This is a genomic window from Mesorhizobium sp. WSM3868 (assembly GCF_002294785.1).
Classification (GTDB): Bacteria; Pseudomonadota; Alphaproteobacteria; order Rhizobiales; family Rhizobiaceae; genus Mesorhizobium.
In genome coordinates this window covers 1-83,754 of sequence record NZ_NSGB01000022.1, presented here as the reverse complement: position 1 = coordinate 83,754, position 83,754 = coordinate 1, and the positions used below count along the sequence as shown (strand labels likewise).

81 protein-coding genes and 1 tRNA gene are annotated in these 83,754 nt (G+C 65.2%); 33 read left to right on the top strand and 49 right to left on the bottom strand.

All coding sequences use genetic code 11. The annotated features are described in order from the left end of the window. Positions 1-185 precede the first annotated feature (185 nt). On the bottom strand, positions 186-1,562 hold the full coding sequence (locus CK221_RS26440; protein WP_095779848.1) for an MFS transporter: 1,377 nt from the start codon (positions 1,560-1,562) through the stop codon (positions 186-188). Between the two features lie 253 nt (positions 1,563-1,815). Next, entirely contained in the window at positions 1,816-6,612 is a 4,797-nt protein-coding gene (locus CK221_RS26435) for an NAD-glutamate dehydrogenase (protein ID WP_095779838.1), read from the bottom strand. Positions 6,613-6,737: 125 nt separating this feature from the next. Between CK221_RS26435 and CK221_RS26430 the strand changes: the two genes are divergently transcribed. The 3 genes from CK221_RS26430 (at position 6,738) to CK221_RS26420 (ending at position 8,828) form a co-directional block, all read left to right on the top strand. Continuing rightward, positions 6,738-7,301 carry a peroxidase-related enzyme gene (locus tag CK221_RS26430; protein WP_095779837.1) on the top strand — a complete coding sequence of 188 codons (564 nt, stop codon included), beginning with the start codon at positions 6,738-6,740 and terminating at the stop codon, positions 7,299-7,301. Between the two features lie 219 nt (positions 7,302-7,520). Next, a complete protein-coding gene (locus CK221_RS26425) occupies positions 7,521-7,844 on the top strand; it encodes a YciI family protein (RefSeq protein WP_067324996.1) in 324 nt (107 codons plus the stop codon). 357 nt (positions 7,845-8,201) lie between these two features. Further along, complete coding sequence (locus CK221_RS26420) at positions 8,202-8,828, top strand: DUF1062 domain-containing protein (RefSeq protein WP_095779836.1); 627 nt, start codon at positions 8,202-8,204, stop codon at positions 8,826-8,828. A 55-nt stretch (positions 8,829-8,883) separates the two neighbouring features. On the opposite strand, the gene typA is transcribed toward CK221_RS26420, so the two are convergent. Next, positions 8,884-10,713, bottom strand: coding sequence for a translational GTPase TypA (gene typA / locus CK221_RS26415; protein ID WP_067001463.1), 1,830 nt, complete (start codon positions 10,711-10,713; stop codon positions 8,884-8,886). 194 nt (positions 10,714-10,907) lie between these two features. Between typA and CK221_RS26410 the strand changes: the two genes are divergently transcribed. Further along, on the top strand, positions 10,908-11,192 hold the full coding sequence (locus tag CK221_RS26410) for a hypothetical protein (RefSeq protein ID WP_245430752.1): 285 nt from the start codon (positions 10,908-10,910) through the stop codon (positions 11,190-11,192). A 98-nt stretch (positions 11,193-11,290) separates the two neighbouring features. Here the strand turns inward: CK221_RS26410 and CK221_RS26405 are convergent, their stop codons facing one another. After that, positions 11,291-12,865 carry an alkaline phosphatase gene (locus tag CK221_RS26405; RefSeq protein ID WP_095779835.1) on the bottom strand — a complete coding sequence of 525 codons (1,575 nt, stop codon included), beginning with the start codon at positions 12,863-12,865 and terminating at the stop codon, positions 11,291-11,293. A gap of 136 nt (positions 12,866-13,001) precedes the next feature. Continuing rightward, entirely contained in the window at positions 13,002-14,285 is a 1,284-nt protein-coding gene (locus CK221_RS26400; RefSeq protein ID WP_067324923.1) for an MFS transporter, read from the bottom strand. Positions 14,286-14,363: 78 nt separating this feature from the next. On the opposite strand from CK221_RS26400, the gene CK221_RS26395 reads away from it, so the two are divergent. Further along, positions 14,364-14,978: a TetR/AcrR family transcriptional regulator gene (locus CK221_RS26395; RefSeq protein ID WP_095779834.1), complete on the top strand. Its 615-nt coding sequence runs from the start codon at positions 14,364-14,366 to the stop codon at positions 14,976-14,978. Positions 14,979-15,182: 204 nt separating this feature from the next. Further along, positions 15,183-15,773: a hypothetical protein gene (locus CK221_RS26390; protein WP_095779833.1), complete on the top strand. Its 591-nt coding sequence runs from the start codon at positions 15,183-15,185 to the stop codon at positions 15,771-15,773. A 283-nt stretch (positions 15,774-16,056) separates the two neighbouring features. On the opposite strand, the gene ppa is transcribed toward CK221_RS26390, so the two are convergent. The 5 genes from ppa to CK221_RS26360 form a co-directional block, all read right to left on the bottom strand. Next, positions 16,057-16,590, bottom strand: coding sequence for an inorganic diphosphatase (gene ppa / locus CK221_RS26385; RefSeq protein WP_067001447.1), 534 nt, complete (start codon positions 16,588-16,590; stop codon positions 16,057-16,059). 216 nt (positions 16,591-16,806) lie between these two features. Next, positions 16,807-17,313, bottom strand: coding sequence for a GNAT family N-acetyltransferase (locus tag CK221_RS26380; protein ID WP_067001444.1), 507 nt, complete (start codon positions 17,311-17,313; stop codon positions 16,807-16,809). Positions 17,314-17,463: 150 nt separating this feature from the next. Further along, positions 17,464-18,102 (bottom strand): TPM domain-containing protein, encoded by a 639-nt coding sequence (locus tag CK221_RS26375; protein ID WP_095779832.1) that lies wholly within the window; start codon positions 18,100-18,102, stop codon positions 17,464-17,466. A gap of 6 nt (positions 18,103-18,108) precedes the next feature. After that, a complete protein-coding gene (locus CK221_RS26370; RefSeq protein WP_095779847.1) occupies positions 18,109-18,981 on the bottom strand; it encodes a YgcG family protein in 873 nt (290 codons plus the stop codon). A gap of 155 nt (positions 18,982-19,136) precedes the next feature. Further along, on the bottom strand, positions 19,137-19,781 hold the full coding sequence (locus CK221_RS26360) for a LemA family protein (RefSeq protein WP_095779831.1): 645 nt from the start codon (positions 19,779-19,781) through the stop codon (positions 19,137-19,139). A 155-nt stretch (positions 19,782-19,936) separates the two neighbouring features. On the opposite strand from CK221_RS26360, the gene CK221_RS26355 reads away from it, so the two are divergent. The 6 genes from CK221_RS26355 (at position 19,937) to CK221_RS26330 (ending at position 25,184) form a co-directional block, all read left to right on the top strand. Beyond that, positions 19,937-20,188, top strand: a complete 252-nt coding sequence (locus tag CK221_RS26355) for a hypothetical protein (RefSeq protein WP_067001435.1) — start codon at positions 19,937-19,939, stop codon at positions 20,186-20,188. A gap of 12 nt (positions 20,189-20,200) precedes the next feature. Then, positions 20,201-21,085, top strand: coding sequence for a pyridoxal kinase PdxY (pdxY, locus tag CK221_RS26350; protein ID WP_095779830.1), 885 nt, complete (start codon positions 20,201-20,203; stop codon positions 21,083-21,085). Next, positions 21,082-21,849, top strand: coding sequence for a DUF429 domain-containing protein (locus CK221_RS26345; protein ID WP_095779829.1), 768 nt, complete (start codon positions 21,082-21,084; stop codon positions 21,847-21,849). The genes pdxY and CK221_RS26345 overlap by 4 nt, the downstream gene beginning before the upstream one ends. 129 nt (positions 21,850-21,978) lie before the next feature. Then, the gene (locus tag CK221_RS26340) at positions 21,979-22,620 is read left to right on the top strand and encodes a carbonic anhydrase (protein WP_067001427.1); all 642 of its coding nucleotides are present in this window, start codon (positions 21,979-21,981) and stop codon (positions 22,618-22,620) included. 10 nt (positions 22,621-22,630) lie between these two features. After that, positions 22,631-23,047, top strand: coding sequence for a hypothetical protein (locus CK221_RS26335; protein ID WP_095779828.1), 417 nt, complete (start codon positions 22,631-22,633; stop codon positions 23,045-23,047). Positions 23,048-23,129: 82 nt separating this feature from the next. Beyond that, on the top strand, positions 23,130-25,184 hold the full coding sequence (locus CK221_RS26330; protein ID WP_095779846.1) for a M3 family metallopeptidase: 2,055 nt from the start codon (positions 23,130-23,132) through the stop codon (positions 25,182-25,184). A gap of 140 nt (positions 25,185-25,324) precedes the next feature. Here the strand turns inward: CK221_RS26330 and CK221_RS26325 are convergent, their stop codons facing one another. The 4 genes from CK221_RS26325 to CK221_RS26310 form a co-directional block, all read right to left on the bottom strand. Then, complete coding sequence (locus CK221_RS26325) at positions 25,325-26,800, bottom strand: M81 family metallopeptidase (RefSeq protein WP_095779827.1); 1,476 nt, start codon at positions 26,798-26,800, stop codon at positions 25,325-25,327. 79 nt (positions 26,801-26,879) lie between these two features. After that, positions 26,880-27,707: a carbohydrate ABC transporter permease gene (locus CK221_RS26320; protein WP_095779826.1), complete on the bottom strand. Its 828-nt coding sequence runs from the start codon at positions 27,705-27,707 to the stop codon at positions 26,880-26,882. Further along, on the bottom strand, positions 27,704-28,573 hold the full coding sequence (locus CK221_RS26315; protein WP_095779845.1) for a sugar ABC transporter permease: 870 nt from the start codon (positions 28,571-28,573) through the stop codon (positions 27,704-27,706). The genes CK221_RS26320 and CK221_RS26315 overlap by 4 nt, the downstream gene beginning before the upstream one ends. 289 nt (positions 28,574-28,862) lie before the next feature. After that, positions 28,863-30,092 carry a sugar ABC transporter substrate-binding protein gene (locus CK221_RS26310; RefSeq protein ID WP_067002159.1) on the bottom strand — a complete coding sequence of 410 codons (1,230 nt, stop codon included), beginning with the start codon at positions 30,090-30,092 and terminating at the stop codon, positions 28,863-28,865. 171 nt (positions 30,093-30,263) lie between these two features. On the opposite strand from CK221_RS26310, the gene CK221_RS26305 reads away from it, so the two are divergent. From CK221_RS26305 to CK221_RS26295, 3 genes are read left to right on the top strand one after another with little or no spacing between them, the layout of a single operon-like run. Continuing rightward, positions 30,264-31,034, top strand: a complete 771-nt coding sequence (locus CK221_RS26305; protein ID WP_095779825.1) for an SDR family oxidoreductase — start codon at positions 30,264-30,266, stop codon at positions 31,032-31,034. A gap of 2 nt (positions 31,035-31,036) precedes the next feature. Continuing rightward, a complete protein-coding gene (gene ugpC / locus CK221_RS26300; protein WP_095779824.1) occupies positions 31,037-32,104 on the top strand; it encodes a sn-glycerol-3-phosphate ABC transporter ATP-binding protein UgpC in 1,068 nt (355 codons plus the stop codon). A gap of 9 nt (positions 32,105-32,113) precedes the next feature. After that, positions 32,114-32,995: a MurR/RpiR family transcriptional regulator gene (locus tag CK221_RS26295; protein ID WP_067001412.1), complete on the top strand. Its 882-nt coding sequence runs from the start codon at positions 32,114-32,116 to the stop codon at positions 32,993-32,995. A gap of 108 nt (positions 32,996-33,103) precedes the next feature. On the opposite strand, the gene CK221_RS26290 is transcribed toward CK221_RS26295, so the two are convergent. Next, positions 33,104-33,415 carry a DUF167 family protein gene (locus CK221_RS26290; RefSeq protein ID WP_095779823.1) on the bottom strand — a complete coding sequence of 104 codons (312 nt, stop codon included), beginning with the start codon at positions 33,413-33,415 and terminating at the stop codon, positions 33,104-33,106. Positions 33,416-33,424: 9 nt separating this feature from the next. Beyond that, a complete protein-coding gene (locus CK221_RS26285; protein ID WP_067002157.1) occupies positions 33,425-33,715 on the bottom strand; it encodes a YggT family protein in 291 nt (96 codons plus the stop codon). 140 nt (positions 33,716-33,855) lie between these two features. On the opposite strand from CK221_RS26285, the gene CK221_RS26280 reads away from it, so the two are divergent. Then, positions 33,856-33,931, top strand: a tRNA-Ala gene (locus tag CK221_RS26280). A gap of 37 nt (positions 33,932-33,968) precedes the next feature. Here the strand turns inward: CK221_RS26280 and CK221_RS26275 are convergent. Continuing rightward, positions 33,969-34,304, bottom strand: coding sequence for a hypothetical protein (locus CK221_RS26275; protein ID WP_143749108.1), 336 nt, complete (start codon positions 34,302-34,304; stop codon positions 33,969-33,971). A 275-nt stretch (positions 34,305-34,579) separates the two neighbouring features. Between CK221_RS26275 and CK221_RS26270 the strand changes: the two genes are divergently transcribed. Next, the gene (locus tag CK221_RS26270) at positions 34,580-34,759 is read left to right on the top strand and encodes a hypothetical protein (RefSeq protein ID WP_095779822.1); all 180 of its coding nucleotides are present in this window, start codon (positions 34,580-34,582) and stop codon (positions 34,757-34,759) included. Between the two features lie 54 nt (positions 34,760-34,813). Here the strand turns inward: CK221_RS26270 and CK221_RS26265 are convergent, their stop codons facing one another. From CK221_RS26265 to exbB, 12 genes are all read right to left on the bottom strand, one after another. Next, positions 34,814-35,308: a hypothetical protein gene (locus CK221_RS26265; protein WP_095779821.1), complete on the bottom strand. Its 495-nt coding sequence runs from the start codon at positions 35,306-35,308 to the stop codon at positions 34,814-34,816. Between the two features lie 125 nt (positions 35,309-35,433). Next, complete coding sequence (locus CK221_RS26260; protein WP_095779820.1) at positions 35,434-36,828, bottom strand: multicopper oxidase family protein; 1,395 nt, start codon at positions 36,826-36,828, stop codon at positions 35,434-35,436. A 130-nt stretch (positions 36,829-36,958) separates the two neighbouring features. Further along, positions 36,959-38,767, bottom strand: a complete 1,809-nt coding sequence (locus CK221_RS26255) for an ABC transporter ATP-binding protein (RefSeq protein WP_095779819.1) — start codon at positions 38,765-38,767, stop codon at positions 36,959-36,961. 151 nt (positions 38,768-38,918) lie between these two features. Further along, positions 38,919-39,863 (bottom strand): acetamidase/formamidase family protein, encoded by a 945-nt coding sequence (locus CK221_RS26250; protein WP_095779818.1) that lies wholly within the window; start codon positions 39,861-39,863, stop codon positions 38,919-38,921. Next, positions 39,853-41,496, bottom strand: coding sequence for an ABC transporter substrate-binding protein (locus tag CK221_RS26245; protein ID WP_067323083.1), 1,644 nt, complete (start codon positions 41,494-41,496; stop codon positions 39,853-39,855). The genes CK221_RS26250 and CK221_RS26245 overlap by 11 nt, the downstream gene beginning before the upstream one ends. Positions 41,497-41,529: 33 nt before the next feature. Further along, entirely contained in the window at positions 41,530-42,450 is a 921-nt protein-coding gene (locus CK221_RS26240; RefSeq protein ID WP_066998214.1) for an ABC transporter permease, read from the bottom strand. After that, a complete protein-coding gene (locus tag CK221_RS26235; RefSeq protein WP_210200043.1) occupies positions 42,447-43,313 on the bottom strand; it encodes an ABC transporter permease in 867 nt (288 codons plus the stop codon). Before CK221_RS26235 ends, CK221_RS26240 begins: the two co-directional genes overlap by 4 nt. Before the next feature lie 19 nt (positions 43,314-43,332). Further along, on the bottom strand, positions 43,333-43,935 hold the full coding sequence (locus tag CK221_RS26230; protein WP_066998217.1) for an ANTAR domain-containing protein: 603 nt from the start codon (positions 43,933-43,935) through the stop codon (positions 43,333-43,335). Continuing rightward, complete coding sequence (locus CK221_RS26225) at positions 43,932-45,026, bottom strand: transporter substrate-binding protein (RefSeq protein ID WP_095779817.1); 1,095 nt, start codon at positions 45,024-45,026, stop codon at positions 43,932-43,934. Before CK221_RS26225 ends, CK221_RS26230 begins: the two co-directional genes overlap by 4 nt. A gap of 160 nt (positions 45,027-45,186) precedes the next feature. After that, on the bottom strand, positions 45,187-46,164 hold the full coding sequence (locus CK221_RS26220; RefSeq protein ID WP_095779816.1) for an energy transducer TonB: 978 nt from the start codon (positions 46,162-46,164) through the stop codon (positions 45,187-45,189). Continuing rightward, positions 46,161-46,646 (bottom strand): TonB system transport protein ExbD, encoded by a 486-nt coding sequence (exbD, locus tag CK221_RS26215; RefSeq protein WP_095779815.1) that lies wholly within the window; start codon positions 46,644-46,646, stop codon positions 46,161-46,163. Before exbD ends, CK221_RS26220 begins: the two co-directional genes overlap by 4 nt. Before the next feature lie 7 nt (positions 46,647-46,653). Then, positions 46,654-47,652 carry a tonB-system energizer ExbB gene (gene exbB, locus CK221_RS26210; RefSeq protein WP_245430751.1) on the bottom strand — a complete coding sequence of 333 codons (999 nt, stop codon included), beginning with the start codon at positions 47,650-47,652 and terminating at the stop codon, positions 46,654-46,656. A gap of 185 nt (positions 47,653-47,837) precedes the next feature. Between exbB and CK221_RS26205 the strand changes: the two genes are divergently transcribed. Beyond that, positions 47,838-48,512: an isochorismatase family cysteine hydrolase gene (locus CK221_RS26205; RefSeq protein WP_095779814.1), complete on the top strand. Its 675-nt coding sequence runs from the start codon at positions 47,838-47,840 to the stop codon at positions 48,510-48,512. Between the two features lie 204 nt (positions 48,513-48,716). Here the strand turns inward: CK221_RS26205 and CK221_RS26200 are convergent, their stop codons facing one another. Together CK221_RS26200 and CK221_RS26195 are read right to left on the bottom strand one after the other, a co-directional pair. Continuing rightward, positions 48,717-49,655, bottom strand: coding sequence for an LLM class flavin-dependent oxidoreductase (locus CK221_RS26200; RefSeq protein ID WP_095779842.1), 939 nt, complete (start codon positions 49,653-49,655; stop codon positions 48,717-48,719). Positions 49,656-49,807: 152 nt separating this feature from the next. Further along, positions 49,808-49,957, bottom strand: coding sequence for a hypothetical protein (locus tag CK221_RS26195; RefSeq protein WP_082953811.1), 150 nt, complete (start codon positions 49,955-49,957; stop codon positions 49,808-49,810). Between the two features lie 269 nt (positions 49,958-50,226). Between CK221_RS26195 and CK221_RS26190 the strand changes: the two genes are divergently transcribed. Beyond that, the gene (locus CK221_RS26190) at positions 50,227-50,994 is read left to right on the top strand and encodes an SDR family oxidoreductase (protein WP_095779813.1); all 768 of its coding nucleotides are present in this window, start codon (positions 50,227-50,229) and stop codon (positions 50,992-50,994) included. A gap of 163 nt (positions 50,995-51,157) precedes the next feature. Here the strand turns inward: CK221_RS26190 and CK221_RS26185 are convergent, their stop codons facing one another. The 10 genes from CK221_RS26185 to CK221_RS26140 form a co-directional block, all read right to left on the bottom strand. Next, positions 51,158-52,102 carry an ABC transporter permease gene (locus CK221_RS26185; protein WP_095779812.1) on the bottom strand — a complete coding sequence of 315 codons (945 nt, stop codon included), beginning with the start codon at positions 52,100-52,102 and terminating at the stop codon, positions 51,158-51,160. Further along, the gene (locus CK221_RS26180) at positions 52,099-53,154 is read right to left on the bottom strand and encodes an ABC transporter permease (protein WP_095779811.1); all 1,056 of its coding nucleotides are present in this window, start codon (positions 53,152-53,154) and stop codon (positions 52,099-52,101) included. The genes CK221_RS26185 and CK221_RS26180 overlap by 4 nt, the downstream gene beginning before the upstream one ends. A 30-nt stretch (positions 53,155-53,184) precedes the next feature. Next, on the bottom strand, positions 53,185-54,696 hold the full coding sequence (locus CK221_RS26175; RefSeq protein WP_095779810.1) for an ABC transporter ATP-binding protein: 1,512 nt from the start codon (positions 54,694-54,696) through the stop codon (positions 53,185-53,187). 161 nt (positions 54,697-54,857) lie between these two features. Next, a complete protein-coding gene (locus tag CK221_RS26170) occupies positions 54,858-55,883 on the bottom strand; it encodes a BMP family protein (protein WP_095779809.1) in 1,026 nt (341 codons plus the stop codon). A gap of 146 nt (positions 55,884-56,029) precedes the next feature. Further along, complete coding sequence (locus CK221_RS26165) at positions 56,030-56,977, bottom strand: ABC transporter permease (RefSeq protein WP_095779808.1); 948 nt, start codon at positions 56,975-56,977, stop codon at positions 56,030-56,032. Positions 56,978-56,980: 3 nt separating this feature from the next. Then, positions 56,981-57,955 carry an ABC transporter permease gene (locus tag CK221_RS26160; RefSeq protein WP_066998246.1) on the bottom strand — a complete coding sequence of 325 codons (975 nt, stop codon included), beginning with the start codon at positions 57,953-57,955 and terminating at the stop codon, positions 56,981-56,983. Position 57,956: 1 nt separating this feature from the next. Beyond that, positions 57,957-59,420 (bottom strand): sugar ABC transporter ATP-binding protein, encoded by a 1,464-nt coding sequence (locus CK221_RS26155; protein ID WP_066998249.1) that lies wholly within the window; start codon positions 59,418-59,420, stop codon positions 57,957-57,959. A gap of 45 nt (positions 59,421-59,465) precedes the next feature. Next, a complete protein-coding gene (locus tag CK221_RS26150) occupies positions 59,466-60,482 on the bottom strand; it encodes an ABC transporter substrate-binding protein (protein WP_066998252.1) in 1,017 nt (338 codons plus the stop codon). Between the two features lie 95 nt (positions 60,483-60,577). Next, a complete protein-coding gene (locus CK221_RS26145) occupies positions 60,578-61,468 on the bottom strand; it encodes an SMP-30/gluconolactonase/LRE family protein (protein ID WP_095779841.1) in 891 nt (296 codons plus the stop codon). Next, positions 61,468-61,662 carry a 4-oxalocrotonate tautomerase family protein gene (locus tag CK221_RS26140; protein WP_066998377.1) on the bottom strand — a complete coding sequence of 65 codons (195 nt, stop codon included), beginning with the start codon at positions 61,660-61,662 and terminating at the stop codon, positions 61,468-61,470. Before CK221_RS26140 ends, CK221_RS26145 begins: the two co-directional genes overlap by 1 nt. 142 nt (positions 61,663-61,804) lie before the next feature. Between CK221_RS26140 and CK221_RS26135 the strand changes: the two genes are divergently transcribed. Further along, on the top strand, positions 61,805-62,143 hold the full coding sequence (locus CK221_RS26135) for a putative quinol monooxygenase (protein WP_066998255.1): 339 nt from the start codon (positions 61,805-61,807) through the stop codon (positions 62,141-62,143). A 22-nt stretch (positions 62,144-62,165) separates the two neighbouring features. On the opposite strand, the gene CK221_RS26130 is transcribed toward CK221_RS26135, so the two are convergent. Together CK221_RS26130 and CK221_RS26125 are read right to left on the bottom strand one after the other, a co-directional pair. Further along, entirely contained in the window at positions 62,166-62,906 is a 741-nt protein-coding gene (locus CK221_RS26130) for a response regulator transcription factor (RefSeq protein ID WP_095779807.1), read from the bottom strand. Continuing rightward, a complete protein-coding gene (locus CK221_RS26125) occupies positions 62,906-64,183 on the bottom strand; it encodes a histidine kinase (protein WP_095779806.1) in 1,278 nt (425 codons plus the stop codon). Before CK221_RS26125 ends, CK221_RS26130 begins: the two co-directional genes overlap by 1 nt. Positions 64,184-64,406: 223 nt before the next feature. On the opposite strand from CK221_RS26125, the gene CK221_RS26120 reads away from it, so the two are divergent. The 7 genes from CK221_RS26120 (at position 64,407) to CK221_RS26090 (ending at position 73,239) form a co-directional block, all read left to right on the top strand. After that, a complete protein-coding gene (locus CK221_RS26120; protein WP_095779805.1) occupies positions 64,407-66,824 on the top strand; it encodes a glucan 1,4-alpha-glucosidase in 2,418 nt (805 codons plus the stop codon). 31 nt (positions 66,825-66,855) lie between these two features. Beyond that, positions 66,856-67,863: a phosphogluconate dehydrogenase (NAD(+)-dependent, decarboxylating) gene (gene gnd / locus CK221_RS26115; protein ID WP_095779804.1), complete on the top strand. Its 1,008-nt coding sequence runs from the start codon at positions 66,856-66,858 to the stop codon at positions 67,861-67,863. Between the two features lie 16 nt (positions 67,864-67,879). Beyond that, positions 67,880-69,256, top strand: coding sequence for a glucose-6-phosphate dehydrogenase (gene zwf / locus CK221_RS26110; protein WP_095779803.1), 1,377 nt, complete (start codon positions 67,880-67,882; stop codon positions 69,254-69,256). Positions 69,257-69,272: 16 nt separating this feature from the next. Further along, entirely contained in the window at positions 69,273-69,977 is a 705-nt protein-coding gene (locus CK221_RS26105) for an ROK family protein (RefSeq protein WP_095779802.1), read from the top strand. Between the two features lie 191 nt (positions 69,978-70,168). Then, a complete protein-coding gene (locus CK221_RS26100; protein WP_066998275.1) occupies positions 70,169-70,633 on the top strand; it encodes a MucR family transcriptional regulator in 465 nt (154 codons plus the stop codon). 110 nt (positions 70,634-70,743) lie between these two features. Continuing rightward, on the top strand, positions 70,744-71,844 hold the full coding sequence (locus tag CK221_RS26095) for a pyridoxal phosphate-dependent aminotransferase (protein WP_095779801.1): 1,101 nt from the start codon (positions 70,744-70,746) through the stop codon (positions 71,842-71,844). Between the two features lie 156 nt (positions 71,845-72,000). Beyond that, positions 72,001-73,239, top strand: coding sequence for an MFS transporter (locus CK221_RS26090; RefSeq protein WP_095779800.1), 1,239 nt, complete (start codon positions 72,001-72,003; stop codon positions 73,237-73,239). A 70-nt stretch (positions 73,240-73,309) separates the two neighbouring features. Here CK221_RS26090 and CK221_RS26085 read toward each other — a convergent pair whose 3' ends face one another. The 6 genes from CK221_RS26085 to hemC all read right to left on the bottom strand — a co-directional run bounded on the left by CK221_RS26085 (position 73,310) and on the right by hemC (position 79,359). Then, positions 73,310-74,026, bottom strand: a complete 717-nt coding sequence (locus tag CK221_RS26085; RefSeq protein WP_095779799.1) for a glutamine amidotransferase — start codon at positions 74,024-74,026, stop codon at positions 73,310-73,312. Positions 74,027-74,044: 18 nt separating this feature from the next. Further along, positions 74,045-74,524, bottom strand: a complete 480-nt coding sequence (locus tag CK221_RS26080; RefSeq protein ID WP_095779840.1) for a TerB family tellurite resistance protein — start codon at positions 74,522-74,524, stop codon at positions 74,045-74,047. A gap of 32 nt (positions 74,525-74,556) precedes the next feature. Continuing rightward, positions 74,557-76,128, bottom strand: a complete 1,572-nt coding sequence (locus CK221_RS26075) for a heme biosynthesis protein HemY (RefSeq protein WP_095779798.1) — start codon at positions 76,126-76,128, stop codon at positions 74,557-74,559. 10 nt (positions 76,129-76,138) lie between these two features. Beyond that, complete coding sequence (locus CK221_RS26070; protein WP_095779797.1) at positions 76,139-77,611, bottom strand: COG4223 family protein; 1,473 nt, start codon at positions 77,609-77,611, stop codon at positions 76,139-76,141. Between the two features lie 106 nt (positions 77,612-77,717). Then, positions 77,718-78,431, bottom strand: coding sequence for a uroporphyrinogen-III synthase (locus tag CK221_RS26065; RefSeq protein ID WP_095779796.1), 714 nt, complete (start codon positions 78,429-78,431; stop codon positions 77,718-77,720). Between the two features lies 1 nt (position 78,432). After that, on the bottom strand, positions 78,433-79,359 hold the full coding sequence (gene hemC / locus CK221_RS26060; protein WP_095779795.1) for a hydroxymethylbilane synthase: 927 nt from the start codon (positions 79,357-79,359) through the stop codon (positions 78,433-78,435). Between the two features lie 224 nt (positions 79,360-79,583). Here hemC and tsaD point away from each other — a divergent pair, with 224 nt between their 5' ends. The 6 genes from tsaD to CK221_RS26030 all read left to right on the top strand — a co-directional run bounded on the left by tsaD (position 79,584) and on the right by CK221_RS26030 (position 83,677). Next, on the top strand, positions 79,584-80,669 hold the full coding sequence (gene tsaD, locus CK221_RS26055; protein ID WP_179295210.1) for a tRNA (adenosine(37)-N6)-threonylcarbamoyltransferase complex transferase subunit TsaD: 1,086 nt from the start codon (positions 79,584-79,586) through the stop codon (positions 80,667-80,669). Beyond that, entirely contained in the window at positions 80,666-81,691 is a 1,026-nt protein-coding gene (locus tag CK221_RS26050) for an NAD(P)H-dependent glycerol-3-phosphate dehydrogenase (protein ID WP_066998309.1), read from the top strand. The genes tsaD and CK221_RS26050 overlap by 4 nt, the downstream gene beginning before the upstream one ends. An 18-nt stretch (positions 81,692-81,709) precedes the next feature. After that, a complete protein-coding gene (locus tag CK221_RS26045) occupies positions 81,710-82,006 on the top strand; it encodes a YciI-like protein (RefSeq protein ID WP_066998315.1) in 297 nt (98 codons plus the stop codon). Between the two features lie 101 nt (positions 82,007-82,107). Continuing rightward, entirely contained in the window at positions 82,108-82,533 is a 426-nt protein-coding gene (locus CK221_RS26040) for an EVE domain-containing protein (RefSeq protein ID WP_066998318.1), read from the top strand. Continuing rightward, positions 82,530-83,201, top strand: a complete 672-nt coding sequence (locus CK221_RS26035) for a methyltransferase (protein WP_066998320.1) — start codon at positions 82,530-82,532, stop codon at positions 83,199-83,201. The genes CK221_RS26040 and CK221_RS26035 overlap by 4 nt, the downstream gene beginning before the upstream one ends. 50 nt (positions 83,202-83,251) lie before the next feature. Further along, a complete protein-coding gene (locus CK221_RS26030) occupies positions 83,252-83,677 on the top strand; it encodes a DUF1761 domain-containing protein (protein WP_095779794.1) in 426 nt (141 codons plus the stop codon). Positions 83,678-83,754: the final 77 nt, after the last annotated feature.

Genomic DNA, 83,754 nt, shown 5'->3' with positions numbered 1-83,754 from the left:
CCGCGGAGCCCGCGCCGCGCCGGCCCGGGCCGGGGGCCCCGGGGGGGGGGCGGATTGGGCGGCCGCCCCCCCCGGGGGGGGGGGGGGGGGGCGCCCCCCGGCCCCCCCCCGGGGGCGGGGTGATGGCGCCGACCCCACCCCGCTCCGCTTCGCGGATCGACCCTCCCCACAAGGGGGAGGGTAAATCACTCCACCGGCTTGTCCGCCGGATATGGCGTCCTGACCAGGATTGCCATGCCGAGGCCGAGGAACAGCGCGATCACCGCCATGCCGAGCCGTGCCGAGCCGCTGGCCAGCGTGATCGTCGACACCAGGAACGGCGCCAGGAAGCTCGTTGCCCTGCCGGCCAGCGCGTAGATGCCGAAATAGCGGCCGGACTCGGCGGCCGTGACGCTGCGCGCCATGTAGGAGCGCGAGGAGGCCTGCACCGGCCCGAAGGCGAGCCCGATCAGCAGGCCGTAGAGGATGTAGGCCTTTTCGGCCGCGGTGCCGAAGAGGCCGCCGGAATCGGTGGTGGGCAGTTGTATTAGGCCGAGCAGCGTGAAGCCTGGCCCGGTCGACACGACGCCGATCGTAGCCAGCAAAAGCAGCATCAGCGCAAACATCACCACGGCCTTCGAACCGAGCGCGGTGTCGAGGCGCGCGGCGATCCAGCAGCCGAAGATCGCGACGACGTTGAGGATGATGCCGAACATGCCGATCTCGGTGATCGACCAGTTGAACATGCCGGCGGCAAAGGTGCCGCCGAGCGCCAGGAGCGCGTTGACGCCGTCCTGATAGATCATGCGGGCGACGAGGAAGCGGAAGATGCCGACGCGCTTGCGCACCTCGAAGAGCGTGGACTTCAATTCCGACAGGCCCTCCCGCACCGCCGGGCCCATTGAAAGCCCCTTGATGGCGTCCGGCGTGAAGATGAACATCGGCAGGATGAACAGGAAGTACCATCCGGCCGACATCGGCCCGGTGAAGCGCGCGTCCTCGCCGAGCTTAGGATCGAGCCCGAACAGCGGGTCGAGGCCGATGATCGTCTTGCCGGTTTCCAGATTGCCGGCCAGGAACAGCACCACGAAGATCAAGGCCACCATGCCGCCGAGATAGCCGAGTCCCCAGGCGATGTTGGAGATCTTGCCGATGTCCTCCTTGGGTACCAGGCGCGGCATCATGGAATCGTTGAAGACGGTGGAGAATTCCGCGGCCACAGAGGCGAGCGAGAAGAGCAGCACGATCAGGAACAGGCTGGAGCCGGGCGCGGCGAACCAAAGCAGCGTAAGGCTGATGATCTTGACCGCCGCGAAGGAGGCGATCCATGGCTTGCGCGGCCCGGTCTGGTCGGCAATCGAGCCGAGCACCGGCGAAAGCACCGCGATGACGAGACCCGCGGCAGCGATGCCGTAACCCCAGGCCGCCTGCCCGGTTGTGGGGTCGCTCGCCATGCGCGAGACGAAGTATGGCCCGAAGATGAAGGTGGTGACGACGGTGAAGAAGGGTTGCGCCGCCCAGTCGAAGAACATCCAGCCCCAAATGCCGCGCCCCGTTGCCCGCTGCACTGCTACTTCGGCCATGTCCCCTCCGGCATCGTCCGCTCCGCCCGCGACCCGCGCATGTCTGCATGTTTTCGGGCGGCGATGCAAATGAACAAGCACGGCGCCGCCGCTCATTGGCTTGCGCGTTTCCACTCCGCGTCAGCGGGAAAAAGAGCGCCGGCCGCGACCTCTTCCTTCTGGGGAAGTCGCACCTCAGGTCCGCATGGGGGGTCGGCGCTGCCTCCCGCCCCGCTGCTTCGCAGCGACCCTCCCCGCAAGGGGGAGGGTAAACCTACATGCCCGTCAGGTCGCTCATCAGGCCGGACGCCACCGACAGCCGAGACACGGTGATGTCGCCGCCTTCGGTCAGCGCCTGCAGCCGCTCGCGGATGCGCCCGACCTGCTCGCCGCCGGCTTCCAGCCAGGCCGCCACCGGATCCGCCGCCTTGCCGTGGCCGGTAAGCGCCGCCACCGCGATGCCGCGCCTTGCGGCGCCGATCGTGTCGGTCGCGCGCGACAGCGCCAGCTGGTCGTAATAGTCCGGCGGCATGATCGAGCGCGCGGCCTCCTCGACGCGTGGAATGCGAAAAGCGTCGCTGACGGCGAAGAAGGCCCTGGCGGCGCTGACGATATCGGCATTGGCCGTGCGTGCGGTGAGCGCGATGTCCGGGATCAGGTCGCTCACCTCGGCCAGCGCCAGCTTTTCGGCAAGTTTGTCGGGCGCGCCGCCCTCAGTCAGGTCGTGCCGCCGCGCCTCGATCCGCTCGCGCGAGAAGGCCGGCAGCAGCGAGATGAGCTTTGACTCCAAAGCCTTGCGCGCTTCCTGCAAGTCGGCGATGCGCTGGCCGAGCGGCGCCGAGGAGAGGTCGTTCTTCAGGTACCAGCCGCTGGTCATGAAGATGAGCCGGCTGACTGCCTGGTAGAGATCGAGCTGCGTCTGGCCGTCGATCTGGTTGTCGAGGGCATCGATCTCCTTGTAGAGCCAAGGCAGCGCGAAACCGTCGCGCACCAGGGCGAAAGTGCGCACGACGGCGCCCGCGGTGCGGCCCGTCGCTTCCTGCAGCCGGTTGACGAAGGACGGCCCACCGCGGTTGACGAGATCGTTGGCGACGACGCGCGCGATGATCTCGCGCCGCAGCCGGTGGGCACGGATCTCGCCGGCGAATTTCTTCGCCATCCGCTCCGGGAAATAGCCCATCAGATCGCGGTCGAAATGCGGATCGTCCGGCACGTCGCTGGCGACGATGTCGGAGAAGAGCACGATCTTGGCATAGGCAAGCAGCACGCCGAGCTCGGCCCTGGTCAACGGCTCGCCGCGAGCCTCGCGCTCGGCAAGCGCCGCCGGCGAAGGCAGCGTCTCGACGGCGCGGTCGAGCAGGCCGCGCGCTTCGAGCGCCGTCATGAAGCGCGCCTGGTGCGCGATGTCGGCCAGTCCGCGCTTGCGCGCCAGCGACAGCGCCAGCGTCTGCTGGTAGTTGTTGGAAAGCACCAGCGTGCTCACCTCGTCGGTCATCTCGGCAAGCAGCTTGTTGCGCGCCGGCCGCGCCAGCGAGCCTTTGCGCATGGCCGACGCCAGCGCGATCTTGATGTTGACCTCGACGTCCGAGCAGTTGACGCCGCCCGAATTGTCAATGGCGTCGGAATTGCAGCGGCCGCCCTTCATGCCGAACTCGATTCGCGCCCGCTGTGTGACGCCGAGATTGGCGCCCTCGCCGATGACCTTGGCGCGCACGTCGAGCGCGGTGACGCGGATGGCGTCGTTGGCGCGGTCGCCGACATCGGCATTGGTCTCGCCGGAGCCCCGGACATAGGTGCCGATGCCGCCGAACCACAAAAGATCGACGGGCGCCTTGAGGATGGCGTTCATGATCTCGACCGGCGTTGCCGTGGACTTGGCGAGGCCTATCGCGGCGGCCGCCGCCTGCGGCAGCGTTATCGACTTCAGGCTGCGCGAGACGATGACGCCGCCTTCCGACAGCTTTGACTTGTCATAGTCCTGCCACGATGAGCGCGGCAGCCCGAACATGCGCTGGCGCTCGGCCAGCGAGGCCGCCATGTCCGGGTCGGGGTCGATGAAGATGTCGCGGTGGTCGAAGGCGGCGATCAGCTTGGTTGCCGGTGACAGGAGCATGCCGTTGCCAAACACGTCGCCCGAGATGTCGCCGACGCCGACGACCGTGAAGGGCTCGGTCTGGATGTCGCGGTTCATCTCGCGGAAATGCCGCTTCACCGCTTCCCAGGCGCCCTTGGCGGTGATGCCCATCTTCTTGTGGTCGTAGCCGGCCGAGCCGCCGCTGGCGAAGGCGTCGTCCAGCCAGAAATTGTGCGTCTCGGAAATGGCGTTGGCCGTATCGGAGAAGGTCGCCGTGCCCTTGTCGGCGGCAACGACGAAATAGGGATCGTCCTGGTCGCGCCGCACCACGCCGGCCGGCGGAATGATGCCGTCGACACCGATATTGTCGGTGATCGAAAGCAGGCTGGAGACGAAATTCTTGTAGGCCAAAGTGCCGGCCTCGAAGATGGCGTCGCGGCCGGCGCTCATCGGCAGTTTCTTCGGATAGAAGCCGCCCTTCGCGCCGACCGGCACGATGACCGCGTTCTTGACCTGCTGCGCCTTGACCAGACCCAGTACCTCGGTGCGGTAGTCCTGGGAGCGGTCAGACCAGCGCAGGCCGCCGCGCGCCACCGGGCCGAAGCGCAGGTGCACGCCCTCGACCTCCGAGCCGTAGACGAAGATCTCGCGCCAGGGCCGCGGCGCCGGCAGTCCGTCGACCGCCTGCGAATCCAGCTTGATCGCCAGCGACTGTCCTTTGTCTTTCGTATCGGTAACGAAATGATTGGTGCGCAGCGAGGCTTCGATCAGGTTGAGGTAACGACGGATGATGGTGTCGTCGTCGATGTTGGGCACCTCTTCCAGCGCGTCCTTGATCTTGGCCTTGAGGTGCTTGGCGGCGACCACGCCCTCGGTCTCGGCCGTCGGGCCAAGGCGGGCAACGAACAGCTGATGCAGGCCGCGCGCGATCTCCGGATAGCGGTTGAGCGCGGCGGCGATGAAATCCTGGCTCTGCGGGATACCGGCCTGCTGCAAATAGCGGCCGTAGGCGCGCAGGATCGTGATTTCGCCCGACCAGAGACCCGCGGTCTGGGCAAGGCCGTTATAGCCGTCATTGTCGACGTCGCCGCGCCAGACCGACAGGAAGGCATCCTCGAACAGCGCGCCGTCGCCGAGGTCGATCGGCTTGCCGTAGCTGTTCTCCAGCTCCATGTCGTGGATGAACACCATGCCGGAGGCTTCGTCGCCGACCTCGAAGGTGCGCTCGCTGATGACGCGGAAGCCGATATTCTCCAGCACCGGCACGCGCCGCGACAGCGCCACCGGACTGCCGTGGTGATAGATCTTCAGCGCCGCCTGGTGCGGCTTCTGGTCGGCATGGCGGTAATAGTCGATGGCGATCGGATTGGCCGCATCGATCCTGGCGATGCGACCTGCGTCGGCCAGCGCCACGGCCGGCGAGAACGAATCGCGATAGCTTTCCGAAAAGCGCGAGGCAATGGCCGTGAGCGTTGCATCCGCGCCGGATTCCGACACTGCTTCGCGCAGCGCATCGTCCCAGGTGCGCACGATGTCGCGGATCGCTGCCTCGATCGTTGTCGGCTCGACCTTGGGCGTCTTGCCGCCGGAGCGGCCGATGATGAAATGCACGCGCGCCAGCCCGCCTTCCGGGAAGGCCGGATAATATGCCGACAGCCGGCCCTGAAATACTGTCCTCAAGTAGGTGCCGATCTTCTCGCGCACGACGCTGTCGTAGCGGTCGCGCGGCACGAAGACGAGAATCGAGACGAAGCGGTCGAACTGGTCGACCCGCACCAGCGCCCTGACGCGCGGCCGTTCGATCAGCCCGAGGATGGCTTCGGCGTGCTTCCTGAGGATCGGCACCGGAACTTGAAACAGCTCGTCGCGCGGATAGCTCTCCAGCACATTGATCAGCGCCTTGCCGGAATGGTCATGTGGATTGAAGCCGGACTTGGCGATGACCGTCTCGGCCTTCGAGCGCAGATAGGGGATCTTCATCACCGAACGCGTGTAGGCGGTCGAGGTGAACAGGCCGACGATGCGCAGCTCGCCTGAAAGCACGCCCTTGGCGGTGTAGGTTTTGACGCCGATATAGTCGAGATAGATGCGCCGGTGCACCAGGGACTTGGCATTGGCCTTGGTGACGATCAGCGGTTCCGGCCCATGCAGGAAGGCGCGGATCTCCGGCGTTGTCGACACCGCCTCGGTGCCGCGCCTGAGAACCAGGACGTCGGGATCCGCGAGGATGCCGAGGCCGGGTTTGTCGGCGCGCTCCAGCATGCCGCTCTTCTCGCCGCCGGTGTAGTTGAACTCGCGCATGCCAAGGAAGGTGAAATTGTCGTCTCGCAGCCATTCGAGGAAGGCGATCGCCTCGGTGACATGCGCCTTGTCGAGCGGCACCGGCGCGTAGCGGAATTCCGAGATGGCCTGATCGAGCCGGGCAAGCATCGGCTTCCAATCGGCGACGGCGGCGCGCACCTGGTCCAGCAGCTTCTTCAGGCGGCCGGCCAGGGCTTCGGCCTGATCCGCCGAAAGGCGGCCGATATGGACGTGGACGACGCTCAGCCGGTCATGGCTGGTTTCGCCCTTGACGGAGCCGCCGTCACCGAGGATCTCCTCGATGCCGCTCTTGCCGTGCCGGACGACGATGACGGGATGGGTGACCAAAAGCGGCTCGCCGGCGGTCTCGGTGATCTCGCCGAGGATGGAATCGAACAGGAACGGCATGTTGTCGTTGACGACGGTGATGACCGTCATCGGCCGGCCCTGGCGCGTCACGCCGGAATCCACGTCTATGGCAATGATGCAATCGCCCTTTCTGTGCCTGGCGACCGCCCGGCCGGCGAGATCGGCGGCGCGTTCGAGGTCGGCGACGTCATAGGCGGCGATGTCTTCGGCCGGCGTGCGGGCGAGGAGATAGTCGGCGAGCCTGCCGGGCTTTTCGCCTGCCCTTGCCGCGCCTCCTTTTGCCGTGCTGGTCTTTTTCGGCTGGCTTGCGGTTTTCAGGCTGGCCATGATGTGAAGTCCCTCCCGTCACATGCTTTTGGGTCTATGGTAGCAGATGAGCGCTATTTGGCGACAAAGGTTTGACGACGCTTTAAGAAAATCGAACCGACGCTCACCCTGCGAGGAGAACGGATATGACCGACAGGATTACGGCGCTCGACCTGGCCCGGGCGGAGCTGAGCGAAGCGACGAAGGCTTATTTCGCCAAATGCGAGGAAAAGCTCGGCCTCGTGCCCAACGTGCTTCTGGCCTACGCCTTCGACGAGAAGAAGCTGCGCGCCTTCACCGACATGTACAACGAGCTGATGCTGGGCGAGTCCGGCCTGTCGAAGCTGGAGCGCGAGATGATCGCGGTCGCCGTTTCCTCGATCAACCAGTGCTACTACTGCCTGACCGCGCATGGCGCGGCGGTGCGCCAGCTTTCCGGTGAGCCCGCTCTTGGCGAGATGATGGTGATGAATTTCCGCGCCGCCGGCTTGCCCGAAAGGGAGACGGCGATGCTGGAATTCGCGGTCAAGCTGACGGAGGAGCCGGCCAAGATCGTCGACGGCGACCGCGCCGCGTTGCGACAGGTGGGCTTCAGTGATCGCGACATCTGGGACATCGCCTCGACTGCCGCCTTCTTCAACATGTCGAACCGGGTGGCCGCTGCGGTCGACATGCGACCGAACCCCGAATACCACGCCATGGCAAGGTGAGGCTCACCGGCCTCACATTAGCAACGTCGAATTTCTCGTTGCCCGCCCCGCCGTTTGGGTCGATGATCAACGATTGCGGCTAGCCCGCATATCGATGATTGCGGCTAGCCCGCATTTCAACGATTGCGGCGTAGCCGCATATCGGATTGCGGCGTAGCCGCATACCGCCAGGCGGCGCTGCCGCATACCGGCTCGACGCTGCCGAAAAGGGAGGAGAACATGGCGAAATTTCTCTATGTCTATCACGGCTCCGGCAAGATGCCGACCGAGGAGGCCGAGCGCAAAGCCGCGATGGATGCGTGGACCGGCTGGTACGACAAGCTGGGTTCGGCCGTGATCGACGGCGGCAATCCTGTCGGCATGTCGAGAACGGTGCTGCCCGGCGGCGCGGTCGAGAACAATGGCGGCAGCAATCCAACCGCCGGCTACACGATCGTCGAAGCGAAGGATATCGACGATGCCGTCGCCAAGGCCAGGGATTGTCCGATCCTGATGAACCCGGCCTTCAGCGTCGAGGTCGCGCCGATCATCGAGATGATGTAGCGCCAAAGCGCCTGAAGGTCGTCAGAGTGAAACACGGCGGGCGGCATACTCTTGCCCGCCCGCCGTCGCACGGCTAGAAGAGCCGATCCTTTCCCGATTTCGAGTTTCACTTTGCCTCAGTAACCGCCGGTCTCGTCTACTCCCGAAAGCACCGCAGGCGCGCTTTGGCGGCGCCTGCATCATTTCATGTGTTCTCAGGCGGCGGCTCGAGACCGGTTTGGCATTGCTGAGCCGCCGTCGCGCAATTGCGCGGGCGCCTGATTTCCAACCAATACAGCCTTTCGCCACACCGTGCCCGCATGGGCATCTCGGACATTGCCGCGCTGACGGACTTCCCGACGGGAAGGGCCTATCGGCATGTCTCGAACTTTGCGCATTCGCTGGGTGATCGCGCCCGCGGTCGCGCCTCGACCTCTCATCAACTGCAATCGCTGCGGCGGCGTCAAACCTTATCAATGCAGCGGAAAGTTCCGCGTCAACGCCAACGGCAAGCGCATCGATGCCTGGCTGATCTATCGTTGCACCGACTGCGACAATTCCTGGAACCGCACCATTTTTGAGCGATGCAACCGTCGCGACATCGCACCGGCGCTGCTGGCTGCACTGGAGCGCAACGATCCGACGCTGGTCCGACACTATGGCTTCGATGCCGTGGCGCTCAGAAATTGGGTCGGGCGGATCGAAGAATCTCCCGAAGTCACGGTGCGAAAGGAGCCGCTGGATGGCAGGCCGGAAGGCGCGACGGCGCTTTGGCTTGAGCTTCGGCTCGATGCCGCAACGCCCTTGCGGCTTGACCGCTTGCTCGCCGGCGAGCTCGGCATCTCCCGGTCGAGGCTGCAGGCCTGGGAGGCGCGGCGGTTGCTCGCCATCGAACCGTGCGGCGCCAAAGCCCTGCGCAGGCCGGTGCGCGACGGCATGGTGGTACGCGTCGACGTCTCCGGCGAGAGCGGCCGTGACGCTGTCGTTTCGGCCGCATGTGCATGAAGTGAAAAGAGAGGGAGCGCTGCTCCTCCCTTGAGTAACTGCCTGGGCTAAAACCCTACGCCGCGCCCATCACCTTGGCCGACTTCTCGAAGCGCTTGCGCTCGTTCGGGTCGAGATAGAGCTTCCTGAGCCGAATGGTCTTCGGCGTCACCTCGACCAGCTCGTCGTCCTGGATCCAGGCCAGCGCGCGTTCCAGCGTCATGCGGACCGGCGGCGTCAGCTTCACCGCCTCGTCCTTGCCGGCGGCGCGGATGTTGGTGAGCTTCTTGCCCTTCAGCACGTTCACTTCTAGGTCGTTGTCGCGGGAATGGATGCCGATGATCATGCCCTGGTAGACCTTGACGCCCGGATCGATGATCATCGGGCCGCGGTCCTCCAGGTTCCACATCGCATAGGCGACCGACTCACCCTGTTCGTTGGAGATCAGCACGCCATTGGTGCGGCCGGGCAGCTCGCCCTTGTACGGCTCATAGGCATGAAACAGCCGGTTCATCACGGCGGTGCCGCGCGTGTCGGTCAACAGTTCCGATTGGTAGCCGATCAGGCCGCGGGTCGGCGCGTGGAAGACAAGGCGCTGGCGGTTGCCGCCGGAGGGGCGCAGCTCGACCATCTCGGCCTTTCGTTCCGACATCTTCTGCACGACCACGCCGGCGTGCTCCTCGTCGACGTCGATGACGACTTCCTCGACCGGCTCCAGCAACTGGCCGTCATCGCCCTTCTGCATGACGACCCGCGGGCGGGACACGGCGATCTCGAAGCCTTCGCGGCGCATCGTCTCGATCAGCACGGCAAGCTGCAACTCGCCGCGACCGGAGACGAAGAAGGAATCCTTCTCCGGCGATTCCTCGATCTTGAGCGCCACATTGCCTTCGGCCTCGCGCAGCAACCGGTCGCGGATGACGCGGCTGGTCACCTTGTCGCCCTCGGTGCCGGCAAGCGGACTGTCGTTGACGAGGAAGGACATGGTCACCGTCGGCGGGTCGATAGGCTGCGCATGCAGCGGCTCGCTCACGCTCGGATCGCAGAAGGTGTCGGCGACGGTGCCCTTCGACAGGCCGGCGATGGCGACGATGTCGCCCGCCTGGGCTTCCTCGATCGGCTGGCGCTCGAGCCCGCGGAAGGCGAGGATTTTCGAGATTCGTCCGGTCTCGATCTGCGTGCCGTCATGGTGCAGCACCTTGACCGCCTGGTTGGGCTTCAGCGAACCGGACTCGATGCGGCCGGTGATGATGCGGCCGAGGAACGGATTGGCTTCGAGGATCGTACCGATCATGCGGAACGGACCGGGATGCACCGTCGGCGCGGGCACATGCTTGACGACGAGATCGAACAGCGGCGCAAGGCCCTGGTCTTTCGGGCCTTCAGGATTTTCCGAGACCCAGCCGTCGCGGCCCGAGCCGTAGAGGATCGGGAAGTCGAGCTGTTCGTCGGTCGCATCGAGCGCTGCGAACAGGTCGAACACCTCGTTGACCACCTCGATGTGACGGGCGTCCGGCCGGTCGATCTTGTTGATGACGACGATCGGCCGCAGACCTACCTTCAGCGCCTTGCCGACGACGAACTTGGTCTGCGGCATCGGCCCTTCGGCGGCGTCGACGAGCACGATCGCCGAATCCACCATCGACAGGATGCGCTCGACCTCGCCGCCGAAGTCGGCGTGTCCGGGCGTGTCGACGATATTGATGCGGGTGCCCTTCCAATCGACCGAGGTCGCCTTGGCCAGGATGGTGATGCCGCGTTCTTTTTCGAGGTCGTTGGAGTCCATGGCGCGCTCGGCGACGCGCTGGTTTTCGCGGAAGGCGCCGGACTGTTTCAGGAGTTGGTCGACGAGCGTGGTTTTTCCATGGTCGACATGCGCGATGATCGCGATATTGCGGAGGTTCATTGTCTGGTCTCGGGAGCGTTGCAGGCAGCAGGCCCGAAAGCGCCGCCTTTTTCGGTTGGGCGGCTCATACAAGGTTTTTCGCAATTGCGAAAGGGGAGGCCCCGCCCCAAATAAATGGTCACTGATTCTTAAACGTCTTGGTGTGAAATGATTCTGTTAACCAAGGCGGAACCTTTGAGGGGCCGGGCAATTTCATGTTCATGACCGATCAGATGTCCAGATTGCGTCCGGTTTTCGCGGGGGCAGCGCTTGGCGTGCTTGTTGCGGCTGGCGCCGCACAGTCGGCGGCTGCCCTGAGAGAAGCTGACCCCTCGCCCCCTGATGCCAAAACCGCGCAGCAGATGTTTGCCGACGCCCCGGACGGGGTCGACCCGATCGTCACCGGCCCGGTCAGCGCCGCATTCAAGCAGCGCCAGAAGGCAGCCAACTGCGACACCGCCGTCTGGCCGAACATTCCCGCGACCTGCTATCCGGATTAAGATTGCGACGGCTATCTGACAAAGGTAGCACTCCGGCACACCCTCCTCTGCCGTGACGGACAGTCCGGCAGGACAGAGAGGGTTGCCTGGCGCCGACCCTAAGCCGACCGCACCGGATCGAGCGTGACCTTGTAGAGATCGTTGTCGTCGCGATCCATCAGCCGCACCGTTAGCTGCTCGGTGGCGCCGGAAATGTCGACCAGGCCGAAGAACTGCAGGCCCGCTGATGGCGGCAGGTTCTGGCCCTGCTCGGCGCTCGGCGCCTTGATGAACTTCAGCTCGGGCCCGAAGGTCATGTCGAGATCGTTGGGACCGAAGGTGCCGGCGTGGATCGGGCCGGAGACGAATTCCCAGAACGGGTTGAAATCCTGGAACTGCGCCTTGTCCGGATTGTAGTAATGCGCCGCCGTGTAGTGGACGTCGGCGGTCAGCCACACCGTGTTGGTGATGCCGGCGTTCTTGATGTAGCGCAGCAGGTCGGCGAATTCGAGCTCGCGGCCCTTCGGCGTGCCATTGTCGCCGTTGCTGACCGCCTCGGCGCCGGCCTTTTTGGCCGCGTCGTTCCAGACGACGAGGCCGAGCGGCATGTCGGCGGCGATGATCTTCCAGGTCGCCTTGGAATTCGCCAGTTCGCGCTTCAGCCACTGCGTCTGCTGCTCGCCGAGCATGCGCGACTTTGGCGTCAGCGTGTCCTCCATGTCAGGGCCGTTCGGGCCGCGATAGGAGCGCATGTCGAGGAAGAACACGTCGAGCAGCGGCCCGTGGGCAATCTTGCGATAGACGCGTCCCGGCTCCGAAGGTTCATAGCGGATGGTCGTCATCTCATGGAAGGCGCGCGCCGCGCGGGCCGCCAGCACATGGATGGATTTTTCCGTGTAGCGGTTGTCGGTCGTCAGGTCCTTCGAATCCGACCAGTTGTTCACCACCTCGTGGTCGTCCCACTGGTAGAAGGTCGGGCAGATGGCGCTAAGCTCGAGCACGTGCTTGTCCATCATGTTGTACTTCCACTGGTCGCGATACTCGTCCAGCGTTTCGGCAACCTTGCGCTTGCCGTCGATCATGACGACGTTCTTCCACTTGCCGCCGCCGGGCAGGTCGACCTCGTCCTTCATGGCGCCGTCGGCATAGATCGTGTCGCCGGAATGGAGGAAGAAGTCAGGCGTATGTTTGGCGATGGTGGAGTAGGTCTTCATGCCGGTCTCGTCGATGCCCCAGCCCTGGCCGGCGGTGTCGCCCGACCACGCGAAGCGCACGTCGCGCTTCGACGCCGGCGCGGTGCGGAAACGGCCGACGATCGGCTCGGAGACGGCGTTGATGTCGGAAAGATCCGCGGCCGTCATCCGGTAGAAAATGTCCTGGTCGGCGGCGAGGTCGGTGAGCAGTCGCTTCACCGTATAGTCGCTGGCGGGCGAGGTATCGAGCGGCGCCAGCCTGACGGCGTCGGCGAAGCTTTCGGTGGTCGACACTTCGTACATCACGCGCGCCGGCCGGTCGGTGCGGGTCCAGACCATGCCGGAGGTGGCGTCGACATCGCCGGACTGGACGCCGTGGGTGAAGGCCGGGCGCTGATTGGCGCGCGAATAGTAAGGCAGCGCGAGACCGGAGGCGCCGACTAGGCCAAGGGCGCTGGCCGAGGTGACGAAAGCGCGGCGGGTTAACGAGAGCTTGTTCATGGCTGTCTCCGGATGGCGTTGAACGGGACCGCCAACCTCCGGCCTCAATGTTTCAGGCGCATATCGGAACCATGAAGTTTTTATAACAGGTCACAACTCTTCCCTTCTCCCCTTGCGGGAGAAGGGAAGTCGCGCTTTAGGCCGCCTGCGGCTCCGGCTCAAACGCCGGCTTGCTCGTGTTGATCAAGAGCGAAATACAGGCCGCGGCTATGCCGGTCATGCCGGCGATCAGGAAGGCAAGCTCGTAATTGCCCTGCAATTCGCGCATCGTGCCGCCGAAGGCCGCCGCCGCCGCGGCGCCCACCTGGTGGCCGGCGACGATCCAGCCGAACACGATCGGCCCGCTGCGGTCGCCGAAAGCTTCGTTGGCGAGCCTGAGCGTCGGCGGCACGGTGGCGATCCAGTCTAGCCCATAGAGCACGGCGAAGATGATCAGGCTGACGGCCGAGAACCCGGAATAGGGCAGATAGATCAGCGACAGGCCGCGCACGGCATAATAGACGCCAAGCAGCTTGCGCGGATCGAAACGGTCGGTGAGCCAGCCGGACAGCGTCGTGCCGATCAGGTCGAAGATGCCCATCATCGACAACAGCCCGGCTGCCTGCACCTCGCCGATGCCCATGTCGCCGCAAAAGGCGATGAGGTGCGTGCCGACGAGTCCGTTTGTGGTGAAACCGCAGACGAAGAATGTGGCGAACAGGTACCAGAACACCCTGGTTCCCGCGGCACGGCGCAACGTGTTCAGCGTATGCGCCAGGAAATTGCCTTGCGCGGCCGGCGACACCGGCGGCACGTCGTCGGCATCGGCGCCATAACGCACCTGGCCGATGGAAGCCGGGCGCTCCGGCACCAGCAGAAAGACCAGCGGCACGAGAGCCGCCGTGGCAATGGCGATGGCAACGGCGACCGGCTTCCAACCTCCCGACTGAGCCAGCGAGGCGAGCAGCGGCAGGAACACCAGCAGGCCGGTCGCGCTCGAGGCGGACATCAGCCCCATCACCAGGCCGCGATTGGTCTTGAACCAGCGATTGACGATGGTGGCGCCGAGCACGGTCGCGACCGCGCCCGAGCCGATGCCCGAAAATACCCCCCATGTGATCAGCAGATGCCACGGCTTGGTCATCAGCAGGCTGAGCGCTGTGGAACCCGACATGATCAGCAGCGCGGCAAGCAGCGTGCGGCGTAGCCCGATCCGCTCCATCAACGCCGCGGCAAACGGCCCGGTGAGGCCATAGAGGAAGATGCCGACAGCGGCGGCAAGCGAGACGACATCGCGCCGCCAGCCGAAGCTCTCTTCCAGCGGCAGCATCATGACCGCCGGCGCGGAACGAAGCCCGGCGGCGATCAGCAGGCAGAAGAAGATGACTGCGACGACGACGAAGGCGTAGCGCTGGCCAAAGGGACGGGAATGAGCTATCATGTTACTGACCGGTACGTTGCAATGGAGCGGCGCCATTCATACGTACCGGTCAGTAACATTGTCAAGCGAGTTTGTTGAATGCCATCGGACAATAAAATTGAAGCGTCGATCAGCGGAGCCGGCACGGCGGCGCCGAAGGCTGCCGACAAGATCCTCGACGTGGCGCGCGACTTGTTCTATCGCGAAGGCATCCGGGCGATCGGCGTCGATGAGATCGTCAGGCGGGCCGGCGTCACCAAGCCCAGCCTGTACCGGACCTTCCCGTCCAAGGACGAACTCGCCGCCTCCTATCTGCGCAAGTACGACCTCGAATTCTGGCAGCGGTTCGACGAGGCCGTGGACGCGCATCCTGGCAATCCGCGCGCGCAGATCATCGCTTTCCTCACCCGCGTCGGCAAACGCACGCAGAGGCCGGACTATCGCGGCTGCGGCATGACCAATGCGGCGGTCGAATATCCCGAGCACGGCCATCCCGCGCGGGTGGTGAGCGAGAACAACAAGCAGGAATTGCGCCGGCGCCTGCGCGCCATGGCGGCCGCGATGGGTGCGAGTGATTCCGACACGCTGGGCGATGGGCTGCTGCTGCTGATCGAGGGCGCCTATATCAGCGGCCAATTGTTCGGCCTCGGTGGACCGGCGGCTTCGGTCGCCCGTAACGCCGATCTGCTGATTGAAGCGAGCTTGAAGAACTAATGGCCCGCTGCTTCGGCGCTTTTCCTGCAACGCCGGCTGTTGGCGAAACCATCGAGGAGAGCGCCCCTCTCTCCATCGCTATACGGGGAGATGATGCCGACAGGCAGGTGAGGGGCAGCACCGGCCTCCCTTCGCGCCAACCCAGCTTCCCTAGGCTCACGCGCGTTTTAACGCTACGCTGAAGCGCCAAACGGAGGTCTTCGGATGCGCGCCTGGCTTGCTCTTACTGCCTTTGCTATCCTTGGTGGCTCGGCCCATGCGGGCGACATTTCCAGCGCCTATACCGACCTCGACTGGAAGAAGGACTGCGTGACCTACGCGCAATCGGAAGAAGGCGACGGCGACTGGGCGAACCTCGCCTGCGCGGGCTATCGCGGCTATCCGGTGCTGATCGGCTATGACGACGCGCGCGAGTCCGTCTACTACGGTTTTCCCTCCGACGACATGACCGCCATCTGGGAGAGTTTCTCCGGGTTCAACACCGCTGGCCCGAAGGTCGAGTGGCGCATCGAAACCAATGGCGACAAGGCGGTGCCCTTCGCCGTCATTCATCGGCGCGAGATCAGCAATCCCGAAAACGAAAACAAGCCGACCGAGGTGCTGGTCGTCGCCAAGGTCGCGCAGCCGGAGGAGCATGAGGGCTGCACAATCGGCCTCGTGCTCGCCACCGGCAATCCTCAGGCCAACGATCAGGCGCGCAAGCTCGCCGATCAAAGGGCGAAGGGTTTTGCTTGCGGCAAGGACAAGCGCGAGGTGATCGGCAACGTGCCGGACTTTGGGCGAGTAGATAACTAGAAATTAGAGGGTGTTCGACGAGTGCGAGACGGCGAAGGTTGCGCATTCGTCATCCTTGGGCGGAGCAAGGAGCGAAGCGACGCGGCGCAGACCCAAGGATCCATGCCGTTACATCAAGGCGTTGCCACGGTGCAGTAATTCCGTTCCGTAACGATCTTTCGCGCGACCTCACGGCATGGATCCCAGGGTCTCCGCGACGGAGCTGCGCTCCTGCTTCGCCCTGGGATGACGACGTTGAGGGCTTCGCCCAAGCCCCATCGCCCAGGCGTTGGCTGCCGCTTACCTACTTGACCGCCTTCGCCCGTTCGATCGCCTCGACGATCATCTTCTTGGCATAGTTGGAATCGTGCCAGCCCTCGATCTTGACCCATTTGCCGGGCTCGAGATCCTTGTAGTGCTCGAAGAAGTGCTGCACCTGCTGGCGGGTGATTTCCGGCAGGTGCGTGTATTCGGTGACATTCTCGTAGCGCAGCGTCAGCTTCGGCGAGGGAACCGCGATCACCTTCTCGTCCTGGCCGGCATTGTCTTCCATGATCAAGACGCCGATCGGCCGCACATTGATGACGCAGCCCGGCACCAGCGCGCGCGTGTTGCAGACGAGCACGTCGATCGGGTCGCCGTCGCCGGAGAGAGTGTGCGGCACGAAGCCGTAATTGCCGGGATAGCGCATCGAGGTGTGCAGGAAGCGGTCGACGAACAGCGTGCCGGCCTCCTTGTCCATCTCGTACTTGATCGGCTCGCCGCCGATCGGCACCTCGATGATGACGTTGATGTCCTCTGGCGGATTCTTCCCCGTTGGTACGGCTTCGATGCGCATGCTCAAATCCCTCTCTCGATTTGTGAGATCGATAGCGGGCGGCGCTTCATGGTGCAATGCGGCGAATAGCACTGGACGCTAATGGAAGCGCACAGTTTGTGATGGATTGTAACCCAATGCATGTCGCCCAAGACTGCGCAGCGGTTTTGGGCGAACGATATGTATCAAACGAAGACTTGAAGCACGTCACCGCAAACGCGTTTTAAGTGGCGGCCATCATTCCCAGACGAAGGCAACCTTCTTCAGCGCCTTCTGCTCGAAGACCTCGACGCCTTCGGCGACGTCGCGGCCGCCATTGCCGGCATAAAAGGCCAGCGCATTGTAATTGTCTTCCAGCGCCCACACCACCAGGCCTCTGAGGCCGTGGTCGGCAAGGCGCGTCCGCGCCGCCTTGAACAGCCTGCTGCCGAGGCCGATGCCCTGATATTCCGGACGCAGGTAAAGCTCGTAGATCTCGCCTTGCTGCCTGAGCTCGCGGGCGCGGTTCCTGCCGATCGTGGCATAGCCGGCGATCGTGCCCCCGATCTCGACCACCAGCACGGTAGCTGCCTTGCGAATTGCGTTCGCCCACCAATCGGGGCCGCGGCGATTGATCATGGCCGTCAGCGTGCGATGCGGGATGATGCCGGAATAGGCGCCGCGCCATGCCTCCTGGTGCACGTCCGCGATAGCTGTTGCATCGCGAGGGTCGGCTTTCCGGATGTCGATCGTCAGCGTGTTCATGATTTGTTAATCATAAACCCGCTTGGCCCGACTGCAAAGAGTCCCGCGCTGTCGCGCCCGCGCTTTCTCACAAACGAGCATGGCGGCATCGGAGGCGCCGAAAACCAGCCCTCACCCGGCCCCGGCAGAGCAGATTTTCAGCCAGTTCCGTCAGATCTCGACGAGATGGTCATCCAATTCATTGGTGTCGCCGGCGGTAACCGGGAAATGCTCGGCCAGCACCGCGCCGACCGATTCGATCGCCTTGGCGAAGCCGTCGGGGAGTCGGTCGTCGCCCGCGTGCTGCGTCAGGTCCCGCACCACGCCATCCCAGACATGCTGGCCGACCTTAGCATCGATGCCGCTGTCGGCAACGACCTCGGCATAGCGCTCGGCGATGGAGACGAAGATCAGCACGCCCGTCCTCGCCTGGGTGCGGTGGACGTTGCGGGCGAGAAATTGCTTCATCGCATTGGCATGCGCCGCCTGGTAGCGCAGCCGTTTCGGCACGAGGTGAATTCGCAAGCCGGGCAGCGCCCAGAGGAGCGCAAGCATGCAGCCAAACGCCAGAAGCTGAGCAAGCACGAAATGCGGCAAACGGATGGTCAGCCACAAGGCTTCCAGCCCGTAGGCCACTGCGAGGCTGACGACAATCGTGGCGAGCGCCGCCGCGAACGCGGCCGGAAAGAAATAGCCGTCGCTGGACCCCGCCACGACGCAGTATATCTCGCCGTCGGTCCTTGCTTCCGCGGCACGGATGGCCTCGGCGATGCGGTCATGGTCCTCGGGGCTGATCGGTCGCGTTGCCATGGTTTCTCACCAGCTTCCAGAGGAGCCGCCGCCGCCCGACGAACCGCCGCCGCCGGAAAACCCGCCACCGCCGCCACCGGAGGACCAGCCTCGACCGCCCGAGGACCAGCCTCCGCCACCGGACGACCATCCGCCGGAGGATCGCCGGCTGGGCTCGAAGGTCATGCCGAGCCAGCGGTAACGGCCGGGCCCGATCTTCTGGCCGAAGATCGGCGGCAGCACCGTCAGCGCGATGCCGCCGAAGAAGATCAGCGCCCAGATGGTGATGAAGATGGCGAAGAACAGGTCGTCGGAGTTGAACGGCGCCTGCTCGTTGCGCTTGCCGCGCGCCTCCAGCTCCTCCGGATTGCCCTCCAGCACCATGATGATGTCGTCGACGGCCTTGCTGATGCCGCCGGAGAAGTCCCCGGCGCGGAAGGCCGGCACCATGTCGTTCTCGATGATCAGCTTGGTGTGCAGGTCGGTCAGCGTGCCTTCCAGCCCGTAGCCGACCTCGATGCGCATCTTGCGATCGTTCGGCGCAACCAGGAGAAGAACACCATTGTTCTCTTTGGCCTGGCCAAGCTTCCAGAAGCGGAACAGCCGGTTGGCGTAGGGCTCGATCTCCTCGCCGCCGAGACTGGAGATTGTCGCGACGACGATCTGGTCGGAGCCTTTTGTCTCGAAATCGGCCAGCTTCTGCGTCAGCGCCGCGCGCGTGCCGGCATCGATAATGCCGGCATTGTCGACCACACGGCCGGTGAGCGGGGGCAGGTCGGCGGCAAGGGCGGCGATGGGGAAGAGGAGGCAGAAAAGAACGCCAAGGAAGCTGAGGTAAGCGTTCCTTCGCGCCCCCCTCTGTCCTGCCGGACATCTCCCCCACTTGGGGGGAGATTGGATATCGCGTCCACCCTCGCCACTCTCCAACGTTGGAAGCGGAGATACAGCGGTCGAGCTGCCAATCTCCCCCCTTGCGGGGGAGATGTCCGGCAGGACAGAGGGGGGCGCGAAGGAACGCAAGGCCTGCAAGCTCGATTAAATTTCAGTCGCGCCGCTCACCCGCCCTGCTTGGTGCTCGTGCCGAAATCCACTTTCGGCACCTGCATCTTGTCTTCCTCGACGGTGAAGTTCGCAAACGGCTCATTGCCGCGGAACCAGAATGTCGCCCACAGCACCGACGGGAAGGTCCTCAGCGTCAGATTGTACTCCCTGACCGCCTGGATGTAGTCGCGACGCGCCACCGCGATGCGGTTCTCGGTGCCCTCGAGCTGCGCCTGCAGCGCGAGGAAATTCTGGTTGGCCTTGAGGTCGGGATAGTTTTCCGAGACCGCGATCAACCGCGACAGCGCGCCCGTCAGCCCGGCCTGGGCATCCTGGAATCTTTTGAGGGCTTCCGGATCCTTCAGCGTCTCCGGCGTCACCGTGATCTGCGTCGCCTTGGCGCGCGCCTGGACCACCGCGTCGAGCGTGTCCTTCTCGTGCGAGGCGTAGCCCTTCACCGTCTCGACCAGGTTGGGGATCAGGTCGGCGCGGCGCTGATACTGATTGAGCACCTCGCTCCAGGCTGCCCTGGCATTCTCCTCCGCCGTCGGGATGGTGTTGTAGCCGCAGCCGGCAAGCAGCGGCAGCACGAAGGCCATCATCAGCAAGGCCGGCAAATTGCGGAAAGCGGAGGGTAGAAGAAGGCGCTCGGCGAACATGATTGGTCCCCTCGACAGAAGTTGTGATGCGAAGCATTACCACAATCCGTGCGCAAGAAAATGACCCGGTGATGACGCAGCCTTGGTCCGGCCGCTCGCCCCCTGTGAATACGCGATCGAACAGGCTAAGCTCCGGGCCGGAAAGGACATTTGCCATGGCCGAGCGCCGGGACGACGAGAATGAATCGCGCCGCATCCTTGAGCGCGTGGCGCGCGAAACGACGCCGGGCGGCGCTTCCTTCGTCGCCCGCACCGCGAAGGACGCACGCGACCACGTGACCGCGGCCGATGCCGACCGCTCCGATCCGATCGAAGTTTGGGGCACCCGCATTGGCCGAACGCTCGGCCTCATCATCGCCATTGGGCTGTTGGTCTGGCTGGTGTATGCCGCCACGCAGGGTGGCTAGGAACCGAATTTCATGATTGCTGAAAAAACCGACGCGCCGCGCGCGGTCATCGTCATCTCCAGCCATGTCGCCCGCGGCTCGGTCGGCAACCGCGCCGCGGTGTTCGCGCTGGAGACGCTGGGGTTTCCGGTCTGGGCGGTGCCGACCGTGATCCTACCCTGGCACCCAGGCCACAGCCGCGCCACCCGCATCGTGCCGCCGCTCGATCAGTTCAAGGCGCTGATGGCCGACCTCGAGCGCGCGCCGTGGCTGGGCGAGGTAAGCGCGGTGCTCTCGGGCTATCTCGGTGAGGCCGGCCAGGCGGAGGCCGTCGCTTCGCTGGTTGCGGCCGTCAAGGCGAGGACGCCGGATGCCCTTTATGTCTGCGACCCGGTGATGGGCGATTCGGGTGGCCTTTATGTGCCGGAGCCGACGGCCGTCGCGCTGCGCGACAGGCTGATGCCGATAGCCGACATCGCCACGCCCAACCGCTACGAGCTCGAATGGATGGCCGGCGCGCCGCTGCCCGACATCAAATCGGTGACGGCGGCCGCCCTGCACGCCGGTCCCTCCACCATGCTGGTCACCTCGGCACCCTCGATGATGGCGGGCGGCACCGGTAACTTCCTCCTCGACGACCGACAGGCGCTGCTTGCCGAGCACCGCCTGATCGAGAAGCCGCCGAACGGGTTGGGCGACCTGACGGCCGCAGTCTATCTCGCCCGCATCCTTTCCGGCCAGCCGGCGGCGAAGGCGCTGCAGTCGACCACGGCCGCCGTCTACGAGATCCTGGCGCGCACGGCGAAACGCGGCGGCGACGAGCTGCAGCTCGAGACGGACGCGCAGAGCCTGTCGCATCCGATGGCCATGGTGCAGCTTCGCCATCTCCTTCACCCCGGGCGGGACAAGCGGGCGTGACGCCAGGCGGCGGCGTGCTGGCCGGCGTCGACGGCTGCAAGGCCGGCTGGATCGCCGTCCATCGCGAACCTGGCGCGCCGCCATCGGCATCGGTCTTCGCGACTTTCGAGGCTCTGCTACACGCCCTGCCCGACGCCACGATCGCCGTCGACATGCCGATCGGCCTGCCTGATTTTTCCAGCCGCGGCGGTCGCGGGCCGGAGGCGCTGGTGCGGCCGCTGCTCGGAGCACGGCAGTCGAGCGTCTTTGCCATACCATCGCGCGCAGCGCTCTACGCCGATACCGGCAACTTCACCACGGTCGAAGGCTGGTATGCCGCGCACCGGCGGGCAAGCGAGGCGGCGATGACGACTTCCAATCCGCCGCGCGGCGTTTCCATCCAGGCCTTCGGCATTTTTTCGAAGATCCGCGAGATCGATCAGCTGTTGATCGCGCGACCGGATTTGCGCGGCCGCATCTTCGAATCGCACCCGGAAGTCGCCTTCTGCCGGCTAAACGACGGCACCGCGATGATCCTGCCCAAGAAGATCAAGGGCGCTATCAACCCGGCCGGCATGGAGGAGCGCAAGGCGCTGCTTTGCCGGCAAGGCTATGACAAGACCTTCCTCGACCAGGCGCCGCCGAAGGGTGCCGCCGGCGACGACTTCCTCGACGCGGCCGCCATGATGTTGATCGCCGGCCGCATCGCCAGCGGCGAGGCGCGGCCCTCGCCCGATCCGCCGCTGACCGACCGCTTCGGCATTCAGGTCGCCATCTGGGCATGACCGGTCGGAGCGGCCGGCATGCGTTTGCGACGCCGCCATCCGCAATTCGGCATTGCCCGCGACCGGCTTTTGCCGCTAGAGGCTTTTTCGATCGCAACGAGCTGCCGCCCCAAACCCGGAAAGGCGCCCATGCCCCATCTCCCCGAACATCTGCTGACCGGCTATCGCAACTTCATGAGCGGCCGCTATCCCGCCGAAAGCGACCGCTACCGCTCGCTGGCGCGCGAGGGCCAGGCGCCCGAGACCATGATCGTCGCCTGCTGCGATTCCCGCTCGGCCCCCGAAGCGATCTTCGATGCCGGGCCGGGCGAGCTCTTCGTGCTGCGCAATGTCGGCAATCTCGTGCCGCCCTATGAGCCGGACGGCGAGTTCCACTCGACCTCTGCTGCGCTCGAGTTCGCCGTGCAGAGCCTGAAGGTGAAGAACATCGTGGTGATGGGCCATGGCCGCTGCGGCGGCATCCGCGCCGCGCTCGATACCAATTTTGCGCCGCTGTCGCCTGGCGATTTCATCGGCAAATGGATGAGCCTGATCGCGCCGGCTGCCGAGACCGTCTCGTCCAGCACCTTCATGACGGCGACCGAGCGGCAGACGGCGCTGGAGCGCATCTCGATCCGCTATTCGATCGCCAATCTCAGGACATTCCCCTGCGTTTCGATCCTCGAGGGCAAGGGCAAGCTTACCCTGCACGGCGCCTGGTTCGACATCTCGACCGGCGAGCTCTGGGTGATGAACAAGGAGACCGGCGATTTCGAGCGGCCGGAGCTTTGATGGAGGGCTGATGGAGCGGATCTGGTGTAGGTTTCTCCTTGCGGCAGCGCTGCTGCTGTCCGCGACGATCAGCGCCAGCGCCGATGACAGCGCCGTCATCGATCGTTGGTATTCGGCACTCCTGGTCGCCGACCGCACCGAACTGTCTGAATTGCTTTCTGAAGAGGTGCACATGAAGCTCGACGATGTCGGCGTCGTCCAGGACAAGCAGGAATTCCTCGCGTCGATCGACGAATGGCAAGGCACGGTTGCCGGCGCCGCCATCCGCCATCGCATCGAGAAGAGCGAAAAGGGCGAGACCACGGTGCTCGCCTGCTACGATTTCCCCGAGAACGACACGCTGATGCGCGAGACCTTCACCGTCGTCGGCGGCCGCATCACCGCCAGCACCCAGACGGCGGTCGCGCAGGACTGCAGCGCCTACTGATCCTGTTGTTGCGCGGTGCCGAGCACCGCCCTACATCGGGATAACCCGCCTGCATTCAGCCCCACCAAAAGCGCCTATGGATTTGCCCATGTCAAAGACCGTCGACCTCGCCGCCCATCCGCTGACGCTTTGGCAAGGCCCGCTCGGCCTGCCCGATTTCACCCGCATCGGCGACAATGATTTCGGGCCGGTCTTCGACGCGGCGCTGGCAGCGCACCAGGCTGAGATCGACGCGATCGCCGGCAAGAGCGAGGCGGCAACGATCGAAAACACGCTGGCTGCACTTGAGCTCGCCGGCGAGCCGCTCGACCATGTCTCGTCGATCTTCTGGTGTCGGGCCGGCGCCCACACCAACGACACCATCCAGCAGCTGGAGCGCGAGATTTCGCCCAAGATGTCGCGGCACTTCTCCGCGATCTCGATGAACGAGAAGCTGTTTGCCCGCATCGACGACCTCTACCAGCGCCGCGACAGGCTGAGCCTCGATCCCGAGACGTTGCGTGTGCTGGAAAAGACCTGGAAAGGCTTCGTCCGCTCCGGTGCGAAGCTCGATGCGGAAGGCAAGAAGCGGCTGGCGGCAATCAACGAGGAACTCTCCTCGCACGGCACCAAATTCGGCCAGAATGTGCTGGCCGACGAACGCGACTGGGCGCTGTTCCTCGACGAGGCTGACCTCGTCGGCCTGCCGGATTTCTTGAAGAGCTCGATGGCCGAGGCGGCCGAGATGCGTGGCCAGAAGGGTCGCTATGCGGTGACGCTGTCGCGCTCGATCTACGAGCCGTTCTCGACCTTTTCTGAGCGCCGCGACCTGCGCGAGATCGCCTTCAGCGCCTTCATCATGCGCGGCCAGAATGGCGGCGCAAGCGACAATACCGATGTGGTGCGCGACATGCTGAAGCTGCGGGCCGAGAAGGCGAGGCTGCTCGGCTATGAGTCTTTCGCGGCGCTTAAGCTCGACGACACGATGGCGAAGACGCCGAAGGCGGTGCACAACCTGCTCGATCCGGTCTGGGAAAAGGCGCTGGAAAAGGCGGCCGCCGATCAGAAGGAGCTGGAGCGGCTGGCCACCGAAGCCGGCAGCAACGAGAAATTCGCGGCATGGGACTGGCGCTACTACCAGGAGAAGCTGCGCGCCGAGAAATTCGCCTTCGACGAGGCCGAGCTGAAGCCCTACCTGCAGCTCGAGCGCGTCATCGACGCCTGCTTCGACGTCGCGACCAAGCTGTTCGGCATCAGCTTCGAGGAGAAGAAGGGCATTGCCGCCTGGCATCCCGACGCGCGCGTCTTCGTGGTCAAGAACGCGGACGGCAGCGAGCGCGGCCTGTTTCTGGCGGATTACTTCGCGCGACCCTCGAAACGCTCCGGCGCCTGGATGAGCGCGCTGAAATCCGGCTACAAGCTTGGGAAAGGCGCGAAGCCGGTCATCTACAACATCATGAACTTCGCCAAGCCGCCGGCCGGCGAGCAGGCCCTTCTCTCCGTCGACGAAGCAAAGACGCTGTTTCACGAATTCGGTCACGCGCTGCACGGCATGCTGACCGACGTCACCTGGCCGTCGGTCTCCGGCACCTCGGTCAGCCGCGACTTCGTCGAACTGCCCTCGCAGCTCTATGAGCATTGGCTGACGGTGCCGGCGGTGCTGGAAAAGCATGCGCTGCACGTCAAGACCGGCAAGCCGATGCCGAAGGACCTGCTCGACAAGATGCTCGCCGCCCGCACCTTCGGCGCCGGCTTCGCCACGGTCGAGTTCACCGCCTCGGCGCTGATCGACATGGCTTATCACGCAAGGCCGAACGCGCCGGCCGAGCCACTTCCGTTCGAGGCCGAAACGCTGGAAAAGCTGCATATGCCCGACACCATCGCCATGCGTCATCGCACCCCGCATTTCGGTCATATCTTCGCCGGCGAGGGTTATTCAGCCGGCTACTATTCCTACATGTGGTCGGAGGTGCTGGACGCCGACGCCTTTTCCGCCTTCGAGGAAACAGGCGATCCCTTCAACCCGGAACTGGCCGAGCGGCTGAGGAAGAACATCTACGCCGCCGGCGGCTCCAAGGACCCGGAAGAGCTTTACACGGCCTTCCGTGGGAAAATGCCTTCGCCCGAGGCGATGATGGTGAAAAGAGGGTTGGTGTAGCGCCAGCAAATCTCCCCCCTTGAGGGGGAGATGTCGCCGAAGGCGACAGAGGGGGTCACCTCGACCGCCGCGACGCCTTCAAAAGGTCGGCGCTTCACGCGCGGCAACCCCCTCTGGCCGTTAGCCATCTCGGGGAGAGATCATCGGCGCCACGGATCCTTCACCCTCGGCCATATCGGTCTCCTCAGCTTCCTGTAATCCGTCACCGCCGGATTGCTGGGATAAGAACTCGGCGCCGCGACATAGATGACCTCGGCGGCGATCGGCGCGAAGCCGGCGTAGAAATGGTTGGTCGACTTGATCAGCAGGATGTCCTTCGACATCGGATCGACGCCGATATTGGAAAAAATGTCCGGCTCGAAGGTCTGCGTGCGGTTGGTGTTGAGGATGACGTCGACCTCGGTGCCCTCGATGCGAACCACCGCAGCCGGCCCGAGCGTCACCCGGCTCGGCCCGAAGCTTTGCCAGCCCTCGCTGACGGCCTTGAGCACCGTGACGCGCGCGTCGATCGGCTCGCCGGCCTGCGGTCCGGCCTTGCCGCCGAAGCGCAGGTCGATGACGGCGCCATCGCCGGCCGCCTGGCAGAAGGTCACCGCGATCGGATCCCAGATCGTGGCGACGCCGACACTGTCGATCCCGCGCGCCAGCAATTCGGAAAGCACGATGGTGCCGTCGCCCGGCACGCCTCCGCCCGGATTGTCCCAGATATCGGCGATCACCACCGGCTTGTCCTTCTGTGCCGCACGCACGGCAAGCGCCCGCTCGATGCCGGCGGAGGCGGAGAGCATCGTCATCGCCGTCTTTTCGCGCAGCGCATAGAGCTCGCGTCCCAGCGTTTCGGCGAGTTGGTCGCCTTTTTCCTTGTCGTTGTCGGTGACGACCAGGATGCGCGTTCCCATCTCCGGCACGTCGGCGGCCATGAAGCCGTGGATGACCGAGACCGACAGCACGCCGTCCTTGCCGTGCAGCGCTTTGATCTTGTCGACGAAAGAGCGCATCGGCTCGCGGCTGGTCGGCAGCACCTGGATCATGCGGCAGTCGAAGGTCGAGATCACCGGCTTGATTTCGCCCCGCGCCGCGGCAAGGCCGAGCTCGACCACATGCTCGCCGCGCTCGTAGAAATCGGTGTGCGGGAATTCGAGGAAATAGGCCATGATGTCGGAGGCCGCGACGCGCTTGGGCGTCAGATGGCTGTGCGGATCGAATTCCGAGGCGATCACCACCTTCGGCCCGACGATTGCGCGCACACGCTCCAGCAGGTCGCCCTCGCAGTCGTCATAACCCTGCGCCACCATCGCGCCGTGCAGGCCGAGGATCACCGCATCGACCGGCAGGGCGGCATTGAGCTGGTCGAGGATCTCGTCGCGCAGCGCCTCAAAAGTCTGCCGCTGCACCAGGCCGCCGGGCTCCGCCCAGGTGGCGGTGCCTTCGATGACGGTCAGGCCTTCGCTGGCCGCGCGCCGGCGCAGCGCCACGATCGGCGAGGAGCACAGCGTCGGCGTCTCCGGATGTTTTCCCGGTTCGGCATAGAAGGCCATCTCGAACGACGCCCGGTCGGTCGGCACCGGCGAGAAGGTGTTGGTTTCCGTCGCCAGGGAGGCGGTGAAGATGCGCATCAAAACTCCGTGGACTAATTGTTTTTGGCAATTCCGGACGGAAAACCGCTGCACGGTTTTCCTGGAATTGCGGAGATTGCTATTTGACCGCTCCTAATGCCAGCCCGCGGACCAGGTAGCGCTGCAGCCAGACGAAGAGGGTCGCCACCGGCAGCGTCGCCAGCAGCGTGGCCGCCATGACGTGGTGCCATTCGATCGTGTAGCGGCCGGCGACCAGCGAGAAAACCTGGATCGGCAGCGTGTAGCTTTCCTGGCTGCGCAGCATGGTGAGCGCCACGACGAACTCGTTCCAGGCGTTGATGAAGGTGAAGATCGCCGTCACCGCGATTGCCGGCAGGCAAAGCGGCAGGAACACTTTTCGCAGCGTCAGCCAGCGGCCGGCGCCTTCCATCCAGGCGGCCTCCTCGAGGTCGCGCGGAATGGTGTCGAAATAGCTCTGCAGCATCCAGACGGTGAAGGCGACGTTGAAGGCCATGTAGATGAAGCCGAGTGCCGTCGTGCTCTCGACCAGCCCCCAGGCGGCCATCAGCCTGAACAGGCCAAGCACCAGCACGATCGGCGAGATCATCTGCGAGATCAAAAGGAACTGGCGGAACGCGCCATAACCGGCAAAGCGGAAGCGCGACATGGCATAGGCCGCCGGCACCGAGATCAGGATGGCGCCGATCGTGGCGAGCGCCGAGACATAGAGCGAGTTGAGAAGCGCCTGGCCGAAGCCGGTCGCCACCCACATATCGGCGAAATTCGACCAGCGGAATTCGCTCGGCCACCATGTTGGCGTCAGCACTTCGGTCCGCGGCTTGACCGCGGTGAGGAACATCACCGCGAAGGGGAAGATCGTCACCACGATCAATGGCGCAAGCAGCAGCCAGGCGATGATCGAGCGTTTCAGCTTGCCGTTTCTCATGCGCGTTGCTCCCGCATGGCGAGCCGCACATAGATCATGGTGAAGATGAGCAGGATGACGAACATCACCAGCGACACCGCCGAAGCCTCGCCCAGCTTGCCGATGCGGAAGGCGAGCTTGTAGAGATGGGTGACCAATATGTCGGTGGAGTTCGCCGGCCCGCCTTGAGTCATCACCCAGATGATCGGGAAGGAGTTGAAGACGTAGATCGTGTTGAGCACGATCGCGATGTTGATGAACGGTTTTAGGAGCGGAAAGGTGATCTCGCGGAACTGCTGCAGGGCGGTCGCGCCCTCCAGCGCCGCGGCTTCGTAGAGATCGTCGGGGATCGACGACAGGCCGCCGAGGAAGATCGTGGTGGTGAACGGCACCGTCACCAGTATGCCGATCAGCACCTGCATCGGGAAGGCGGTCTCGGCGCTCGCCAGCCACTGGATGTTCTGGCTGATCAGGCCGAGCTTCATCAGCCCCGAGTTCAGCATGCCGCTTTCGCCGTTGAGCGCCCAGCGCCATACCACCGCCGTCATGGTGAGCGACACCGCCCAGGGCAGCATGATGATGACGCGGGCCAGTCCACGGCCGTAGAAGTCGGTATTGAGGATGATCGCCACCGGGATCGACAAGAGCAGCGCCCCGCCGACCACCAGCACGGTCCATAGGCCGGTGCGCCACAGGGCGGCGACAAAATCGGGATCGGCAGCAAGCGCCCGGAAATTGGCCAGGCCGCTGAAGTCGCGCAGCTGGCCAAAGCGATTCACGTCATGCGTCGAGATCTGCACGAGATCCCAGACGGGCCAGAAGATCACCACCGCCGCCAGCAAAAGGCTGGGAAGCGTCAGCAGATAGGGCACGATACGGCTTTGCATCGGCTGGCTTGCACCGCGTTGCGGGTAGATGGCAGTGGCATTGGTGCTCAAGGCACGTCCCCGCATTCGAATTTCGCTGGCCTGCCGGCTTGGCTGTCGTTCTTCCTGGGCAATTGCATCAGGATTTGCATTCCTCGCCGGCGTTTGCGCCGACATCGATGATTGTCCTTGTCTGAACCGATTGCCCGGTCGTTCTTAAACCGCGCCCGTTCTCCTGGGATTGCCACACCGGACAGATGTGGCGCGCCCCGACGGGGTGGGGCGCGCCACGGGCGCAGGGAGATACGCCCTATTTCTTCAGTACGCCGTTGGCCTTGTCTGCCGCCTCCTTCAAGGCGGCCTCCGGCTCGGCGCTGCCGAGATAGATCTTCTGCATGGCGTCGGAAGTGATCTGGGCGATTTCTTCCCAGCCCGGGATGACCGGCGCGAAGCGAGCGTCGGGCAACAGCGCGGTGAAGGCGGCGAGGTCGGCGTTGTTGACGTAATAGTCCATCTTCGCCTCTTCCTTGTTCACGGGCAGGAAGCCTTCGCCTTGCGTGAACTTGGCGCGCTGCTCCTTGGTGAACAGGAAGTCGAGCAGCTTCCAGGCCTCGTCCTTGTTCTTGGAGTTCTTGAACATGATTATGGAATCGGTGACGCCATAGGTGCCGCGCGCGCCGGTCGGCCCGGCCGGAATGGCGGCGACGCCGTATTTCAGGCTGGGTGCCTCTTCCTTGATCTGGTTGGAGAGGAATGGCGCGGTGATCATCATGCCGACCTTGCCCTGCTTGAACAGGTTCTGCACGTCCTCGCGGTTGTTGGAGGTCACGCCGGGCTCGGTCAGGCCCTCGTCGATCATCGACTTGTAAAGCTTGGCCGCCTCAAGCGCCCCCGGCGTGCTCAGGCCCGACGTGCCGTCCTTGTTGAGGATCTCCGTGCCGAATGACCACATCGCGTAGTAGTAATAGACGTCCGTCTCGATCTCCTTGCCTTGCAGGCCGTAGCCGAAGGCGCCGACCGCCTTGATCTTGCGCGCGTCCTCCTGCAACTCGGTCCAGGTTGCCGGCGGCTTGGCTATGCCGGCCTTCTCGAACAGCTCCTTGTTGTAATACATGGCACGCGCCGAGGCGGCGATCGGCAGGCCATAGGTATGGCCGTTCATGATCGAGGGCTGCAGGAAGGTATCTATGAAGCGGTCCTTGAACTCGGGCTTGATGTAGCTGTCGAGCGGCTCGGCGACGTCTTGCTGCACGAAGTCGATCAGCCAGCGCGTGCCGATGATCGACAGATCGGCATTGGTGCCGGCAGTGATGTCGGTGGTCAGCTTCTGCAGGAGCACGTCCCACGGCACCACTTCATATTTGATGGTGATGCCGGGATTGGCCGCCTCGAACTCCTTCTTCACCTCTTCGAAATAGGGGCCGGTCTTGGCGCTGTATTCGGCGACGGTGACGCGCACCTCGCCCGCATCGGCCGGCGCGGCAAGCGCCAGCATGCTCATTCCGGCCAACAGGCCGACAGTCCATTTCGCAAGGCTCATCTGATCTCCTCCCATGATGCGCATTCGTGCCTGGCCCGGTGGGCACAGGATTTATGTTACTTTCCTACATTATCGATGGTTTTCGGGGAAGCAAGCAGTTTATCATGTTGCTTAATTACATTTCCTTGAGTAGCGTTCTCTCCCTGTCTGAAGAGGCGAGGAGCACTGATCGTGGTGTCGCAGGGCGATTTCGAGGGCAAGACAATTGTCGTCACCGGCGCCGGCGGCGGTCTTGGCTCGGCGATCGTGGCGCTGATGGCCGAGCGCGGCGGCCGCATCGTCGGCTGCGACCAGTCGGCCGAGGCGCTGACCAGCCCGTACATCGCCTCGTGCCACGTTTTCAACCTGCTCGACCGCACCTCGATCGAAGCGGCGATCTCAAGCCTGCTCGACAAAGACGGCGTGCCGGATATCCTTGTCAACAATGCCGGCTGGACGCGCGCCGAGACGCTGAAAGCGTTGACGCCGGACAGAATAGAACAGGAGCTCGACCTCAACCTCGCCGGCGTGATGAGTTTCGCCGATCCGCTGGTCAAGGCGATGGCCGCGCGCGGCTCGGGCAGCGTCGTCTTCATCTCCTCGGTCAACGCCATCGCGCATTTCGGCAATCCGGCCTATGCCGCCGCCAAGGCCGGCATCAACGCTTACGCCAAGTCGATCGCCGTCGAGCTTGGCCGCAGCGGCGTGCGCGCCAACGTCGTCTGCCCTGGCTCGATCCGCACCGCCGCCTGGGATCATCGCCTGGCTAAGGATCCCGAGATCCTCGGCCGGCTGAAGCGGCTCTATCCGCTCGGCCGCATCGTGAATGCGTCGGAAGTGGCCGAGGCCGTGGCTTTCCTTGCCTCCGACCGCGCATCCGGCATAACGGGCGCCGTGGTGCCGGTGGACGCCGGACTGACAGCCGGCTACCTGCCTTTCATCGACGACATTTTGGGAGCGTGACCATGACCGATGTCCAGTTTCGCAACCTGTCGAAATCCTTCGGCCAGCATAAGATCCTCGAGGACATCAACCTCGAGATCAAAAGCGGCGAGTTCGTCGTGCTGGTCGGTCCGTCCGGCTGCGGCAAGTCCACGCTCCTGCGCATGCTGGCCGGGCTGGAGACGATCTCCTCCGGTGATCTCGTGATCGGCGGCACCCGTGCCAACGACCTGCCGCCGCAGAAGCGCAACATCGCCATGGTCTTCCAGTCTTATGCCCTGTTCCCGCATCTGAGGGCCGCCGACAATATCGGCTTCGGCCCGAAGATCCGCGGCGAAACGCGTGCCTCGATCGACGACAAGGTCAAGAAGGCGTCCGGCGTGCTCAACCTCTTCTCCTATCTCGACCGCTATCCCAGGCAGTTGTCCGGCGGCCAGCGTCAGCGCGTCGCCATGGGCCGCGCCATCGTGCGTGAGCCCTCCGTCTTTCTGTTCGATGAGCCGCTCTCCAATCTCGACGCGCAGCTGCGCGTGCAGATGCGCACCGAGATCAAGGCGCTGCACCAGCGGCTGAAATCGACCATCGTCTACGTCACCCACGACCAGATCGAGGCCATGACCATGGCCGACCGCATCGTCGTGATGGATCGTGGCCGCATCCAGCAGGTCGGACAGCCGCTCGAACTCTACGACCGCCCGGCCAACAAGTTCGTCGCCGGCTTCATCGGCTCGCCGTCGATGAGTTTTGTTTCCGGCGCGCTGAAGACCGCCGACGCCAAATCCTGGTTCGAGACCAAAGGCGGCGGCCGGCTGGCGCTTGCCGGCAAGACAGCGTCCGGCGGCGACACGGTCGAGGCGGGCATTCGCCCCGAGCATTTCATCATCGGCGCGCGTGACGATGCCATCGCCATCGACGTCGACGTGGTCGAGCCGACCGGCTCAGAGACCCATGTCTATGGCTCGATCGGCGACGACACGGTGCGCGCCGTGTTCCGCGACCGGCTGCAGGTGAAGCCGGGTGATCGGCTGCCGGTGAGCGTCGACCCGCGCAACATCCATCTCTTCGACAAGGCGACGGGCCTGCCGCTGTGAGATGAAAGGATGAAGACCCCGGCCGACATCATCACCCGCCTGCAACTGATGTCGCAGGACGGCACCAAATCGGACCGCCGGCTGGCCGGCTTGGTGCTTTCCGATCTCGATTTCGCCTCCAAGGCGGCGATTTCGGAGATTGCCGCGCGTGTCGGCGTCAGCGAGCCGACCGTCACCCGCTTCTGCCGCAATCTCGGCTGCGAGGGCCTGCGCGATTTCAAATTCTATTTGGCGCAGGCGATCGCCATCGGCGGTCAGTACCTGTCGCCGGAGCCGCTCAGCCGCGACGCGCGCGAGCAGCGCATCGCTTCCGCCATTACCGAGGCAGCGGTCGCCGCCATCCAGCGCGCCAGCGAAAATCTCGACATGACCACGCTGATGGCTGTCGGCGCCCGCATCGCCGGTTCCGGCAATGTGCTGTGCATCGGCTCCGGCGGCATCTCCTCGATGATGGCGACGGAGATGCAAAATCGGCTGTTCCGGCTGGGCCTCTCGGCGCTCGCCCAGGTCGACGGCCAGTTACAGCGCATGTATGCGGCGGTCGCGACACCGGAGACGACGCTGGTCGCCTTCTCGGTCTCGGGCTATGCCCGCTCGGTCATCGAGGCGGTCGAGGTCGCGCAGCAATATGGCGCAGCCACCGTCGCCATCACCGCGCCCGATTCGGCTTTGGCCAAGGTCGCCGACACGGTCATCCAGCTGCAGTCTTTCGAGGACGGCAATATCTACAAGCCGACCTCGTCGCGCTACGCGCTGCTTGCCATTCTCGACATGATCGCCACCACGGTGGCGGAATCGCGCGGGCCGAAGGTGCTGGAGAACCTGCGCCGCATCAAGCAGAGCGTGAACACGCTGAAGGTCGACGATCCGAAGCTGCCGCTGGGAGACTGAAGCGCCGGCGCTGAACTGCCGATCTCCCCCGAGTAGGAACCCAAGCGGGGGGGGAATGTCCGGCAGGACAGAGGCGGGCGCTGGCCCGCCTCGCCTCTCAAGTTTGGATTACCCGGAAAGCGCCTCGACGCGCTTCGCCAGCTCAGCCGCATCACCCCAGATCCGCAGCGTCTTCAGCCGGGACGTGCCTCCGGCCACCACCGAAACCGCCGATCCCGGCACGCCAAGCGCCTTCGCCACCATCCGCTCCAGCGCCGTATTGGCGGCGCCGTTCTCCGGCACCGCGCGCACACGCGCCTTGAGATGGCTGCGCCCGTCGGCGGCCGTCTCAATGCCTTCGATCCGATCCACCGCCGCATTCGGCGTCAGCCGCACGAAAAGGTCGATGCCGTCGTCGCGCGGACGGAACGGCGAGTCCATGGATCGGCCTTAAGCGACCCAGGAGAAGACGGTGGTGATCAAAAACTGGCGGATGAAGAAGATGATCAAAAGAAGAATGATCGGCGAAATGTCGATGCCGCCAAGATCGGGCATGTAGCGACGGATCGGCCGCAGCGCCGGCTCGGTCAGACGGTAAAGCATATTGCCGACGGTGCCGACAAACTGGTTGCGCGAGTTGACGACGTTGAAGGCATAGAGCCAGGAAAAGATCGCCGAGGCGATGATGATCCACCAGTAGATATCAAGCGCCATGACGATGGTTTGAATAAGGGCGATCATGCCGGTCTCCAAATTGTCGCCGACATGTAGCCATTGCGCGCGGAACCGGCAAGGCCCGGCCGTTTCGGCGCTCGATGCAGGGCAGCCGTTTCGCCTTGACATCAAACCGCCGCGACCGATACAAGCCGATCCGCTGGAACGGGGCTGTAGCTCAGCTGGGAGAGCGCATCGTTCGCAATGATGAGGTCAGGGGTTCGATCCCCCTCAGCTCCACCAGCCGAAAGCAGGGGCGGGCTCTGGGCCCGCCAGTCGCTCAGTCATCCCAATCGTCCCAATTGTCTTCATCCTGCCGCGGATAGCTGGGGATGACGCGGACAATCGGCCGCCGGCGCTCGTAGCGCCAGTAATACTCGTCCGACGGCTGCGGCTCGTAGGTGCGATAGATCGGCCGGTAGTGCCGCTCGCGCTTCCAATGCTTGTGCTTCTTGTGCGGGCGCACGCAATAGCCGTCTTCGGTCAGGTACGCGCATGTCACATGCGCCTGCTGCACGAGGCCGTCTCCAGCCGGGATACCGATCATCGGCGCCGCCTGAACCGCGGGCGCCAGCGCCAGCATGGTGCCGGCAAGAGTAAGGACGGACAATTTCATCGACCTCTCCATCGTCTCGAATTGGGCGGCCGAAAGACCTTCGGATTCAGGACGATTTGCGGCGACCAGCATCACTTTTCTTTCCCGCCGCACATATGAGCGTCAGATCATGTTTCCACTAGCATCCTGCGTCCTGCACGCCGGCGGCTCTGTTTCCAGGTCACGAATTGGCAACGAGAAGCCATCTTCCGCGTCATTCCCACGAAACAGACGGGGCGCATTGGGTTGGGCGTCCCGCCGCCGACGTATCCGCCATCCCAACGGAGGAAGTATCAATGTCAGTGGTGGGAATCCTGCTCCATCTCGGCCGTGCCATCATCCATGCGCACAACAACGCTAAGGTCAGGAACCTGATGGACGCCTCGCCGCCCAAAACCCGCACAAACACGGGCCGGCAAGCCTCACCCGGCGCCTCCGAAAAAGAGCCCGGCGCCATTCATCCCGGCGGACGCTAAGGCACTTCCAGGACAAGTGCGAACTGAACGCTCCGCGTGGCCGGTATTGCCCGATCACCTGGAGACCGCCGTCGCTTTGCGATTGCGCTGTCGCGCATAGGCCACGCAGGCGTCCACCGTGCTGACGCAGAGCGCATCGATGCTGTTGGGCAAATTGTTGTCGCCGGCATAGGTCACTTCCGCGACACGGCCGCCGAGCATGCGGATCTGCGTGTTGCAATAGCCGCCGGGCGCGACGTTGACGGACCCTCCAACCGCGGGGATAGCGCCCAGGGCCATGGTCGGCACCGCGATGTTGAGATTGCCGCGCTGCACGCTGCGCTGATAGGTCCAGATCTGGCCGGAAGGCCCCACATCGGCGGTCGCGGTCGGAAAGCCGGCGCACATGCGAACATCGGCCTCGCTGAGGCCGACCATTTCCCGGCGGGCGGCGGCCGTGGTGGGATCCTCTTTCGCGACCCGCGACGTATCGTCGGGGATGACGCAGGACGACAGGATGGAGATGCCTGCCGCAACAAGGGCAAGTTTTCGAATGCGCAAAGATGTCATGCCGTCGGTCGGAGTTGCGTGCCGCCCCAGCGCCTCTTGCCTACCTAGGCAAGCGGGGAAGGGCGTCAACCCGTCGAGGTCCGCGAATTCCCGTCAAAGGCGAGGGCGCCTACCGCTCCATGCGCTCACGCCACGCGCAAATAGCTCGTCATGCCCGTCTTCTGGTGCTCGATGATGTGGCAGTGGAGCAGCCAGTCGCCGGGGTTGTCGGCGACAAAGCCCAGTTGCACCTTCTCGTCGGGCTGGATCAGATAGGTGTCGGAGATAAGCGGCTGGACCGCGCGCGTCGAGGACGACAGCACCTTGAAGCTCATGCCGTGCAGGTGGATCGGGTGCGCGTGCGGCGTCAGGTTTTCCATGTCGATGATGTAGCTTTGGCCGAGTTTCAGCTCGGCCAGCGGCGCGGTCGGGTCCGGCGTGTCGCCCGGCCACGGCACTTTGTTGATCGCCCAGAAACTATAGCCGAGCGACCCACAGATGCTGTCGGCCGCGACATTTTCGGCCGTGGCGCTCAGCGCCAGAGGAATGCGCCTCGCGGCGGCGACGTCCACCTCCGCCACCGGATTGGACTCGAGCGGGCCGAGATCGCGAAGATCGCGCTTGAGCGATTGGCCGACCGCACGCAGCGTCGCCAGAACCTTTGGCTTCGTGCCCCTGACATCCCGCAGGCTGACGATCGCGCCTTCGTCGTCGGGCATGCGGATGGCAAGCTCCAGCCGCTGTCCGGGCCCGAGCTGCAGGGCGTCGGGCGCAAAGCGCTGCGGCACCGGATTGCCGTCGAGCGCGATGACGGCGGCCTCGGCGCCGTCGACGCGGAAGCCATAGATGCGCGTGACATCGGTGATGGCGGCCCGCAGCCGCACCAGCCCGCCAGCCGGCGCGTCATATTGCGGCTGGTCGAGCCAGTTGGCCGTGCGCACCGTGCCATAGGTGCCGCTGCGCGCCGCATCGCGCGGCCGGAACTGCGCGATGAACTGGCCGTCATCGCCGAGGCGCCAGTCGCGCAGATTGAGCGCCACTTCGGCATCGAAGGCAGGATCGTTCGGGTTTTCCACCACGATGACGCCGGTCAGCCCATGGCCCATCTGTTCCAGCGTGTTGCAATGCGGGTGATACCAGAAGGTGCCGGCGTCTGGCGGCGCGAAGGCGTAGTCGAAATGATCGCCCTGATACACATAGGGCTGGATCATGAACGGCACGCCGTCCATCTTGTTGGGAACGCGGATGCCATGCCAATGGATGGTCGTCGGGTCGTCGATGCCGTTGACGAGCCGCGCAGCGAATGGCTTGCCTTTCTTCATCCTGATGACCGGCGGCGGGCCGGCCTCGCCATAGGTCAGGACATTCTTCGTTGGCGCGCCGGCCATCAACTGCGCTGCTATGCCTGCCGTCTTCAAGATCAGCGGTTCGGGTTTCGCCGCCGCCCAGCCGGCGAACTTGCCGGCGGTCGAGAGGCCGATGCCGGCCGCGCCGGCCGCCGCGGCGCCCTGCAGGAGTCTGCGGCGTGTGAAGACCGACATTGAGAATCCGGAATGGGTGAGTGGCAGCTTCAGGCTCTACCACCATTCGCGAACATCCCGAAACGGACAGATCGCCGCTCCCGAAAGCCAAATCGAATCCCAGGCTGAATGCGGCAGGCAGTGATCCTGATCAATCTCCGACGGCGGCGAAATGTCCGCCGCCGAAATCCTTGAGCACCAGTTTCGGCACGCGCTCGCCGATCCGCCGCGTCGCGCTTGGAATTTCGCGCTCGAGACGGGCAAAGCGTGTCCGGCGCAATGACGGATCGGGAACAGGCACGGCCTCGATCAGCCGCCGCGTATAGGGATGGCGCGGATTGGAGAACACCTGGTCGCGACTGCCGATCTCGACGATCTGGCCGAGATACATGACGGCGACACGATCCGAGACGTTTTCGACCACCGCCATGTCGTGCGAGATGAACAGATAGGCGACGCCGAATTCGCGCTGCAGCTCCTTCAAGAGATCGAGCACGCGCGCTTGCACCGAAACGTCGAGCGCCGAAACGCTCTCGTCGGCGATGATCAGCTTCGGCCTCAGCGCCAGCGCCCGCGCGATGCAGATGCGTTGGCGTTGGCCGCCCGAGAATTCATGCGGATAAAGCTCCATCTGCTCAGACGAGAGACCGACCCGCTCGAACAGCGCTGCCACGCGCTCCCGCCGTTCTTCCTTCGAGCCGATGCCATGGATCAGCAGCGGCTCCGCCACCAGCTCGCCGACGCGCATGCGCGGGTCGAGCGAGGCATAAGGGTCCTGGAAGACCATCTGCACGTCTCGTCGCACCGCCTTGCGCTCGTCGCGCCCGAGGCGGGACAATTCGCGTCCGCCGATCGTCACGCCGCCGCTATAAGGAACGAGGCCGGCCAGCGCCTTGGCGGTGGTCGACTTGCCGCAGCCGGACTCGCCGACCAGCGCCAGCGTCTCGTTCGGCGCGATCGAGAAGCTGATGCCTTCGACGGCATGCACCCTTCGGTTGACGCGGCCGAAGAAGCCGCCACGCAGGTCGAAGCGGACATGCAGGTCTTTCACGACCGCCACCTTGTCTTGCATTGCCGCCACGTCGGACTCGCCGGAAGCCCGGCGGCGCGCGCCGGAGCCGATGCGCGGAACGGCGGCAAGGAGCTCGCGCGTATATGCGGCTTGCGGCCTGGCAAAAATAGCCGATGTCGTCCCCTCTTCGACCATGCGGCCGTTGCGCATGACGATCACCCGATCGGCCATTTCGGCGACGACGCCCATGTCGTGGGTGATCAGGATCACACTGGTGCCGTGCTGGCGCTGCAGGTCGCGCAGCAGTTCCAGCACCTCGCCCTGCACGGTCACGTCGAGCGCCGTCGTCGGCTCGTCGGCGATCAGCACGGCGGGTTCGAGCGCCAGCGCCATCGCGATCATCACCCGCTGGCGCATGCCGCCGGACAGCTCGTGCGGAAATTGTTTCAGCCGGCTTTCGGCCTCGGAGATGCGCACCGCCTTCAGCGCCGCGACCGCGCGCAGCTTGGCCTCCGTGTGGGATACACCGGTATGCGCCTCGATCGACTCGGTGAGCTGCCGGCCGATCGACAGCACCGGATTGAGCGAGGTCATCGGCTCCTGGAAGATCATGGCGATGCGGTCGCCGCGAATGTCGCGCATGCGCCGTTCGTCGAGCACCGTCAGCTCGACGGCACTGCCATCCTTATCGCGAAGCCGGATCGTGCCGGCGGCGATGCGGCCGGCCGGCTGCGGCAGCAATTGCATGATTGCCAGCGCGGTCATCGACTTGCCGGAGCCGGACTCGCCGGCGATGCACAGCGTCTCGCCGCGTTTGAGAGACAGCGACAGGCCGGATACCACCTCGCGCTCGCCATCCTCGCCGCGCACGCTGACGCTGAGGCCGGCGATTTCCAGCACCGCCTCGCCGGCCAGCGCTGATGGAACTTCGCGAACGCTTTGAGTCATTGCTCTCCCCGAGCAAGTCGGAGCGCCGGTCCCCACCCGGACCTTTGGTCCGACCTCCCGACGAGGGGGAGGTAGGGCGCTGGCGTTTTACCCTCCCTCTTGTGGGGAGGGTCGCTGCGAAGCAGCGGGGCGGGGGTGGGGCGCCGACCTCTCATTCAAACACGCAGCGCGGGAAGTAGAACGACACCACCCAGTTCGGCATGTCGACGATCTCGCTGATCCTGAGATCGCCGCAGACCGAGACCAGCATATAGGCGTCGACCGGGTCGAGCTTGTATCGGCCGGCCAGCAGGTCGACCATCTGACTGACCGCCTGCTTGGCGCCGGTCATCAGGTCGGGTCCGATCCCGGTCGTCACCTCATAACCTTTGGCGTCGAGATGCCGCGTCACCGGGCCCGGCGTGGTGAAGCGCGGCGTCTTCAGCCGCGCGTCCTTCACCAGGTCGAGCTTGAGCACGACGTCCATCGGACTCTCGATCGCAGTGCCGCACACTTCGCCGTCGCCCTGCGCGGCATGCGTGTCGCCGACGGAAAACAGCGCGCCTGCCACTTCCACCGGCAGATAGAGAATGGTGCCGGCGGCAAGGTCCCTTATGTCGAGGTTGCCGCCGACGCGCCGCGGCGGCACCACCGAATGGTGGCCCATCTCGCCCGGCGCGTTGCCGATCGTGCCGGCAAACGGCTTCAGCGGCACGCGGCCGTGTCTGCCGAACAGCGCCGGCTCGAGCGAGCCGGGGTCGTATTTCCAGATGTTGAGTGCCGGCTCCTTGAAGTCGTCGGCAAGCAGACCGAAGCCCGGAATGTTCGCCGTCCAGCCGAAGCCGGACGGCTTGAACATTTCGATCGTCACCTTCAGCGCGTCGCCGGGCTCGGCGCCCTCGACGAAGATCGGCCCGGTCACCGGGTTGATCATGCCGAAATCGAGGCTGGCGATATCGCCGACGGTGCTGTCGGCCTTGAGCTGCCCGCCGGAGGAATCCAGGCACTGGAACTCGATCGTCGAGCCAGGTGCCACGCGCTCGGCCGGGGCAAAGGAATTGTCCCAGCCGAAGTGGTGATGGCGCCCGTGGATGGTGTAGTCGCAGTTACTGCACATCTTTCACATACACATTGTCGTAGTTGATCGGGATATGGACCGGGTCGACGTAGAGATTGTCGGCGCCGCCCATGCGGGCCGACTTCAGCGTGAAGCGCTGCTCGTTGAAGACCGGCGCCCAGGGTGCGTCCTCCATGATCTTGTCGTAGATCGCGCTCCACATCTTCTCGCGATCCGCGGACTTTGCCGGATCGACGACCGAATCGGCTTCGGCAGCCTTGGCGTCGAGATCCTTGTTGCAGTACCACGCCCAATTCCAGCCGCCCGGCACCGCGCCGGCGCAGCCGAGGATCGGTCCGTAGAAGTTGGACGGATCCGGGAAATCGGCGATCCAGGCCATGCCGCCCGACCAGATCATCGGCGCGCCGGACTTGTCGCCGCCGGCGGCAATCACGTTGGCCTGGGCGAGCGATTGGATGCTGGCCTTGATGCCGATGGCCGCCAGATCCTGCTGGATCGCCTGCGCGATACGCGGATTGGGGTCGGTGTTCATGGCGAACAACTGCGTTTCGAAGCCATCGGGGTGGCCGGCCTCGGCAAGCAGGGCCTTGGCCTTGGCGACGTCATAGGGATAGCCCTTGAATGCCTTGTCGTAACCGGGCATCGAAGGCGGCAGCGGCTGGTTGGCCGGCACCGCGCGGTTGTTGATCATCTGAACGATGCGGTCCTTGTTGATCGCCATGTTGACCGCCTGGCGCACCTTCACATTGTCGAAGGGCGGCATGGTGGTGTTCATGGTGATGTAGCCGGTGTGCAATTGCCCGCCCACCACGACGCGGGCCTTCTGCTCCGGATCGTTCATCACCTCCTGGAATTTGGCCGGCGGAATGCCGTCGCCGGGCACGTCGATCTCGCCCTTCTGCAGGCGCAGCAGCGCCACGATCGGCTCCTGGCCGATCTCGAAGGTGATCTTGTCGAGATGCGGCAGGCCCTTATGCCAGTAGTCGGGATTGCGCTCGAAGACGATGCGCTGGCCGAGCGTCCATTCGGCGAGCTTGAAGGCGCCGGTGCCGACCGGATGCTTGCCGAAGTCGGCGCCGTATTTCTCGACCTCCTCTTTCGGCACCACATGCGAGAAGTTGATCGCCATGACATGCAGGAAGGTGGCGTCCGGACGGGTCAGCTCGAACTTGATCGTATAGGGATCGACCGCGGTGACGCCGGAGAGGCTGTTCGCTTTGCCGGCGGCGACCTCGTCATAGCCTTTGATCGAGCCGAAGAAGCCGGCGCCCGGGCTCTGCGTCTTCGGATTGGTGACGCGGTCGAGCGAGTATTTGACGTCGTCGGCCGTCATCTCCCGGCCATTGTGAAACTTCACGCCGTGGCGCAGCTTGAAGGTGAACGTCTTGCCGTCCGGCGAGATCTCGTAGCTTTCGGCAAGGTCGGGCTTCAGCTTGGTGGTGCCGGGCTCGTAATCCATGAGCCCGTCGAACAAGCTCTTGATCATCGACCAGTTCTGCCAGTCGTAGCCGATCGCCGGATCGAGCGTCGCGACATCGTCCTTGTAGGTGATGGTGATGGCGCCCCCCTGCTTGGCGTTAGGGTCGATCGCGTCGTCGGCGCGCGCGCTTGCCATGCCGAGCATCAGCGCAAGCGCCGAGGCCGCCACGGTGGATGCCAGAAATCGTCTCATGTCACTGTTCCCTTTCTCTGGTTGTTGCCTTGTTCATCTGAGTTTAATTCGGGGGTCGATGAAGGGCGCGATGATGTCGGCCAGCAGGTTGCCGAGCACGATGGCGAAGGCCGAGACCAGGGTGACGCCCATGATGATCGGGATGTCCACGCGCTGGATGGCCTGCCAGGCGAGCTGGCCGATGCCGGGCCAGCCGAAGACGCTTTCGACCACCACGATGCCGCCCATGAAGACGCCGATGTCGATGCCGATCATGGCGACCACCGGCAGGATGGCGTTGGGCAGCGCATGGCGGAACAGGATGGCGCCGCGCGCCAGGCCCTTGGCGCGGGCGGTGCGCATATAGTCCTGGCGCAGAACGTCGATCATCGACGAGCGCATCATGCGCGCATACCAGCCGGCGCCGAGTATGCCCATGGTCAGCGAGGGCAGCACAAGATGCCGCCAACTGCCGTAGCCGCCGATCGGGAACCAGCCGAGCCGGACGGCGAAGACATAGAGCAGGAGCAGGCCGACGACGAATTGCGGCGCCGAGACGCCGACGAAGGAGGCGACCATCAAGGTCTGATCGGTGGAGGTGCCGCGCTTGACGGCGGCGATCAGGCCCATGGTAAGGCCGATCGCGAGCTCGCACAGGATGGCGCCGACCATCAGAAGCAGGCTCGCCGGCAGCCGCGAGACGATGAGCTCGGTGACTTCCGAGCGCTGGATGTAGGAGCGGCCGAGATCGCCGCTGAGCAGCCTTGTGAGATAGTGCCAGTACTGGACGATGAAGGGCTGGTCGAGGCCGAGCTGCCTGCGGATGTTTTCAACCGTGTCGGGCGTCGCGCTGCGGCCGGCGATCTGGCGCACTGGATCAGCCGGCAGCAGATAGAGCAGCGCGAAGGTGATCAGCGAGACGCCGAGCAGGATGAGCAGCGACTGGATGAGACGTCGGCCGAGATAGGCGATCATGCCCGCCCCCTCTGCGTCGGGTCGAGGATGTCGCGCAGCGCGTCGCCGATCAGGTTGAAGGCAAGCGCAAGCGCCAGGATCGCGGCGCCGGGGAAGAACACCAGCCAGGGCGCCGCCTGGAAATAGGTCTGGTTCTCGAAGATGATGTTGCCCCAGGAGGCCGTCGGCGGCTGCACGCCGATGCCGAGATAGCTGAGCGTGGCTTCGAGCAGCACCGTGGTCGAGATGCCGAGCGTGCCCCAGACGATGATGGTCGGCAGCAGATGCGGCAGGATATGGCGCAACAGGATGCGCGGCGCGCTCGCCCCTATCGTGCGCTCGGCATCGATGAACTCGCGCTCGGACAGCGACGAGGTTTCGGTGTAGATGACGCGCGCGGTCTGCACCCAGTTGACCAGCGCGATCACCATGGCAACGATCCAAAGGCTCGGCTCGAACACCGCCGCCAGGCAGATGGCGAGAAGCAGTGCCGGGAAGGCCATCATCAGGTCGGTGAAGCGCATCAGCGCGCTGCCGATCCAGCCGCGGAAATAACCGGCCGTGACGCCGACCAGCGTACCGATCAGAAGCGCCACGCCGTTGGCGACGATGCCGATGATCAGCGAGGTGCGGGCGCCGAACAGGATGCGGGTCAACAGGTCGCGGCCGAGCAGGTCGGTGCCCAGCCAGAACTTGGCGTTCGGCGGCAAGGGCGAACCTTCCAGCGTCAGTCCGTCGAACATCTGCTCGTTGGGATCGTAGCCGGTCAGCCACGGCGCCAGGATGGCGCCAGCAAGCACGATGGCGACGATGAAGTGTCCGAGCAGCGCCAGCGGCCGCTTGAGCAGCCGGCGCCAGACGCCGGCGCGCGGCTTGACCGGCATTTGGCCCGGCGCCGGGAGATCAGGCGCGATGGGATTGGTCACCGCCATCCTCATTTTCCGTCATCGCCACGATCCGCCGGGCCGCTTCCTCGACGCTGATCTGCCAGCTCATCGCCAGCGACCGCAACTGCGCATAGGCGCGATCGTCGTCGCTGCCTTTCGACAGCGCCGCGACCGCGCGCACGATGGTCTGGCGCTCGCCGACGCGCTGGCGCAGCGACGCGATCTCGTCGGCCAGCCGTTTCCCCGCCTCGAAGCTTTGCCGGGCGATCAGCAGCGCGCTGTACACGCCGGCATTGCCGACCGGTTTCAACAATTGCGCGTCGGCTTTTTGCGACAGCGCCCATTCGATGCGGCCCGGCGCTTCCGAACCGATCAGCGCCACCAGGGGCATCGGCGCCTCGCCCGGCTGCCACGGGAACTGCTCGTCGAAGCCGAGATCGGCGTCGAAGAAGACGAAATCCGCGGCAAGCGCCTCTGCCGGCAATTGCGGCCAGCATTCGACCGCCTCAAGGCCGATCGCCGACAGCTGCCTGGTGATCGCCTGCACCGTCGCGTGCGGGCGATGCAGCACGAAAGCCCGCGCGCCGCCGAGATTGGGGATGCGTGCGGACCGGCTCACGACACCACCCTGAGCCGCGGACGGCCGAAGGTCTTCGCCGGGTCGTAACGCGACAGATAGGGATCGGGCGCCACCTCTTCCTCGCGGCTGACGACCTCGAAAAATCCATCGGCGATGCGCCCGATGATCACCGGCAGGGTTGCATGCTGCGTGTGCGGATCGATTGCGATAGGCCCCAGGCGCGTCGTGAAGCGGCGCCCGGCGAAGGCTTTTGAGAACGCCGCCGGGCCGGCGTCGGGATCGCCGGAGAGCACGTCCGCCATCACTTGCACCGATGCATAGGCGGACGCCTCGAAGGACGAGGCGAAGGCAGCCGGGCGCGGCGCGAAATAGGGTCCGGCCGACAAATGGCCCCTGCCCGTTTCGCCGATCGCCGGCAACTCGCCCTCGGTGAGATTGCAGGATATGACCGGGCAGGCGTCGGCCTTGAAGGCCGCATTCTCGCGTCCCAAGTCGCGATATGCCGCCAGGAAGGCATAGGACGAGGTGCCGATGAGGTTGTTGAGGATGAAATTCGGCCGCGTGGCGCGGATTTCATCGATCAGGCGCGAAACGTCGGTTTCACCGATGCGCAGGTAGCGCTCGCCGAGCACCTTGCCCGCAGCGTCGGCGATCAGGTCGCGCGCGACGCGGTTCATCTCCCAGCCCCAGATATAGTTCGAGCCGAGCAGGAAGCCGTTGGCGCCGAAACGCGGCGCTACATGAGCCATCAGCGGAACCAGATGCTGGTTCGGGCAGGCATGCATGTAGACGACATGCTCGTTGGCCTCGAACCCCTCATAGGGGCAGGCATACCAGAGCATGCCGCCCGCCTTCTCCAGCACAGGGATCGTCTCCTTGCGGCTCCAGGAGGTAATGCAGCCGATCACGTGGCGGGCGCTGCTGGTCCGGAAGATATCCTCGCAAAGTGAGGCGTAGCGGTCGGCATTGCTTTGCGGATCGCGTTCGACCGGCACCAGCTCGATCCCGCAGCTTCGGTCGGCATTGATGTCGGCGATCGCCCGCATCGCGCCCGTACGGCACGCGTCCGAGACGAGCTGGTAGCTGCCGGATCGCGAATAGAGGACGCCGATCTGGATACGCCGTTTCAAGCAATGCCCCAAAAATGAAAAAGCCCCGCAGCCGCCGCCGACAGGCGAGGCATACGAGGCATTCTTGCCGTCCGGCGACCGAGGCCGATATGTTCGCAGCTACCCTATTCCCTACCGCCCGCCAGTCAAGCCTCAAAGTTGCATGGCCGCGGCGGGGCATCTAATCGCGCAGGCTGAAGACGAAAGGCGCGGTGCGGGTGACGTGGGCGCCGAGTTCGGCCGGCGGCGCCGGCACCGACGCGCCCTGCAACACGCCGAGCGCGGCGCGATCGAGATCCGGATCGCCCGAGGATTGCGCCAGCCGGGCAGAGACCACCCTGCCGGAGACGTCTACCGTGAAGGTTACAGTAGGCGTGCCCTCGACGCGCCTGGAGCGCGCCGCGTTTGGATACCGGGTATTCCGCCTGATCCATGCCGCCAAGCTGGAATTCCAGCGCGACGGGCTGACGCTCGATCGCGACACCGACTCGGAGGATTGCGGCGCGGCGGCCTTCGCGCCTGGGTTGGCATCGATGCTGGCCATCGTCACGGCCTTTGGCGGCCTGGCCTTTGCCCTTTTCCTCTGGTTCGGCTTTTCGACCGGCTTCTTTTCCACTTTTTTCCTCGCCTCGACGGGCTGGCTTGCCTTCGGCTGCGCCTCGACAAGCTTTGGCTGCGGCAGTGGAACGACGACGTCGGGAGTAACTGCCTCGACAGGGTCGGGCACGACCTCGTCCAGCGGCGGCCGCTCGCTGAGCGCAGCTACTGTCTCCGCCGGTTCGGCCTCCGCCGCCTTGTCGGAAACGACCGGCGGCTCGGCGACCGGCTCGACCCTTTTCATGACCGGCGCCGGATCGGTCACCGGTTTCACTTCGCTGACCGCCGGCGCCTCCTCGATTGCATCGGGCGGCTCCGGCGTGACCGTGTCCAGCATGGCCGCCTCTTCCGGCACGGCAGGCGTCGTCGGCAGCGGCGCCATTTCGACAGCCAGCGCCGGCGGCGGGCCGCCGTCCGGCACCTCGGTAAAGCTCAGATTCTGCACTGCATAAGCGACCGCGACATGTGCGGCGAAAATAACCGTGGCCGCGCTTGCCCACAGACCGGCTTCGCGGAAGCCGAAGCGTGGCTGGGTGGACAAGGCGGCGATCGCTTGCGTCATTGCGCCGCGCTTCCGCTTGTCGCCGGCGCGGAGGTGGCGCCCGCGGCCGCAGCCCCGGTGCCGGACGCCGTCTCCAGCCCGACCAGGGCGATCTTGAGGTAGCCCGCAGCGCGCAGCAGGTTCATTACCTCCATCAGCTCGCCATAGCCCACCGTCTTGTCGGCGCGCAAGAAGATGCGCGTCTGCTTGTCGCCCTTGGTGCGGCTGTGGAGCACGGTGGCGAAGCTCGGTCGCGGCACAGCCTCATTGCCGATCGCCAGAGAAAGATCGCTTTTCAGCGTCAGGAACAGCGGTGTCTCCGGCCGTGGCGCCGGCGTCGCCGTCGACCCGGGCAGGTCGACATTGACGTCGACGGTCGCAAGCGGAGCCGCGACCATGAAGATGATCAAAAGCACCAGGATGACGTCTATGAACGGGGTGACGTTGATCTCGTGGCTTTCCTCGAGATCGTCGCCGGCCGTCTCGCGAATCCGCGCCGCCATTGGCCGCTCACTCCGCTGCCAACGCGGTTGCCGGCGGCACCGTGCGAAAATCGAGGTCGCGGCTGACCAGCCGCTCGACGCCTGCCGAGACGTCGGCGAGGATCTGCCTGTAGCCGGCTATCGATCGCGCGAAGACATTGTAGATCACCACCGCCGGGATCGCAGCCACCAGACCCATTGCCGTGGCGAGCAGGGCTTCGGCGATGCCCGGCGCCACCACCGCAAGATTGGTGGTCTGCGCCTGCGAGATGCCGATGAAGGCGTTCATGATGCCCCAGACGGTGCCGAACAGGCCGACGAAGGGCGCCGTGGAGCCGATGGTGGCGAGCAGGCCGGTGCCGCGCGACATGCGCCGGGACGCTGCCGCCTCGATGCGCGACAGCCGCGAGGTGACGCGCTCCTTCAGGCCATCACCTGATGCATGGTCCAGCGCGCCCGCCGAAAGCGCGCGCTCTTCCTCCGCCGCCCGCACCAGCAGCGCGCCCGGGCCACCGCTGTGGCCGAGCGCGCGGCCGGCCTGCATCAGCGTCGCGGCATTGCCGATCGCGTTCGCCGCGCGCCGCGCCTTGAGCTTGCCGCCGACGATCTCCAGCGACTTGGCGAGCCAGATCGTCCAGGTGACCAGAGAAGCGAAAGCAAGTCCGACCATCACCGCCTTCACCACGATGTCGGCGTTCATGAACATGCCCCAGGGCGACAGGTCATGCGGCAGCGTCAGAGCAATGGCGGAAGGCTCTTCGCCCCCAGCAGTGCTCGGCGCCGGCTGAACGCGCGGTTCGGTCGGTGCGGCAGCGGTTGGTGCCTCCGTCGCCGGGGCCTGCGCCCCGGCCGGGGCCTGAGCTGGCTGCGCGGCCGCCGGAGCTGTCATGGGCTGCTGAGCAGGCGCTTGTGCAACCGGTACCGCGGGTGCAGCCTGCTTCTGTGCCGCCGCGATGTCGGGAAGGATCGAGCCGGCCGCAAGAATGGCGAACGCGGCCAGCACCACAAAAAAAAAGTTCCGGGACAAGGCTAGTCCTCGCGTCATCATTGCACGCCAATGCCGTCTGACTAGAAAACATGAGTTAGAGAGTCAACTATTAAGATCTTCCATCATCAACAAATAATCCGGGTCGGCGCATAGGGACTCCGTGAGGCCTGGACTGCGACGCCGTCGCTGGGCCACCATGCCAGCCGCAACCGAGGCAGCAGGCGATGATCAAGGCGACCCCGTTCGACTTCCCCTATGACGGCAGGCTGGTGCCGCAAAACACCGCCCTGCTCGTGATCGACCTGCAGGAGGATTTCCTGTCGCCGACAGGCTATTTCGCCAGGAAAGGTTACGACCCTTCGCCGCTGCGGGCCATTCTGCCGACGGTGAACCGGCTGATTGCGGCGGCGCGCGCCGCCGGCCTTGCCATCGTCCACACGAGACAGGGCTACCGCGCCGACATGGCCGACATGACGGCCTACGAGAAATGGCGCCGCAAGCGGGCGGGACTGGACGGTACCGACATCCTGCTGCGCTCCAGCCCAGGCTTCCAGATCGTCGCCGACATAGAAGTCGGGCCGGAGGACATCATCGTCGACAAGACCTGCAACGGCGCCTTCACCTATGCGGATCTGGAACTGGTGCTGAGGGCGCGCGGCATCACCCATCTGATGTTCACCGGCTGCACGACCGATGTCTGCGTTCACACCACGCTGCGCGAGGCCTGCGACCGCAATTTCCAATGCCTGACGATTGCGGACGCCTGCGCCAGCGGCGACGGCCGGGCGCACGAAGCCGCGCTCGATATGGTGACGGTCGAGGACGGCGTCTTCGGCGCGCTGGCGAGCTCGGAGGCGGTGATCGCCGCGCTGTCGCGGATCGCAGAAGAACGGAATTGATATCGGTCGAAGGCCGCCCCGCCATTCTGGTCACCAGCCCGGATCGTCCGGACGCGCTTTTTCATCCTCATCGATTGGGAGAACGGCCGGATTGCCGGCATCCGCGATTTCCTCTTCGCCGACTATGTCATGGATGGCGTCGATTATGTCCCGTCCTGATGAAACCGGCATCCGCAGCGGCCGGTCTCACCGCCATCCGCGATTTCACCGAAGGTGTGCCCCGGTGAACGAGCGCGACGCGAACGTTCCTGGCGCCAGGGTGTCGGCGTCGCACCGAGCCAGCGAATTCGCGATCGGCGTGACCGTTTCGCGGCCGATCCGCGCGATCTCGCTGGAACGGTCGATACCGCCGATCATGAATTCCTCGATGCCTAGCGCGGCATAGGGCAACAGCGAGAGCGCAAGCCGCGCCGGCGGCCCCGCGACCTCGACCGCCTTGTGGTCGGAAGCGCCGGACCAGCCTTCGGGGCGAATGCGGACGGGAAGCGCGAAGCGCAATCTGCCGGCGCGGCCGTGCTCGGCTGCAGCGCCGCGCACACGCTGCATCAGCTGCGCGACTTCGTCCGGCGAGCCGGCCGCCAGCTCGAATATATCGGCATGCCGGCCGGCGACCTTCAGCGCGGTGCCGGACTGGCCGCCGAGCCGGATGGTGAGGTCGCCGCCATGCGGGCCCTTGCGCGGCACGTAACCGCCTTTGACGCTGTAGAAGGCGCCTTCATGGTCGAAGGGCTCGTCGTTCGACCACAGCCGCTTCAGCAGCACAAGATATTCGTCGATGCGCTGCCAAACCACGCTGTGGCCGACCGGCCGCGCCTCGGCATCACTGTCCTGGAGCGGCTCGCTCAGCATCCTGAGCGACAGGCGGCCGCCGCCTCTCAAGTCGAGCGCCGCGAGCTGCCTTGCCGCCACGGTCGGCTCGACCACACCGGCCCAGTGCGTCAGCACCACTTCCAGCGCCGGGGTGCGGTCGAGCGTCTGCGCGGCGATGTCCATGTTGGCGAGCAGGCCGGCCGGATCGTCGATCACCAGCTTGCGGAACCCCGCATCCTCGATCAGCGACAGCTTGGTCGCCGTCTCGGCGAAATCGTAGAAGAAGCTGCCATTCGCAGGCTTACCGGGAACATGCGTGAACTCGATCGGCATTGCCATCTCCTCCGTCACGTTGGCTTGCCCCGCTCCACCTCGAACAATCCAATGCGCGCAGGCGCGCCGATGCGCCTGGCGCTCGGCCAGTTATCTTCTCCGGTTACTCCAACTCAGATTTTTGGACGGGGGGGCCGTAGGCCCCGGCTCTGTCAGGGGATGATCCCAAGCACCACCGCGCCGGTGAACACGAATGCCAGCGCGAAAACGAGATAGGCGAAGGTTCCGCCATAGGCGGGCCTCCAGCTCTGGTCGGCGGTCAGCCTCTGGCCCTTGCGCTGAGCATTCTGCATGTAGGTCATGGTCGAACCTCCGTCTCGGCCATTAATCTATAAAGATAGTAGACTTTGTCGAGTGCTATTTTTCGCCTGTTTTTGGAAGGACGTCCTCGGAAGCGGCAACTTGAGGGGCGTTTATTCTCAGCCGAGATCGAAAAACGTGCGGGGATGCGCCACCGGAGGATCCGACAAAATGCCTGTAGCTCCGGCAAACGGCCTCGTTCAAGCGCTTGGCTATTCGGTACGCGAGGGAATAGCATCAAAATAGTCTCACAGGACTCAGGGAGAGCAATATGGGTGGAAGGCTGGCGGGCAAGGTCGCCATCATCTCGGGCGGCGCGACGGGCATGGGTGGAGCGGCTTCCGAGCTGTTTGCCGCCGAAGGCGCCAAAGTGGCGATCATCGACCGCAATGGCGATGCCGCCGGCAAGACCGCCGCGGCGATCCGCGCGCGCGGCCATGTCGCCGAGCATTTCGTAGCCGACGTTTCCGACGAGGCGCAGGTCGAGGCGGCGGCGAAGGCGGCCGCGGAAAAATTCGGCCCCGTTACCGTGCTGTTCAACCACGCCGGCACCATCGTGATTAAACCCTTCTTGGAGACGACTCTGCAGGAATGGGACTGGCTGCACGCCGTCAATGTGCGTTCGATGTTCCTGATGACGCGCGCGGTGCTGCCCGGCATGATCGCCGCCGGCGGCGGCTCGATCGTCTGCACCTCGTCGATCTCGGCGGTGGCGGCGACGCCGAACGAAGTGCTCTATGACACCACTAAAGGCGCCTGCCACATGTTCGCGCGTGCCATCGCGGTGGAGTTCCGCGATCGCAACATCCGCTGCAATGCCATCTGTCCCGGCTTCATCCGCACGCCGCACGGAATGCGCGAGGTCGCCGACCTCGGCAAGCTCGGCGTCGATGTTTCCGATGCCGCCATGGCCGCGCAACAGGGCCGCATCGGCGAGCCGGAGGAAGTGGCCAAGGCGGCGCTGTTCCTGGCGAGCGACGAATCGAGCTTCGTCAACGGCGCGCATCTCTTCGTCGACAACGCCTTCACGGCGATCTGAGGCGTCCCACGCTGGGCGCCTTTCCTCTACCCCGTCGATCGGGGGAGAGGTGTCGAGCGCAGCTCGACGGAGTGGGGGGTCGACCCTTGGCGGTGCAGGAAGGTTCTTGCACCTTGATCCGTTGGGGGAACCACCTTGCAACCGTCTAGGAAAGAATCCTACCCTACCGTTCCTCGCGTCGAAACGGCTTCAGCAGCGCCGAAGGCGCGACCGCGTTGCGCGAAATGAAGGCCATGGCGACGATGGTGAAGATGAAGGGCAGCATCAGGAAGGCTTCGTAAGGGATGTGCCCGAGGCCGCTGGCCTGCATCCTGAGCTGCAGCGCGTCGACGAAGGCAAAGAGCAATGCCGCGCCCGCCGAACGCCACGGGTCCCAGCGGCCGAACACCACCAGCGCGATCGCCACCCAGCCGCGCCCCGACACCACGCCGAAGGTGAAGGCGTTGAACTGCGCCATGGTGAGAAAGGCGCCGGCAAGACCCATCAGCGCGCCGCCGAGGATCACGGCCTGGAAGCGCGTGGCGATCACGCTGACGCCGGCGGAATCCGCCGCGCGCGGGTTCTCGCCGACCATGCGCACCGACAGCCCCCAGGGCGTGCGGTAGAGCACGAAGGCGGCAAACGGAACGGCGATGATCGCGAGATAAACCAGCGTGAACTGGTTGAACACCGCCGGCCCCAGGATCGGAATGTCCGACAGCAGGGGGATCGGCGCCGGCTGAAAGCCCTTGATGCTGGGCGGCACCGATTGCTGGCCGAAGATCAGCCGGTAGAGGAAATAGGCGAGCCCAGAGCAGAACAGCGTCACGCCGATGCCGCAGACATGCTGGCTGAGGCCCAAGACCACCGTGAACAGCCCATGCAGCGCGCCCATCGCCGCCCCGACAAGCACGGCCACCAGCACGCCCAGCCACAGGCTGCCGCTCAGGCTCGCGGCGGTGAAGCCGGCCATGGCCGCCAACAGCATGATGCCTTCAATGCCGAGATTGAGCACGCCGGCCCGCTCGGAAAACATCTCGCCTAGCGTGGCGAAGGCGAGCGGTGTGGCGATACGGATGATGGCGGCGAGGAAGCCGACCTGAAAAATCTGCTCGAACACCGCGCTCATACGGGCGCCCCCACGCGGCGGATGCGGTAGGCGGTGAAGAGCAGCGCTACCAGCATCGCAAGCAGCGCCGTACCCTGGATGACCTCACTGAGGAAGGCCGGCACGCCGGTGGCGCGCGACATCGCCTCGGCGCCGGTCATGACCGCGGCAAGGAAGATCGCGGACGGCACGACGCCGAGCGGATTGAGCCTGGCGAGCATGGCGACGACGATGCCGGAATAGCCGTAGCCCGGCGAGATGTCGCTCATCACCTGGAAGTGGACGCCACCAACCTCGCCGACGCCGGCCAGTCCGGCCAGCGCGCCGGAAAGCAGCGCGGTGGAGAGCAGCACGCGCTGGGTATTGATGCCGCCATAGCGGGCCGCCTCCGCATTCTCGCCGGTGACGCGGATGCGGAAGCCGAGCGTGGTGCGCGCGATCAGGAACCAGCAGACGGGCGCTGCGATCAGCGCCACGACGACGCCGATATGCAGCCTTGTGCCTTCGATCAGCACCGGGAAATTGGCGGAATCCTCGATTGGCGGCGAGATCGGATAACCGGAAAAGGTGTCCTTCCACGGCCCCTCGATCAGCGCCATCAGCGCGTAATAGATGACCGAGTTGAGCAGCAGCGAGCTGACCACGTCGTCGACCTTGAATTTGACGCGCAACGTCGCCGGCACCAGCGCGACGAGGGCGCCGGCCGCCGCGCCGGCCAGCGCCATCAGCAGCATGGCGAGCGGTCCCGGCATCGGGATGGCGCCTACGGCACAACTCGCAACCGCGCCGGCGAGCAGCTGGCCTTCGGCCCCGATGTTCCAGAATTTGGCGCGGAAGGCGATCGCCACCGCAAGGCCGGTGAAGATCATCGGCGCGGCGCGAACCAGCGTCTCGGTGATGGCGTAGCTGTCGCCGAGCGAGGCCGAGAGCATCACGCCATAGGCCTCGATGACACCGGCGCCGGCGACAGCGATGAGACCGCTGCACAAAACCAGCGCGACGGCGATGGCGAGCAGCGGCAGGGCGAGATTGAACCAGGCCGGCGTCGACGTGCGGACTTCGAGACGGAACATCAGGCGTGCTCCCGAGGCAATTCCATCGCTCTACGCCCTCCCCTCCGCGCCGGTCATCAGCAGCCCAAGCCTCGCGACGGTGGCCTCCGAGCCGGAAAGCGTGCCGGCGATGCGGCCTTCGTACATCACCGTGATGCGGTCGCAGAGCATCAGCAACTCCTCGAGATCCTCGCCAATCACGATGATCCCGCAACCCTTGGCACGCATGGCGAGGAACTTCTCGTGGATGAACCGGGCGGCGCCGATGTCGAGGCCGCGCGTCGGCTGCGAAACGATCAGCACCTTCGGATCGAAGGCGAGCTCGCGCGCCAAAAGCGCCTTCTGCAGATTGCCGCCGGAAAGCGCGCCGGCGCGCGTCATGGGGCCGGGACAGCGTATATCATAGGCCTTGATCTGCGCCTCCGCGAAGGCGCGGATCGCGGCCGGATCGAGCAGTCCCTTGCGGCTGAAGGCCTCGGTGCCGATGCGGGGCAGCACCATGGAGTCGGCTAGAGGCAGGTTGGTGACCAGCCCGGTCGTCATCCGGTCCTCAGGAATGCGGCCAAGGCCGAGCGCCTGCAGCTCGCGCGGCGAAAATTGCGCAACTGCTTTGCCGGCTATCGTCATCGAACCGGCACTCGGCGACAGCATGCCGGAGATCACATCAGCCAGCGCCCGCTGGCCATTGCCGGAGACGCCGGCAACGCCGAGGATCTCGCCGCCGCGGACGAAGAGCGAGACCTCGCGCAGCGGCGTGCCGCCATGACCTGAGGTGGAGACGCCGTCGAGCGTCAGCACGGGCGCGCCAGGCGTCGAGACCTCCTTGATCGGCGGCATGATTTCGTGGCCGCACATCAGCTTGGCCATCTCGGCCGAGGTGGTTCCTGCCGGATGATCGACGCGGCCGGCGACCTTGCCATGCCGAAGCACGACGCAACGATGGGTGAGCGCCCTGACTTCGTTGAGCTTGTGCGAGATGAAGATGATGCCGAGCCCTTGCGCCGCCATCGAGCGCAGCGCGGCGAAGAGGCCATCGACCTCGCTGGGCGCCAGCACCGCCGTCGGCTCGTCGAGGATCAGGAGCCTGGCGCCGCGAAAGAGCGCCTTGATGATTTCCAGCCGCTGCTGCTCGCCGATCGAGAGCGCCGAGACCGGCAGGCCGGGATCGAGATGTAAGCCATGCTGGCGGCCGATCTCCTTCAGCCGCGCCAGCCCGCCCGTGCGGTCGATGCGGCCGGACTTGCCGGCAATGCCGATCAAGAGGTTTTCCAGCACCGTCAGCCGTGGCGCCAGATGGAAATGCTGATGCACCATGCCGATGCCGGCCGCGAGTGCATCGGCCGAATTGTGGATGGCGACCGGCCTGCCCTCGATGAGGATCTCGCCGGCATCCGGCGCATAAGCGCCGAACAGCACGTTCATGAGCGTCGTCTTGCCGGCCCCGTTCTCGCCGAGCAGGCCAAGGATCTCGCCGGGGGCGACGCTGAGATCCACGGCCTCGTTCGCCTTGACGGCGCCGAAGCTCTTGGTGATGCCGCGCATTTCGATCAGAGGGACGGGCAAGGGTGCTCCTAATATCCCTCCCTTGAGGGGAGGGTGGCCCGCAGGGCCGGGTGGGGTCGCCCGCGAAGCGCTCCATCTTCAGTCGTCAAGGTTGAGCGGTTGAGACGACCCCTCCCGCCTCGCTTCGCCCGGCACCCTCCCCGCAAGGGGGAGGGTACTGGTCAATCCGACACCGGCGTGTTCTCGTCGACGTCGACGCGGAAATTGCCTTCCAGGATCTCGGCTCTCTTCTTGGCGACCAGGTCCTTAACCTCGGCCGGCAGCGTCTTCTCGAACTTGTGATAGGGGGCGAGATCGGAGCCGCCCTTGGCCATGCGTGAGAAGTCGCCATAGTCCTGCGCGGTGAAGACGCCCGCCTTGACCAGCTTGATCGCCTGCTCGACCGTCGGATACATATTCCATACCGGGCCGGTGATCACCGTGTCGGGTCCGAGGCTCGACTGATCGGACATGTTGGAGATGGCGTAGATCTTCTTTTCGACCGCCGCCTCGATGACGCCGAAACGCTCGGCATAGATGACGTCGACGCCGGCATCGATCTGCGCGATCGCGGCCTCCTTGGCCTTCGGCGGATCGAAGAAGGAGCCGATGAAGGCGACCTTCCGCTTGATGTTTGGATTGACCTCCTTGGCGCCGGCGAAGAAGGCGTTGACCAGCCGGTTCACTTCCGGAATGCCCATTGCCGCGACAGCGCCGATCGTGCCCGACTTCGACATCTTGCCGGCGATCAGCCCGGAGAGATAGGCCGGCTCGTGGATCCAGTTGTCGAAGACGCCGAAATTGGGTTCGGCAGGCCCGGCGCCGGAGCCGAACAGCCAGGCCGTCTTCGGAAACTGTTTTGCCGTGCGCCGCGATTCGCGCTCGGCGGCGAAGGCGTCGCCCAGCACCAACTCGTAGCCGCCTTGCGCATATTCGCGCATCACGCGGCTGAAGTCGGCGGTCTGCACCTTCTCCGACCATTTGTATTCGATGCCCAGCTCCTTCTCGGCCTTCTGCAGGGCGACATGGATCTGGTTGTCCCAGGGCTCCTCGATCGGCGTCGCGAAGATCGCCGCCACCTTCAGCTTCTTGTCCTTGGCGAAGGCCACGCCGGGCAGCGCCGCCGCGGTCAGCCCGAGGGCGCCGAGTTCCAGCACATTGCGCCGCGACAGGCCGGCGCGTTGCGTTTTGCGATGATCGTTTTCCATTGAAATCCCCTCTGCTCGACGACCGTGTCGAGCCGGCCGTTCAAAACATGTCAGACGGGAGGACTATGGAACGACGCCCGACCTTTGTCCACATGGTCAAATTTGGCTGGAGAGACCCCGCAGAGCGACCCCCTCCTCGCGACTTGTCACCGCACAGCCTTCTCGCCACCCGCCGCCGTGATCACCCCGACGATGATCAGCCCGGTCAGCACCAGCCGCACGCCGGCGCTTACGCCGAAGGTGTTGAGCATGGTGAGCAAAAGCACCAGGAACAGGCCGGCGCCCCAGACGCCGGGCACGTTGGCCTTGCCGCCGGCGACCGAGGTGCCGCCGATGACGACGACCGCGATGGAGGCGAGCAGATATTCATTGCCGATATCGACATTGGCGCCGCGGAAATAGCCGGCAAGCAGCGCGCCGTCGATGCCGCCCAGCGCGCCGCAAAGCGTGTAGGTGAGGAAGCGGATGCGGCCGACATTGACGCCGGCCAGCCAGGCGGCGCGGATGTTCTGCCCGATCGCCAGCACCGAGCGGCCATAGATCATGCGCTGCAGCGCCAGCGCCGCGGCGATGGTGAAGACCACCGTCAGTATCGCCAGCACCGGGATCCCCAGCACCTGCCAGTTGGTGAAATCGGCAAAGCCCGGCGGCGGCTTGATCTGCAGGCCGCGCCCGTAGCTGATGTCGACCGACTGGATGATGAAGCTTGCCGACAGCGTCGCGATGATCGGCGGAATCCTGAGCGCCCAGATCAGCAGATAGTTGATGGCGCCGATCGCCGCGCCGCAGGCGAGCGCCGCCAACAACCCGACGACGATCATCGAATCGCTGCCGCCCATAACCTTCATCGCCACCGCGCTCGCCAGTCCGATATTGGCGGGCAGCGACAGGTCGACATTGCCGGGGCCGAGCGTGATGACGAACATCTGGCCGACGCCGACGATGACGGTGAAGACGGCAAGCGAAAGTGCCGCCGTGACCATGCCGCCGGCGCCATAGCCGCCGGTGAAGGCGACGGTCGCCACCCACACGAGAACGGCGCCGACGAAGGACCAGAGCCAGGGTTTTTCAAGCAGCATCCGGACAGAGGTCATCGTTCACCTCTCCCTGCGGCTGATCAGCACCCGGGCCGCCAGCACGATGATCAGGATCGCGCCATTGGCGGCCACTTGCCAATCGGGCGGGATGTGCATGAAGGTCAAGAGCGGCGAAGCGGCCAAAGCCAGCGTCAGCGCGCCGATGACCGCGCCGATCGGCGACACCCGGCCGCCGACGAACTCGCCGCCGCCAAGGATGACGCCGGCAATCGAAAGCAGCGTGTAGCCGTTGCCGATATTGGCGTCGGCCGAAGTGGTGATGCCGATCAGCGCCATGCCGGAAAGCACGCCGAACAGGCCCGTCAGCGCGAAGAGCACGATTTTTGTCTTGAGCAGCGACCAGCCGGCGCGCCTGAGCGCCGCGGCATTGCCACCGGAACCGCGCAGGATGACGCCATATGAAGTGCGCATCAGGCCAAAATGCACGATCGCCGCGATGAGCAATGCCGCCAGTATAGGGAACGGGATATAGGGCGGCTTGAAAGACATGATCGCCAGCAGCCAGTCCGGAGCCTTGCCGCCCGGCTTCGGCAGGATAAGGATAGCCAGCCCCTGCCAGACGAAGCTCATGCCGAGCGTCACCACGATCGAGGGCAGGTTGCGCAGATGGATCAGCGCGCCGAGCAGCGCGTAGACGCCGATTGAACCGAGCAGCACAGCGACACCGATGAGCGGCGCATCCCTGAGCCAGGTGGCGGTGACGCAGCCGACAAAGCCGACGAAAGTGCCGATCGACAGATCGAGCTCATTGCCGGCGATGACGAACATCTGCGCGATCGTCGCCAGCGCGATCGGGATCGCCAGGTTCAGCATCAGGTTGAAGCCGAAATAGCTGATGGCGCGCGGGTTGAGCCAGGCGATGGCCATCAACACCAGCGACAGCGACAGCGCCGGCAGCAGGCTGCGCAGCATGCGTGCGCGGGCCGCGCTGCCGCGGGAGGATTTCGGGAGCGTGCCGGGAGCGATCGCCGTCATCTCAGGCCGTGTCGCCGAACGAGGACTGGATGATCTTCTCCTCCGTCAGTTCGTCGCGTCCGAGATTGGCGACGATGCGGCCGTTCTTGAAGACATAGACATGGTCGCAATTGTCGAGCTCTTCGGTTTCGGTCGTGTACCAGAGGAAGGTGCGGCCCTTTCCGGCCTCCTCGCGCACGAGGTCGTAGACTTCGAGCTTGGTGCCAATGTCGACGCCGCGCATCGGATCGTCCATCAGCACGATCTCGGCATCGGAGCCGAGCGCGCGCGCAAACAGCGCCTTCTGCTGATTGCCGCCCGACAGCGAATAGATGTTGTTGTTCATGTCCGGCGTGCGGATGCCGATCTTCTTCTTCCAGAATTCGGCCAGCTCCGCCTCGCGCTGCGGCGAGATCAGCAGGCCGTCGCGCAGGCGCTGAAGCGAGCGGATGCCGATGTTCTGGGCGATCGACCATTGGGCGAAGATGCCGTCCGCCTGGCGGTCGCCGGCGACCAGCGCCACCGGCGCCGTCACTTCGATGCCGGCCCTGTCGCGCGAGGCGGCCGAGAAGATCGCGAGCAGCAGGTCCGTCTGGCCATGCCCGGCGAGTCCGGCAAGGCCGATGATCTCGCCGGCGCGGGCGACAAGCTCCTTGCCATCCTGCTGCCGCGCCGGGCGCGCCCGCACCCTGAGCGCCCCGACCGCGACCTTGCGGGTCTCGGCGGCGGCCTTCTGATGTTCCCCGGCGCCGCCCATCGCGGCGACCAGCTTGTCCCGGTCGAACGCGCTTGCGGCGTCGGCGGCGACCACCTTGCCGTCGCGCATCACCACGATGCGGTCGGCATTCTGCAGCACCTCGCCCAGCACATGGGAGATCAGGATGCAGCTGCCGCCCGCGGCGACGAAGCGGCGCACGAATGAAAGCAGCTGGCCGGCCGTGTGCGCATCGAGCGACGAGGTCGGCTCGTCGAGGATGACCAGATGCAGCGGCTCGCGGGTCAGCGTGAAGGCGCGCGCCACCTCGACCATCTGGCGGCGTCCGATCGACAGATCGCCGGCAATGTCGTCCGCCGCGATGCCGTGGTCGGGAAAGATCTCGTCGAGCTTGGCCTGGATGAGATCGGCGGCCTTGCGCCGCCAGCCGAGCCCGCTGAGCGAGGGATGGTTGATGCGCGTGTTCTCGGCGACGCTGAGGTTTGGGCAGAGCGACAGCTCCTGGAAAACGCAGCGTATGCCGAGCTCGAGCGCGCGCGCCACGGAATAGCTCGCTTCCTGATTGCCGCGCACCGCGATCTGCCCGCCATCGGGCCGCAGCGTGCCCGCAACCATATGCATCAGCGTCGACTTGCCGGCGCCATTGTGCCCGACCAGCCCGACGCATTCGCCGGCGCCGACATGGAAGTCGACGCCGTTGAGCGCGCGGACGGCGCCGAAGTGCTTTTCGGCGCCGTCCAGCCTGACGATGTCTGCAATAGCCTGGAGCATCCTCAACGATATCCGGTCGGCGATGCGGCTGGCAACGTCGCGCCGCTATTGCTTGATGTTGGCCTTGATGGCCGCGATCGCGTCTTCCTGGGTGTATTCGTGGGTAGCGACGCCACCTTCCTTGATCTTCGGCAGCGCGGCCTCGAAATTGTCCTGGGTGAATGCGAGATACGGCACCAGCAGATCGTGCGGCACGTCCTTGCGGCCGTCGAGTACCTGCTGCGCCACCCAGAAGGCGAGCGTCGACACGCCGGGCGCGATCGAGGCCGACCAGGTCTGGTAGCCGTCCTTGTCCTTCTGCTCCTTCCACCACTTCAGCTCGTCCTGACGGTTGCCCATGATGATGGTCGGACGCGGCTTGCCGGCGGCGGCGAACGCTTGCGCGGCTCCATAGCCGTCGCCGCCCTGGTCGACGACGCCGACGATCTCCGGCAGCGACGGCAGGATGGTCGCCACCGCCTTCTGCGCCGTGGTCTGGTCCCAGTCGCCGGTCACCGAGCCGACGATCTTGAACTCGGGATGGGCGGCGACGCCTTCGAGGATACCGGCGTGGATGGCATCGTCGATCGAGGTGCCTGCCAGCCCGCGGATTTCCAGCAAATTGCCGCCCTTCGGCTGGAACTTGGCCATCTGCTCGACTTCCTGCCTGCCCATGTCCTTGAAGTCGACGACGACGCGGTAGGCGCAAGGCTCGGTCACGATGCCGTCGAAGGAAACGACCACGATGCCGGCGTCGCAGGCCTGCTTGATGGCGCCGTTCAGCGCATCCGGCGAGGCGGCGTTGATGACAATGGCGTCATAGCCCTGCAGGATCAGGTTCTGCACCTGCGCGGCTTGCGTCGGCACTTCCTTGTCGGCGGTGGTGAAGACATCCGCCGCCGCCACCACCTTGTCCTCGACCGCTTTCTTGGTGACGATGGCGTAGCTGTCGAGCATCGCCTGGCGCCACGAATTGCCGGCGTAGTTGTTGGAGAAGGCGATCTTCTTGCCGCTCGTGTCGGCAAGCGCGGTGCCCGAGGCGAGCATGGCTGCAAAGGCGCTCAAGACCAGTAGTTTCTTCATGTCGTTATCCTCCCAGATGTGTTGACTGCTGCACTTCCCACCGGCCCCTGCGGGCCGGCTTCACTCCCATCCGATCTGAGCGCGAACGGTCCCGCTCAAAACAGCCTCAATCCCGGCACCCGTACCCTCAGCCGGTAGAGCGACGTCGACGCGGCGATGTAGAGGCTCCGCAGGTCCTCGTCGCCGAAGGTGAAATTGGCACAATCTTCCGGCGTCGCGATGACGCCGAGGAGATCGCCCGACGCGTCAAAGACATGGATGCCGCCCGGGCCGGTGCAATAGAGGTTGCCGCGGCTGTCGATCTTCATCCCATCCGGCGCGCCTGGCGCATCGCCCTCGGTCACAGCCCATACGGCGCCGCCATTGAGGTCACCATTGGATTCGACGCCGAACACACGGATGTGGCCACGCGTGGTATCGTTGACGAAGAGCCGCGATTCATCGAGCGAGAAGCAGAGCCCGTTGGGCTGCGCGAAATCGTCGGCAAGCAACGTCAGCCCGGCGCCGTCGCCGTCGATCCGGTAGACGCCCTGGTAGGACAGTTCCTGCGGCCTCGGCACGCCGTAGAATTCCGCTCGACCGTAGGTCGGATCGGTGAAATAGATCGAGCCTCCAGTGGCGACGACAATGTCGTTCGGGCTGTTGAGCTGCTTGCCCTGGTAATGGCTGGCGAGAACGGTCGTGGTGCCGCCCGGCTCGGCGCGGGTGACGCGGCTGCTGGCGTGCTCGCAGGTCACCAGCCGCCCCTGCCGGTCGAGCGTGTTGCCGTTGGCCATGTGGCTCGGGTCGCGGAACGACGCGATTTCGCCGGAAGCGCTGCGCCGGTACATGCGGCTTTGCGGAATGTCGGAAAAGACCAGCCATTTCTCATAGGGATGCCACACCGGACCTTCGATGAAGCCGTAGCCGGTGGCGAGCCGCTCCATCGCCGCATTGCCGACGACGTCATCAAAGCCGGAGTGACGGGCGCGCGCCGGGATCGACATCACGGGCTCTTGGGTTCCCGCACCGGCTTGCCGGCGACGAACCAGTCGCTGCCCGGCACGTCCTCGATCACCACCCAGATCGCTTCCATGGGCAGTTCGGCGACCTCGCTGATCGCCTCGGCGACCCGGCGCGAGATCTCGTTCTTGCGCTTTTGCGAATGACCCTCGAGTATCCGTATGCTGACGAACGGCATGAGCGCTTCCCCGGGATTCTTGTTTTTGTAGGACAAAAGCTAGTCGGGACGCGGACCGGGCGATAGCGGTCTAAGCGCAGCACCGACTGTGGTTTTGCACAGTCGGCGCCGGTACCCGCGGCTGCAGACAGGAGAACCATGGATGGCAGAGAGATGCGGCAGGCCGCTCGTGCGGATTGCGGAACTGGAGATCGATGCCTTCCAGCTCGACAGCTTCAGGGCCTTGCTCGCCGAAGAGATCGAGGCCTCGGTGCAGAACGAGCCCGGCGTGTTGTTCCTGCACGCGGTCTCGATAAAAGGTTCGCCCGAAACGGTGCGCGTCATCGAATGCTACGTCGATCATTCCGCCTCCCACGCCCACCTGACCGCGCCGCACTTTCTCAAATACAAGGCGCGGACGGCTGATATGGTCAGGTCGCTTCGATTGATCGAGACCGAGCCGATCGTTCTGAGGGCCAAGAGCAATCAGCATTCAAGCTGAGCATGTTGACCCATCGCGGGGCTTACTGCTCCTGCAACGGCGTTGCCTGCGCGAGCCAGGCGTCGAGCTGCTCCTGCTCGCGCCGCAGCGCATCGATGTTGATCAGGCCGCGCGCCATGGCCAGATAGATTGCGCGGGTGCGCGAATTGAACACCGACGCCTCGCCAGCGCCCTCCTCCGGCGGCACTATTCCGAGCTTCTCATAGACATGCTTGATGCGGCTCTGCGCGCCGCGGATCGACAGGCCGCGCCGCGCCGCGATCGCTCGGTCGGTGAGGCCGAGCGCGATGTCGATCAGGCTTTCATATTCGCCGTCGGTGATGCCCTCGAACCGGTCCTGGACGCGGTGCTGGATGCCGCGGATCTCGCGGTCGATGATGCAATGCCCCTCGCGGAACACGCCGCGCAGCGCCGAGCGCATGCCTTCTTCCGTCGCCGATTTCAGCACATAGCCATAGACCGACCCCGGCGGCACGATGCGGGCCACGCCGCGCACATAGGCCTCGTCGGCGAAGTTCGACCAGAACAGGATATGCGTGCCGGCGCGTCGGCTCCAGATGGCGCGCGCCACCTCGATCCCGGTCGCCTTGGGCAGCTGCAGGTCGAGCACGACATGCGGCGGCTGCCGCTCCGCCGCAAGATTGATGGCGTCCTCGCCGTCGCCGGCTTCGATCACCTCGACATCGCCGGGCCACAATTGCTCGACGGTCCGCCGCGCGAAGGTGCGATGCAGCCCGTCATTTTCGGCGATCATGACCAGCATCAGACTGCCTCCGCCACCGGCTGAACTTCGGTTATCGCGGTGCTGCACGCCGCCGCCTCGGCCTCGGCGGACTCGCGATCGATCTCGATCACGACCCTGGTGCCGCCCTTGCGGTCGGCCGGCTCGAAACGCAGCCGCGCCCCGACAAGGGCCGCTCGCGTGTGCATGTGGCCGATGCCGCCTTGAGCGGCGGGATCGATCGCGCCGCAGCCATGCCCGTCGTCGGTGACGGTCACGTTGAATGTGGTTGCCGTCGACGCCAGCTGCACCTCGATGCGGCTTGGCGCGGCATGACGGACCGCATTGTTGATGGCTTCCTGCACGATGCGATAGAGCGCGGTGCGAAGCGTTTCCGACAGGCCGTCGGCGCTGCCGTCGCTGGTGTCGGCGATGCGCACCGCGATCGGCGGCTTGGCCCTGGCAACGCTGCGGTTGAGATGTGCCTCGACCGCGTCGCGCAGGCCGAACAGTTCCAGGACGCTCGGCCGCATGTCGTCGACGATGTGGCGCAGCTCCGCCAGGCAGCCCGCCACCTCCTGCTCGAGATCGGCAAGCTGGGCCGTCCGCGCCACGCCCCGGCTGCGGAAAGCTGAAACCTGACGTGCGATCCGGGCCAGGTCGGCGAGCGTCTGGTCGTGCAGGTCCATGGCCATGCGGCGCCGCTCGCGCTCCATGCCCTCGGTCAGTTGCGAGGCGCCGACTCTCAGCAGTTCCGCCCGGTTGCGCGCCTCGCTTTCGGCGAGCATGGCGCGGCGCGCTTCCTCCGTCTGGATCAGCGCGAACATATAGGGCCCGATGAGGTCGGCGCATTGCTGAGCGACCTCGACGTCCTCTTGCGAGTAGCAGCCAGCCTTGTGCCGGCTGATGTTGAGCGCGCCGATCACGCTGCCGCGTGCCCGCAGCGGCACGATGATGCGGCTCCGCAGCTTGGCGGCGAAGATCGGTCCGTCGAACGCTCCCTCGAAGTGGAATCGGTCGTCAAGAAGTGCGTTGTCGGTCAGAAGATAAGGCGTGTCGCCCCACAGCACGCGCCGGATCGGGCTGCCCTCGACCGGATGCTGCGCCAGATCGCTCCAGCTGGTATGGAAGCCGGCCTCGTAGCAGGCATGCATGCGCCCATCGAGCGACAACACCGCCAGATCGATATGGTCGTGCGGGATGAGCGTGCCGATTTCGATCGCTGTCGCCCGGAACGCTGAGCCCGGATCGATATGGCCGGCGAGCGCCCGCGAGATCGCGAGCAGCCGATCGATCAGCTGGGGAGATACCTCCGACATGTCTCCTCCCTGTCCCCCTGATGAATGCCGTGGAACGACAGCCAAGCCGCGCCGCGCGGCCTCGATCCTGTTTTCCGCAGTTCCTCCCTGCCCGAGAAATAGTGAGCGCTTGACGGCGGCGCTGTCAACGATGGGTCAAGCGACCCGAGCCCGATCAACTTCGGGTGCGGCGATTGAAAAGCCGCCGGCTCCTGGTCTAGGAACGGCCGCAGGAGGCCAATTGATGGCAGTGACGCCGACCGTTGCTCAGGGCGCCCCGGGAATTCCCGCGCGCTGGACGTCAAGCGCCAAGAGCGGCGTCGGCACCGGGCTTTCAGCGAACAGCCCGCTTTGGTTCACCATCAGTCACGGCATATTGAACGAGGTCTATTATCCCCGCCTCGACAGCGCCTGCACGCGCGACCTGGGGCTGATCATAACCGGTCCCGATGGTTATTTCTCGGAAGAGAAACGCGATGCCGCCCACCTTATCGAGCCATTCGAAGCCGGCGTGCCCGGCTATCGCTTGGTCAACACGGCGGTCAACGGCTCGTATCGGATTGAAAAGCGCATTGTTACGGATTCGAAACGGCCCGTTCTGCTGCAGGAAATCACATTCGCGGCGCTCAAAGGCTCGGCCTCGGACCACCAGGTTTACGCGCTGCTCGCGCCGCATCTCGTCAATCGCGGCATGGGCAACACCGCCTGGGTCGGCCAGCACAAGGGGCAGCGTGTCCTCTTTGCGTCAGGCCGCGGCGTCTCGCTCGCGCTTGCCGCCTCGCCGCCCTGGGGCGCATGCTCGGCCGGCTATGTCGGTTTCTCCGACGGCTGGCAGCAGCTGCGGAATGGCGGCGCGCTCGATCCTGCCGCTGAGCGCGCGGAGGATGGCAATGTGGCGCTGACCGGCGAGATCGGCTTCTCGACAGGCAAGGGCACCGCATTGCTGGCGCTCGGCTTCGGCGCCTCGCCGGAAGAGGCGGCGGAGGTCGCGCTGGCCAGCCTGAAGGACGGTTTCGATGCGGCCGCCGAAACGTATGCCGCCAACTGGCGGAGTTTCCAGTCCGGCCTGGAGACGCTCGACAGGCAAGCCGCCTCCGGCTTGAACACCTGCCGCGTCAGTACCGCGGTGCTTGCCTCGCATCTGTCGATCGCCAGGCCTGGAGCCGCAGTCGCCAGTCTTTCGATCCCCTGGGGCTTCAGCAAAGGCGACGACGATCTCGGCGGCTACCATCTGGTCTGGCCGCGCGACCTGGTCGAAACGGCGGGGGGCTTCCTTGCAGCCGGCGACGCCAGACAGGCGCTCGATGTCCTCACCTATCTCCGCTCGATCCAACAGGCGGACGGTCATTGGCCGCAGAACTGCTGGGCGAGCGGCACGCCCTACTGGCCTGGCATCCAGATGGACGAATGCGCCTTTCCGCTGCTGCTTGCCGACGCGCTCCGCCGCGCGGGTCATCTGCCGCGCGCGAAGCTCGACGACTTCCTAGCCATGATCGAAAGCGCGGCTTCCTATGTGGTGCGCAACGGCCCGGTCACCGGCGAGGACCGCTGGGAAGAGGACGCCGGCTACAGCCCGTTCACGCTGGCCGTCGAGATCGCGGCGCTGCTTGCGGCGGCTGACATGCTGGATGCTTGCGGCAAGAATGAACCGGCAAACTATCTGCGCGAGACGGCCGACTGCTGGAACGACCAGATCGAGCGCTGGACCTATGTCACCGGCACCGAACTCTGCGCCAGGGAGGGTATCGACGGCTACCATGTCCGCATCGCACCGCCCGACGGTGCTGGCGCCGCTTCGCCGAAGGACGGTTTCGTGCCGATCAAGAACCGCCCGCCCGGCGATAGCCATCGGCCGGCCGAGGCCATCATAAGTCCCGACGCGCTGGCGCTGGTCCGCTTCGGACTGAGAGCCGCCGACGATCCGCGCATCGTCAACACCGTCAAAGCCATCGACGCGCTTCTGCGCTGCGAGTTGCCGCAAGGCCCGCTCTGGTATCGCTATAGCGGTGACGGCTATGGCGAGCATGAGGACGGCTCGCCCTTCGACGGCACCGGCCGGGGCCGGCCCTGGCCGCTACTCGCCGGCGAGCGCGCGCATTACGAGCTGGCCGCCGGGCGACCCGGCAAAGCGGCCGAACTGCTCGAAACCTTCGAGCGCTCTGCCGGTGCAGGCGGTCTGCTGCCGGAGCAGGTTTGGGACAGACCCGACCTGCCGGAGCGCGAATTGCGGCTCGGCGCGCCATCGGGCAGCGCCATGCCGCTGGTCTGGGCGCATGCCGAGCATATCAAGCTGCTGCGCTCGCTGCGCGACGGCAAGGTCTTCGACATGCCGCCGCAGGGCGTCGAGCGCTACATCGAGCGCAAGACCGTTTCGCCGTTCAGGACATGGCGCTTCAACAACAAGATCCGCTCTCTTCCCGCCGGCAAGCTCCTGCGCGTGGAACTTGCGGCGCGCGGCGTGGTTCACTGGAGTAGCGACAAGTGGCTGACGGTGCGCGACGACAACACGGTGGAGAACGCCTTCGGCGTCCACCTGGTTGACCTGGATGTCGCCGGCCTGCAGCCGGGATCGACGGTCGTCTTCACATTTTTCTGGCCCGAAGCGAGCCGTTGGGAGAATGTCGACTTCACCGTCGGCATCGATCCTTCGGATAGCCAGTAAGGTTCTTTCCTCAAGCTATTAGGATAGCACAATGCAGATCGGAATGATGGGACTGGGCAGGATGGGCGCCAACATGGTGCGCCGCCTGATGCGCGACGGCCACGAATGCGTCGTCTACGACATCAATTCGGCAAGTGTCGCCGGCATGGTCAAGGACGGCGCCATCGGCGCCGCCTCGCTGGAGGAGTTCGTCGCCAAGCTCGCCAAGCCGCGCTGCGCCTGGCTGATGCTGCCGGCGGCGATCACCGGCAGGATCGTCGACCAGGTTGCGGCGCTGATGGAGCCGGGCGATATCATCATCGACGGCGGCAATTCCTATTATCACGATGCCGTCGACCAGGCGGCGAAGCTGGCGACCAAGGGCATAAATTTCGTCGATGTCGGCACCAGCGGCGGCGTCTGGGGACTGGAGCGCGGCTACTGCCTGATGATCGGCGGCCCCGACGACGCCGTGAAACACCTGGATTCGGTCTTCGCCACGCTGGCGCCGGGCGCCGACCCGGGCTCCAATCCGCCGAAGGACGCCGGAACCGCGCCTTACGGCTATCTGCATTGCGGGCCGAGCGGCGCCGGCCATTTCGTCAAGATGGTTCATAACGGCATCGAATACGGCGTCATGGCCGCTTACGCCGAGGGCATCAACATCCTGAAATCGGCCAATGCCGGCAAGCGCGCCCGCACGGCGGACGCCGAAACCAGCCCGCTCGAAAGCCCGCAATACTATCAGTTCGACATCGACCTGCCCGCCGTGGCCGAAGTCTGGCGCCATGGCAGCGTCATCGGCTCCTGGCTGCTCGATCTCACCGCCGGCGCGCTGAAGAACGATCCGTCGCTCGCTCAGTTCGGCGGCCGCGTCTCCGATTCCGGCGAAGGCCGCTGGACGCTCAAGGCCGCGATCGACACCGGCGTTCCGGCGCCGGTGCTCTCCTCGGCGCTGTTCGACCGCTTCTCCTCGCAAGGCGAATCAGCCTTCGCCGACAAGCTCTTGTCCGCCATGCGCTACGCTTTCGGCGGCCATGTCGAAAAGCCGAAGGCGTGAGAGCGGGAGTGACGGGATGAGCCAGGAGAGATCCGACACGCTGGTGCTTTTCGGGGCGACCGGCGATCTTGCGCACAAGAAGATATTTCCGGCGCTCTATCATATGGTCGCCAAGGGGACGCTGAGCGAGCCGGTGATCGGCGTCGCTTTCGATCCTTGGGATCTTGGCAAACTGGTGGACCGTGCCCGCGACGGCATCGTCAATGCGCTGGGCGCCGTCGACGACAAGGTGTTCGCCAGGCTCGCCTCGCTGCTGCGCTATGTCAGCGGCGACTATCGCGATCCGGCGACATTCGAGAGATTGAAGACGGCGCTCGGCTCGGCGCAGCGGCCGCTGCATTACATGGCAGTGCCGCCCACGATGTTCGAAACCGTCGTCCAGGGGCTCGAACAATCCGGCACCGCGCGGGCCGCAAGATTGATGGTCGAAAAGCCTTTCGGCCACGATTTGCAGTCGGCCCGCTGGCTGAACCGCGTGTTGCACCTGGTGTTCGACGAACAGTCCATCTTCCGCATCGACCACTATCTCGGCAAGGAAGCGATCCAGAACCTGCTCTATTTCCGTTTCGCCAACGCTTTCCTCGAGCCGATCTGGAACCGCAACTTCGTCGAGAGCGTGCAGATAACCATGGCCGAGGATTTTGGCATCGAAGGCCGCGGCAAATTCTATGACGACGTCGGCTGCATCCGCGACGTCATCGAGAACCATCTGCTCAACATCCTGCTGTTGCTCGCCATGGAGCCGCCGGTCGGCCGCTCTGCCGACGATTTGATCGACGAGAAGGTTCAGGTGCTGCGCGCCATCCGAACGCTTACCAAGGACGATGTCGTGCGCGGCCAGTTCGACGGCTATCTGGCGGAGCCGGGCGTGCGGCCGAACTCGCCGGTCGAGACCTTCGCCGCCGTTCGCTTCTTCGTCGACACCTGGCGCTGGCAGGACGTGCCGTTCTTCATCCGCGCCGGCAAGAACATGCCGGTGCATGCGACCGAAGTGATCGTGCGGCTGAAGCGCCCGCCGCTCGACGTCTTCGATCCGATCAAGCCGGGCGACGCCAACTATGTCCGTTTCCGTATCGATCCGCAGGTGGCGATCTCGATCGGCGCCCAGCGCAAGGTAGCCGGCGACGACATGATCGGCGAGCAGGTGGAACTGACCGCGCTCGACGACAGCAAGGGCGATATGCCGCCCTATGAGCGGCTGATCGGCGACGCCATGAACGGCAACGGCCAGCTCTTCACGCGCCAGGACGCGGCCGAGCTTGCATGGCGGATCGTCGGACCGGTGCTTGGAGACACCACGCCGCCTCCGATTTACGCGCCGAAGACCTGGGGGCCGGCCGACGCCATGAACGGCTTCGGCCCGCCCAATGGCTGGATCAATCCGACGAAATAGCTTCTCAGGGGACCGGATGGCGAAAGCAGCAAAACGGGCTTCGACGAAGGACGGGCAGGTCGTCCTCACCATCGACGTCGGCGGATCGCGTGTGAAAATTCTCACCAGCGCCGGCGGCGAGATGCGCCGCACCGAGTCCGGGCCGGGCCTGAGACCTGAGCAGATGGTGGCTTCGGTGAAGAAGCTGGCCGAGGGCCTGGATTACGACGTCATTTCGATGGGCTATCCCGGTCCGGTCAGGGACAACAAGCCGTCGCTCGATCCCTTCAATCTCGGCAAGGGCTGGAACGGCTATGATTTCGCCGCCGCCTTCGGCAAGCCGGTCAAAGTCGTCAACGACGCGCTCCTGCAGGCGATCGGCAGCTATGACGGCGGCCGTATGCTGTTCCTCGGCCTCGGCACCGGCCTGGGCGCCGCCATGATCCTCGACAATGTCGGGCAGCCGATGGAGCTTGCTCATCTTCCTTACAAGAAGGGCGGCAGCTTCGAGGACTATGTAGGCGAGCGCGGCCTGGAAAAGCACGGCAAGAAAAAATGGCGCAGATACGTTTTCGATGTCGTAAACAGGCTTCGCGCCGCCTTGCAGCCGGACTATGTGGTCATCGGCGGCGGCAATGTCGACAAGCTCGATGAATTGCCTGAAAAATCCAGGCGCGGCGACAACACACGTGCCTTCGAAGGCGGATTTCGACTGTGGCGCGATAAGGCGCTGATCGTCTGATATTTTTACTTTTCAGTATAGTCGTTCAAAATAACGTGTAGTCGCACGACCTGTCGTTGCGCCTCGCAGATTTGCCGACTAGGAATCCGCCGGCCTGCCGCACATGCGCCCGCCTCGGCGCGCCAAACGCGCGGCAGCGCGCTGGATTTTACATCCCGATTTGCGGCCGTGCGGCATAGAGGAGGACTGACGTGGACGAGGAAACCAATACAGCCAAGGAGGATGTCGACCTGCTCGAGCTCACCGCCCACATCGTGTCGGCCTATGTCGCCAAGAACCGGCTGCCTGCTTCGGGCCTCGGCGAGCTCATCGCCAGTGTCGCCTCCTCGATCGGCGCCCTGAACCAGCCGCCGACTCCGCCGGCACCGCCGCCCGTTCCTGCCGTCAATCCCCGGCGCTCGGTGACGCCGGACTACATCATCTGCCTCGAGGACGGCAAGAAGTTCAAGTCGCTGAAGCGTCATATCGGCGTGCATTTCGGGCTGAGCCCGGAAGCCTACCGGACCAAATGGGGCCTGCCGGCAGACTACCCGATGGTCGCGCCTAACTACGCGGCATCGCGCTCCGAGCTCGCCAAGTCGATCGGCCTCGGCCGCAAGGCCGAAGCCGAGCCGGAGAAGCCGGCAAAGGCCAGGAAAGTAAAGGCCCCCGCCTAAACGATCTTGGCCCTGTGCCAACGGTTAGAAGAAGCCTGCCAAGGAATCCACCTTGGCAGGCTTCCTGCTTTTGGCTTGGATAAGACAAGCGAATGCTGTTCGGGTGAGCCATGAACTATGCGAGGATGGTGATCGAGAAGGAAGCGCCGGAGGAATACGGCTACGACCGCATCCGCTTCAATCTCTCCGAAAGCTCGATCGCCGACCAGAAGCTTGCCGATATCGGCCTCTCGCTGCCCGACCTCACCTTGTTCTACGGCGAGCATCGCGGCGATAAGCAATTGCGCGCGCTGATCGCCGGGCAGGACAAAGCGCTATCCCCGGACGACGTGCTGGTTACCGCCGGCGCTGCCGGCGCGCTGTTCATCATTGCCACCTCGCTGCTTTCGGCCGATGACCATCTCGTCGTCGTGCGGCCGAACTATGCCACCAATATCGAGACGCCCAAGGCGATCGGCTGCGCGATCAGCTATGTCGATCTCGACTTCGACGAGGGCTTCGCCGTGGAGGTCGCGCGGGTCGCGGCGGCGGTGCGGCCGAACACCAGGCTGATCAGCGTCACCTGCCCGCACAACCCGACCGGCACGATGATGACCGGCGCCGATCTCGACGCGCTGGTCGCGCTTGCCGAAAGCCGCCGCTGCCGGCTTCTGGTCGACGAAACCTATCGCGATCTCTCCTACGGCGAGCGCCTGCCCTCCGCGGCATCGCTCAGTCCAAGCGCGATCAGCGTCTGTTCCCTTTCGAAAGCATTTGGCATTCCGGGCATCCGCATCGGCTGGCTGGTCAGCAAGGACCACGCTCTGCAAGAGACGTTCCTCGCCGCCAAGGAGCAGATCGGCATCTGCGGCAGTGTCATCGACGAGGCGATCGCACGCTCCATGCTCGAGCGGCGCGATGCCTTCCTAGCATCGTTGTTGCCGGAGATGGCCAAGCGCCGCGATATCGTCCAGGCTTGGATCGACGGCGAGCCGGTGGTCGACTGGGTGCGTCCGCAAGGCGGTGTGGTCGGCTTCCCGCGGCTGAATGTCGATGCAGGTTTCGACCTCGACCGGTTCTACGCGCGGCTCCTGGAAGAACACGGCACTTATGTCGGTCCCGGCCACTGGTTCGAGATGCCGAAGCGCTTCTTCCGCGTCGGCTTCGGCTGGCCGAAAGAGGCGGAATTGCGCGGCGGGTTGCAAGCGATTTCCGCCGCGCTGAGAGACTGAGCCTCCTTGACCGTGAACGATAATTCCGAAGTTCCTTCATCCCGCGCCGATTTTTTGCGCGCGCGACGAGGCGAACTGGGCTAAGGGTCTCCGGCCGGAACAGCGCCCACCGTGGAAGTGCCCCGCCGGCCGATGTCACAACGGGGCCCTCGAATCATGACCGCCGAAGCAACTTCACCTGAACAGCGCTACGCCGCCTTCCGGCACCGGCCGTATCTCAGCTACTGGACGGCGCGCTTCCTCACCACTTTCGCCACCCAGATCGTCTCAGTCGCCGTCGGCTGGCAGATCTACGACCTGACGCGCAATCCCTTCGACCTCGGCATCGTCGGCATCGTCCAGTTCCTGCCGTCGCTGCTCCTGGTGCTTGTCACCGGCGTCGTCGCCGACCGCTTCGGCCGCCGCCTGATCATGACATTGGCGTCGTTCGTCGAGGCCGGCTGTGCGCTCACTCTGTTGTTGCTGACGCTGCGCGGCCTTGGCGGCCCGCTGCCGATCTTCGTCGTGCTCGCCATGTTCGGCATCGCCCGCGCCTTCTACGGGCCGGCCTCGTCCTCGCTGGTCGCCAATCTGGTGCCGCCACAGGATTTCGCCAACGCCATTGCCTGGAATTCGTCCGCCTGGCAGACGGCAACCATCGTCGGCCCGGTCGCCGGCGGCCTGCTCTACGGCCTTTCGGCGGAGATCGCCTACGCTACTGCGGCGATCCTGATGCTTGTCGCCGCGCTGCTCGTCTTCACCATCCCCAAGCCCGCGCAGCAGACGGCTACCGACAAGCCGACGATGCAGACCTTGTTTGCCGGCTTTCGTTACATCTGGGGCGAGAAGATCGTGCTCGGCGCGATCTCGCTGGACCTGTTCGCGGTGCTGCTCTCCGGCGCCTCGGCGCTGCTGCCGGTCTATGCCCGCGACATTCTGGAGCTTGGGCCCTGGGGCCTCGGCCTGCTGCGCTCGGCGCCTGGCATCGGCGCCATCGCCGTGGCGGTCTGGCTCGCCGGCCATCCGATCCACGACCATGCCGGCAAGATCATGCTCGGTTTCGTCGCCTTGTTCGGCGCCTTCACCGTCCTGTTCGGCGTCTCGACCATCACCTGGCTGTCGATCGTGGCGCTCGCCATGCTCGGAGCCACCGACATGTTCAGCGTCTATATCCGTGAGACGCTGATCCAGCTCTGGACGCCTGACGAGGTGCGCGGCCGCGTCAATGCCGTCAACCAAGTCTTCGTCGGCGCTTCCAACGAGGTTGGCGAGTTCCGCGCCGGCACCATGGCGGCGCTGATCGGCACCGTGCCGGCGGTGGTGATCGGCGGCGTCGGCGCCATCGCGGTTGCCGGGATCTGGGCTTGGTTGTTCCCTGCGCTGCGGCAGGTGCGGCATTTGAATAGCAGGAACTAATTGCCGGCGCAGCAACTTGACGGCCGGACTAGAAGAGTGCTGCGGCTTCCCTCTGCAATTGCGGCAAAATCTATCCGACGGCCGGCTTGCCGAAGATCAGGCTCAAAAATTCGCCGAGCCAGCGCTTGAGGTGCATGTCCCAGATCAGCCGGCCGCCGAGATGATCGCGGCCGGGCTGCGCGCCCGGCAGCTCGAAGCGATGCGCGCCGCGCACCACCCAGCGCTGCATCATCACCCTGGTCAGCTCGCCATGGAACTGGATGCCCCAGGCATTCTCGCCATACCGGAAAGCCTGGTTGGGATAGGTTTCGGCCGTGGCGAGCAGCGTCGCGTCCTTCGGCAGGGAAAAGCCCTCGCGGTGGAACTGGTAGACCATCTCCGGCCACTGCAGCAGTTTCTTGCCGGCGTCGGTCGCCTTCAGCGGATACCAGCCGATCTCGACCAGTCCTTCGCCATGGCCCTCGACCCTGCCGCCAAGATGCCTGGCGAGCATTTGCGCGCCGAGGCAGATCCCAAGAAAAGGCCGGTTTTCCTTGAGCGGGATTTCGAGCCACTCGGTCTCACGCCGGACGAACTCGTCCTGGTCGTTGGCGCTCATCGGCCCGCCGAAGATCACCGCCCCGGCGTGGCCGTCCAAAGTGCAGGGAAGCTCTTCGCCAAGCGGCGGCCGGCGAATGTCGAGATCGAAACCTTCTTCCAGAAGCATATGGCCGACGCGGCCGGGGCTCGAAGTCTCCTGATGCAGCACGATCAGGATTTTTGGTCTCGGCCTGGGTCTGGGTGGCATGGAAGAAGAAAGGTCCAGCTATTCGTCGCTCGATGTGCCCCGGGCGCCCGGCGCTTCGGCCGCCGCCTTGCGGCGCGCCTCGATGCGGTCGTGGCGCTCGACACCGATCAGCTCGGCGACGCGCCAGACGGTGTTGTCCTCGAGCTCGTGCAGCTCGCCGTCGGCGTAGACGATCTCCCACATCAGGCCGATGAAGGCCTTGCGCGCCTCGGCATCCAGATGGCGCTTGAGCACGCTGGTGAAGGCATAGAGGTCGATCGCCTCGTTATCGGCACGCTCGCCGGCGGCGGCCAGCGCGTCGAGCTCGTCGCCGCTGATCGAATAGGTCTCGGCCAGGATCTCCTTGAAGCGCTCCCACTCGATATCCTGGCGCACGCCGTCGGCGTTCATCACGTGATAGAGCAGCGCCGAGGCCGCGACGCGCGGATCGTCCGCGCTTGGCTTGCTCGCGCCCGCAGCAGGCAAATCCTTCAGGAAGGACAATACGCGTTCGAACATCGATGCTTTTTCCCTGTCCGCCAAGCCGAGCCTCAAAACAAACGAAACCGGCGCGGCGATTTTTCCGCCTCGTCTTCCGGCGTCACGCCGGGATCATCCGGCAAGCGCGGCAACTCCGGCGCCTGCTCGACCACCGTGTCATCGGCGGCGGCGACCGCGGTTTCCCTCTCGATGCCGTTCGGCGCCTCGGCGGCCGCCTTCTCGGCCGAACTATCGGGCTCAAGGTCGATCGCTCTCTCGTCAGCCGGCAAAGCGGGCGCCGATGCAGCGATCGCGGGAACCGCCTCCTCAACCGCGCTGTCGATTAGTTGCCCGAGCCGCTCCATCGGCGCGCGCCAAGTGAACGCGTCGAGCTTGCCGGTGATCGGCGATACCGGCGCCCAGCGCTCCGAGACGACACCGTCCGCCACCCAGGCCGGATCGCGCGGCGCGCGCACAGCCTTGGACAGCAGCTGCCGCACCTTGCCCTGGTCGCCATTTTCGGCCTCCTCGATGTCGGCCAGCAACAGATAGGCGCCTTCGCGGCGATCCATGCGGATTGCGGATTCCGCCTCGCGCCTGGCGGTGGCGAAATCCTGCGCGTCGAGCGCGGCGCGCGCCACCGCCATCGACGATTCGGCATGGTTCTTCTTCAATTCCTGCAGCTTTTTCGCCCGGTTGAGGCGATCGAGCACGGCATCGCCCGGCCTCGCATGGATGTAGAGCTCGGCAATATCCGGATGCGGTTCGGCCCGCCAAGCGGTCTCCAGGATCTTGGAACCCTTGCGCACATCGTTGTGCTTAATCAGCAGGTTGGCCGCGATCACCGCGGCCGGCGCGAAATCGGGCGCCAGCTTGTTGGCTTCGAGCGCCGCGGTCCGGGCAGCGTTCGGATCGCTGTCGACCAGCGCCTGCGCCTTGGCAGTGAGCAGCACGGCGCGGCGGCGGTTGGCGGCATCGCGTTCGATTTGCCTTGTCGATTTCTGCGCCTCGACCAGCTTCAACGCGCCGTCCCAGTCGCCGCGCTCGGTCAGCTCTTCAAGCGTCGATTCCGCCGCCCAGGCAAGCTGCGGTGCCACAGCTGCGGCACGACCGGCATAGTGGCGCGCGGCGTTGCGGTCGCCCAGTCGCTCAGCTTCGAGATAGAGCCCGCGCAGGCCGAGCAGCCGCATCTCCGGATCATCGAGCATGCGCTCGAACTTTTCCCGCGCACCGTCATGGTCGCCTTCGAGCAGCGAGGCCTGCGCATCGAGCAGGTTGATCAGCGGCTCTTGGTCGGAACTGATCAACTTGGCGGCCTCCTTGGTCTTCTTGCGCGCCAGCGCGCCGTCGCCGGCGCCGGCCGCGATCATCCCCGTCGACAGCGCCTGGTAGCCGCGGTCGCGGCGGCGCACCCGGAAATAGCGCGAGATCGCATAAGGGCTGTTCCACAGCGACTTGATCAGCCACCAGACGATCATCACCGCTGCGACCACGGCGACGATCGCCACCGCCGCCACCATCAGCGTGACCTGGTACTGGTAGCCGTTGAAGGTGACGATCATCTCGCCCGGACGGTCGGCCAGCCAGGCAAAGCCGAGCCCCAGCGCGAAGACGACGGCGAGGAAGGCGAGGATGCGGATCATTTGACGGTCCTCATGCCTTGGTCGCGCCGCCAATCAGCGCTTCGATCTGTTTTTCGACCTCGAGCCGCGCCTTCAGTTTGCCGGCGAAGTCGGCGCCGGCCGCCTTCGACGCATCGGGCAGGGTATCGTATTCGGCGAGAGCCTTGGCATAGTCGCCCTGGTTGACTGCCACTTCAATGCGCGCGACGGTTTCCGGCACGCCCTTGCCTTCGACGGCGCCGACCGGCCGCACCTGCACCAGCGATTTCGCGCTCGACACCAGGCTTTGGAAGAAGCCGGCATTCTGGTCGACCGGCGTTGCCGCTTCGATCATGGCGTTGGCGGCGGCTTCGGCCTCGGAAGCGATGGTGGCTCGCGTGGGCACGCCTTTTTCCGCATAGCCGCGCAGAACGCCAAGCTCCGGCGCGTTGGGCGCAATCGCGGCGAACGTGTCGAGCTCGGTCGCGAACGGCGCGCCGCGATCGAGCGCCGCCTTCAGCGCCGAAGCGGCGATCGCCAACGCGATCTTCGGCTGCGAGGCCTGCGCCTCGACCTTGCCGGAGAGCTGCTGCACCGACTGTTCCAGCGCCGCGATCCGGCTGTCCGCCGCCTTTGCCGCGTCGCCCGCCGATTTCACAAGCGCGTCGAGCCCGGCAAGCTTCTCGTTGAGCGGGGCGAGATCGACCGGTGCAACATTTCCGGCCTTCTGCAGGTCGGCGACCGACGTCTCGACCTGGCCGATCTTGTCGGTGAGCGCCTTGAGCGCGGCGCCGTCGTCGCCCTGGCCGGGCGAGGATTTCAGCGCCGCGACGTCCGACTTCACCTGGTCGAGCGCCGAGGACAGGCCGTCGACCTTGGCCGAAGCGCCGGTATCGGCCGTCTCCTTGAGCGCCGCGATTTGGCTTCTCAGCGAAGCGATCTCGCCGGTGACGCCGTCGGGCGAGGGTCCGCCGACCGAAGTCGGAGAACCGAGCAGCCCTACCGCTTGCAGAAGACCGGCGCCGGCAAGCGCGACAACGCCGCCGATCACGCCGGCGGCAATCATGTTGACGCCTGAGCGCCTGGCGGCCGGGAAGTCGTGATCGTCGCTTCGGGTTTCGCTCGGCTTCGACGTCGAGGCGGCAGAACTGGTCTTGGCTGCCGACGCATCCTCGAAACTGTAGCCGAAGCTTTTTGGTTCGCTCTTCGGAGCCTCATCAGTGCCCGGATAGGATGCTTCTACCCCATCCTTGTTGGTTCCAGCCTGGTCAGCTCCGCCCCGCGCCGCGTCGGTGTGTTCCCACGGCTCGACGTCGGCCTGTTCGGCATGGATCGGCTCTTCGGGAGCTTCCGGCTGCGAAGCAGCAGCCCCTTCCTCTGCCTTCGCCTCGTCGGTTCGTTCCGTGTTGGTATCGGTATTGGCGGCATCCTCGTCGGTGATTCGCGAGACGGCGCCGGGTTCGAGTTCGATGGTCACCGGCTCGCGGCGGCTCTTCGAATGTCGCACCTTAGGCGTCTTGACCATGCTTGGGCTCCGCAAATTGGCTTGAGGATGGTTCAAAGGGTCTAGAGCTCAAGGATGCTCTACCACATCACCAAGCGGTGAAAAGGGGGCGGTGTGATGACGCGGCTCAGCCCGGTAGCGACAAAAGCTGGAACAGCGCGTCCTCGTCGGGTTGAGAGGCAATGCGAACCTTTTGCCCGCCAACCCCGTCCAATGAGTTGGCGATTCGCGCGGAAAGGGCCAAAAACTCCGCCCGTTCAAAGAGATGCCGCAGTGCTGGGCGCATGGCCAGGCCAATCATCACGGGTGCCGCCTTGGCCGAATAGAGCAGCACTGCCTCGACCGGCGTGCCCGACAATCGGGCAACGACGTCATCGTCGCCATAGTCCAATTCGATCGTGTCGTAGGTCTCGAAAGGCCGGACACGCACCCGGGCTGCCGCCAGCCGTTCTTCGAACACCGGAAAGCGCACCCGGCCACAAAGATAAACCATCTCCTTGCCCGTGAGTTCGGCGGTTATCTGACCGGCCAGTGCTTCGGCATCGCCTGGGCCTTCAAAGACGGACATAAATCCAGCCGCACGGCAGGCTTCCGCAGTCCTTGTCCCGACCGCATGGCAAGGCAGGGCGGCAAACGCGGCGACCAGTTCCTTGGGCGCATAGCGGACAGCATTGGCGCTGGTAACGGCAACCGCGGCAGCGGCGGGAAGGACGCGTGCCTCGACCGGCAGCGCCGCCGTTTTTGTCAGTGGCAGCAGGACGGGCTGGAACCCCTGGTCCAGAAGCCGCCGGGCCGTTCGGGAGGCGCCTGGCTCCGGCCTCGTCACCAGGACGCGGGCCATATCAGGCCCAGCCGTCGAAGAATTTTGCGCCGGCCTCGGCACGAACGGCCCGCGCGGCTTCCGCGCCGATATTCGCCGCGTCCCGGGCCGGGCCATCCAAATTGACCTCATGCGACTCGGTGCCGTCGGGCGAGATGATCAGCCCGGCGAAAGACAGGTATTCGTCCGAGACGATCGCATGGGCGGCGATCGGCGTGCGGCAGGAGCCGTCGAGCGCAGCAAGAAAGGCGCGCTCACAAGCCAGCGCCTGGCCGGTCGGCATGTCGTGAATAGCCGTCAACATATTGTCGACCACGCCGTCGCCGATGCGGCTTTCGATGCCGATCGCCCCCTGCCCCGGCGCCGGCGGAAAGACATCCAGCGGCATCAGATCGGTAATCACGCTCTCGAGCCCGAGCCGCTTCAGCCCGGCATAGGCGAGGATGGTGCCTTCGGCCACGCCCTCATCCAGCTTGCGCAGCCTGGTCTGCACATTGCCGCGGAACATCACCACATTGAGGTCCGGCCGCATCCGGCGGAGCAGCGCCTGGCGCCGGAGCGACGACGAGCCGAGCGTCGCGCCATGTGGCAGATCGGCGATCCGCTTCGCGCTCTTGCCGATGAAGGCGTCGCGCGCGTCCTCGCGCGGCAGGAAGACGGAAAGCTCCAGCCCGTTGGGCAGCACCGTCGGCATGTCCTTCGAGGAATGCACGGCGATATCGATGCGGCGGTCGAGCAGCGCTTCCTCGATCTCCTTGGTGAACAGGCCCTTGCCGCCCGCTTCCGACAACGGCCGGTCCTGAATGCGGTCGCCGCTGGTTGAGATCGGCACAATTTCGAAGGCCTGCTCGGGCAGGCCATGCGCCTGCATGAGCCGCGCCCGCGTCTCATGCGCCTGGGCGAGCGCCAGCGGGCTGCCGCGTGTTCCGATTTTCAAGGTTGTTTGCATGGCGCGCGGTCCGTGATAACCCCCCAGGCGATTTCGAGGTTTGCCGAGATTCAGGTCAGGCCGAGCCGAAAATGGCGGATTTCGAGAACCGGAGCGTGCTTTTGGGTACGCGAGCGCCGGAAGCGCAGAAAACCGCCATTTGCAGGCCGGCACCACCTGACTATCGACAGACCTCCTATATAGGAAAGGTCGGAGACACAATCTTCGAGGACAGCGACGAATTGATCCGCGTTCTGGGCATTGAGACAAGCTGCGATGAGACGGCGGCCAGCGTGGTGGCGCTGGACGGCGACTCCGCGCCCGAAATCCTCTCCAATGTCGTCTTGAGCCAGATCGAGGAGCATGCCGCCTTCGGCGGCGTCGTCCCCGAGATTGCCGCGCGCGCCCATGTCGAGGCGCTGGATGGGATCGTCGAGGCAGCCCTGACCGATTCGGCCGTATCGCTCGATGAGGTCGACGCCGTCGCCGCGACTGCCGGGCCGGGGCTGGTCGGCGGGCTGATCGCTGGTCTGATGACCGCCAAGGCGATTGCCGCCGCCGCGAACAAGCCGCTGATCGCCATCAACCACCTCGAAGGTCACGCGCTGACTGCCCGGCTGACCGAGGGGCTCGACTTTCCCTATCTGCTCTTGCTGGTCTCCGGCGGCCACACCCAGATCGTCGCTGTACGCGGCGTCGGCGACTACCAGCGGTGGGCAACGACCATCGACGATGCGCTGGGCGAAGCCTTCGACAAGACGGCCAAGATGCTTGGCCTCCCCTATCCGGGCGGGCCGAATGTCGAAAAGGCCGCGGCCGGCGGCGATGCGAGCCGCTTTGCCTTCCCGCGTCCGATGAAAGGCTCGGCGCAGCCGGATTTCTCCTTCTCCGGCCTGAAGACGGCTGTGCGCCAGGCGGCAACGGCAATCGCGCCGCTCAGCGACCAGGACGTCGCCGACATCTGCGCCTCCTTCCAGGCGGCGGTGGCCGATGCGCTGGGCGACCGTGTCGCGCGGGCGCTCGCCCGTTTCCGCAAGGAATTTCCCGACACGGCAAAGCCGGCGCTGGTCGTCGCCGGCGGCGTCGCCGCCAACCGCACGATCAAGGCGACGTTGGGGGCGCGCTGTTCCAAGGCCGGCTTCGCATTCGTCGCGCCGCCGCAAAAGCTTTGCACCGACAATGCCGCGATGATCGCCTGGGCCGGCATCGAGCGGCTGCGCGCCGGGATGGTCGACGCGAGCGCCGCCGACTTCGTGCCGCGCTCGCGCTGGCCGCTGGACAGTGTTTCGGCTCCCTTGGTCGGCTCGGGCCGTCGCGGGGCAAAGGCATGACTGACGCGGTCACGAACGGCGCACAAACCAAGGCGCCCAGCGGCTGGCGTGTAGCAGTGCTTGGCGGCGGCGCCTGGGGCACGGCGTTGGCGCTTGCCATGCTGCGCGCCGGCCATTTTGTCCGCCTCTATGCCCGCGATCCCGACACCGTCGACGCGATCGACCGTGGCGAAAACCCGCACTATCTGCCCGGCATCGCGATCGAGCCCGGCATCGTCGCCACCAGCGATATCGCTGCTGCGCTCGACGGTGCGAATTGCGTGCTGGCGGTAACGCCCGCGCAATCGCTGCGCGCGGTGCTGACCGCCGCCGCCGGCCATGTGCCATCCGGCGTGCCGCTGGTCCTTTGCGCCAAGGGGATCGAGCGCGACACCGGCGCGCTGCTGTCCTCGATCGTCGAGGAAAACCTGCCCGACAATCCGGTCGCAGCACTTTCCGGCCCGAGCTTCGCCAGCGATGTCGCGCGCGGCTTGCCGACGGCCGTGGTGGTGGCCGGCCGCGACGGAGAACTGGCGGCCGATCTCGCTGCCCGCTTCTCGGCCGAGAACCTGCGCTGCTATTCCAGCGACGATCTCATCGGCGTCGAGATCGGCGGCGCGCTGAAGAACGTCTTCGCCATTGCTGCCGGCGCCGTCACCGGAGCCAAGCTTGGTGCCAGCGCCCAGGCCGCCATGGTGACGCGAGGCTTCGTCGAGCTGCGCCGCATCGGCGCCGCGTTCGGCGCCAGGCCGGAAACGCTGATGGGGCTCTCCGGCCTCGGCGACCTGCTGCTCACCTGTTCCTCGGCGCAGTCGCGCAACTTCGCCTACGGCCTGGCGCTCGGCCAAGGCAAGGAGCTCACCGGCCTGCCGCTCGCCGAAGGCGTGCCGACGGCCGCCATTGCCGCCCGAATAGCCGCCGAGCGCGGCATCGAGGCGCCGATCATTGCAGCTGTCGCCGCCATCCTCGATGGCAAGGTGACCATCGGCCAGGCGGTGACGGCGCTGATGACGCGGCCGCTCAAAACCGAAACCGACATTTGAAGCCTCGGAGTTGAAAACATGCTGTTTGCATTGATTTGCAAGGACAAGCCCGGCAGCTTGCAGCTGCGCGCCGACACAAGGCCGGCGCATGCGGCGTTCCTGGAAGGGCTGATCAGCGAAGGAAGACTTGCCTTCGCAGGTCCCTTCCTCGACGCTGCCGGCAAGCCTGACGGAAGCCTGGTGATGATTGAGGCGCCCGACATGGCCGGCGCGCAAGCCCTGGCGGCCGCCGACCCTTATGCCAAGGCTGGCCTGTTCGAAAGCGTCGAAATCCGTCCATGGAATTGGGTCTTCCAGAAGCCCGCCGCCGCGTGACCGGTCGCTGGCGCTCCCGCTCCCCGCGAGAACGGGGAAAGGATAAGGAAGAGCGCCAACGCTTCAATCGTGGCGAACCGACAATCAAGGGGACAACTGAGATGAACTACTGGCTGTTCAAGTCCGAACCTTCGGTCTTTTCCTTCGAGGCGCTGAAGGCGAAGGGCAAGGCCGGCACGCAGTGGGACGGCGTGCGCAACTACGCCGCGCGCAACAACATGAAGGCCATGCAGATCGGCGATCTCGGTTTTTTCTACCATTCCAATGAAGGCCTCGACATCGTCGGCATCGCCGAGGTCTGCGCGCTCGCCCACCCCGACTCCACCACGGACGATCCACGCTGGGAATGCGTCGACATCCGCGCCCGCAAAGACGTGCCGAAGCCGGTGACGCTGGAACAGGTCAAGGCCAATCCGAAGCTGGCCGACATGGCGCTGGTGCGGCTTGGCCGGCTTTCCGTGCAGCCGGTGACGCCGGCAGAGTGGAAAGAAGTCTGCCGCATGGCCGGCCTCGACCCGGCGCCGTGACCAGACTCACTCCCAAAAACGCAAGGACATTCATCCTCGACAATACGGCGCTGATGGCGCCGCCGCACGTGCCGGAAGTGCTGCTGCACCTGGCTGACGAGGCGCACGACCTGTGGCTGCGCACCGAGGAGGAGCTGGCCGAGATCGGCCTGCCGCCGCCCTTCTGGGCTTTCGCCTGGGCCGGCGGCCAGGGCCTTGCCCGCTATGTGCTCGACCATCCGGCGACGGTGCAGGGGAAACGCGTGCTCGACTTCGCTTCCGGCTCCGGCATGGTTGCGATCGCTGCCTCAAAGGCCGGCGCGGCTGAAGTGAACGCGGCCGATATCGATCCCTTTTGCGCGACGGTCATCACCCTCAACCTCGAAGCCAATGGCGTGAAGGCCGATTTCCTGGATGCGGACTGCATCGGCACGGATGACGGCTGGGACGTCGTCTTGGCCGGCGATGTCTTCTACGACAAGCCTTTGGCGGAGAGGCTGACGCCGTGGTTCACGAGCCTCAAGGCGCGCGGCGCCGACGTCCTCGTCGGCGATCCCGGGCGCGCCTATCTGCCGAAGACCGGACTGCAATCGCTCGCCGTCTACCAGGTGCCGGTGACGCGCGTGCTGGAGGATGCCGAGGTCAAGCGCACGACCGTGTGGCGATGGGTTTCCGCCGCTTCGGCTTGACGCAGCCGGCGAACAGGGATTCCATCGCTCATCTTTCGGGAGGGAATTCTATGGATTTCTCAACGGTGAACTGGCTGGCGGTGATCGCCGCAGCCGTCGTGGCGTGGCTGTTCGGTGCCGCCTGGTACATGGGCCTGAGCAGGCCCTGGCTGAAGGCGGCAAAGCTCGATCCGGCGACGATGAAGCGCTCGGCCGTTCCGTTCATTGTCAGCTTCGTCGCCGAGCTCGTCATGGCGCTGGTCATGACCCTGGTGGTCGGCGCGATGACCGGCGGCGAGCCCAACCCGCTCGCCGGCGTGATCTTCGGCTTTGTGCTCTGGTTTGGCTTCGTCGCCACCACGCTGTCGGTCAACCACCGCTATCAGGGTTTTGGCTGGGACCTCACGCTGATCGATGCCGGCCATTGGCTCGGCGTGCTGCTCATCATCGGCGCCGTGATCGGTTGGTTCGGCGCGCCGGCCGCGCCGGCAGGCTAGCAGGCTGTTGAAGAAGTTCTGGCGCGGTTGTTTGGAGCGTGATTCACTGGTTGCCCTGATGATTTGGGGACCGTGGA

Bases quoted from the DNA above. Each gene is read 5' to 3' on its own strand.
- CK221_RS26440 (WP_095779848.1), bottom strand. From the start codon at position 1,562: ATGGCCGAAGTAGCAGTGCAGCGGGCAACGGGGCGCGGCATTTGGGGC.
- CK221_RS26435 (WP_095779838.1), bottom strand. From the start codon at position 6,612: ATGGCCAGCCTGAAAACCGCAAGCCAGCCGAAAAAGACCAGCACGGCA.
- CK221_RS26430 (WP_095779837.1), top strand. From the start codon at position 6,738: ATGACCGACAGGATTACGGCGCTCGACCTGGCCCGGGCGGAGCTGAGC.
- CK221_RS26425 (WP_067324996.1), top strand. From the start codon at position 7,521: ATGGCGAAATTTCTCTATGTCTATCACGGCTCCGGCAAGATGCCGACC.
- CK221_RS26420 (WP_095779836.1), top strand. From the start codon at position 8,202: ATGTCTCGAACTTTGCGCATTCGCTGGGTGATCGCGCCCGCGGTCGCG.
- typA (WP_067001463.1), bottom strand. From the start codon at position 10,713: ATGAACCTCCGCAATATCGCGATCATCGCGCATGTCGACCATGGAAAA.
- CK221_RS26410 (WP_245430752.1), top strand. From the start codon at position 10,908: ATGTTCATGACCGATCAGATGTCCAGATTGCGTCCGGTTTTCGCGGGG.
- CK221_RS26405 (WP_095779835.1), bottom strand. From the start codon at position 12,865: ATGAACAAGCTCTCGTTAACCCGCCGCGCTTTCGTCACCTCGGCCAGC.
- CK221_RS26400 (WP_067324923.1), bottom strand. From the start codon at position 14,285: ATGATAGCTCATTCCCGTCCCTTTGGCCAGCGCTACGCCTTCGTCGTC.
- CK221_RS26395 (WP_095779834.1), top strand. From the start codon at position 14,364: ATGCCATCGGACAATAAAATTGAAGCGTCGATCAGCGGAGCCGGCACG.
- CK221_RS26390 (WP_095779833.1), top strand. From the start codon at position 15,183: ATGCGCGCCTGGCTTGCTCTTACTGCCTTTGCTATCCTTGGTGGCTCG.
- ppa (WP_067001447.1), bottom strand. From the start codon at position 16,590: ATGCGCATCGAAGCCGTACCAACGGGGAAGAATCCGCCAGAGGACATC.
- CK221_RS26380 (WP_067001444.1), bottom strand. From the start codon at position 17,313: ATGAACACGCTGACGATCGACATCCGGAAAGCCGACCCTCGCGATGCA.
- CK221_RS26375 (WP_095779832.1), bottom strand. From the start codon at position 18,102: ATGGCAACGCGACCGATCAGCCCCGAGGACCATGACCGCATCGCCGAG.
- CK221_RS26360 (WP_095779831.1), bottom strand. From the start codon at position 19,781: ATGTTCGCCGAGCGCCTTCTTCTACCCTCCGCTTTCCGCAATTTGCCG.
- CK221_RS26355 (WP_067001435.1), top strand. From the start codon at position 19,937: ATGGCCGAGCGCCGGGACGACGAGAATGAATCGCGCCGCATCCTTGAG.
- pdxY (WP_095779830.1), top strand. From the start codon at position 20,201: ATGATTGCTGAAAAAACCGACGCGCCGCGCGCGGTCATCGTCATCTCC.
- CK221_RS26340 (WP_067001427.1), top strand. From the start codon at position 21,979: ATGCCCCATCTCCCCGAACATCTGCTGACCGGCTATCGCAACTTCATG.
- CK221_RS26335 (WP_095779828.1), top strand. From the start codon at position 22,631: ATGGAGCGGATCTGGTGTAGGTTTCTCCTTGCGGCAGCGCTGCTGCTG.
- CK221_RS26325 (WP_095779827.1), bottom strand. From the start codon at position 26,800: ATGCGCATCTTCACCGCCTCCCTGGCGACGGAAACCAACACCTTCTCG.
- CK221_RS26320 (WP_095779826.1), bottom strand. From the start codon at position 27,707: ATGAGAAACGGCAAGCTGAAACGCTCGATCATCGCCTGGCTGCTGCTT.
- CK221_RS26315 (WP_095779845.1), bottom strand. From the start codon at position 28,573: ATGCAAAGCCGTATCGTGCCCTATCTGCTGACGCTTCCCAGCCTTTTG.
- CK221_RS26310 (WP_067002159.1), bottom strand. From the start codon at position 30,092: ATGAGCCTTGCGAAATGGACTGTCGGCCTGTTGGCCGGAATGAGCATG.
- ugpC (WP_095779824.1), top strand. From the start codon at position 31,037: ATGACCGATGTCCAGTTTCGCAACCTGTCGAAATCCTTCGGCCAGCAT.
- CK221_RS26295 (WP_067001412.1), top strand. From the start codon at position 32,114: ATGAAGACCCCGGCCGACATCATCACCCGCCTGCAACTGATGTCGCAG.
- CK221_RS26290 (WP_095779823.1), bottom strand. From the start codon at position 33,415: ATGGACTCGCCGTTCCGTCCGCGCGACGACGGCATCGACCTTTTCGTG.
- CK221_RS26285 (WP_067002157.1), bottom strand. From the start codon at position 33,715: ATGATCGCCCTTATTCAAACCATCGTCATGGCGCTTGATATCTACTGG.
- CK221_RS26275 (WP_143749108.1), bottom strand. From the start codon at position 34,304: ATGAAATTGTCCGTCCTTACTCTTGCCGGCACCATGCTGGCGCTGGCG.
- CK221_RS26270 (WP_095779822.1), top strand. From the start codon at position 34,580: ATGTCAGTGGTGGGAATCCTGCTCCATCTCGGCCGTGCCATCATCCAT.
- CK221_RS26265 (WP_095779821.1), bottom strand. From the start codon at position 35,308: ATGACATCTTTGCGCATTCGAAAACTTGCCCTTGTTGCGGCAGGCATC.
- CK221_RS26260 (WP_095779820.1), bottom strand. From the start codon at position 36,828: ATGTCGGTCTTCACACGCCGCAGACTCCTGCAGGGCGCCGCGGCGGCC.
- CK221_RS26255 (WP_095779819.1), bottom strand. From the start codon at position 38,767: ATGACTCAAAGCGTTCGCGAAGTTCCATCAGCGCTGGCCGGCGAGGCG.
- CK221_RS26250 (WP_095779818.1), bottom strand. From the start codon at position 39,863: ATGTGCAGTAACTGCGACTACACCATCCACGGGCGCCATCACCACTTC.
- CK221_RS26245 (WP_067323083.1), bottom strand. From the start codon at position 41,496: ATGAGACGATTTCTGGCATCCACCGTGGCGGCCTCGGCGCTTGCGCTG.
- CK221_RS26240 (WP_066998214.1), bottom strand. From the start codon at position 42,450: ATGATCGCCTATCTCGGCCGACGTCTCATCCAGTCGCTGCTCATCCTG.
- CK221_RS26235 (WP_210200043.1), bottom strand. From the start codon at position 43,313: ATGCCGGTCAAGCCGCGCGCCGGCGTCTGGCGCCGGCTGCTCAAGCGG.
- CK221_RS26220 (WP_095779816.1), bottom strand. From the start codon at position 46,164: ATGACGCAAGCGATCGCCGCCTTGTCCACCCAGCCACGCTTCGGCTTC.
- exbD (WP_095779815.1), bottom strand. From the start codon at position 46,646: ATGGCGGCGCGGATTCGCGAGACGGCCGGCGACGATCTCGAGGAAAGC.
- CK221_RS26205 (WP_095779814.1), top strand. From the start codon at position 47,838: ATGATCAAGGCGACCCCGTTCGACTTCCCCTATGACGGCAGGCTGGTG.
- CK221_RS26200 (WP_095779842.1), bottom strand. From the start codon at position 49,655: ATGCCGATCGAGTTCACGCATGTTCCCGGTAAGCCTGCGAATGGCAGC.
- CK221_RS26195 (WP_082953811.1), bottom strand. From the start codon at position 49,957: ATGACCTACATGCAGAATGCTCAGCGCAAGGGCCAGAGGCTGACCGCC.
- CK221_RS26190 (WP_095779813.1), top strand. From the start codon at position 50,227: ATGGGTGGAAGGCTGGCGGGCAAGGTCGCCATCATCTCGGGCGGCGCG.
- CK221_RS26185 (WP_095779812.1), bottom strand. From the start codon at position 52,102: ATGAGCGCGGTGTTCGAGCAGATTTTTCAGGTCGGCTTCCTCGCCGCC.
- CK221_RS26180 (WP_095779811.1), bottom strand. From the start codon at position 53,154: ATGTTCCGTCTCGAAGTCCGCACGTCGACGCCGGCCTGGTTCAATCTC.
- CK221_RS26170 (WP_095779809.1), bottom strand. From the start codon at position 55,883: ATGGAAAACGATCATCGCAAAACGCAACGCGCCGGCCTGTCGCGGCGC.
- CK221_RS26165 (WP_095779808.1), bottom strand. From the start codon at position 56,977: ATGACCTCTGTCCGGATGCTGCTTGAAAAACCCTGGCTCTGGTCCTTC.
- CK221_RS26160 (WP_066998246.1), bottom strand. From the start codon at position 57,955: ATGACGGCGATCGCTCCCGGCACGCTCCCGAAATCCTCCCGCGGCAGC.
- CK221_RS26155 (WP_066998249.1), bottom strand. From the start codon at position 59,420: ATGCTCCAGGCTATTGCAGACATCGTCAGGCTGGACGGCGCCGAAAAG.
- CK221_RS26150 (WP_066998252.1), bottom strand. From the start codon at position 60,482: ATGAAGAAACTACTGGTCTTGAGCGCCTTTGCAGCCATGCTCGCCTCG.
- CK221_RS26145 (WP_095779841.1), bottom strand. From the start codon at position 61,468: ATGTCGATCCCGGCGCGCGCCCGTCACTCCGGCTTTGATGACGTCGTC.
- CK221_RS26140 (WP_066998377.1), bottom strand. From the start codon at position 61,662: ATGCCGTTCGTCAGCATACGGATACTCGAGGGTCATTCGCAAAAGCGC.
- CK221_RS26135 (WP_066998255.1), top strand. From the start codon at position 61,805: ATGGCAGAGAGATGCGGCAGGCCGCTCGTGCGGATTGCGGAACTGGAG.
- CK221_RS26130 (WP_095779807.1), bottom strand. From the start codon at position 62,906: ATGCTGGTCATGATCGCCGAAAATGACGGGCTGCATCGCACCTTCGCG.
- CK221_RS26125 (WP_095779806.1), bottom strand. From the start codon at position 64,183: ATGTCGGAGGTATCTCCCCAGCTGATCGATCGGCTGCTCGCGATCTCG.
- CK221_RS26120 (WP_095779805.1), top strand. From the start codon at position 64,407: ATGGCAGTGACGCCGACCGTTGCTCAGGGCGCCCCGGGAATTCCCGCG.
- gnd (WP_095779804.1), top strand. From the start codon at position 66,856: ATGCAGATCGGAATGATGGGACTGGGCAGGATGGGCGCCAACATGGTG.
- zwf (WP_095779803.1), top strand. From the start codon at position 67,880: ATGAGCCAGGAGAGATCCGACACGCTGGTGCTTTTCGGGGCGACCGGC.
- CK221_RS26105 (WP_095779802.1), top strand. From the start codon at position 69,273: ATGGCGAAAGCAGCAAAACGGGCTTCGACGAAGGACGGGCAGGTCGTC.
- CK221_RS26095 (WP_095779801.1), top strand. From the start codon at position 70,744: ATGAACTATGCGAGGATGGTGATCGAGAAGGAAGCGCCGGAGGAATAC.
- CK221_RS26090 (WP_095779800.1), top strand. From the start codon at position 72,001: ATGACCGCCGAAGCAACTTCACCTGAACAGCGCTACGCCGCCTTCCGG.
- CK221_RS26085 (WP_095779799.1), bottom strand. From the start codon at position 74,026: ATGCCACCCAGACCCAGGCCGAGACCAAAAATCCTGATCGTGCTGCAT.
- CK221_RS26080 (WP_095779840.1), bottom strand. From the start codon at position 74,524: ATGTTCGAACGCGTATTGTCCTTCCTGAAGGATTTGCCTGCTGCGGGC.
- CK221_RS26075 (WP_095779798.1), bottom strand. From the start codon at position 76,128: ATGATCCGCATCCTCGCCTTCCTCGCCGTCGTCTTCGCGCTGGGGCTC.
- CK221_RS26070 (WP_095779797.1), bottom strand. From the start codon at position 77,611: ATGGTCAAGACGCCTAAGGTGCGACATTCGAAGAGCCGCCGCGAGCCG.
- CK221_RS26065 (WP_095779796.1), bottom strand. From the start codon at position 78,431: ATGGCCCGCGTCCTGGTGACGAGGCCGGAGCCAGGCGCCTCCCGAACG.
- hemC (WP_095779795.1), bottom strand. From the start codon at position 79,359: ATGCAAACAACCTTGAAAATCGGAACACGCGGCAGCCCGCTGGCGCTC.
- CK221_RS26050 (WP_066998309.1), top strand. From the start codon at position 80,666: ATGACTGACGCGGTCACGAACGGCGCACAAACCAAGGCGCCCAGCGGC.
- CK221_RS26045 (WP_066998315.1), top strand. From the start codon at position 81,710: ATGCTGTTTGCATTGATTTGCAAGGACAAGCCCGGCAGCTTGCAGCTG.
- CK221_RS26040 (WP_066998318.1), top strand. From the start codon at position 82,108: ATGAACTACTGGCTGTTCAAGTCCGAACCTTCGGTCTTTTCCTTCGAG.
- CK221_RS26030 (WP_095779794.1), top strand. From the start codon at position 83,252: ATGGATTTCTCAACGGTGAACTGGCTGGCGGTGATCGCCGCAGCCGTC.